The sequence below is a fragment of the Nocardia sp. Marseille-Q1738 genome, assembly GCF_965283145.1.
In genome coordinates this window covers 57,115-170,472 of record NZ_CBDIMS010000009.1, presented here as the reverse complement: position 1 = coordinate 170,472, position 113,358 = coordinate 57,115, and the positions used below count along the sequence as shown (strand labels likewise).

Annotated in this window: 106 protein-coding genes, 1 tRNA gene and 2 pseudogenes (2 of these 109 cut by a window edge); 77 read left to right on the top strand and 32 right to left on the bottom strand. The window is 68.7% G+C overall.

Annotation, left to right across the window (positions count from 1 at the left end; genetic code table 11):
* Window positions 1-188, bottom strand: the start of a protein-coding gene (locus ACWPXK_RS27505; protein WP_454199062.1) for a TetR/AcrR family transcriptional regulator C-terminal domain-containing protein. Its footprint begins 397 nt before the window's first position; only the first 188 of its 585 coding nucleotides appear in the window; the start codon lies at window positions 186-188; the stop codon falls past the left edge of the window.
* A gap of 104 nt (window positions 189-292) precedes the next feature.
* On the opposite strand from ACWPXK_RS27505, the gene bioB reads away from it, so the two are divergent.
* From bioB to ACWPXK_RS27485, 4 genes are read left to right on the top strand one after another with little or no spacing between them, the layout of a single operon-like run.
* Entirely contained in the window at window positions 293-1,306 is a 1,014-nt protein-coding gene (bioB, locus tag ACWPXK_RS27500; protein WP_454199061.1) for a biotin synthase BioB, read from the top strand.
* A gap of 34 nt (window positions 1,307-1,340) precedes the next feature.
* The gene (gene bsaP, locus ACWPXK_RS27495; RefSeq protein ID WP_228838226.1) at window positions 1,341-1,568 is read left to right on the top strand and encodes a biotin synthase auxiliary protein BsaP; all 228 of its coding nucleotides are present in this window, start codon (window positions 1,341-1,343) and stop codon (window positions 1,566-1,568) included.
* 32 nt (window positions 1,569-1,600) lie between these two features.
* On the top strand, window positions 1,601-2,236 hold the full coding sequence (locus ACWPXK_RS27490) for a DUF2567 domain-containing protein (protein WP_454199060.1): 636 nt from the start codon (window positions 1,601-1,603) through the stop codon (window positions 2,234-2,236).
* 51 nt (window positions 2,237-2,287) lie between these two features.
* A complete protein-coding gene (locus ACWPXK_RS27485; protein WP_454199059.1) occupies window positions 2,288-2,872 on the top strand; it encodes an AAA family ATPase in 585 nt (194 codons plus the stop codon).
* A gap of 64 nt (window positions 2,873-2,936) precedes the next feature.
* Here the strand turns inward: ACWPXK_RS27485 and ACWPXK_RS27480 are convergent, their stop codons facing one another.
* Window positions 2,937-3,590 carry a Uma2 family endonuclease gene (locus ACWPXK_RS27480; RefSeq protein WP_454199058.1) on the bottom strand — a complete coding sequence of 218 codons (654 nt, stop codon included), beginning with the start codon at window positions 3,588-3,590 and terminating at the stop codon, window positions 2,937-2,939.
* 231 nt (window positions 3,591-3,821) lie between these two features.
* Window positions 3,822-4,580 (bottom strand): NUDIX hydrolase, encoded by a 759-nt coding sequence (locus ACWPXK_RS27475; RefSeq protein WP_454199057.1) that lies wholly within the window; start codon window positions 4,578-4,580, stop codon window positions 3,822-3,824.
* 77 nt (window positions 4,581-4,657) lie between these two features.
* On the opposite strand from ACWPXK_RS27475, the gene nadA reads away from it, so the two are divergent.
* The 3 genes from nadA (at window position 4,658) to nadC (ending at window position 8,315) form a co-directional block, all read left to right on the top strand.
* Window positions 4,658-5,701, top strand: coding sequence for a quinolinate synthase NadA (gene nadA / locus ACWPXK_RS27470; RefSeq protein WP_454199056.1), 1,044 nt, complete (start codon window positions 4,658-4,660; stop codon window positions 5,699-5,701).
* A 115-nt stretch (window positions 5,702-5,816) separates the two neighbouring features.
* On the top strand, window positions 5,817-7,388 hold the full coding sequence (locus tag ACWPXK_RS27465) for an L-aspartate oxidase (RefSeq protein WP_454199055.1): 1,572 nt from the start codon (window positions 5,817-5,819) through the stop codon (window positions 7,386-7,388).
* A gap of 66 nt (window positions 7,389-7,454) precedes the next feature.
* A complete protein-coding gene (nadC, locus tag ACWPXK_RS27460; RefSeq protein ID WP_454199054.1) occupies window positions 7,455-8,315 on the top strand; it encodes a carboxylating nicotinate-nucleotide diphosphorylase in 861 nt (286 codons plus the stop codon).
* Window positions 8,316-8,400: 85 nt separating this feature from the next.
* Here the strand turns inward: nadC and ACWPXK_RS27455 are convergent, their stop codons facing one another.
* Window positions 8,401-9,039 (bottom strand): GNAT family N-acetyltransferase, encoded by a 639-nt coding sequence (locus ACWPXK_RS27455; RefSeq protein ID WP_454199053.1) that lies wholly within the window; start codon window positions 9,037-9,039, stop codon window positions 8,401-8,403.
* A gap of 117 nt (window positions 9,040-9,156) precedes the next feature.
* Window positions 9,157-10,335: a winged helix DNA-binding domain-containing protein gene (locus ACWPXK_RS27450; RefSeq protein WP_454199052.1), complete on the bottom strand. Its 1,179-nt coding sequence runs from the start codon at window positions 10,333-10,335 to the stop codon at window positions 9,157-9,159.
* Between the two features lie 52 nt (window positions 10,336-10,387).
* Here ACWPXK_RS27450 and ACWPXK_RS27445 point away from each other — a divergent pair, with 52 nt between their 5' ends.
* The 9 genes from ACWPXK_RS27445 (at window position 10,388) to hisH (ending at window position 20,703) form a co-directional block, all read left to right on the top strand.
* Window positions 10,388-11,095, top strand: coding sequence for a ubiquinone/menaquinone biosynthesis methyltransferase (locus ACWPXK_RS27445; RefSeq protein ID WP_454199051.1), 708 nt, complete (start codon window positions 10,388-10,390; stop codon window positions 11,093-11,095).
* A gap of 271 nt (window positions 11,096-11,366) precedes the next feature.
* A complete protein-coding gene (locus ACWPXK_RS27440; protein ID WP_454199050.1) occupies window positions 11,367-12,242 on the top strand; it encodes an alpha/beta hydrolase family protein in 876 nt (291 codons plus the stop codon).
* A gap of 73 nt (window positions 12,243-12,315) precedes the next feature.
* Window positions 12,316-13,182, top strand: a complete 867-nt coding sequence (locus tag ACWPXK_RS27435; RefSeq protein ID WP_454199049.1) for an arylamine N-acetyltransferase family protein — start codon at window positions 12,316-12,318, stop codon at window positions 13,180-13,182.
* 72 nt (window positions 13,183-13,254) lie between these two features.
* Window positions 13,255-15,006 carry a penicillin-binding transpeptidase domain-containing protein gene (locus ACWPXK_RS27430; protein WP_454199048.1) on the top strand — a complete coding sequence of 584 codons (1,752 nt, stop codon included), beginning with the start codon at window positions 13,255-13,257 and terminating at the stop codon, window positions 15,004-15,006.
* A gap of 100 nt (window positions 15,007-15,106) precedes the next feature.
* Window positions 15,107-16,711, top strand: coding sequence for a protein kinase domain-containing protein (locus tag ACWPXK_RS27425; RefSeq protein ID WP_454199047.1), 1,605 nt, complete (start codon window positions 15,107-15,109; stop codon window positions 16,709-16,711).
* A 236-nt stretch (window positions 16,712-16,947) separates the two neighbouring features.
* The gene (gene hisD, locus ACWPXK_RS27420) at window positions 16,948-18,285 is read left to right on the top strand and encodes a histidinol dehydrogenase (protein WP_454199046.1); all 1,338 of its coding nucleotides are present in this window, start codon (window positions 16,948-16,950) and stop codon (window positions 18,283-18,285) included.
* Window positions 18,282-19,415: a histidinol-phosphate transaminase gene (locus tag ACWPXK_RS27415; protein ID WP_454199045.1), complete on the top strand. Its 1,134-nt coding sequence runs from the start codon at window positions 18,282-18,284 to the stop codon at window positions 19,413-19,415. The genes hisD and ACWPXK_RS27415 overlap by 4 nt, the downstream gene beginning before the upstream one ends.
* Window positions 19,416-19,459: 44 nt before the next feature.
* Window positions 19,460-20,074, top strand: a complete 615-nt coding sequence (gene hisB, locus ACWPXK_RS27410) for an imidazoleglycerol-phosphate dehydratase HisB (RefSeq protein ID WP_040777163.1) — start codon at window positions 19,460-19,462, stop codon at window positions 20,072-20,074.
* Window positions 20,071-20,703 (top strand): imidazole glycerol phosphate synthase subunit HisH, encoded by a 633-nt coding sequence (hisH, locus tag ACWPXK_RS27405; protein ID WP_454199044.1) that lies wholly within the window; start codon window positions 20,071-20,073, stop codon window positions 20,701-20,703. Before hisB ends, hisH begins: the two co-directional genes overlap by 4 nt.
* Window positions 20,704-20,743: 40 nt before the next feature.
* On the opposite strand, the gene ACWPXK_RS27400 is transcribed toward hisH, so the two are convergent.
* Both ACWPXK_RS27400 and ACWPXK_RS27395 read right to left on the bottom strand, forming a co-directional pair.
* Window positions 20,744-21,205: a hypothetical protein gene (locus ACWPXK_RS27400; protein ID WP_454199043.1), complete on the bottom strand. Its 462-nt coding sequence runs from the start codon at window positions 21,203-21,205 to the stop codon at window positions 20,744-20,746.
* 145 nt (window positions 21,206-21,350) lie between these two features.
* Window positions 21,351-21,854, bottom strand: coding sequence for a nuclear transport factor 2 family protein (locus ACWPXK_RS27395; RefSeq protein ID WP_454199042.1), 504 nt, complete (start codon window positions 21,852-21,854; stop codon window positions 21,351-21,353).
* A gap of 99 nt (window positions 21,855-21,953) precedes the next feature.
* Between ACWPXK_RS27395 and ACWPXK_RS27390 the strand changes: the two genes are divergently transcribed.
* The 5 genes from ACWPXK_RS27390 to hisI all read left to right on the top strand — a co-directional run bounded on the left by ACWPXK_RS27390 (window position 21,954) and on the right by hisI (window position 25,279).
* Window positions 21,954-22,415 (top strand): MarR family winged helix-turn-helix transcriptional regulator, encoded by a 462-nt coding sequence (locus ACWPXK_RS27390; RefSeq protein ID WP_454199041.1) that lies wholly within the window; start codon window positions 21,954-21,956, stop codon window positions 22,413-22,415.
* Window positions 22,416-22,478: 63 nt separating this feature from the next.
* Complete coding sequence (gene priA, locus ACWPXK_RS27385) at window positions 22,479-23,210, top strand: bifunctional 1-(5-phosphoribosyl)-5-((5-phosphoribosylamino)methylideneamino)imidazole-4-carboxamide isomerase/phosphoribosylanthranilate isomerase PriA (RefSeq protein WP_454199040.1); 732 nt, start codon at window positions 22,479-22,481, stop codon at window positions 23,208-23,210.
* Complete coding sequence (locus tag ACWPXK_RS27380) at window positions 23,207-24,022, top strand: inositol monophosphatase family protein (RefSeq protein ID WP_454199039.1); 816 nt, start codon at window positions 23,207-23,209, stop codon at window positions 24,020-24,022. The genes priA and ACWPXK_RS27380 overlap by 4 nt, the downstream gene beginning before the upstream one ends.
* Before the next feature lie 4 nt (window positions 24,023-24,026).
* The gene (gene hisF / locus ACWPXK_RS27375) at window positions 24,027-24,800 is read left to right on the top strand and encodes an imidazole glycerol phosphate synthase subunit HisF (RefSeq protein ID WP_454199038.1); all 774 of its coding nucleotides are present in this window, start codon (window positions 24,027-24,029) and stop codon (window positions 24,798-24,800) included.
* 131 nt (window positions 24,801-24,931) lie between these two features.
* Window positions 24,932-25,279: a phosphoribosyl-AMP cyclohydrolase gene (gene hisI / locus ACWPXK_RS27370; protein WP_454199037.1), complete on the top strand. Its 348-nt coding sequence runs from the start codon at window positions 24,932-24,934 to the stop codon at window positions 25,277-25,279.
* A gap of 6 nt (window positions 25,280-25,285) precedes the next feature.
* On the opposite strand, the gene ACWPXK_RS27365 is transcribed toward hisI, so the two are convergent.
* The 3 genes from ACWPXK_RS27365 to ACWPXK_RS27355 form a co-directional block, all read right to left on the bottom strand.
* The gene (locus tag ACWPXK_RS27365) at window positions 25,286-25,738 is read right to left on the bottom strand and encodes a MarR family winged helix-turn-helix transcriptional regulator (RefSeq protein ID WP_454199036.1); all 453 of its coding nucleotides are present in this window, start codon (window positions 25,736-25,738) and stop codon (window positions 25,286-25,288) included.
* Between the two features lie 201 nt (window positions 25,739-25,939).
* The gene (locus ACWPXK_RS27360; RefSeq protein WP_454199035.1) at window positions 25,940-26,488 is read right to left on the bottom strand and encodes a permease; all 549 of its coding nucleotides are present in this window, start codon (window positions 26,486-26,488) and stop codon (window positions 25,940-25,942) included.
* Window positions 26,489-26,759: 271 nt separating this feature from the next.
* Entirely contained in the window at window positions 26,760-27,215 is a 456-nt protein-coding gene (locus tag ACWPXK_RS27355; protein ID WP_454199034.1) for a peroxiredoxin, read from the bottom strand.
* A gap of 159 nt (window positions 27,216-27,374) precedes the next feature.
* Here ACWPXK_RS27355 and ACWPXK_RS27350 point away from each other — a divergent pair, with 159 nt between their 5' ends.
* The 11 genes from ACWPXK_RS27350 to ACWPXK_RS27300 all read left to right on the top strand — a co-directional run bounded on the left by ACWPXK_RS27350 (window position 27,375) and on the right by ACWPXK_RS27300 (window position 38,847).
* The gene (locus ACWPXK_RS27350; RefSeq protein ID WP_454199033.1) at window positions 27,375-28,934 is read left to right on the top strand and encodes an anthranilate synthase component I; all 1,560 of its coding nucleotides are present in this window, start codon (window positions 27,375-27,377) and stop codon (window positions 28,932-28,934) included.
* Window positions 28,931-29,749, top strand: coding sequence for a TIGR02234 family membrane protein (locus ACWPXK_RS27345; protein ID WP_454199032.1), 819 nt, complete (start codon window positions 28,931-28,933; stop codon window positions 29,747-29,749). The genes ACWPXK_RS27350 and ACWPXK_RS27345 overlap by 4 nt, the downstream gene beginning before the upstream one ends.
* Before the next feature lie 183 nt (window positions 29,750-29,932).
* Window positions 29,933-30,751, top strand: a complete 819-nt coding sequence (trpC, locus tag ACWPXK_RS27340) for an indole-3-glycerol phosphate synthase TrpC (RefSeq protein ID WP_040777193.1) — start codon at window positions 29,933-29,935, stop codon at window positions 30,749-30,751.
* Entirely contained in the window at window positions 30,748-32,013 is a 1,266-nt protein-coding gene (gene trpB / locus ACWPXK_RS27335; protein ID WP_454199031.1) for a tryptophan synthase subunit beta, read from the top strand. Before trpC ends, trpB begins: the two co-directional genes overlap by 4 nt.
* Before the next feature lie 28 nt (window positions 32,014-32,041).
* Entirely contained in the window at window positions 32,042-32,845 is an 804-nt protein-coding gene (gene trpA / locus ACWPXK_RS27330; RefSeq protein WP_454199030.1) for a tryptophan synthase subunit alpha, read from the top strand.
* Between the two features lie 118 nt (window positions 32,846-32,963).
* Window positions 32,964-34,049, top strand: a complete 1,086-nt coding sequence (gene lgt / locus ACWPXK_RS27325) for a prolipoprotein diacylglyceryl transferase (RefSeq protein ID WP_454199029.1) — start codon at window positions 32,964-32,966, stop codon at window positions 34,047-34,049.
* Window positions 34,050-34,303: 254 nt separating this feature from the next.
* A complete protein-coding gene (locus ACWPXK_RS27320) occupies window positions 34,304-34,798 on the top strand; it encodes a TM2 domain-containing protein (protein WP_454199028.1) in 495 nt (164 codons plus the stop codon).
* Between the two features lie 181 nt (window positions 34,799-34,979).
* Window positions 34,980-35,732 carry an amino acid ABC transporter substrate-binding protein gene (locus ACWPXK_RS27315; RefSeq protein WP_454199027.1) on the top strand — a complete coding sequence of 251 codons (753 nt, stop codon included), beginning with the start codon at window positions 34,980-34,982 and terminating at the stop codon, window positions 35,730-35,732.
* Window positions 35,733-35,742: 10 nt separating this feature from the next.
* The gene (locus ACWPXK_RS27310) at window positions 35,743-36,411 is read left to right on the top strand and encodes an amino acid ABC transporter permease (RefSeq protein WP_454199026.1); all 669 of its coding nucleotides are present in this window, start codon (window positions 35,743-35,745) and stop codon (window positions 36,409-36,411) included.
* Window positions 36,412-36,514: 103 nt separating this feature from the next.
* Complete coding sequence (gene pyk, locus ACWPXK_RS27305; RefSeq protein ID WP_454199025.1) at window positions 36,515-37,933, top strand: pyruvate kinase; 1,419 nt, start codon at window positions 36,515-36,517, stop codon at window positions 37,931-37,933.
* A 95-nt stretch (window positions 37,934-38,028) separates the two neighbouring features.
* Window positions 38,029-38,847, top strand: coding sequence for an acyl-CoA thioesterase (locus ACWPXK_RS27300; RefSeq protein ID WP_245547961.1), 819 nt, complete (start codon window positions 38,029-38,031; stop codon window positions 38,845-38,847).
* A gap of 29 nt (window positions 38,848-38,876) precedes the next feature.
* On the opposite strand, the gene ACWPXK_RS27295 is transcribed toward ACWPXK_RS27300, so the two are convergent.
* The 3 genes from ACWPXK_RS27295 to ACWPXK_RS27285 all read right to left on the bottom strand — a co-directional run bounded on the left by ACWPXK_RS27295 (window position 38,877) and on the right by ACWPXK_RS27285 (window position 41,135).
* Entirely contained in the window at window positions 38,877-39,302 is a 426-nt protein-coding gene (locus ACWPXK_RS27295) for a hypothetical protein (protein WP_454199024.1), read from the bottom strand.
* A 126-nt stretch (window positions 39,303-39,428) separates the two neighbouring features.
* Entirely contained in the window at window positions 39,429-40,049 is a 621-nt protein-coding gene (locus tag ACWPXK_RS27290) for an arsenate reductase/protein-tyrosine-phosphatase family protein (RefSeq protein WP_454199023.1), read from the bottom strand.
* 1,002 nt (window positions 40,050-41,051) lie between these two features.
* A tRNA-Leu gene (locus tag ACWPXK_RS27285) sits at window positions 41,052-41,135 on the bottom strand.
* 222 nt (window positions 41,136-41,357) lie between these two features.
* Between ACWPXK_RS27285 and ACWPXK_RS27280 the strand changes: the two genes are divergently transcribed.
* The 9 genes and pseudogenes from ACWPXK_RS27280 (at window position 41,358) to ACWPXK_RS27240 (ending at window position 53,059) form a co-directional block, all read left to right on the top strand.
* Window positions 41,358-41,975 (top strand): ANTAR domain-containing response regulator, encoded by a 618-nt coding sequence (locus ACWPXK_RS27280; RefSeq protein WP_040777220.1) that lies wholly within the window; start codon window positions 41,358-41,360, stop codon window positions 41,973-41,975.
* 190 nt (window positions 41,976-42,165) lie between these two features.
* Complete coding sequence (locus tag ACWPXK_RS27275) at window positions 42,166-43,407, top strand: branched-chain amino acid ABC transporter substrate-binding protein (protein ID WP_454199022.1); 1,242 nt, start codon at window positions 42,166-42,168, stop codon at window positions 43,405-43,407.
* A gap of 94 nt (window positions 43,408-43,501) precedes the next feature.
* On the top strand, window positions 43,502-44,539 hold the full coding sequence (locus ACWPXK_RS27270) for a branched-chain amino acid ABC transporter permease (RefSeq protein WP_454199021.1): 1,038 nt from the start codon (window positions 43,502-43,504) through the stop codon (window positions 44,537-44,539).
* The gene (locus ACWPXK_RS27265; protein WP_454199020.1) at window positions 44,536-45,957 is read left to right on the top strand and encodes a branched-chain amino acid ABC transporter permease; all 1,422 of its coding nucleotides are present in this window, start codon (window positions 44,536-44,538) and stop codon (window positions 45,955-45,957) included. Before ACWPXK_RS27270 ends, ACWPXK_RS27265 begins: the two co-directional genes overlap by 4 nt.
* A pseudogene (locus ACWPXK_RS27260) lies at window positions 45,954-46,898 on the top strand (ABC transporter ATP-binding protein); the annotation flags it as partial. The gene ACWPXK_RS27265 and the pseudogene ACWPXK_RS27260, both read left to right, overlap by 4 nt.
* 195 nt (window positions 46,899-47,093) lie before the next feature.
* Complete coding sequence (locus ACWPXK_RS27255) at window positions 47,094-47,789, top strand: ABC transporter ATP-binding protein (RefSeq protein WP_454199150.1); 696 nt, start codon at window positions 47,094-47,096, stop codon at window positions 47,787-47,789.
* 50 nt (window positions 47,790-47,839) lie between these two features.
* Window positions 47,840-49,516, top strand: coding sequence for a DUF885 domain-containing protein (locus ACWPXK_RS27250; protein ID WP_454199019.1), 1,677 nt, complete (start codon window positions 47,840-47,842; stop codon window positions 49,514-49,516).
* 69 nt (window positions 49,517-49,585) lie between these two features.
* Window positions 49,586-52,330 carry a DNA polymerase I gene (gene polA / locus ACWPXK_RS27245; RefSeq protein WP_454199018.1) on the top strand — a complete coding sequence of 915 codons (2,745 nt, stop codon included), beginning with the start codon at window positions 49,586-49,588 and terminating at the stop codon, window positions 52,328-52,330.
* 198 nt (window positions 52,331-52,528) lie between these two features.
* Window positions 52,529-53,059, top strand: coding sequence for a beta-class carbonic anhydrase (locus ACWPXK_RS27240; protein WP_454199017.1), 531 nt, complete (start codon window positions 52,529-52,531; stop codon window positions 53,057-53,059).
* Here ACWPXK_RS27240 and ACWPXK_RS27235 read toward each other — a convergent pair.
* Window positions 53,016-53,327, bottom strand: a complete 312-nt coding sequence (locus ACWPXK_RS27235) for a DUF6191 domain-containing protein (RefSeq protein WP_454199016.1) — start codon at window positions 53,325-53,327, stop codon at window positions 53,016-53,018. The genes ACWPXK_RS27240 and ACWPXK_RS27235 overlap by 44 nt on opposite strands.
* A gap of 427 nt (window positions 53,328-53,754) precedes the next feature.
* Here ACWPXK_RS27235 and ACWPXK_RS27230 point away from each other — a divergent pair, with 427 nt between their 5' ends.
* Window positions 53,755-54,192: a 2-keto-3-deoxygluconate kinase gene (locus ACWPXK_RS27230; RefSeq protein WP_454199015.1), complete on the top strand. Its 438-nt coding sequence runs from the start codon at window positions 53,755-53,757 to the stop codon at window positions 54,190-54,192.
* Window positions 54,193-54,315: 123 nt separating this feature from the next.
* On the opposite strand, the gene trxA is transcribed toward ACWPXK_RS27230, so the two are convergent.
* Complete coding sequence (gene trxA / locus ACWPXK_RS27225; RefSeq protein ID WP_040777328.1) at window positions 54,316-54,687, bottom strand: thioredoxin; 372 nt, start codon at window positions 54,685-54,687, stop codon at window positions 54,316-54,318.
* Between the two features lie 47 nt (window positions 54,688-54,734).
* Window positions 54,735-55,265 (bottom strand): 2'-5' RNA ligase family protein, encoded by a 531-nt coding sequence (locus ACWPXK_RS27220; RefSeq protein ID WP_454199014.1) that lies wholly within the window; start codon window positions 55,263-55,265, stop codon window positions 54,735-54,737.
* A 79-nt stretch (window positions 55,266-55,344) separates the two neighbouring features.
* Here ACWPXK_RS27220 and ACWPXK_RS27215 point away from each other — a divergent pair, with 79 nt between their 5' ends.
* Window positions 55,345-56,439 carry an isocitrate/isopropylmalate dehydrogenase family protein gene (locus ACWPXK_RS27215; RefSeq protein ID WP_454199013.1) on the top strand — a complete coding sequence of 365 codons (1,095 nt, stop codon included), beginning with the start codon at window positions 55,345-55,347 and terminating at the stop codon, window positions 56,437-56,439.
* A gap of 66 nt (window positions 56,440-56,505) precedes the next feature.
* On the opposite strand, the gene ACWPXK_RS27210 is transcribed toward ACWPXK_RS27215, so the two are convergent.
* Window positions 56,506-57,723, bottom strand: coding sequence for a DUF4062 domain-containing protein (locus tag ACWPXK_RS27210; RefSeq protein ID WP_454199012.1), 1,218 nt, complete (start codon window positions 57,721-57,723; stop codon window positions 56,506-56,508).
* Between the two features lie 700 nt (window positions 57,724-58,423).
* Here ACWPXK_RS27210 and ACWPXK_RS27205 point away from each other — a divergent pair.
* Genes ACWPXK_RS27205 through ACWPXK_RS27195 form a run of 3 tightly spaced genes read left to right on the top strand, consistent with a single transcriptional unit; the run spans window position 58,424 to window position 61,095 of the window.
* Window positions 58,424-59,347 (top strand): ABC transporter substrate-binding protein, encoded by a 924-nt coding sequence (locus tag ACWPXK_RS27205; RefSeq protein ID WP_454199011.1) that lies wholly within the window; start codon window positions 58,424-58,426, stop codon window positions 59,345-59,347.
* A gap of 3 nt (window positions 59,348-59,350) precedes the next feature.
* Window positions 59,351-60,310, top strand: coding sequence for an amino acid ABC transporter permease (locus ACWPXK_RS27200; protein ID WP_454199010.1), 960 nt, complete (start codon window positions 59,351-59,353; stop codon window positions 60,308-60,310).
* Window positions 60,311-60,342: 32 nt separating this feature from the next.
* On the top strand, window positions 60,343-61,095 hold the full coding sequence (locus ACWPXK_RS27195) for an amino acid ABC transporter ATP-binding protein (protein ID WP_454199149.1): 753 nt from the start codon (window positions 60,343-60,345) through the stop codon (window positions 61,093-61,095).
* 25 nt (window positions 61,096-61,120) lie between these two features.
* Here the strand turns inward: ACWPXK_RS27195 and ACWPXK_RS27190 are convergent, their stop codons facing one another.
* A complete protein-coding gene (locus ACWPXK_RS27190) occupies window positions 61,121-62,020 on the bottom strand; it encodes a LysR family transcriptional regulator (protein WP_454199009.1) in 900 nt (299 codons plus the stop codon).
* Between the two features lie 71 nt (window positions 62,021-62,091).
* Here ACWPXK_RS27190 and ACWPXK_RS27185 point away from each other — a divergent pair, with 71 nt between their 5' ends.
* The 4 genes from ACWPXK_RS27185 (at window position 62,092) to ACWPXK_RS27170 (ending at window position 65,080) form a co-directional block, all read left to right on the top strand.
* Window positions 62,092-63,447, top strand: a complete 1,356-nt coding sequence (locus ACWPXK_RS27185; RefSeq protein WP_454199008.1) for an FAD-binding oxidoreductase — start codon at window positions 62,092-62,094, stop codon at window positions 63,445-63,447.
* Window positions 63,448-63,529: 82 nt separating this feature from the next.
* A complete protein-coding gene (locus ACWPXK_RS27180) occupies window positions 63,530-64,414 on the top strand; it encodes an SPFH domain-containing protein (protein ID WP_454199007.1) in 885 nt (294 codons plus the stop codon).
* 12 nt (window positions 64,415-64,426) lie between these two features.
* Window positions 64,427-64,615: a hypothetical protein gene (locus ACWPXK_RS27175; RefSeq protein ID WP_454199006.1), complete on the top strand. Its 189-nt coding sequence runs from the start codon at window positions 64,427-64,429 to the stop codon at window positions 64,613-64,615.
* 156 nt (window positions 64,616-64,771) lie between these two features.
* Window positions 64,772-65,080, top strand: coding sequence for a hypothetical protein (locus tag ACWPXK_RS27170; RefSeq protein ID WP_454199005.1), 309 nt, complete (start codon window positions 64,772-64,774; stop codon window positions 65,078-65,080).
* Here the strand turns inward: ACWPXK_RS27170 and ACWPXK_RS27165 are convergent.
* Window positions 65,067-65,912, bottom strand: coding sequence for a class I SAM-dependent methyltransferase (locus ACWPXK_RS27165; protein WP_454199004.1), 846 nt, complete (start codon window positions 65,910-65,912; stop codon window positions 65,067-65,069). The genes ACWPXK_RS27170 and ACWPXK_RS27165 overlap by 14 nt on opposite strands.
* A gap of 241 nt (window positions 65,913-66,153) precedes the next feature.
* Between ACWPXK_RS27165 and rpsA the strand changes: the two genes are divergently transcribed.
* The gene (gene rpsA / locus ACWPXK_RS27160; protein ID WP_067467495.1) at window positions 66,154-67,620 is read left to right on the top strand and encodes a 30S ribosomal protein S1; all 1,467 of its coding nucleotides are present in this window, start codon (window positions 66,154-66,156) and stop codon (window positions 67,618-67,620) included.
* 69 nt (window positions 67,621-67,689) lie between these two features.
* On the opposite strand, the gene ACWPXK_RS27155 is transcribed toward rpsA, so the two are convergent.
* Together ACWPXK_RS27155 and ACWPXK_RS27150 are read right to left on the bottom strand one after the other, a co-directional pair.
* Window positions 67,690-68,238, bottom strand: a complete 549-nt coding sequence (locus ACWPXK_RS27155) for a hypothetical protein (protein ID WP_454199003.1) — start codon at window positions 68,236-68,238, stop codon at window positions 67,690-67,692.
* A gap of 102 nt (window positions 68,239-68,340) precedes the next feature.
* Window positions 68,341-69,018, bottom strand: coding sequence for an NAD(P)-dependent oxidoreductase (locus tag ACWPXK_RS27150; protein WP_454199002.1), 678 nt, complete (start codon window positions 69,016-69,018; stop codon window positions 68,341-68,343).
* Between the two features lie 84 nt (window positions 69,019-69,102).
* On the opposite strand from ACWPXK_RS27150, the gene ACWPXK_RS27145 reads away from it, so the two are divergent.
* The 4 genes from ACWPXK_RS27145 (at window position 69,103) to coaE (ending at window position 73,627) form a co-directional block, all read left to right on the top strand.
* Window positions 69,103-69,804, top strand: a complete 702-nt coding sequence (locus tag ACWPXK_RS27145; RefSeq protein WP_454199001.1) for a TetR/AcrR family transcriptional regulator — start codon at window positions 69,103-69,105, stop codon at window positions 69,802-69,804.
* A gap of 329 nt (window positions 69,805-70,133) precedes the next feature.
* Window positions 70,134-70,796 carry a TetR/AcrR family transcriptional regulator gene (locus ACWPXK_RS27140; RefSeq protein WP_454199000.1) on the top strand — a complete coding sequence of 221 codons (663 nt, stop codon included), beginning with the start codon at window positions 70,134-70,136 and terminating at the stop codon, window positions 70,794-70,796.
* Between the two features lie 67 nt (window positions 70,797-70,863).
* Window positions 70,864-71,784, top strand: coding sequence for an SDR family NAD(P)-dependent oxidoreductase (locus ACWPXK_RS27135; RefSeq protein WP_454198999.1), 921 nt, complete (start codon window positions 70,864-70,866; stop codon window positions 71,782-71,784).
* Between the two features lie 640 nt (window positions 71,785-72,424).
* Window positions 72,425-73,627, top strand: a complete 1,203-nt coding sequence (gene coaE / locus ACWPXK_RS27130; protein WP_454198998.1) for a dephospho-CoA kinase — start codon at window positions 72,425-72,427, stop codon at window positions 73,625-73,627.
* A gap of 11 nt (window positions 73,628-73,638) precedes the next feature.
* On the opposite strand, the gene ACWPXK_RS27125 is transcribed toward coaE, so the two are convergent.
* Window positions 73,639-74,163: a DUF402 domain-containing protein gene (locus ACWPXK_RS27125; protein ID WP_454198997.1), complete on the bottom strand. Its 525-nt coding sequence runs from the start codon at window positions 74,161-74,163 to the stop codon at window positions 73,639-73,641.
* Window positions 74,164-74,294: 131 nt separating this feature from the next.
* Between ACWPXK_RS27125 and uvrB the strand changes: the two genes are divergently transcribed.
* Window positions 74,295-76,484, top strand: a complete 2,190-nt coding sequence (gene uvrB / locus ACWPXK_RS27120; protein ID WP_454198996.1) for an excinuclease ABC subunit UvrB — start codon at window positions 74,295-74,297, stop codon at window positions 76,482-76,484.
* Between the two features lie 230 nt (window positions 76,485-76,714).
* Here the strand turns inward: uvrB and ACWPXK_RS27115 are convergent, their stop codons facing one another.
* The gene (locus tag ACWPXK_RS27115; protein WP_454198995.1) at window positions 76,715-77,185 is read right to left on the bottom strand and encodes a VOC family protein; all 471 of its coding nucleotides are present in this window, start codon (window positions 77,183-77,185) and stop codon (window positions 76,715-76,717) included.
* A 52-nt stretch (window positions 77,186-77,237) separates the two neighbouring features.
* On the opposite strand from ACWPXK_RS27115, the gene ACWPXK_RS27110 reads away from it, so the two are divergent.
* The 3 genes from ACWPXK_RS27110 to ACWPXK_RS27100 all read left to right on the top strand — a co-directional run bounded on the left by ACWPXK_RS27110 (window position 77,238) and on the right by ACWPXK_RS27100 (window position 79,514).
* Entirely contained in the window at window positions 77,238-78,134 is an 897-nt protein-coding gene (locus ACWPXK_RS27110; RefSeq protein WP_454198994.1) for an AraC family transcriptional regulator, read from the top strand.
* A gap of 28 nt (window positions 78,135-78,162) precedes the next feature.
* The gene (locus ACWPXK_RS27105) at window positions 78,163-78,576 is read left to right on the top strand and encodes a DoxX family protein (protein WP_454198993.1); all 414 of its coding nucleotides are present in this window, start codon (window positions 78,163-78,165) and stop codon (window positions 78,574-78,576) included.
* 485 nt (window positions 78,577-79,061) lie between these two features.
* Window positions 79,062-79,514: a universal stress protein gene (locus tag ACWPXK_RS27100; protein ID WP_454198992.1), complete on the top strand. Its 453-nt coding sequence runs from the start codon at window positions 79,062-79,064 to the stop codon at window positions 79,512-79,514.
* Between the two features lie 287 nt (window positions 79,515-79,801).
* Here ACWPXK_RS27100 and ACWPXK_RS27095 read toward each other — a convergent pair whose 3' ends face one another.
* The 3 genes and pseudogenes from ACWPXK_RS27095 to ACWPXK_RS27085 form a co-directional block, all read right to left on the bottom strand.
* Complete coding sequence (locus ACWPXK_RS27095; RefSeq protein ID WP_454199148.1) at window positions 79,802-82,048, bottom strand: HelD family protein; 2,247 nt, start codon at window positions 82,046-82,048, stop codon at window positions 79,802-79,804.
* A 222-nt stretch (window positions 82,049-82,270) separates the two neighbouring features.
* Window positions 82,271-82,555 (bottom strand): annotated as a pseudogene (locus ACWPXK_RS27090) (antibiotic biosynthesis monooxygenase family protein); the annotation flags it as partial.
* A 12-nt stretch (window positions 82,556-82,567) separates the two neighbouring features.
* A complete protein-coding gene (locus ACWPXK_RS27085) occupies window positions 82,568-83,917 on the bottom strand; it encodes a diguanylate cyclase domain-containing protein (protein WP_454198991.1) in 1,350 nt (449 codons plus the stop codon).
* Window positions 83,918-84,597: 680 nt separating this feature from the next.
* Between ACWPXK_RS27085 and ACWPXK_RS27080 the strand changes: the two genes are divergently transcribed.
* On the top strand, window positions 84,598-85,374 hold the full coding sequence (locus tag ACWPXK_RS27080) for a sigma 54 modulation/S30EA ribosomal C-terminal domain-containing protein (protein WP_454198990.1): 777 nt from the start codon (window positions 84,598-84,600) through the stop codon (window positions 85,372-85,374).
* A 4-nt stretch (window positions 85,375-85,378) separates the two neighbouring features.
* On the opposite strand, the gene ACWPXK_RS27075 is transcribed toward ACWPXK_RS27080, so the two are convergent.
* The gene (locus ACWPXK_RS27075; RefSeq protein ID WP_454198989.1) at window positions 85,379-86,935 is read right to left on the bottom strand and encodes a GAF domain-containing protein; all 1,557 of its coding nucleotides are present in this window, start codon (window positions 86,933-86,935) and stop codon (window positions 85,379-85,381) included.
* Between the two features lie 598 nt (window positions 86,936-87,533).
* Here ACWPXK_RS27075 and uvrA point away from each other — a divergent pair.
* Entirely contained in the window at window positions 87,534-90,503 is a 2,970-nt protein-coding gene (uvrA, locus tag ACWPXK_RS27070) for an excinuclease ABC subunit UvrA (protein ID WP_454198988.1), read from the top strand.
* A 103-nt stretch (window positions 90,504-90,606) separates the two neighbouring features.
* On the opposite strand, the gene ACWPXK_RS27065 is transcribed toward uvrA, so the two are convergent.
* The 3 genes from ACWPXK_RS27065 to ACWPXK_RS27055 all read right to left on the bottom strand — a co-directional run bounded on the left by ACWPXK_RS27065 (window position 90,607) and on the right by ACWPXK_RS27055 (window position 92,327).
* Complete coding sequence (locus ACWPXK_RS27065) at window positions 90,607-91,317, bottom strand: alpha/beta fold hydrolase (RefSeq protein WP_454198987.1); 711 nt, start codon at window positions 91,315-91,317, stop codon at window positions 90,607-90,609.
* A 135-nt stretch (window positions 91,318-91,452) separates the two neighbouring features.
* Entirely contained in the window at window positions 91,453-91,794 is a 342-nt protein-coding gene (locus ACWPXK_RS27060) for a DUF1844 domain-containing protein (RefSeq protein WP_364327179.1), read from the bottom strand.
* Between the two features lie 5 nt (window positions 91,795-91,799).
* Entirely contained in the window at window positions 91,800-92,327 is a 528-nt protein-coding gene (locus ACWPXK_RS27055) for a DinB family protein (protein ID WP_454198986.1), read from the bottom strand.
* Window positions 92,328-92,674: 347 nt separating this feature from the next.
* Here ACWPXK_RS27055 and infC point away from each other — a divergent pair, with 347 nt between their 5' ends.
* The 4 genes from infC to ACWPXK_RS27035 all read left to right on the top strand — a co-directional run bounded on the left by infC (window position 92,675) and on the right by ACWPXK_RS27035 (window position 95,266).
* Window positions 92,675-93,340 (top strand): translation initiation factor IF-3, encoded by a 666-nt coding sequence (infC, locus tag ACWPXK_RS27050; RefSeq protein ID WP_083889279.1) that lies wholly within the window; start codon window positions 92,675-92,677, stop codon window positions 93,338-93,340.
* A 57-nt stretch (window positions 93,341-93,397) separates the two neighbouring features.
* Window positions 93,398-93,592, top strand: a complete 195-nt coding sequence (gene rpmI, locus ACWPXK_RS27045) for a 50S ribosomal protein L35 (protein ID WP_040777415.1) — start codon at window positions 93,398-93,400, stop codon at window positions 93,590-93,592.
* A gap of 108 nt (window positions 93,593-93,700) precedes the next feature.
* Complete coding sequence (gene rplT / locus ACWPXK_RS27040; protein WP_040777418.1) at window positions 93,701-94,081, top strand: 50S ribosomal protein L20; 381 nt, start codon at window positions 93,701-93,703, stop codon at window positions 94,079-94,081.
* Window positions 94,082-94,462: 381 nt separating this feature from the next.
* Window positions 94,463-95,266 carry a TrmH family RNA methyltransferase gene (locus tag ACWPXK_RS27035; protein ID WP_454198985.1) on the top strand — a complete coding sequence of 268 codons (804 nt, stop codon included), beginning with the start codon at window positions 94,463-94,465 and terminating at the stop codon, window positions 95,264-95,266.
* Between the two features lie 695 nt (window positions 95,267-95,961).
* On the opposite strand, the gene ACWPXK_RS27030 is transcribed toward ACWPXK_RS27035, so the two are convergent.
* Entirely contained in the window at window positions 95,962-96,516 is a 555-nt protein-coding gene (locus tag ACWPXK_RS27030) for a TetR/AcrR family transcriptional regulator (protein WP_454198984.1), read from the bottom strand.
* A gap of 128 nt (window positions 96,517-96,644) precedes the next feature.
* Between ACWPXK_RS27030 and ACWPXK_RS27025 the strand changes: the two genes are divergently transcribed.
* The 6 genes from ACWPXK_RS27025 to ACWPXK_RS27000 all read left to right on the top strand — a co-directional run bounded on the left by ACWPXK_RS27025 (window position 96,645) and on the right by ACWPXK_RS27000 (window position 104,740).
* Window positions 96,645-98,075 (top strand): MFS transporter, encoded by a 1,431-nt coding sequence (locus ACWPXK_RS27025; RefSeq protein ID WP_454198983.1) that lies wholly within the window; start codon window positions 96,645-96,647, stop codon window positions 98,073-98,075.
* A 328-nt stretch (window positions 98,076-98,403) separates the two neighbouring features.
* Window positions 98,404-99,465 (top strand): phenylalanine--tRNA ligase subunit alpha, encoded by a 1,062-nt coding sequence (pheS, locus tag ACWPXK_RS27020; protein WP_051022338.1) that lies wholly within the window; start codon window positions 98,404-98,406, stop codon window positions 99,463-99,465.
* A 33-nt stretch (window positions 99,466-99,498) separates the two neighbouring features.
* Window positions 99,499-102,003 carry a phenylalanine--tRNA ligase subunit beta gene (gene pheT / locus ACWPXK_RS27015; RefSeq protein WP_454198982.1) on the top strand — a complete coding sequence of 835 codons (2,505 nt, stop codon included), beginning with the start codon at window positions 99,499-99,501 and terminating at the stop codon, window positions 102,001-102,003.
* Between the two features lie 343 nt (window positions 102,004-102,346).
* On the top strand, window positions 102,347-103,114 hold the full coding sequence (locus ACWPXK_RS27010) for an alpha/beta hydrolase (RefSeq protein ID WP_454198981.1): 768 nt from the start codon (window positions 102,347-102,349) through the stop codon (window positions 103,112-103,114).
* A gap of 37 nt (window positions 103,115-103,151) precedes the next feature.
* Window positions 103,152-103,670 (top strand): PspA/IM30 family protein, encoded by a 519-nt coding sequence (locus tag ACWPXK_RS27005; RefSeq protein ID WP_454198980.1) that lies wholly within the window; start codon window positions 103,152-103,154, stop codon window positions 103,668-103,670.
* Between the two features lie 44 nt (window positions 103,671-103,714).
* Window positions 103,715-104,740 (top strand): hypothetical protein, encoded by a 1,026-nt coding sequence (locus ACWPXK_RS27000; protein ID WP_454198979.1) that lies wholly within the window; start codon window positions 103,715-103,717, stop codon window positions 104,738-104,740.
* Window positions 104,741-104,908: 168 nt separating this feature from the next.
* On the opposite strand, the gene ACWPXK_RS26995 is transcribed toward ACWPXK_RS27000, so the two are convergent.
* Complete coding sequence (locus ACWPXK_RS26995; RefSeq protein ID WP_454198978.1) at window positions 104,909-105,421, bottom strand: DUF3558 domain-containing protein; 513 nt, start codon at window positions 105,419-105,421, stop codon at window positions 104,909-104,911.
* 465 nt (window positions 105,422-105,886) lie between these two features.
* Here ACWPXK_RS26995 and ACWPXK_RS26990 point away from each other — a divergent pair, with 465 nt between their 5' ends.
* The 6 genes from ACWPXK_RS26990 to ppc form a co-directional block, all read left to right on the top strand.
* A complete protein-coding gene (locus ACWPXK_RS26990) occupies window positions 105,887-108,328 on the top strand; it encodes a sensor histidine kinase (RefSeq protein ID WP_454198977.1) in 2,442 nt (813 codons plus the stop codon).
* A 68-nt stretch (window positions 108,329-108,396) separates the two neighbouring features.
* A complete protein-coding gene (locus tag ACWPXK_RS26985) occupies window positions 108,397-108,825 on the top strand; it encodes a roadblock/LC7 domain-containing protein (protein ID WP_454198976.1) in 429 nt (142 codons plus the stop codon).
* Complete coding sequence (locus ACWPXK_RS26980) at window positions 108,822-109,256, top strand: DUF742 domain-containing protein (RefSeq protein ID WP_454198975.1); 435 nt, start codon at window positions 108,822-108,824, stop codon at window positions 109,254-109,256. Before ACWPXK_RS26985 ends, ACWPXK_RS26980 begins: the two co-directional genes overlap by 4 nt.
* Window positions 109,257-109,272: 16 nt before the next feature.
* Complete coding sequence (locus ACWPXK_RS26975; RefSeq protein ID WP_454198974.1) at window positions 109,273-109,830, top strand: GTP-binding protein; 558 nt, start codon at window positions 109,273-109,275, stop codon at window positions 109,828-109,830.
* Window positions 109,831-110,233: 403 nt separating this feature from the next.
* Window positions 110,234-110,653, top strand: a complete 420-nt coding sequence (locus ACWPXK_RS26970; RefSeq protein ID WP_454198973.1) for a VOC family protein — start codon at window positions 110,234-110,236, stop codon at window positions 110,651-110,653.
* A 63-nt stretch (window positions 110,654-110,716) separates the two neighbouring features.
* Window positions 110,717-113,358 carry the 5' portion of a phosphoenolpyruvate carboxylase gene (gene ppc / locus ACWPXK_RS26965; protein ID WP_454198972.1) on the top strand. Its footprint extends 130 nt past the window's final position, so 2,642 of the gene's 2,772 nt are visible here — the first part of the coding sequence; it begins with the start codon at window positions 110,717-110,719; its stop codon lies off the right edge, out of view.

The window sequence follows — 113,358 nt, the reverse complement described above, 5'->3', positions numbered from 1 at the left end:
TCCATGGGCGCGAGGATCTTGTCCGCGACCGCGCCGAGCAAGGCCTGCTTATTGGGGAAATGCCAGTACAGCGCGCCGGGTTGCACCTGGAGGGAACCGGCCAACCTGCGCATGGTGAGGTCGGCGAGACCGTATCGGTCCAGAATCGCGATGGCGCCGTCGACCACGTCCGCCCGGTGCAGCTGCACTCGAAATCCTTCCCCGTCGTGCTTTGACTCACTCCTACCGCTACCCTAGCCTGAACACCGTTCAAGTTGCACGGCCACCTCGGCCGGACGAAGGGATTCGTGCAGTGACCCAGGCACCGGTAGACACCAACATCCTGTCGATCGCCCGCGAGCAGGTGCTAGAGCGCGGCGAGGGGCTGAACCAGGAACAGACCCTGGAGGTCCTGCGCCTGGGCGACGATCAGCTGGAGGAGTTGCTCGCCCTGGCCCACGAGGTGCGGATGAAGTGGTGCGGCCCCGAGGTCGAGGTTGAGGGCATCATCAGCCTGAAGACCGGCGGCTGCCCCGAGGACTGCCACTTCTGCTCGCAGTCGGGCCTGTTCCAGTCGCCGGTGCGCGCCGCGTGGCTGGATATCCCCAGCCTGGTCGAGGCCGCCAAGCAGACCGCGAAGACCGGCGCCACCGAGTTCTGCATCGTGGCGGCCGTGCGCGGTCCGGACGAGCGCCTGATGGCGCAGGTCGCCGCGGGTGTCGAGGCGATCCGCAACGAGGTCGACATCCAGGTCGCCTGCTCGCTGGGCATGCTCACCCAGGAGCAGGTCGACCAGCTGGCCGCGATGGGCGTGCACCGCTACAACCACAACCTGGAGACCTCCCGCTCCTACTTCCCGAACGTGGTCACCACGCACACCTGGGAAGAGCGCTGGGACACCCTGCGCATGGTGCGCGAAGCGGGCATGGAGGTGTGCTGCGGCGGCATCCTCGGCATGGGCGAAACCCTGGAGCAGCGTGCCGAATTCGCCGCGAACCTGGCCGAGCTCGAGCCCGACGAGGTGCCGCTGAACTTCCTCAACCCGCGGCCGGGCACCCCGTTCGGCGACCTCGAGGTGCTGCCCGCCGCCGACGCGCTGCGCGCCGTCGCCGCGTTCCGGCTCGCGCTGCCGCGCACCATGCTGCGTTTCGCCGGCGGCCGGGAGATCACCCTGGGCGATCTCGGCGCCAAGAAGGGCATTCTGGGCGGCATCAACGCCGTCATCGTCGGCAATTACCTGACCACCCTCGGCCGCCCCGCCGAGCAGGATCTGGACCTGCTGGGCGAGCTGAAGATGCCGATCAAGGCGCTCAACGAAACGCTCTGACCCCGGCTCGGTTGCGAGGAAAGAGGCCACGACCATGGGTACTGTCATGGACATGGACGAGCGCTACAACCCGTTCACCGGCAAGCGGATCGTGCCGGGACTCGACGACGCGATCCCGGCGGCCGCGGCGCTGGGCCTGGAGCCGCCGCGCTTCTGCGAGCAGTGCGGTCGCCGCATGATCGTGCAGGTCAGCCCGGACGGCTGGTGGGCGAAATGCTCCCGGCACGGCGTGCTCGACTCCGCCGATCTGGAACGCCGCTAGTGATGCCGGTGTCGGCGCCATCCGAGGGCGGGATGCGGAGCGAAGTGCGTGCCGCGGCGGTGGTCGCCGTCGCCGTAGTGGTGGCGAGCGCGATCGGCGGCATTGGATGGGGCCTGCTGGCGCCCACCGAGCGGCTGCTCGTGGTCGAGCCGGGTCGCGGTGTCGCGCTGACCGGCGAAAGCGCGCACCAGTTCGACGCGCTGGCGATGTTCGCGCTCGCGGGGGCGGTGCTCGGCCTATTGTCGGCCATGGCCGCGTGGCGGTGGCGTTCCGCGCGCGGTCCGCTGCTGCAGGTCGGTTTGCTGATCGGCTCCGGCGTGGGCGCCGCGGCGATGGCGCGAGTCGGCGAACTGGTCGCCGAATGGCTGCATCCGCGCCCGCACGACCCGCCGGTCGGCGAGATCGTCGCGCTGCCTGTCGAGGTGGGCAGCCCGCTGGCGCTGATCGTGCAGCCGCTGATCGCGTCGTTCGTCCTGCTGTTCCTCGCCGCGCTGAACACATCGGAAGACCTCGGCAGCGGCCGCGGCGCGCGCAAGGGCAGATCTTTTGATACCGCAGGCGCTTTCACGCCCTATAGTGACGCCGCGCGTGGGGAAGAGTTGCCCTATCGTGGCTACGAGCCAGCCGCCGACGGACATTCGCTGCCTGCGTCCCATCCACGGCACTGACGCGTACCCCGGAGCGTTGCGCAGGCGACAGTGGAGGGCTGTCGAATCACCATGACCGAGGGACAGCACCGGCTTCCCACACTCGTGGTCGTCAGCGGCCCACCCGGTTCCGGCAAGACGACGCTGGCCCACACCCTCGCCCACGCCATCGGCTGCCCCGCCGTCTGCCGGGACGAGATCAAGGAAGGAATGGTCCACGCGACACCGGGTTTCACGCCCGGCCCCGATGACCAGCTGAACCTACGCACCCTGCCGGTGTTCTTCCAGACGCTGGAACTGCTGCTCCGAGCAGGTGTGACCGTCGTAGCCGAAGCCGCCTTCCAAGACCGGCTGTGGCGTCCGGGCCTGACGCCCCTGCAAGCCCACGCCCATCTGCGTGTCATCCACTGCATGGTCGACCCCGCCCTCGCCGCGGCGGGAATCCACCAGCGCCGCACGAATGATCCACGACGCCGTGCCCACTCCGATCCGCAACGGCCTATCTGGGCACCTACCGGGTTCCAGCGAGTCGCACTCGACGCGCCGTCTCTCGAGGTCGACACGACCTCCGGCTACCGCCCGACCCTCACCACGATCATCGATTTCGTGAACAGCCGCGACGAACCGTTCGGCCGCTCCAGCGACGCGACTTCATGATCAACGGCACATGATCGACGGCGATTCTCGCGAAATGCCGCTGCCATGTGCTGTTGATCATGAGTCAGTAGTCGAGGTCGGACCACGGAATGTGGATGGGAAACGGGAAGTCGATGTGGATGCCGTCGGTGGTAGCCGGGCTCCACTCGTCGGCCAGGATGTAGTTCGTCGGGTGTAGCGGCCGGACTCCGGCAGGGAGTTCGCCGAGCCTTGTCTGCAGCGCGTAGGCGCGGACGATCTCGATTCCGCGCGGATCGCGGGCCAGCCTGACCTCCCAGTACCAGGGGATACCGCCGTCGGCGTAGCGGGCCTTCTTGGCTTCGACATCCTTCGGTGTGTTCGATGGCGACAGTACTTCGCCCGCGAGTAGAACATCGCCCGCTCTGATGTCCTGGTACTCCGCTTCGAGGCAGCGGTAGACGAGGAAATCGGGGGTCACGAAGTCGGATTTACCGCTGGATCCCAGGAAGACATTTGTTTCTGTAGAGACTCGAAAACACCGCTCGGGGTGCCGGGACATAGCTTCGCGCGCGTGTCGCCGGAGGGCGCTCCAGAGCAGGTTCGTGTAGTCCTGGTGCTCGGCGGGGCCGCGCCGGACCCAGACGACACGACCGTCCCAGAGCTCGATCTGGGACGCGATGTCCTCCGGGAGGCGCTCGAGCTCCTCCCAAGTCATGTATTCCGGCAGTTCCGGCCGATCTACGCGCGGCGTGGACATGCCGCTCATGGTAGTCGGATAGGGCCCAGAAGAGTGTCGCCGACGACCGCACTTGCCCACGGCCTCGCCCGCGCGATCGGCTGCCCGCCGTATCCCGGGACGAGATCGAGGAGGGGTCCATGCGGCACGGGGTTTCACGCCCGTCCTGACGACGGGCTGAACCTGTGCTGGGTCGGTGCAGCGGCAGACCGTCGCGCGGTGGCCGTGCTCGAGACCGCGCGGTGGCCGTGCTCAAGACGGTGGGCGCAGTGCCGCGAATTCGTCCGTGACGCGCAGACCGGAGTCGGTGAAGCGGTAGACGGCGGCGGGGCGGCCGCCCGCGCGGCCGGGTGCGGCGGTGGCGCCGGTGGGTGTGATCACTTTGCGGCGGGTAAGGACCCGTTGGAGATTCGTGGTGTCTACGTCGTATCCTAATGCCGCGCAATAGATTTCGCGCAAGGTCGACATCGTGAACCGGTCGGGGGCCAGCGCGAAGGCGATGTTGGTGTACGACAGTTTCGCGGCCAGGCGGGTGCGGGCGTGGTCGACCACGGTGCGGTGGTCGAAGGACATGTCCGGCAGGGCCGAGACCGGATGCCATGCGGTGTCCGACGGTAGCCGCGGGTCGGCGGTGAGCGGTACGAGGCCGAGGTAGGCGGAGGCGATGCGCCGCGGGCTCGGCACCCGGTCGGGGGCGCTGAACACCGAGAGCTGTTCGAGATGGGCCAGCTCGCGCACGTCGACCTTCTCGGCGAGCTGGCGGCGCGCGGAGGTGTCGAGGTCCTCGTCGTCGCCGAGCCGGCCGCCGGGCAGCGACCAGGTGCCCTTCTGTGGGTCGAGCGCGCGTTCCCACAGCAATACCGCCAGTTCCGTCCGCTGGTCCGGTGGGCAACGTCGCAGCATGCCTTCCGGGCCATCCGCAGGGCTTCTACCTGCGGCGATATCGGAAGGGAAGCGGCGAACCTGGAACACCGCGGTGAGCGATTCGTGGATGGTGCTACCATGGGGCACGTTTTCGATTATAAGTCGAAAACCTGGTTTGGTGCGAATCGGCGGGGTAGCCGACCGCACGAGGAAGGGAGCCATCCATGGCGACGACGGGTGCGAAACTGGCGCCCCCGCTGATGGGGCAGGTGTTCGACGGACCCGCGGGGTTCGCCGGAGTCGAGGCGACGCCGGAATGGGCGCAGGAGGTCAAGCGACTGGCCAGGGAGCGCAACGCGACCATTCTCGCGCACAACTATCAGCTACCGGAGATCCAGGACGTGGCCGACCACGTCGGCGACTCGCTGGCGTTGTCGCGGATCGCGGCGGAGGCGCCGGAGGACACGATCGTGTTCTGCGGTGTGCATTTCATGGCCGAGACGGCCAAGATCCTCAGCCCGGCCAAGACCGTCCTCATCCCGGACCAGCGCGCCGGATGCTCGCTCGCGGACTCCATCACCGCCGACGAACTGCGCGCCTGGAAAGCCGAGCACCCGAACGCGGTGGTCGTCTCGTACGTCAACACCACCGCCGAGGTGAAGGCGCTCACCGACATCTGCTGCACCTCGTCCAACGCCGTGGACGTGGTCGCCTCGATCGATCCCGGCCGCGAGGTGCTGTTCCTGCCGGACCAGTTCCTCGGCGCGCACGTCAAGCGGGTCACCGGACGGGCGAACATGCACATCTGGGCGGGCGAGTGCCACGTGCACGCGGGTATCAACGGCGACGAGCTGACCGAGCAGGCGCGCACCCACCCGGACGCGGAGCTGTTCGTGCACCCCGAATGCGGTTGCGCCACCTCGGCGCTGTACCTGGCGGGCGAGGGCGCGTTCCCGGCCGAGCGGGTGCACATCCTGTCCACCGGCGGCATGATCGACGCGGCCAAGGCGGCGAAGTCGAACCAGGTGCTGGTGGCCACCGAGGTCGGCATGCTGCACCAGCTGCGCAAGGCCGCGCCCGGTATCGACTTCCAGGCCGTGAACGACCGCGCCTCGTGCAAGTACATGAAGATGATCACACCGGCGGCACTGCTGCGCTGCCTGGTCGAGGGCAGCGACGAGGTCCATGTCGATCCGGAAACCGCTGCGCTGGGCCGCAATTCGGTGCAGCGGATGATCGCGATCGGCAATCCCGGCGGCGGTGAATGAGTTCGACCTTCGTGGCCGGTCTCCGGCGGAACGCGGTGGCGCAAGCGCTGGTCACCGCGAATCCGCCTGGAAGCCCGGCCGATTCGCGGGTCGGAGGACAGAGAGGCACGGGCCGATGACATCCCGGGTTTCGATCGACTGGGAGGCCGAGGCGGACCTGGTCGTGATCGGCGGCGGCGTCGCGGGGCTGACCGCGGCGCGCACCGCGTCACTGCGTGGCCTGCGGGTGCTGACGCTCAGCAAGGGCGGGCCGACGGACACGTCGACCCAGTACGCCCAGGGCGGTATCGCGGTTGTGGCGCCGCATGGCGATTCGGTCGAATCGCACGTGCACGACACCGTGGAAGCGGGCGCGGGGCTGTGCGACGTGGACGCCGTGCGCTCCATCGTCGAGGGCGGCCGAGCCGCGGTGGCCGCGCTGACCGACCTCGGCGCGGTGTTCGACCTCGGCCGGGACGGCCAGATCTCCCGGACCAGGGAGGGCGGCCACAGCACCCGCCGGATCATCCACGCCGGCGGCGACGCGACCGGCGCCGAGGTGCAGCGGGCGCTGAACGAGGCCGGTCTGCCGGTGCTGTTCGGGGCCGCGGTGGGGCGGATCGTCACCGGGCGCGGCGGTGTCCAGGGTGTCGTCGCGGTGTCGGAGAAGGGATTCGGCGTCGTTCACGCGCCCGCGGTGCTGCTGGCCACCGGCGGGCTCGGCCAGTTGTACGCGCTGAGCACCAACCCGCCCGGCGCCACCGCCGACGGCGTCGCGCTCGCGCTGTGGGCCGGTGCCACGGTCGCCGATCTCGAGTTCGTGCAGTTCCACCCGACGGTGCTCTACACCCCGGGCGGGGTGGGGCGCAGGCCGCTGATCAGCGAGGCGGTTCGTGGTGAAGGCGCGAGACTGGTCGACACCGAAGGAAATTCGGTGACCGACGGGTCGCATCCGCGTGGCGACCTCGCGCCGCGCGACGTGGTCTCGCGCGCCATCGCCGCGCGCATGCGTGCGCTCGGCACCGAGCACGTCTACCTCGACGCGCGCTCGATCGAGCACTTCTCGCAACGGTTTCCGACGATCACCGCCTCCTGCCTCGCCGCGGGCATCGATCCGCGCACGGACCTGATCCCGGTCGCACCCGCCGCGCACTATCAGTGCGGCGGGGTCGTCACCGATACCCACGGCCGCACCGGAGTTCCCGGCCTGTACGCGGCGGGTGAGGTCGCGCGCACCGGCCTGCACGGGGCGAACCGGTTGGCCTCCAACAGCCTGCTCGAGGGTTTGGTGGTCGGCGAGCGCGCCGGAGCCGCCGCGGCCGAGCGGCTCGGCGAGCGGGCGAACGTTGCCGAGATCCCGGTTCGCGCCGCCGAGCATGCCGATCGCGACATCGTGCAGCGCTTGATGACCACGCACGCCTCGGTGGTCCGTGACGGCGCCGGTCTCGCCGAAGCGCTCAAACGGCTCGACGACGTGGTCTCCCGGCGCGACGCGCTCACCGGCGCCGCACACCCGATCGCCGGGATCGAGGACGCCGCGCTCACCCTGGCGGCGCGCACCCTGCTGGTGGCCGCCCTCGCCCGCACCGAAAGCCGTGGCTGTCACACCCGCTCGGATCACCCGGACCTCGTGGACGGACTCCGCCGTGACCTTCCGATCCGGTTGAACGACGACGGCGCCCCCGAACACCCATCACCCATTTCCTGAACACAGCCGCCGAGCAGGACTATCCGGAATCCATCGTGTCCCGCTCGGCGAGAGAGGAGCGCTCCGATGGCGCTGGACGCCGGTCTGGATCGTGACGAGATACTGCGGATCATCCGCGCGGCGCTGGACGAGGATCTGCGCTACGGCCCGGATGTCACCACGGTGGCCACCGTGCCCGCCGACGCGGTCGTGAAGGCGTCGGTGGTATCGCGGCAGCCGGGGACCGTCGCGGGACTCGACGCCGGGCTGCTCGTGCTCGACGAGGTGATCGGCGCGGGCGAGTACGAAGTCACCGACCGCGTGGCCGACGGAACCCGGGTGAAGCCGAACCAGTCCGTGGTGACCGTGCTAGCGCCGACCCGCGGCCTGCTCACCGCGGAGCGCACCATGCTCAACCTGGTCTGCCATCTCTCCGGCATCGCCACCGCGACGGCCGCCTGGGTCGACGCGGTCGCCGGCACCGGGTGCCGCATCCGGGACAGCCGCAAGACGCTGCCCGGACTGCGCGCGCTGCAGAAGTACGCCGTCCGCGTCGGCGGCGGCGTCAATCACCGCATGGGTCTCGGCGACGCCGCGCTGATCAAGGACAACCATGTGGTCGCCGCGGGATCGGTGGTCGAGGCGCTGCGCGCGGTCCGCGCCGCCGCCCCCGGCATCCCCTGCGAGGTCGAGGTCGACAGCCTCGACCAGCTCGACGCCGTGCTCGCCGAGAACGTGGAACTCGTCCTGCTGGACAACTTCCCGCTCTGGCAGACCCAGGCCGCCGTGCAACGCCGCAACGCCACGGCACCGCGAACCTTGCTGGAATCCTCCGGCGGCCTGAGCCTCGACGTCGCCGCCGACTACGCCCGCACCGGCGTCGACTACCTCGCCGTCGGCGCGCTCACCCACTCGGTCCGCGTCCTCGACCTCGGCTTGGACATGTAGGAGCAGGTGCTCGAGGTTATCCGTGCGGACGAACTCGGCGGCAACGGTCTGCGACTCGACGTCCGGACAGCGCAGGTCTACGAGATCAGGTGTCGCGCACCATCGTGCGTTGGTGGACACGTGCACCGCGGTAGCGCAGGCCGGGTACCAGCGGCTCCGGGCCGTGGGAAGTGAATCCCATGCGCTCGAAGAATCTGACCGCCCGGCCGTTCTCGACCAGCGTCTGCAGGTGACAGCCGGGTGATCTGGCTTCGGCCAGCCGTTCGAACCAGCGCGCCATCAGGCGGTCGGCGGCGCCGATGCCCCTGGCTTGCGGTGCGACGTTGATGTGCAGATGGCTCGGCCAGCGGTCGTCGTGGAAATCCCCGGCCATCGGTGCCCTGCGGATCGCCGCGCCCGCGACGTCGGCGAGGCTGCGCGCGAAGAATGCCGCGGATCGGCGGCGGAACATCGGGCGATAGCGACGGAGGGCCTGGTCCATGCGGTCGCTCTCGCTGGGAAATGCCGAACTGTCCACGCAGCCGGTGAGATACCCGACCAGCGTGCCTCGAGACTCCGCGACGAACAGCGATTCCGGTTCCAGATCCATGTACGGCTCGAGGTATACCGCCGCCTCCGATTCCGGGCGGCCCCAGAGCGACTCGGTCGGTGAATCGGCGCCCGCTCGAACGAACAATTCACGCAGCGCGGCTCGATCGCCGTCGGCGAACCCGCGAATTTCCATGTCGCCCAAGCTACCCGCTGGCAGCGGACCGGATGGTGCGCTCAGGCTCGCCGATCCGCGCGATGCCCGTGTTGTCCGCGCGGAGCGAGTGACCCGGCCGCGAAGGCCGGGTGGTGATCAGGCGGTGAGTTCGCGTTCCAGCGGCGTCCGGAACCGCGGGATGGCGCGCACGTCGCCGAACCAGTCCGTGACCCGCTGCGATTCCGCGGCGATCAGCGATTGCGCGTCCGCCCCGACGTCCTCGAGCAGCCGGTAGACGATCTCGCCGTCCTTGCGCTGCGCCCAGCCGCCGACGATGCGCCCATCCCACCAGACCGTGGGGCCGATATTGCCGTTGCGGTCGAACAGGCTCGGCCGGTGCGAGCCGAGAAACCAGTCCCGCGCCTGCCAGCCCATCGGGGTCGGGTCGAGCGCCGGCAGTAGCGCCGCCCACGGTTCCGGCGCGGCGACGGGCTCGAGATCGTCGGCCAGCAGCACGCCGGTGACGCCCTCCACGTCGACTTCGACCAGATCGAGCGCGCCGAGCGCCGCACGGACCTCGCCGAGCGTCCAGCCGGTCCACCACTTGATGTCGGACACCGGCGCGGGTCCGAAGGCGCGCAACCAGCGCCGGACCAGCTCGACACGGGCCTCGGCGGCGGGCACCGCGGCGACACCCTCCGGCAACCACGATTCGATCGGCGCCCAGGTGTACTGGCTGCTGGCCCAGCTGCCGTTCGGCCTGCCGCGCACGATGCGGCCCTCGCAGCCCAGCGTCACCAGCACCCAGGTGGTGATGTTCGTCGGCTTCGAATACGACTTCTCCGGCGCGGGGTTCACCTGGGTGCGCAGCCGGGGGACGTCCTTGCTCAGCTGCGCGCCGGTCGCCGATCCCCGTTCCAGCAACGCCTTGTGCGTCTCGGCTTCCACCTCGGCGAGCCAGCCCTGCACGTCGCCGTCGCCGACGCCCTCCTGCGCGAGGTACTTGCCGTAGGTGCGACGCTGCTTGTGCGCCAGCGCATCCGCGCACGCCGCCTGCAGGATCGGGACCAGGTCCACCGGCGCGACGAACATGGTGCGGCGCATGGCCAGCATGCGCAGCAGGGACCGGTCCTCATAGAGCGCCTGCTCGACATCCGCTGGAGTGAGACCGTCGCCACGGGCCGCGACCGAAAGGAAGACGGTGGCCGGATCGGTCGCGTGCAGCGCCACCACCGACCTGGCGATCTCGGCGACCCCGCCGGACCGTTCCGGCGTCGCGAGCCGGTGCCGCACCGCCAACCGAGCGCGCCGCTCGGCGGCATCAATCGAACGCATAGGCGAATCGTAGCGTTGAGTGGGAAATGTACCGACCAGAGAGGCCCGCGAGATGACAAGTGACCGACTAGCTCACGGCAAAAGCTCTGAAGTACACGGGATCTTCGAGAAGATCGCCGGGTACTACGATCGGATGAACTTCGTCATGACGCTCGGCCGCCATGCACGCTGGTGCCGTGAAGTGGCCGAGCGTGTCGCACCGCCCGCGGGTGGACAGCTCTTGGATATCGCCACGGGGACAGGCGTGATCGCCTTGGAGGCGGCACGGAGGTACCCCGCCGTGACCGTGACAGGCGTCGACTTCTCGGAAGAGATGCTGACTCGCGCGAGAACCAAGCCCGGAGCGGACGCGGTCCGATGGCACCGTGCGGACGCGGCCGATTTGCCGTTCGAGGACGAGTCTTTCGACGGGATCACCGAAGGCTATCTCCTTCGGAACGTCGAAGACCTGGCTGGAGCGCTGCGCGAACAGCACCGAGTTCTCAAGCCCGGCGGCCGGATCGTCATACTCGAGACTTGCCCCCCGAGCGGCCCGGTGAAGCCGATCGTGGAGTGGGGAATGCGCACCATTGTTCCGCTGCTGGGGCAGGCAGTGGCTCGCGACCGGTCGTCATACACCTATCTCGAATCCAGCACGCTCGCCTTCGATTCACCACAACATGTCGCCGATGTTCTGAGCCGACTCGGTTTTCAGGACATCGGGTGGAGCAAGAAGTTCTTCGGCACCAACGTCATCCTGTGGGCCACCAAGCCGAGCTGACGAGATTTATGCGCCGAGCCGCTGCCGGGTGCTGCCACCGGCCAGATCGTGCTGGTCGTCGGCGTGAGTCCGTGCACCCGGCCGTTCCCGGCATGCCCCCAACAAGAGCCGGGTCGGTGGGAGTCACGACGCGTGCCATGATTCGAGCATGAGGCGCTGGTATCCGGTGTTCGTGTGCTGTGTTCTCGTCAGCTTGTTCGCCACGATGAGCATTGCGGCGCATCCTGTTTCGGCTGAACCGGGCTGTACGGAAGGCGTAGTGGTCCGGCCCGTGACGCTGAGCGTCGACGGGGAGAACGCGACCGGCCGGGTCTATGAGCCCTACCGCTGCGCTGAAGGTGACGTGACCGCGCAGGCCCTCGTGGTCGCGGTGCACGGGCACGACGGGTCCTCGGCCGACTTCGCCGACTACCTCGCCTCGATCGCGCGGCGTACCGGGACCCCGATTCTGTCGATGGACCTGCGCTCGGCGGAGAGCGTGTGGCGCCCCGGAGAATGGAACCTGTGGGCGGGGTGGCGCGACATCGTCGCCGCGACCGCGTGGTATCAGCAGGCCCATCCCTCCATCACGCGGACCGTGCTGTGGGGCTGGAGTCAGGGCGGCATCACCAGCGGTCTCGCGGTGGCGCACGGTCCGCGCGGGATGTTCGACTACTGGGTGGACAACTACGGTCCCGCAGACGATTTCACCATGTGGCTGGGTGCGGCGGCGGTGGATCCGGCCCTGCCGGGGCAGATCGAGCGCGATGCGGGTGGTTGTCCTCCGGCAGCCTGTCCGCTGGCCTACGCCGAGCGTTCGCCCGTGCTGCTGGCGAACCGCATGGACGTGCGGCGTGCGTTCCTCGTCCACGGCACAGCCGACGACGTGGTGCCCTACGCCACGAGCGTGGAGATGCGTGCCGGGCTTCTGGCCGCGGGCAAACCCACCTCGATGTACACCGTCGTCACCGGCCGCGATCTCACCGGGCGGGTGGTTTCCGGCGATCACAGTGTCGGTCCGGCCTTCTTCGAGGGCGGCTGCGTCGTGGAGCGTCTTCTGCTCGGTGCCGAGCCGGTCGACGTCCCGGATCGCGACTATGTCGTCGACGTCGCGCACGGCGTCGTCGACGTCCCGTCCGCCCCGCCAGGCGCCAAGTGTGCGGCGTGAGGAGACCGCGGGGAACAGGATCGGGTCGCGGAGCGGTTGATCACGGGGAGAGCAACGACGAAGTGAGGACATGATGACGAAGCCGACCGACCCGGCGTTTCACTGGAACGGCGCCGATCTCGACCTGGACGCCTATCTGGCCCGGATCGGCTTCGATGGCGAGCGCACCCCCACCGTGGCGACGCTGCACGAGCTGGTGCGGGCGCACACCACCGCGATCCCGTTCGAGAACCTGGAGATCATCCTCGGCCGCACGATCGAGCTGGACCTCGCGACGTTGCAGGACAAGATGGTCCGGCGCCGCCGCGGCGGCTACTGCTACGAGAACGTCGGACTGTTCGCGGCAGCGCTGGAACGGATCGGCTTCGGCGTCACCGGCCTCAGCGGCCGGGTGAGCATGGGCGCGGGCGCGGGGTTGCGGCCCGCCACCCACGCCCTGCTGCGTGTGACGACCGCCGATGACGACCGTGTCTGGCTCTGCGATGTGGGTTTCGGCGCCGGTCCGCTCGTGCCCTTCGAGTTGTCCACGAAGACCGGCGAATTCACCGCGGGGGAATGGAAGTTCCGCCTGGAACGCACGCTCGGCGAACTCGATTCCGACTTGTGGGTGTTGCACCAATTCGGCCGGGAAGGCTGGGTCGACCGCCACAGTTTCACCCTGAACCCGCAGTACCGCATCGACTACGTCGTCGGCAATCATTACGTGTCCACGTCGCCGCGTTCGCCTTTCACCACGCGGCCGTTCGTCCAGCGCTTTCACCCGGACGTGCACTACGTGCTGGACGGCACCAAGTTCGTTACCGAGCATCCCGACGGAACGAGCGACACACGGGAGTTGGAACCGGCCGAGCTGCCCAAGATCCTCGCCGAGGTGTTCGACATCGAGCTCGCCGAAGCCGACGCCGACGCGTTGGCCCAGGCCCCATGGGCGCGCAACTGACAACAGCTGGCGGAAGGCGAGGCAGCAGCCGCCTACGCCGTCGGCGCGCTCCGGCCCGATAGTGTCGGAGGCGTGCGTACCAACCGGAACCCTCTCGTCCTGTTCGCCGCACCAGTGCTCGTGCTCGCCGCCTGTTCGTCCGGACCGGACCAGCCCGGCACCGTGGCCGGGCAGTTCGCCGAGGCGCTCAATCGCGACGACATCGCCGCGGCCGCCGCGCTCACCGACAACCCGGCCGCGGCGTCCGACACGCTCGGCAGGCTCTACGACGGGCTCGGCAAGGATGTGCGCTTCGAGGTCGGCTCAGCGGAGGACAACGGCTTCGCGCTGGCCGCGACCTGGAAGCTGGGCGAGGGCGGCACGACCGAGTGGACCTACACCACCAACGGCACCGCGAGCGAGAGCGGTGCGGGGTGGAAGGTGAAGTGGGATCCCGCCACCCTCGCCCCCGGGCTGGCTTCGGGGCCGTTGAGCTACAGCCGGGTCTATCCCGAACCGGCCCGCGTTCTCGATGCCGCCGGTGGCGAGTTGATGACCGAGCAGGTCGTCACGCTGGTGAATATCGCCCCCGGCGCCGACCTCGCGGCGGTGGCGGACCTGCTCGGTCCGCTCGCATCCGGCCTCACCACCCAGTCGCTGCAAACGGAACTGGTCCAGGCGCAAGGAAAGCCGGTCACCGCGATCACCCTGCGCGAGACGGATATCGCTCCGATCCAGGACCGGCTCGCCGCCCTGCCGGGTGTCACCCTCGCGCCGCAGACCCGATTGCTGACGACCGATAAAGCGCTGGCCGCACCGACCCTGTCCGGGCTCGCCGAGTTGTGGCAGGAATCCGCCGACGCGAACGCCGGTTGGGCGGTGCGCGCCCAGACGCCGGAGGGCACCCAGCGCGTGGCCGGGAAGGACCCGACGGCCACCACCGACATCGTGACCACCCTCGACCTCGGCCTTCAGCGCGCGGCCGAGGCGGCGCTCGCGCCGATCGCGCAGCCCGCCGCGATCGTCGCCCTGCGCCCTTCGACCGGCGACGTGGTCGCGATCGCGCAGAACGCCGCCGCCGACGCGCAGGGCCCGATCGCCTTGACCGGCCTGTACCCGCCCGGCTCGACGTTCAAGACGGTCACCGTCTCCGCCGCGCTGCAGGCGGGCACGGTCACACCCGACACCCAGCTGGCCTGCCCCGGCACCGCGAACATCGAGGGGCGCCGCATCCCCAACGACAACAATTTCGATTTGGGCACGGTGCCGCTGCACACCGCTTTCGCGCGTTCCTGCAACACGACGATGGGCGCGCTCGCGGTGAAACTGCCCGCCGACGCCCTGACGAAAGCGGCGGCACAGCTCGGGCTGGGGATCGACTACGTCACACCGGGCCTGACCACTGTCACCGGAAAAGTCCCACCGGCCGGCAGTTCCGCCTTGCGGGTGGAGTCGGCGATCGGTCAAGGGCAAGTGACAGCCTCGCCGTTCGGCATGGCACTGGTGGCCGCCTCGATCGCCCGCGGTGCCGTGCCGGCGCCCACCCTCGTCGCGGGGCGGCCCGGTACCCCGGACCGGACGCAGGACGCGCTGCCGCCGACCGTCGCCGACCAGCTGAAATCCATGATGCGCGAGACGATCACCGGCGGTACGGCAACGCAGCTGCGCGATATTCCCGGACTGCTCGGTAAGACCGGAACCGCGGAGTACATCGACGACACCCACGCGCACGGCTGGTTCGTCGGCATCGACGGTGACCTGGCATTCGCGGCCTTCGTCAGTGACGCGCGCGGTTCGGCTCCCGCGGTGGAGGCCGCGGGCCGGATGCTGCGCGCGGCGCGATAGTCCGTTTCGGGCGATTTGGGCCCGGAACATGGCCCGGCTGACGCGTGCGAGTATTCCGGCGCCCGCTACACTCATCCCCGGACCGCGTGAAGTTATCAATATGCGGGATGTCACGATTTCGAGAAGGTTCGGAGTAGGCGCCATCGATACCGGTCAGTTGATCGCGGAGCATTACCGCCTGGTCGAGCGGATTGGTAGCGGCGGCACGGGCGTGGTCTGGCGTGCCGTCGACGAACGCCTCCAGCGCTCCGTGGCCGTCAAGCAGATCCACATCCAGCCGAGCCTGCCCGAGGCCGAACGGGACGTGGTGCGTCAGCGCGCCATCCGGGAGGCCCGCAATGCCGCCCGCTTCCAGCATCCGAACGCGATCGTCGTGTTCGACATCACCGAGCACGAGGGCGACCCCTGCCTGGTGATGGAGTACCTGAAGTCCAAGAGCCTCGCCGCGGTGATCGCCGCCCAGGGCACGCTGTCGCTGACCCAGGTCGCGCGGATCGGCGAGCAGGTCGCCTCGGCGCTGATCGCCGCGCATCAGGCGGGCATCGTGCACCGCGACGTGAAGCCGGGCAACATCCTCCTCGACGACCACGGCACGGTGAAGATCACCGACTTCGGCATTTCCCGCGCGACCGGTGACGTCACGCTCACCGAGACCGGACTGATCTGCGGCACCGCCGCCTACCTCGCACCGGAGATGGCTCGCGGCGCCGATCCGACGCCCGCGTCCGACGTGTTCGCGCTGGGCGCCACGCTGTTTCACGCGCTGGAGGGCGAACCGCCCTACGGCGGGGGCTCCAATCCGCTCGCGGTGCTCTACGCCGCCGCCAACGGTCAGGTGAGCGAGCCGCGCAACGCCGGTCCCGCAACGGATTTCCTGCTCGACCTGCTCAGCCCCGAACCGTCCGAGCGCCCGAGCATGCGGGTGGCCAGACAGCAGCTCGCCGCGTTCGCCGACGCCGGTCCCGCGCCGGTGGCCGCCGGATTCGTCCCGGCCAGTGAGGCTTTCGCCCGGCCGCGAGCGGGGGAGCCGGAATCGGCCACCCGCACGCTGCGACCGTCGGCGATGTCCTCGGCGCCCTACACGCCGACCGAGCGGCGTCCGCGTCCGGCACCGGCGCGCCCGCCCGCCCAATACGACACCGCGGCGCATCCGCCGACCATGGCGCAGCCGCGTCCGTTGCCCGAACGGCGGCCGGGTGGCAAACGGCGCGCGGTACTGATCGGCGCGCTGGTGGGCGCGGTCGCCGCCATCTCGGCGTTGCTGATCAGCGCGTTCAGCCAGTCCGGTGGTGACTCGCCGAGTCCGCAGGCGAACCCGCCGTCGGCGACCGCGACGACGAGTCCCGGTTCGACCTCGACCGTCGCCGCCGAGCTCGGCCGCACCCCGAGCTCGGGAGAGCGGGTCGACATCGGGGCGGCAGGTGGCCTGATCGAGCAGTTCTACAGCGATCCGAGTGCTTCATGGACGCTGCTCACGCCCGCCGCGCAGAAGGTCTACGGCAACGAACAGGGCTTCCGGCAGTACTGGGGGGCGCGGACCATCGACACCTTCGCCACCATCGAGGCGGCCAGGCGGACGAACAACGACGACGGGTCGGTCGACATGCGACTGGCCAGCCTCACTATCGAGGGTCAGACCAAGGGCCTGACGCTGCGCGTGGTCAGCTCGGGTGGGCGTCTGCTCATCGATAGCGATACCCGTTAGGCATCGGTCGCAGAGTTGGTCAGGCGGAGTCGAGCACCGCGAACACCGAGACAAAGCTCCCGGCCTCGGCTGAGTGCTCGCCAGTAGCGGGTCCGGGAAGAGTGCCGACCACAGACGGTGGCATGGCGAGAGCCCCGGCGGTCCATGTGGCCCGGATCGGGTCCGGCCGCGTCGATTAGGCTGGAGCTGCAACTTTCCTGTTGCGGAATCAGCTGGAGACAAGGAACCGACACCACATGACAACCCGCATCGAGCTCGCCCGCGTCGATCTGCGCGGTCGTACTCCCTCCGTTGCCGAGCTGCGCGCCGCGCTGCCCCGCGGGGGAGTCGACGTGGACTCGGTGCTGCATCAGGTGCGTCCGGTGGTCGAGGCGATCCGCGACGAGGGTGTGTCGGCGGCGCTGGAGTTCAGCGAGCGGTTCGACGGCGTGATCCCGGCCACGGTGCGGGTGCCCGCCGCCGAGCTGGACGCCGCGCTGGACCGGCTGGACCCGGCGGTGCGCGCGGCACTGGAGGAGTCCATCGCCAGGGCGCGCAAGGTGCACGCCGATCAGCGGCGCACCGACAAGACCACCGAGGTGGTTCCCGGCGGCACGGTCACCGAGCGCTGGGTGCCGGTGGAGCGGGTCGGCCTGTACGTGCCGGGCGGGAACGCCGTCTACCCGTCCAGCGTCGTGATGAACGTGGTGCCCGCGCAGACCGCGGGTGTCGGCTCGCTGGTGGTGGCCTCGCCACCGCAGGCGCAGTTCGGTGGGCTGCCGCACCCCACTATCCTGGCGGCCGCGCGGCTGCTCGAGGTGGACGAGGTGTGGGCGGTCGGCGGCGCTCAGGGCGTCGCGCTGCTGTCCTACGGCGGCGTCGACACCGACGGCACACAGCTGGAGCCGGTCGACCTGATCACCGGCCCCGGCAACATCTACGTCACCGCGGCCAAGCGGCTGTGCCGCGGCCTGGTCGGCATCGACGCCGAGGCGGGCCCCACCGAGATCGCGATCCTCGCCGACGCGACCGCCGATCCGGTGCACGTGGCCGCCGACCTGATCAGTCAGGCCGAGCATGACGTGCTGGCCGCCAGCGTGCTGGTCACCGACAGCGAGCAGCTGGCCGACGCGGTGGACGCGGCGCTGAACGCGCAGCTGACCGTGGTCAAGCACGCCCACCGGGTCGGCGAGGCGTTGCGCGGCAAGCAGTCCGGCACGGTCCTGGTCGACGACATCGAGCAGGGTCTGCGCGTGGTGAACGCCTATGCCGCCGAGCACTTGGAGATCCAGACCACCGACGCGCCCGCGGTCGCGGCCAGGGTGCGCAGCGCGGGCGCGGTGTTCGTCGGTGCGTACGCACCGGTCAGCCTGGGCGACTACTGCGCGGGTTCCAACCACGTGCTGCCCACGGCGGGCTGCGCGCGGCACTCGTCGGGCTTGAGCGTGCAGACCTTCCTGCGCGGCATCCACGTCGTGGAGTACACCGAGGCGGCGCTGAAGGATGTCGCCGGTCACGTGGTGGCGCTGGCGAACGCCGAGGACCTGCCCGCGCACGGCCAAGCGGTGCAGGCGCGCTTCGAGGCGCTGTCGTGACGGGCGTTGTGCGCGCGCCCGGCGCGAGCGTGACCCTGGACGACCTGCCGCTGCGGCCGAACCTGCGTGGCAAAAAGCCTTACGGCGCACCGCAATTGACCGTCCCCGTGCAGCTGAACACGAACGAGAACCCGCATCCGCCGAGCCGGGCGCTGATCGACGACGTCGCCGAATCGATCCGCGCGGCCGCCGCGGACCTGCACCGCTACCCGGACCGCGACGCCGTCGCGCTGCGCACCGACCTGGCGCGGTACCTGACCACGCAGACGGGCGTCGCGGTGCACACCGGCAACGTCTGGGCGGCCAACGGTTCCAACGAGATCCTCCAGCAGCTGTTGCAGGCGTTCGGCGGCCCCGGCCGCAGCGCGCTGGGTTTCGTGCCGTCGTACTCGATGCACCCGATCATCTCCGAGGGCATCGACACCGAGTGGATCGAGGCGAAGCGCAACGCCGACTTCTCCCTCGACGCCGATCACGCGCTGGCCGCCATCGCCGAGCGCACACCCGACGTGGTCTTCGTGACCAGCCCGAACAACCCCACCGGGCACAGCATTCCGCAGCAGGATCTGGCGCGCATCCTGGACGCCGCGCCCGGGATCGTGGTGGTCGACGAGGCCTACGGTGAGTTCTCCGCGCAGCCGAGCGCCATCGGGCTGATCGACCGGTTCCCGGCCAAGCTGGTGGTCACCAGGACGATGAGCAAGGCGTTCGCGTTCGCCGGCGGGCGCCTGGGTTACCTGGTGGCCGCGCCCGCGGTGATCGACGCGATGCTGCTGGTGCGGCTGCCCTATCACCTGTCGGTGGTCACCCAGGCCGCCGCGCGCGCGGCCCTGCGGCACGCCGACGAGACCCTCGGTAGCGTCGCCGAGCTGGCCGCGCAGCGCGATCGGGTCGCGGTGGCGTTGCGGGAGATGGGTTTCGACGTGATCCCCAGTGACGCCAATTTCCTGCTGTTCGGCCGCTTCGCCGACGCCCCGCGCACCTGGCAGCGCTACCTGGACCACGGTGTGCTGATCCGCGACGTCGGCATCCCCGGCTATCTGCGCACCACCATCGGCCTCGCCGCCGAGAACGACGAGCTGCTGAAGGTCAGTGCGGCGCTGGCGGGCACCGACCTCGCAGCGCGATGACCCAGCGCCGGGAAACCCCGGCGACAACCCGATTGGACGTGAGCATGAGTAGGACCGCCCGGGTGGAGCGGATCACCAAGGAATCCAGCATCGTCGTCGAACTCGATCTGGACGGCACCGGCAAGACCGAGATCGCCACCGGCGTCCCGTTCTACGACCACATGCTGACCGCCCTCGGCGCGCATGCGAGCTTCGACCTGACCGTCCGCGCCGAAGGCGACATCGAGATCGAGGCGCACCACACCGTGGAGGACACCGCGATCGTGTTCGGCCAGGCGCTCGGTAAGGCGCTGGGCGACAAGGCGGGGATCCGCCGCTTCGGCGACGCCTACATCCCGATGGACGAGACGCTGGCGCACGCCGCGGTCGACGTGTCCGGCCGCCCGTACTGCGTGCACACCGGCGAACCGGAGCACCTGCTGCACGCGGTGATTCCGGGCTCCGGCCCCGGTGCGCCGTATTCCACCGTGCTCAACCGCCACGTCTTCGAGTCGATCGCCCTGAACGCGCGCATCGCCCTGCACGTGCGAGTGCTCTACGGCCGCGACCAGCACCACGTCACCGAGGCCGAATTCAAGGCGGTCGCGCGGGCTTTGCGCGCCGCGGTGGAACTCGACCCGCGGGTGAGCGGGGTCCCGTCCACGAAGGGAACGCTGTGAGGAAATCCGTCGCCCTGCTCGACTACGGCTCCGGCAACCTGCACTCCGCCGAGCGGGCGCTGACCAGGGCGGGCGCCCGAGTCGACGTGACGGCCGACCCGCAGGTGGTGCTGGCCGCCGACGGTCTGGTCGTGCCAGGCGTCGGCGCCTTCGCCGCGTGCATGGCGGGTCTGCGGCAGGTGCGGGGGGAGCGGCTGATCGGTCAGCGGCTGGCCGGTGGACGCCCCGTGCTGGGGATCTGCGTCGGCATGCAGATCCTCTTCGAGCGAGGGGTCGAGTTCGGCGTGCAAACGGACGGATGCGCCGAGTGGCCCGGCACCGTCGAACGCCTCTCCGCGCCGGTGCTGCCGCACATGGGCTGGAACACCGTCTCCGCTCCCGCCGACACCGTCCTGTTCGCCGGCCTCGACGCGGCCACTCGCTTCTACTTCGTGCACTCCTACGCCGCCCAGGCGTGGGATCTGCCGCCCAGCGACCACTTCGCCGCGCCCAAGCTCACCTGGGCCGAGCACGGGGTGCCCTTCCTGGCGGCGGTGGAGAACGGCGCGCTCTCGGCGACCCAGTTCCACCCGGAGAAGTCCGGCGACGCGGGCGCCCATCTGCTGCGCAACTGGGTGGACTCGCTGTAGCGACGATCCCGCGCACCCCGGCGCGGGATCGTCGCTCGACTCAGCGCGACACGACCTTGCTGACCAGCCAGCGTCCGTCGACGTTGTCCACCGTCACGGTCATCGCCATGCGGCCGGTCTGCGGGAGGCCGTCGGTTTCGTCGCTGGTCACCGTTCGTGTGACGTCCACGTCCACCACAGCGCGGTTGTCGTCGCCGGAGACGACGCGGCAGTCCGCCGAATCGGCCTGGGCACGCAGGTGTGAGGCCTGCGCGCTCGCCTGGATATTGCCGCGGAAGTTCTCGAACTCGGCCCGGAATTCTCCGGTGCTCAGGTCGAGCATCGTGCGGACGTGGTCGTCGAACCGCGCGTAGTCGTATGTCGCTGCCGCGGTACCGAATTCGCACCCGGCCAGGCGCGCCTCCTCGGGCGGGGCCGCGGCGGCGACGGGTGCGGCGACCATCGCCGCGGAGCAGGTGGCTGCCGAAAACATCAGTGCGGCAGCGAGTGTCGATCGTGACATGCACTTCCTCGGTGCGAGGGGAAAGCGGCGACCAGGGTTGATCGCCGAGCGCAGACGATACCGGCCAGCCGGGCCGATCCGTGGCGATCTCGCGAGCGGGATCGCCCTCGCCTGCTACCGCGCACGGATACCGGCCGCCAACCGCTCACGGACGGGTGCCGTTCGACCAGATCGGGATGGTCTGCACCCGCGACAGCCGCCAGCCCTCCGCGGTGCGCACCGCGTCGAAGCGGTAGATCTCGCCGAGCGTGTATTGCGGTTGCGGAATCGTCCCATTCGTCGCGGCGGGCGCGAAGGTGGCGATGAGGTTGGCCCGGACGTCGGCGGCGTCGCCGCGCAGGTCGACCAGCACGTTGCTGATGACGTGCTGAATGTGCTTGTCGTCGGTGTGGTTGCGGCTGGCCTGTGCGATCAGCGCGTCGCGGCCCTCGGCCGTGCCGCCCGGCGTCTTCGCGGTCGCGTCGGGCGTGTAGATCGCCCGCAGGTCGTCGAAGCGGCCCTCGTCCAACGCGCGGCCGAGCCGGTCGACCAGCGCGGTGATCTGCTGGCGGTCCAGCATGTCACGGACTTCCCGGGTGTCGGTCGTGGTGGCGGTGGTGCAGGCGGCGGTGAGCGCGGCCAGCGGGAGGGCGAGGCGGATCTTGCGCATCGGATGGGCCTTTCCACTATAACGTTGGTTGCTCCAACGTTGGCGCTGTCAACGTTATCAGTTGTGGGTGTCACCAACAAGTGTTGTTAGAGTGACCGCATGGAGATCGCGCACGAGCGTGCGGCGGAGAGACTGAAGGTCCTGCCCACCCGGCTGGTCAATCAAGTCGCGTTGGTGGCGAACCGGGCGACCGAGCGCGCGCTGGAGACCACCGGCTCCCGCCGCTACCACTACGCGCTGCTGGCCACGCTCGAGGAGTTCGGCGCGGCCAGCCAGGCCGAGCTGGGCAGGCGCACCCGCATCGACCGCAGCGACGTCGTCGCCGCCGTGAACGACCTCGCCGGGCGCGGTCTGGTCCAGCGCAGTCCCGACCCCGCCGACCGGCGCCGCAACATCATTACCCTCACCACCGCGGGCGCCCGGCACCTGGACGATCTCGACGAGCGGCTGGCCGGCGCCCAGGACGAGTTGCTGGCCGGATTCTCCGCCGCGGACCGCCGCACCCTGATCACACTGCTGACCCGGATACTGGAGACGCACAGCGCCGACCGCGGCCGGTGATCGAGGTCCCATTCGCCCAGGCCCGTGACTCGGACGCGGCCGGGTAACCACTAGGCTGCTCTCGTGAGTCTTGTGCTGCTACCCGCCGTCGATGTCGCCAACGGAGAGGCCGTTCGCCTCGTGCAAGGAGAGGCAGGCAGCGAAACCAGCTACGGTTCGCCGCGTGAGGCGGCGCTGGCCTGGCAGGAGGCCGGCGCGGAATGGGTGCATCTGGTCGACCTGGACGCGGCCTTCGGGCGCGGCTCGAACCGGGAGTTGCTCGCGGGCGTCGTCGGCGAGCTCGACGTCAAGGTGGAACTGTCCGGCGGCATCCGCGACGACGAGAGCCTGGAGGCGGCGCTGGCCACCGGCTGCGCCCGGGTGAACCTCGGCACCGCGGCGCTGGAGGACCCCACCTGGTGCGCCGAGGCCATCGCCCGGCACGGCGAGCGCATCGCCGTCGGCCTGGACGTGCGCATCGTCGACGGTGAGCACCGGCTGCGCGGCCGCGGCTGGGTCAGCGACGGCGGCGACCTGTGGGAGGTGCTCGAACGCCTGGAACGCGACGGCTGCTCGCGCTACGTGGTGACCGACGTGACCAAGGACGGCACGCTCACCGGCCCCAACCTGGCTCTGCTGCGCGAGGTGTGCGCGGCCACCGACGCGCCGGTCATCGCCTCCGGCGGCGTCTCCACCATCGACGACCTGGTCGCGATCGCCGAGCTGGTGCCGGATGGCGTCGAGGGTGCGATCGTCGGCAAGGCGCTCTACGCGGGCCGGTTCACCCTGCCCGAGGCGCTGGCCGCGGTGAGATGACCCAGGCGCTGTCGGCACTGCTCGCGGAGGCGAGCGAGGTCCTGGACTCGGTGTGCTCGCGGTTCGTCGAGGGTGTCGGTGCGCCGAGCGCGGTCGTCAAGGGCCGCAACGACTTCGCCACCGCGCTCGACCTGGAGCTGGAGCGCACCATCTCCGCCGAGCTGCAGCGGCGCACCGGCATCGACGTGCACGGGGAGGAGTTCGGCGGCCCGCAGCTCACCTCCGGCACCGCGTGGGTACTCGACCCCATCGACGGCACGTTCAACTACTCGTCCGGGCATCCGCTCTCGGGCATGCTCCTGGCCCTGATGCGTGACGGCGAGCCGGTGCTCGGCCTGACCTGGCTGCCGCTGATCGGGCGTCGATACGCGGCCATGGCCGGTGGCCCGGTGCTGCTGGACGGCCGCCCGCTGCCCCCGCTGCCACGGGGCGCACTGGCCGAGTCGATGATCGGATTCGGCGCGTTCAACGTCGACTCGCACGGCCGCATCCCCGGACAGTTCCGCTTCGATCTGCTCGGTCCGCTGAGCAGGCTGTCCTCGCGGGTGCGCATGCACGGCTCCACCGGCATCGATCTGGCGTTCACCGCCTCCGGCGTACTCGGCGGCGCGATCGTCTTCGGACACCATCCCTGGGACAACGCGGCGGGCGTCGCGCTGGTGCGCGCGGCCGGCGGCGTGGTCACCGACCTGGCGGGCCGGCCGTGGACCATCACCTCCGGCTCCGTGCTGGCGGCCGCACCGGGCGTACACGAAGAACTGCTCGAGATGATCTGCACGGTCGCCGACCCGACGGCCGCGGAGAAAGGGTGAGGCAATGACGTTGGCCGTACGTGTGATTCCGTGTCTGGACGTCGACGCGGGCCGGGTGGTCAAGGGCGTCAAGTTCGAGAATCTCCGCGACGCGGGCGATCCCGTGGAGCTGGCCGCCCTGTACGACGCGCAGGGCGCCGACGAACTGACCTTCCTCGACGTGACCGCCTCGACCGGCGACCGCGGCACCATGATCGACGTGGTGACCCGCACCGCCGAGCAGATCTTCATCCCGCTCACCGTCGGCGGCGGGGTGCGCACCGTGGAGGACGTGGACCGGCTGCTGCGTGCGGGCGCCGACAAGGTGTCGGTGAACACCGCCGCGATCGCGCGGCCCGAGGTGCTGCGCGAGATGTCCGAACGGTTCGGTTCGCAATGCATCGTGCTCTCGGTGGACGCGCGGACCGTACCGGACGGCCAGCCGGACACCGCTTCCGGCTGGGAGGTGACCACGCACGGCGGCAAACGCGGAACCGGCATCGACGCCGTCGAATGGGCGGTGCGCGGCGCCGAACTCGGAGTCGGTGAGATCCTGCTGAACTCGATGGACGCCGACGGCACCAAGGTCGGTTTCGACCTGCCGATGATCCGCGCCGTGCGGGCCGCGGTCACGGTGCCGGTGATCGCCAGCGGAGGCGCGGGCGCGGTCGAGCACTTCGCACCGGCCGTGCACGCCGGCGCCGACGCGGTGCTCGCGGCCAGCGTGTTCCACTTCGGCGAGCTGACCATCGGCCAGGTCAAGGATGCGATGCGGGCGGAGAAGATCGTCGTCCGGTAGCGGTTGGCGGAAAACGCCGCGCCGGACGCGTACCTGGCGGGTGCTGGGCGAGTTCCAGCCGTCGGCGTGCGCGCTGAACCGGAGGCATGGCGGGCGCGTCGACCGGTGACCGGCACTGTTATAACGGTGCTATGAGTCTGGATCCCGCCATCGCCGCCCGCCTCAAGCGCAACGATGCCGGGCTGGTGTCGGCCGTCGCGCAGGAACGCGCCACCGGTGACGTGCTGATGGTCGCGTGGATGGACGACGAAGCGCTGGCACGGACGCTGGAAACCCGCAAAGCGACGTACTATTCGCGCTCGCGGCAGCAGTACTGGGTCAAAGGGGAGACCTCCGGCCACACCCAGTACGTGCACGAAGTGCGGCTGGACTGCGACGGCGACACGATCCTGTTGGTCGTCGATCAGGAAGGCGCGGCCTGCCACACCGGCACGCACACCTGTTTCGACTCGGATGTGCTGCTCGCCGCGCAATCCTGAGCGCGGTTACCCACTCGACGGGCGGTCGTCGTCCTTGCCCGCCGAGCTGAGGCCGCCGGACTGGTCGAGCCGGTCGGCGAGCCGCGCGGCCAGCAGCTCGCCCAGTTCGGCGAGCTGGGCCTTCTGCCCGTCGTCCAAGCCGTCGAAAACCAGGTGGCGCACGGCGTCCACATAGCCGGGCGCGGCCTCGACAACCTTCAGGTATCCCTCGTCGGTGAGCACGGCGTGGACGCCGCGCCGCCCGGCGGTCGCCGAACGCTCGGCCCAACCCATGCGCTCCAGCTTGGACACCACGTGCGACAGGCGCGATAGCGATGCGTTTGCCTTGTGGGCAAGCTCACTCATCTGAAGCCGGTGGCCCGGTTCTTCCGACAGCAGCGTCAACACCCAGTACTCGAAATGCGTCACGCCGGACTCACGCTGCAGCTGGGTATCCAGTGCCGCTGGTAGACGTGTCATCAGCGCAACGATGGCGCGCCAAGCTCGTTGTTCGACGGGATCGAGCCACTTCGTCACTGTGTGCCTTCTTTCAAGCCAAGTGACGTGGTTGTGTTCGTGGACCTAGGGATTGTGGAAAAGCATGTGCACAGTCACCCGCGCCCATGAGTTTGCCACGACTTCGCTCGACCGTCATAAAGATCGCGAATGACGTGAGTTCACTCACACACTCTCTGCGCCTGCGGCCGTCGCGGCGCGCGGGTGGGTGCGCCGCCACTTGCGCAGCAGCAACAAGCCGGCCGCGAGCAAGAACAGCAACGTGGCAACGATCGCTCCGGCGAGCGCGGCGCCACGGAACGCGGGCGCGTCCACGTCCAGGATCCGCTCGCCCGCATGGGCGGCGCTGCTGTTCCCCAGCACGATGGTGAGGGTCATCAGATTGGGGATCGTGAAGAGAATCGCGACGACCGCGGCCGCCCCCGCCAGGAACCGGCCCGCCTTCCTGCGCCAGAACAGCACGGCGAACAGCAGCAGGAAAAGCGGTACGACGGTGCAGAATCCGCCGAAGAACAAGCCCCAGCCGATACCCTCGGCGAAGCTGCCGCCGACCATCGACCCGACCCGCTGGGCCCACCAGCGCGGGATGAACGCGGACAAGACCAGATAGGTGAGGGCGAGCAGGGCGAGGATCGCGGCGCCGAGGATGATCCGTGTGCGCCAGACGGTGGCCGTGGGTTTGCGTCCGCCGGGCTGAACCTCGGTCGAAGTCATGCGAAAAGCCTATGCGGCTGCCTCGCCTTCGCTCGGCCCGGCGCGCGGGCTACAGACGGACTTCGTCCGGCTGCGCCTTTTCTGCGGCTGCCTCAGCCTTCGCTCGGCCCGGCGCGCGGGCTACAGACGGACTTCGTTCGGCTGCGCCTTTTCTGCGGCTGCCTCAGCCTTCGCTCGGCCCGGCGCGCGGGCTACAGACGGACTTCGTCCCGCTGCGCCCGTTATGCCGCCCATCAGCGCGAACCCGGCCGCGCAGACGGTGCGGCGTGAGCTACCTGGCGCGCAGGTACGCCAGGGCCTCGTCGGCGTGCACGTTGGCGCGCAGCTCGCCGGTGATGATCTTGCCGATGGTGCGGTCGGTGTCGATGACGAAGGTCTGCCGCTTCACTGGCGCCAGTTTGCCCAGCAGTCCGCGCTTCACGCCGAACCGCGCGGCCACCGCGCCGCCGGAGTCGGACAACAGCGGATAGCCGAGGTGTTGCTTCTCGGCGAACCCGGCCTGGGTGTCCACGCCGTCGGTGCTGATGCCGACGCAGGTGGCGCCGACGGCGGCGAACTCGGCGGCCAGATCACGGAAATGGCAGGCTTCGGCCGTGCACACCGGGGTGTTGGCCGCGGGATAGAAGAAGAGGACCAGTGGGCCGTCCGCCAGCAACGCGTCGAGGGAGCGGGGTGTGCCGGACTGATCGGGAAGCTCGAAGTGCGGGGCGAGCTGTCCTGGCTGCATGCCCGAGAACTTACCGGGCGCTTGGTTCGCGGGCGTAGTGAGAGCCGCCACACCGCCCGCGCCGGACGACCGATCTGATTTGTCCGGTTTGTCGCCTCCGCGGCCGTGTCACCGGCACCGCTCACCGGCTTGTCGGCCCGGCCTGGGATGATGTGTCCCATGCCAGGCACGTCCACTCCCACCACCACGACCCGCGAACAGTTCCATCTGCTGGCCGCGGAGCACCGGGTGGTCCCGGTGACCCGAAAAGTGCTGGCGGACTCCGAAACTCCGCTGTCGGCCTACCGCAAACTGGCGGGCGACCGGGCAGGCACCTTCCTGTTCGAGTCCGCGGAGAACGGACGTTCGTGGTCGCGCTGGTCGTTCATCGGCGCGGGCAGCCCCTCCGCGCTCACCGTCATCGACGGCGAGGCGGCCTGGCTCGGTCACATCCCGGCCGACGCGCCCTCCGGCGGCGACCCCCTGGTCGCGCTGCGCGAGACCCTGGAGCTGCTGCGCACCGAGCGACTGCCCGGACTGCCTCCGCTGACCGGCGGCATGGTCGGGTACCTCGGCTACGACGCGGTGCGCAGGATAGAGCGGCTGCCGAACCTGGCGCTGGACGACCTGGCCCTGCCGGAGATGGTGCTGCTCCTGGCCACCGACCTGGCCGCGTTCGACCATCACGAGGGCGCGATCACGCTGATCGCCAACGCGGTCAACTGGAACGGCACCGCCGAGCGGGTGGACGAAGCGTATGACGACGCGGTGGCCAGGCTGGACCGGATGACCGCCGCGCTCGGCGCCCCCGCCGATTCCACCGTGTCGGTGTTCGACCAGCCCGAGCCGCGATACCGGCGCAAGCGCACCAGCGAGGAGTTCGGCGCGGGAGTGCGCCGGCTGGTCAAGGAGATCGAGGCGGGCGAGGCGTTCCAGGTCGTGCTGTCGCAGCGTTTCGAAATGGACTACGACGGTTCGCCGCTGGACCTGTACCGCATGCTGCGCGCGTCGAACCCGAGCCCGTACATGTACCTGCTGCACATCCCGGACGGCGACGGCGGCACCGCGTTCTCCATCGTCGGCTCCAGCCCGGAATCGCTGGTGACCGTGAAAGACGGTGTGGCGACCACTCATCCGATCGCGGGCACCCGCTGGCGCGGCGTCACCGAGGAGGAGGACCTGCTGCTGGAGAAGGGCCTGCTCGCCGACGAGAAGGAGAACGCCGAGCATCTGATGCTCGTCGATCTCGGCCGCAACGACCTGGGCCGGGTGTGTGAGCCGGGCACGGTGCGGGTCACCGAGTACCGGCACATCGAGCGCTACAGCCACGTGATGCACCTGGTGTCGACGGTGTCGGGGCGGCTGGCGCCCGGGCGGATCGCGCTGGACGCGGTGCGGGCCTGCTTCCCGGCGGGCACCCTGTCCGGCGCGCCGAAGGTGCGGGCCATGGAGCTGATCGAAGAACTCGAGCCGACCCGCCGCGGCATCTACGGCGGCGTCGTCGGGTACCTGGACTTCGCGGGTGACGCCGACACCGCGATCGCCATCCGCACCGCGCTGCTCAAGGACGGCACGGCCTACGTGCAGGCGGGCGCCGGCGTGGTCGCGGACTCCGACCCGGAGTACGAGGACGTGGAATCACGCAACAAGGCGATGGCGGTGCTGAAGGCCATCGCGGCAGCCGGAACGGTCCGGGCCTACGGTACGGAACCGAGTGCGGGGAACGGCGAACCGCGATGACAGCGGCCGACGACCCCGAGAAGGTACCGGGCCGGGCCCGGGAACCGGCCCCGGACGCGAGCGCCACGGCAGAGCCGCAGTCCGCTCCCGCGCCGGACGATTCCGTCGCGTCCACGGAATCGACTCGTGGCGCCGCCGATTCCCGCCGCAGGTATCCGGTCGGTGCTGTCGTGTTGCTGGCCATCGCCGCCGCCGCGCTCTGGGCCTCGTCCCGGATGACGTGGGTGACCCTCACCTCCTCCGACGGGCTCACCCAGCCACGCACGGATCATCTGGGCGGCGGGGTGTGGTTCGGCGCTCTGACACCGCTGGCGCTGGTGCTGCTCGCCTCGATCGCGGCCGTGCTGGCCACCAGGGGATGGTTGCGCCGGGTGGTCGGCGTGCTGATCGCCTTGGTCGCCGCGGTGGCCGCGGTGCCTGCGTTCGCGCTGCTGACCAAGTCCGGCGCGCTCGCCGAACGGGCCGCGAAGCTCGCCGAACTCCCGGCCCGCGCGCAGGTGCAGGAGGCGACCACATCGGCGTTGCCGGCCGTGCTCGCCCTGCTCGGCGCGATCGCCGCCTTCGGCGCGGGCGTCCTGTTGGCCCGGATGCCCGCGGAAACGTCGCGCCTGTCCGGCAAATACGACAATCCGGTCTTCCGGCGCGCCGCCGCGACGGCGGAGGTCACGCAGCGGCGCGCGCAGTCTCCGGAGCACGGATCCCCGCCGCAATTATCGGAACGTGTGCTGTGGGACGCACTGGACGCCGGTACCGACCCGACCGAGGAACCTCCGGACGATCCGGACCCGGGCGAGGCGGGCCGACGTGCGCGCTGAACCGTCCCCGCGTGCCGGGTGTGGCGGGTACCACCTTGCGCCGAGCCCTTCCGCGTGGTCCAACTCGAGCCCCGGCGCGAACGCGCCCGGTAGGTCCATTTATTCTTTGTCAGCATCGGTGAGACAGCGCCTGGGGGGATTCTCAGGTAGCAAGTCCGTCTCCCCAGAAAGGATTCGAGCCAGATGACGGTACTCGACTCGATTCTCGACGGGGTCCGCGCGGATGTGGCCGCTCGGGAAGCCCTTCTCGACTTCCAGGCGGTCAAGGCCGCCGCCGCCGCCGCGCCCGCGCCGCTGGACGCCCGTGCCGCGCTGCTCGAGGACGGCATCGGCGTGATCGCCGAGGTCAAGCGGGCCAGCCCGTCCAAGGGGGAGCTCGCGGACATCCCCGACCCGGCCAGCCTCGCCAAGGCCTACGAGGACGGCGGCGCCCGGATCATCAGCGTGCTCACCGAGGGCCGCCGCTTCAACGGGTCGCTGGACGACTTGGACGCGGTCCGCGCCACGGTGAACATCCCGATCCTGCGCAAGGACTTCGTCGTCGGCCCGTATCAGATCCACGAGGCCCGCGCGCACGGCGCGGACGTCATCCTGCTCATCGTCGCGGCGCTGGAGCAGGACGTGCTGTCCTCGCTGATCGACCGCACCGAATCGCTGGGGATGACGGCGCTGGTCGAGGTGCACACCGAGGAGGAGGCCGACCGCGCGCTGGAGGCGGGTGCGTCCGTGATCGGCGTGAACGCTCGCAACCTCAAGACGCTCGAGGTCGATCGCGACGTGTTCGCCCGGATCGCGCCCGGACTGCCCACCGAGGTCATCCGGATCGCCGAGTCCGGCATTCGCGGCACCGCCGACCTGCTGGCCTACGCGGGCGCGGGCGCGGACGCCGTTCTCGTCGGCGAGGGCCTGGTGACCAGCGGCGACCCGCGCGCCGCGGTGTCGGAGCTGGTGACCGCGGGCACGCACCCGTCCTGCCCGAAGCCGGCGCGGCGGGGCCGGTGACGAGCGTGGCGGCATTACCGCAGGCCAGTGACGGCGTCGCCCAGCGCAGCGGCCACGAGCCGGACGCGGGCGGGCACTTCGGCGTCTACGGCGGCAGGCACGTCCCCGAGGCGCTGATGGCGGTGATCGAGGAGGTCACCGCCGAATACGAGAAGTCCCGGCTCGACGAGTCGTTCCTCAACGAACTCGACCGGCTGCAACGCGATTACACCGGCCGCCCGTCGCCGGTGTTCGAGTGCACGCGGCTGGCCGAGCACGCGGGCGGTGCGCGCATTCTGCTCAAGCGCGAAGACCTGAACCACACCGGCTCGCACAAGATCAACAATGTGCTCGGCCAGGCCCTGCTGGCCAAGCGGATGGGCAAGACCAGGGTGATCGCCGAGACCGGCGCGGGCCAGCACGGCGTGGCCACGGCGACCGCCTGCGCGCTGCTCGGCCTGGACTGCATCATCTACATGGGCGCGGTCGACACCGCGCGCCAATCGCTGAACGTCGCGCGCATGCGCCTGCTCGGCGCCGAGGTGATCTCGGTGACCTCCGGTTCGCAAACCCTCAAGGACGCCATCAACGAGGCGTTGCGCGACTGGGTGACCAACGCCGACGACACCTACTACTGCTTCGGCACCGCCGCGGGCCCGCACCCGTTCCCGATGCTGGTGCGCGATTTCCAGCGCATCGTCGGCATGGAGGCCCGCGCCCAGGTGCAGGCCTCGACCGGCCGGTTGCCCGACGCGGTCGTCGCCTGTGTCGGCGGCGGCTCCAACGCCATCGGCATCTTCCACGCGTTCCTCGACGACGCCGACGTCCGGTTGATCGGCTACGAGGCGGCCGGTGACGGCGTCGACACCGGGCGGCACGCGGCCACTTTCACCGGCGGGACGCCGGGCGCTTTTCAGGGCGCGTACTCCTACCTGTTGCAGGACGAGGACGGCCAGACCATCGAGTCGCACTCGATCTCGGCGGGTCTGGACTACCCCGGCGTCGGCCCCGAACACGCCTATCTGAAGGACATCGGCCGCGCCGAGTACCGGCCGATCACCGACACCGAGGCGATGGACGCGCTGTTGCTGCTCAGCCGCAGCGAGGGCATCATCCCGGCGATCGAGTCGGCGCATGCGGTCGCGGGCGCGGTGCAACTGGGCAAGGAACTCGGTCCCGGCGCGATCATCCTGGTGAATCTCTCCGGCCGGGGTGACAAGGACATGGACACGGCAGCGCGGTGGTTCGGGCTGTTCGACGCCGAGACCGAGGAGGACCAGTGAGCAAGCCGAGTGCAGGCGAGGCGCAGTCGTGAGTCAGCAGTCTCGTCTGGCGAACACTTTCGCCGCCTGCCGCGCCGAAGGCCGCGCCGCGCTGATCGGCTATCTGCCCGCGGGTTTCCCCGACCTCGCCGGTTCGATCGACGTCGTGCGCGCGATGGTCGAATCCGGCTGCGACATCATCGAAGTCGGCGTCGCCTACTCCGATCCCGTGATGGACGGCCCGACCATTCAGGCCGCCGCCGAGCAGGCGCTGCGCGGCGGCGTGCGCGTGCGTGACGTGTTCTCCGTCGTCGAGGCCATCACCGCCGCCGGCGGCAAGGCCGTGGTGATGAGCTACTGGAATCCGGTGCTCAAGTACGGCGTCGATCGCTTCGCACGCGATCTGGCCGCCGCGGGCGGGTCGGGCATCATCACCCCCAACCTGATCCCGGAGGAGGCCGACGATTGGTTCGTCGCCTCGTCCACGCACAATCTGGACCGCATCTTCCTGGTCGCGCCGTCGTCCACCGAGGAGCGCCTGGTGAAGACGCTCGAGGCCAGCCGCGGCTTCGTGTACGCGGCCTCGACCATGGGGGTCACCGGCGCTCGCGACGTGGTCTCCTCGGCCGCGCCCGCGCTGTGCGCGCGCATCCGGGCCCACTCCGACATCCCGATCGGCGTCGGTCTCGGCGTGCGCTCGGGGGAGCAGGCCGCCGAAATCGCGGGCTACGCCGACGGTGTGATCGTCGGCTCGGCGCTGGTCACCGCCGCCGCGGACGGGCTGGACGCGGTGCGGCGACTCACCGCCGAACTCTCGGACGGTGTCCGTTCACCGATCGCGTTCGTGAGTTGACTCATGGGCCGTGAGGTCCATCTGATGCCGCGGTTCGGGAGCAACAGGATGCCGGCGGATCGGGCGACGCCCGACCGTGGAGCTTGCGACTGAATCGCACTCCGCTACGGTGGCGACCGTGACCTTACGAGTCCTGGCAGACAGTGTCGTGGCCAACAGCGACGTGCTGGCCTACATTCCCAGCCCCGCGCAGGGCGTGTGGCAGATCGGGCCCTTCCCGTTACGGGCGTACGCCTTGTGCATCATTCTCGGCATCGTCGTCGCGATCTGGTGGGGTGAGCGGCGCTGGCGCGCCCGCGGCGGCCAGCCCGGCGCGATCCTGGATGTCGCGATGTTCGCGGTGCCGTTCGGTCTGGTCGGCGGCAGGCTCTACCACGTGGCCACCGACTGGCAGAAGTACTTCGGTGCGGACGGCAACCCGGTCGACGCGCTGAAGATCTACCAAGGCGGACTCGGCATCTGGGGCGCGGTGCTGCTGGGCGGCATCGGCGCGTGGATCGGCTGCCGGGTGTACCGGATCCCGTTGCCCGCGTTGGGTGACGCGGTCGCTCCGCCGATCCTGCTCGCCCAGGCCATCGGCAGGCTCGGCAACTACTTCAACCAGGAGCTGTACGGCCGCGAGACCGACCTGCCGTGGGGTTTGCAGATCTTCCGCCGGGTCGGCGACGAGGGTCAGCTGGACATGATGAACGGCGTCTCCACCGGCGTGGTCGACAAGATCGTGCATCCCACCTTCCTGTACGAGATGATCTGGAACCTGCTCGTCGTCGGGCTGCTGGTGTACGTGGACCGGCGCTTCCGGATCGGGCACGGACGCCTGTTCGCGCTGTACGTCGCCGGCTACTGCTTCGGGCGGTTCTTCATCGAGCTGATGCGTGCCGACGAGGCCACCGAGATCGCGGGCATCCGGATCAACTCGTTCACCTCCGCCGTGGTGTTCCTGGGCGCGATCGCCTACTTCGTGTTCGCCACCAAGGGCCGCGAGACGCCCGAGCAGTTGCAGCCCGGTGCCAGTCCTCGCCCGTGGCCGTGGCAGCTCCGCGCGCTGCGCGCCGCGGGTACGGCGTCGGCCGAGAAGCCTTCGGCCGCCGCGGCATCCGATCAGACCGGGACCGATGCGGCCGCGGCACCGACCGCGGAGGAGACCTCCGGTGGCGAGTCCGCCGAGACCGGTTCGGAGAAGGCGGGTTCGGACAAGAGCTGATTCGTGCCATCCGGCGCAGGCGACGCAGTGGGTTCGGCGCGCCCGCCGATGCGCTGCCGCCTGCGCCGGGTTCTCCTGCACGGCAACGAATCGGCGACACACGGCGATAACTCCTCGCAGGGCCGAGAATATCGAGGGCGACAACTTGGTCGATCCCGGTGACAATGTCTCGTGATCGTCGCGAGCGGCAAATCGGCGGTCCAGCAATGACGGGGGCCGAGTAGAGGGTGCCCGCACTAATGAGGAGGACATGAGTGACCGACCCTAACCAGCAGATTCCGGGTTCCACGGGCCCGCAGTACGGCCCGCCCGGTACGGGTCCGGATCTGACCAAGCCGCTGGAGGCGCAGAGCCCGCCGCAGTACAACCCGCAGTCGGCCCCCTACGGCCAGCCGCAGTACGGCCAGCCCGCCGACCCCTACGGCCAGCAGCCGGGCGGTTACCCGCCTGCGCCGTACCCGGGCGCGCCGCAGGGCTACAACCCGAACGACCCGGAGGCGCCGTGGGGCCGTGACCCCTTCGGCGTACCGCTGTCGGAGAAGCAGAAGCTGATCGCGGGCCTGCTGCAGATCTTCCTCGGTAGTTTCGGCGTCGGGCGCTTCTATCTCGGCTACACCGGGCTGGGCATCGCCCAGTTGGTGGTCACGATCCTCACCTGCGGCCTCGGCGGCATCTGGGGTCTCATCGACGGCATCATGATCCTCGTCGGCAAGGTCCCCGATCCCCAGGGACGCCCGCTGCGCGACTGAGCGCGGCACGACAGGGAGGCGGGCGCGGATTGTCCGCCTCCCTGCCTACGCCAGGCGAAATCACTGAGCGCAATCCTTCCGCGCACGATAATCGGAATACTGTCGCCCCAGTAGGTCCGGGCGTAGCATGACCGGATTCGCGGTCGTGTGTGGAGCTCCACGCACTGAAGAGAGGGATTTCGTGCGTCGCAAGCTATTCGCCGCCGCCATGCTCGCCATCGTCGCCGCCACGGGCCTGAGCGCGTGCGGCGACAGTGACCCGAACGTGCTGAAGGTCGGCACCGAAGGCACCTACGCGCCGTTCAGCTTCCAGGGCTCCGACGGCAAGCTCACCGGGTACGACGTGGAGGTGATCCAGGCGGTCGGCGACAAGCTCGGCAAGAAGGTGGAGTTCGTGCAGACGCCGTGGGACGCCATCTTCGCCGGTCTGGAGTCCAAGCGCTTCGACCTGGTCGCCAATCAGGTGACCGTGAACGACGAGCGCAAAGCCAAGTACGCGCTGTCGGCGTCTTACACCACGTCGGCCGGCGTCATCGTCACCCGCGCCGACAACAACGCCATCACCCGCCTCGCCGACCTCAATGGCAAGACCTGCGCGCAGTCGTCCACCAGCAACTGGAGCAAGGTCGCCACCGACGCGGGCGCGAAGGTCGAGGCGGTGGAGGGCTTCGTGCAAGCCATCCAGCTGTTGAAGAACGGCCGCGTGGACGCGACCGTCAACGACAATCTCGCCGTCGCCGAATACACCAAGAAGACCGGCGACAGCAGCGTGAAGATCGCGGGCAAGACCGGATCGGAGAGCAAGCAGGCGTTCGCCGCGCGTAAGAACGACGCGTTGATCACCGACGTGGACAACGCGCTGAACCAGCTGCGCGCCGACGGCACCCTGGCGAAGATCTCCGAGAAGTATTTCGGCACCGACGTCAGCCAGTAGCCGCCACTTCATGGACGCCGCGACCAGAGAGCTGATCTGGCACAACCTGTGGCCGATGCTGCAGGCCACCGTCACCAAAACCATTCCGCTGACCGCGATCAGCTTCGCCATCGGCTTGGTGCTCGCCCTGTTCGTCGCGCTGGCCAGGATGTCGCCGGTGCGGCCGCTGTCGGCGGCCGCCCGGTTCTACATCTCGATCATTCGCGGCACTCCGCTGCTGGTGCAGCTGTTCATCGTGTTCTACGCGCTGCCGCAATTCGGCGTCGTGATCGACCCGTTCCCCGCCGCCGTGATCGCGTTCAGCCTCAACGTGGGCGGCTACGCGGCCGAAGTGGTGCGCGCCGCCATCCTCAGCGTCGCCGACGGCCAGTGGGAGGCGGCCGAGGCGCTGGGCATGTCGTACCCCATGATCCTGCGGCTGATCATCCTGCCGCAGGCGGCCCGGATCGCGGTGCCGCCGCTGTCCAACACGCTGATCTCGCTGGTCAAGGACACCTCGCTGGCCTCGACGATCCTGGTGACCGAGCTGCTGCGGGTCGCCCAGCTGGCCGCGGCCCCGACCTTCGATTTCTTCGCGCTCTACGGGGTGGCGGCGCTGTACTACTGGGTAATCTGCCTGATCCTCGGATTCGCGCAGACCCGGCTGGAAACGAGGTTGGCTCGGCATGTCGCGCGCTGAGTATCGGTTTGTACCGGCTACCGAGCCCTCGTTCATATTTTTCACCAAGGTTTCACCGTGGCCACGGCGGGACCTGTACACCCAGCAGGACTAGGCTCTACCCGTGATGCGACGGACGAAGATTGTGTGCACGCTCGGCCCGGCCACTGCCACCGAGGACCGTATCCGCGAACTCGTCGAGAGCGGTATGGACGTAGCGCGGCTGAACTTCAGCCATGGCGAGCACGCGGACCATGCCGAGAACTACAAGAAGGTGCGTCAGGCCTCCGACCACCTCGGCCGAGCCGTCGGCATTCTCGCCGACCTCCAGGGTCCCAAGATCCGCCTCGGCCGCTTCCTGGAGGGCAAGACCGTCTGGGCGACGGGCGAAGAGGTCCGCATCACCGTCGACGACATCGACGGCACCCACGACCGGGTGTCCACCACCTACAAGGAACTGGCCAAAGACGCCAAGGCCGGCGACCGCCTCCTGGTCGACGACGGCAAGGTGGGCCTGGTCGTCACCCGCGTCGACGGCAACGATGTGGTCTGCCGTGTCACCGAGGGCGGCCCGGTCTCCAACAACAAGGGCGTCTCGCTGCCGGGCATGGACGTGTCGGTGCCCGCGCTGTCGGAGAAGGACATCGAGGACCTGGAGTTCGCGCTGAAGCTCGGCGTCGACTTCATCGCGCTGTCGTTCGTGCGGTCCCCGTCCGATGTGGAGCTGGTGCACGACGTGATGGATCGCGTCGGCCGCCGGGTGCCGGTGATCGGCAAATTGGAGAAGCCGGAGGCGATCGACAACCTGGAGGCCGTGGTCCTCGCCTTCGACGCGGTGATGGTCGCCCGCGGCGATCTCGGCGTGGAGCTGCCGCTGGAGCAGGTGCCGATCGTGCAGAAGCGCGCCATCCAGATGGCCAGGGAGAACGCCAAGCCGGTCATCGTCGCCACCCAGATGCTGGAGTCGATGATCGACAATTCCCGCCCGACCCGCGCCGAGGCCTCGGACGTGGCGAACGCGGTGCTCGACGGCGCCGACGCGGTGATGCTGTCGGGTGAGACCTCGGTGGGCAAGTACCCGATCGAGACGGTGCGCACGATGGCGCGCATCGTGCACGCGGTGGAAACCGAGTCGACCCGTGTCCCCCCGCTGACGCACGTGCCCCGTACCAAGCGCGGTGTGATCTCCTACGCCGCCCGGGACATCGGCGAGCGGCTCAACGCCAAGGCGCTGGTGGCGTTCACCCAGTCGGGTGACACGGTGCGCCGCCTGGCCAGGCTGCACACCCCGCTGCCGCTGCTGGCGTTCACGCCGCTGCCGGAGGTGCGCAGCCAGCTGGCACTGACCTGGGGCACGGAAACCTTCATCGTGCCGACCGTGAACACCACCGATGCGATGATCCACCAAGTGGATGTAGCACTTCTGTCGATGGACCGATACCAGAAGGGTGATCTGGTGGTCATCGTGGCGGGATCGCCGCCCGGCACCGTAGGCTCCACCAATCTGATCCACGTGCATCGCATCGGCGAGGAGGACCATTAGTGAGTGCTTCCCTAGGCAGCCCTGTCATCGTCGAGGAGCCGCCCGCACGGCGCTCCGACTTGGAGGTGCTGCTCGGCCTGCTCGATCTGGAACAGATGGACGAGGACGTCTTCGTCGGCCAGCACCCGGAGAAGGTGTGGAGCCGGACCTTCGGGGGTCAGCTCGTCTCGCAGGCCATCATCGCGGCGGGCCGGACGGTCGGTGACCGTCCGGTGCACGCCGTGAACGCGCATTTCGTGCGCGGCGGGGACGTGAAGAAGCCGATCGAGTACCGGGTGGACCGCCATCGCGACGGCCGCGCGTTCGCCAACCGCACGGTCACCGCCACCCAGGACGGCCAGGAGCTGTTCGTGATGCTCGCCGCGTTCCAGGATTGGGGCAAGGGGCTCGAGCACGCGCACGCCCAGCCGGAGGTGCCCGATCCGGAGACGCTGCCTCGCGTGGAGGAGAGCTTCGAAGGCTTGGAGGACAAGCTGGAGATGTTCGTCAACGCGCCGCATCCGATCGATATGCGCTACACCAACGACCCGGCCTGGATTCTCAAGGGCACGGGGGAGCGGCTCAACCACAACCGGGTGTGGATGCGCGCGGACGGCAGGCTGCCCGACGACCCGCTGATCCACGTCGCGATGCTGGGCTATTCGTCCGACACCACGGTGCTGGACTCGATCATCACCACCCACGGGCTGTCGTGGGGCCTGGACCGGATCGTGGCGGCCACGGTCAACCACTCGATCTGGTTCCACCGCCCGTTCCGTTTCGACGAGTGGGCACTGTACGCCACCGAGTCGCCGGTGGCAGCGGGCTCCCGCGGCCTGGCGACCGGACGGTTCTACTCCCGCAGCGGAGACCTGCTGGCCACCACGGTGCAGGAGGGGCTGATCCGCCACTTCCCCTCGCGCCAGCGGGGTTAGGCGTACCTGCGCCTTCGCTCGGCCCGGCTCTACAGCAGTTCGCGGTCGCGATCGATGTCGAGATCGACGTCGGTGCGTTGCGAGGCGCGGATCGAGGCCGGGATCTGCCGTCCCGGCTCGGTCCGCGCGAGTCCGGAGACCCCGCACAGCAGTTGCCGTTCCAGCGTGGCCACGTCGTCGTCGGTCAGCTGGTCCGGCGCCCCGACGAGGCTGAGCGCGATTTCGTACGTGCGGCGGTTTTCCGGTGCGCCGTCGAGCCGGTTCGTCGCGCAGTGGCTCGCCAGGGCCGCATGCGCCGGGTCGTCGGTATCGACCGGCAAGGTGAAGCGCCAGGCGAACACGTCGCGGTCGGTGAGATAGTCGTCCACCACCTCGCGCACGGTCTCGACGACGCGTTCCAGAGCTTCCGGTGTCACATAAACATGGAGCGAAACATCCGAAATTCGCTTCGGCATGTCTGATTCCTGTCCTGTGTCGAAGCAGCAACGGCGGAGAGAGTTGTCCGCGGGAGTGTAAACCGTCCAGGCCCGGAATGGACATAGCCGACTCGTGACAGGCGGGTCGGCCGGGTAGGTGACGTGTTATCGCGTGCGCTGGGCGGCGAGGAAGGTCGCCAGCGGCGCGCGTGACGCGCCGGGGCGGATCACCAGTCCAGTGCGCTCGTCGTCCTGTGTGCGGGGCTGCTCATGCGGCGCGAGCGCCAACAGCAGGGGCACCAGCGCCTCGGCGATGCGGTCACCGACCTCGCAGTACGCCTGGGCCGACAGCCCGACCGGGTCGGCGATGTTCTCCCGCCCGACCAGTGCGAGATCGTTGCGCGCGGTATGCAGTTCGGCGACCGTGCGTGCGCCGGTGACGTGGGCGATGCGGTGGGCTTCCAGCAGCGTGAAAGTGCGCGGACCGGCGCCGAAGGCCATTTCGATCGCTTGGTCGCGGATCTGCTCGGTCATCGCGAGGACCAAGTCGGCCTTGTCGATCATCTCCGGCTTCAGGCGCCGGGCCCGGAAGTTGGCCGGGTCGGCGCCGAGCCCGGCGATGGTCTGCGCGGCGAGTGGTTCGACCGGAAATCCCACCAGCGCACGGGTTCCCGCGCTTTCGGTGGTGAGGTGGGGCAGAGCGTGTTCGGCCGCCAAGGCGCGGGTGAGCCGCTCGGCGATTACCGACCGGCAAACGTTGCCGTTGCAGACGAACAGGACGTGCATACAAACACGATAATCCGCGCGGAGGTTACCAGAACGCCCCGATCCGGTAGTCCCAGGTGTGGGAACAACATATTCATCTGTTCGTAGTGCGCCGTACACGAAGCCCGCCGCTTTTCCGCCCTGGCCTGCGACGTACGTCACTTCCGCGGGTGATGCGGTTCGATTCCCCACACTTGTGGTACCCCGTGGCGGACGCAGCGAAACGCTGCATTGTGATTGCTTCGTGATATGACAAGTCTGCGCAGAGTACTCGGATTCGCCCTCGTAGTAAGGGGATTCGGGTACAACGGGCTCCAGCTCGGCGGGTCTGTCCTCGACGCGTGCGCGGGTGGTGAACCTCGGTCTGTGGAAGGGGGCCACGGGCGCGAACCGCGCGGGCCCGGTCGCGGGGTCCATGTCGTCGTCCATGGCGTCGATGCCGCCTCGCGGCGAAGTACGCCTCGTGCCAGAACCCGGTGCCGCCCGAGTCGCGCAGGAACTTGTGCCGCCACGCCGCCACACCGCGTCGCCTGCTCTGTAGCACAAACCAACGGAACCACATCCCCTGCGCGAAATTTATGAACGCAACTCGCGACCGCCCGTAACATTCGCCGACCGCAACACACGGAACAGTCGCACCGCACGACTCACGCGCAGGAGGCGGTGCCCCCACCGTGCCGAAGATGCATCCCGATCGAAACCGGAGCCCGGGGAAGACTCCGAAGGCTGCTGCCAAAGGGGCCCTGAGGTTGCACCCGCAGAGGACGCAACGAGCTCCCGTCCGGTGAGCGCTCGACGCAGACGAAGGCAGCTCTAGTTGTTGCTCACAACTGCCGGCCGCAACCCCGGATCGCACCAACGACGACACGAGACGCTTCAGCCCGACGCAACCACCCGCATGGGGGGTTCGGGGGGCGAAGCCCCGCCGAGCGGGGCCTGGGGGTTGCACCCCCAGAAGATATCGACGAGCTCCCTCAGGTGAGCGCTCTCCGCGAACAGAGGTCGCCCTGGGAGCTCGTCTCGTGCCGAGTGTGGGACTCGAACCCACACGTCCTTTCGGACAACGGTTTTTGAGACCGTCGCGTCTGCCAGTTCCGCCAACTCGGCGCACCGGGTGGAAACTATAGCGGGTGGGGTGCCGTGGAAGCGAATGGGTTGGTCTCGGCGCCCCGACCGCGCGGTTTGCGCAGGGTATATGCGTTCTATGCCGAAGTGAAAGGTACTCTTTACATCACTCGGCAGCCTGATGGTGTGCGGTGGTCGTCCGTGCGATCGCGGCCTATTTTCGGCGTGTCGGGTCAAGGGCATCGGAACCAGAGGGGTCTACCTATGAGCACAGCAGCTGGGGGCGCCGGCACCAAGCGGGACGCCGGGGCGAAGCGGGTCGTCGTCGCCGAGGACGAGGCGCTCATTCGCATGGATCTGGTCGAGATGCTGACCGAAGAGGGCTATCAGGTGGTCGGCGAGGCGGGCGACGGACAGCAGGCGGTCGATCTCGCGGTGGAGCACCGGCCGGATCTGGTCATCATGGACGTGAAGATGCCGCGCCGGGACGGGATCGACGCTGCGGCGGAGATCGCGTCCAAACGTGTTGCGCCCGTGGTTATCCTGACCGCGTTCAGCCAGCGTGATCTGGTGGAGCGGGCGCGCGACGCGGGTGCGATGGCCTACCTGGTGAAGCCGTTCACCAAATCGGACCTGGTGCCGGCCATCGAATTGGCGGCCAGCCGCTTCCATGAGATCACCGCGCTGGAGAGCGAGGTGGCGAATCTGGCCGATCGGCTGGAGACGCGGAAGCTGGTCGAGCGCGCCAAGGGTGTGCTGATGCAGACTCAAGGCCTTTCGGAGCCACAGGCGTTCAAGTGGATTCAGCGCACCGCAATGGATCGGCGCACGACCATGAAGGCGGTCGCGGAAGTCGTGTTGGAGAACCTGACGCCGAAGTGACATCGGTGCGCGCGCGGCGGGAAAATTTACGCGGTCGAAACGCGGTCGTGAACAAGAATTCGACACAATGTCGCGCGCATGATCCGAATGTGATGCGGAACTAACGTACCGACGCTATGTTCTGACCGGGCTGACGTGGTCGGCCTCCTCGGCGAGCCCGGGGGAGCACAGAACTTAGATGAGGTGAATCGTGCTTAGTTCGACATGGCGCAGTCGATCGACGCGAGGTGTTCTGGCCGTCGGCGCTGCCGCCGCGCTGGTGCTGACCGGTTGTGCCGACAAATCCACCAGCAGCGGTTCGGATTCCTCGGGCACCAATGGCGCGGGTGGCCTGTCCATCCAGCCGGTTTTGCAGGTCGACCAGCAGGGCAAGGAGGTGCCGAAGGCCGACGCCGCCACGGCGGCCGATCCCGCGGGCGACGGTAAGGCGACCTGTGCGCCGGGTACCGCGATCGCCATGGCGGGCGCGCTGACCGGCCCGGACGCCGCACTCGGCATCAATATCGTCAACGGCGTCAAGCTGGCCCTCGATCAGCACAACAAGGCCAACCCCGGCTGCAAAATCGAGCTGAAGCAGTTCGACACCGAGGGTGACCCGCAGAAGGCCACCCAGGTGATCCCGCAGATCGTCAACGACAGGTCGATCATCGGACTGGTCGGCCCCGCGTTCTCCGGTGAGACGAAGGCGACCGGCAAGATCCTCAGCGATGCGGGCCTGGTCTCGGTCACCTCGTCGGCGACCAACGCGACGCTGACCCAGAACGGCTGGACCACCTTCTTCCGCGGCCTGGCCAACGACGACGTGCAGGGCCCGTCGGTGGCGAAGTACCTGGTCAACACCGCGGGCTACAAGAAGGTCTGCGTCATCCAGGACAACACCGACTACGGCACCGGCCTGGCGAAGTCGATCACCGAGGGCTTGGGCGCCGCGGCCGATCCGGCCTGTGCCGCCAGCATCAAGAAGGGCGACAAGGACTTCTCCGCGACGGTCACCAAGGTGGCGGGCGCGAATCCGGACGCCATCTTCTACTCCGGCTACTACTCCGAGGCCGCGCCGCTGGCCCAGCAGCTGAAGTCCGGTGGCGTGAAGGCGGTCTTCGTGTCCGCCGACGGCACCAACGACCCGCAGTTCGTCGCGCAGGCGGGCAGCGCGGCCAAGGGCGCGAAGCTGTCGTGCCCGTGCGGTCCCGCCCCGGAGAAGTTCGCCAAGGACTACGAGGCGCTCAACGGTCAGGCGCCCGGTGTCTATTCGGTCGAGGCGTATGACCTGACCGCCATCCTGGCCAAGGGCATCGACGGCGGTAAGGTGACCCGCCCGGATCTGCTCGAGTATGTGCGGACGTACGACGGTGCCGGCCTCGCGCGTCAGTACAAGTGGAATCCGAACGGTGAGCTGTCGAACGCGCTGATCTGGGTGTACGAGGTCAAGTAGCTCTGGGACTCGGACGTACGGCACGTACCGGGGTTCGTGCGAACCCCGATACGTGCCGTTGTTCGGCGGGCGAATGGATGAGGGCAAGAAATAAATGAAATCAACGGCATTGGCCGGTGGGGCACAACTCCTCGGCGGCTCGATCGACTTCAACTACGAGGGGTTGATCGATAGTTTCTGGCGACTGACCGTCGACGGAGTGACCTATGGCGCCATCTATGCCTTGGTCGCCGTGGGCTATACGTTGGTCTACGGCGTATTGCGCCTGATCAATTTCGCCCATTCGGAAATCTTCATGCTCGGCTTGTTCGGGCAATTGATCGGGTTGATGATCTTCGGATTCGTCGCGAGTCCCGATGTCTACACCCAGGGTGTCGTGCTCACCGTCGTCTATCTGGGATTGGCGATGGTCGTGGGCATGCTGGTATCCGGCGGTGCGGCCGTCGGATTGGAACGGGCGGCCTATCGGCCGCTGCGTAAGCGGGGCGCCAAACCGCTGGCCTTCCTGATCACCGCGATCGGCATGTCGTTCGTGCTCCAGGAACTGGTGCACTTCGTGCTGCCGAAGATCCGCTCCGACCTCGGCGGTACCAACGCGCAGCAGGCGATCCGGCTCGTCGAGCCCACCGTGCAGTTCAGTTTCGGCGGCGCGGACGTCACCAACATCATGCTGCTCATCGTGTTCGCCGCGGTGGTGCTGGCGATCGTCACCGAGGTCCTGATCAACCAGACCAAGTTCGGGCGCGGCATCCGGGCCGTGGCCCAGGACCCGGACACCGCGACGCTGATGGGTGTTTCGCGGGAGCGGGTCATCATGCTCACCTTCCTCATCGGCGGCGTGCTCGCGGGCGCGGCGGCGATGCTGTACACGCTCAAGATCCCGAACGGGATCATCTACTCCGGCGGATTCATCCTCGGCATCAAGGCGTTCAGCGCCGCGGTGCTGGGTGGCATCGGCAATCTGCGCGGCGCCCTGCTCGGCGGCCTGCTGCTCGGTGTGGTGGAGCAGTACGGCCAGATCCTGTTCGGCACCGAATGGCGCGACGTGGTCGCGTTCGTGGTGCTGGTTCTTGTGCTGATGGTTCGCCCGACCGGCATCCTCGGCGAGAGTCTCGGAAGGGCACGCGCATGACCGACACGACCAAGACGGCGGGGCCCGCGCCGGACACCGCGCGCCACGGCCTCGGCGACGCGATCCGCACCTGGTGGGACGGCCTGAGCAGGCCCGCGCAGTGGGGCGTCGGCGTCCCGATTCTTCTCCTGCTTGCGCTGCTGCCGCTGTTCCCTCCGCCGCTGCTGAACACACCCTCCTACAACTTCGGCCTGGTGATGGCGCAGGTGGCGATGTACGCGCTGCTGGCGATCGGCCTCAACGTGGTGGTCGGTCAGGCGGGCCTGCTCGACCTCGGCTACGTCGGGTTCTACGCCGTCGGCGCGTACACCGTCGGCCTGCTCACCAGCCCCAACAGCCCGTGGAACCAGACCGACGGCGGCTGGCTGGATCCGGAGTGGGCGTGGCTGGCCTGCCTGCCCCTCGCGGTGGCGGTGACCGCCGTCTCCGGCTTGATCCTCGGTTCGCCGACGCTGCGCCTGCGCGGTGACTACCTGGCGATCGTGACGCTCGGCTTCGGTGAGATCGTTCGGCTGCTGGCGGAAAACCTCACCGAGATCACCAACGGCAGCCTCGGTCTGTCGGGTGTGGCCTACCCGCATGTCGGCGAATCCGAGAGCAGGCCGGAAGGCGTGTTCTCCGGCGGCAACAGCGGGGACCCGGACGCCGCGAACCTCCTCGACCGCGCCAGCTACGGCACCTATTGGTACTGGCTCGGCATGGCGCTGGTGGTGCTCGTGCTGCTGATGGTCGGCAATCTGGAGCGCAGCCGGGTCGGCCGCGCCTGGGTGGCAATCCGCGAGGACGAGGACGCGGCCGAGATCATGGGCGTGCCGACGTTCAAGTTCAAGCTGTGGGCGTTCATGATCGGCGCCGCGGTGGGCGGCATGTCCGGTGCGATCTACGCCGGACAGGTGCAGTTCATCAACCCGACCGGGTTCAACATCATCAACTCGATGCTGTTCCTGTGCGCGGTGGTCATCGGTGGTCAGGGCAACAAGCTCGGCGTGATCTTCGGCGCGTTCGTCATCGCCTATCTGCCCGCGCGACTGCAATCGGTGAACCTGGTGAGCAACGAGTCCACCGGGTACGTCCTGCTGGCGATCGACGTCGCGGTGTTCGTCGCGCTGATCGTCGTCTGGCGGCTGTGGGCCGACCGGCTCGGCGCGTGGCCGCGCCGCGGGGTGATCACGGGAATGGTGGCCAGCGGCGTGCTGGCGCTGCTGCTGCTCGGCAGCGTGTTGCTGTTCCGCAAGGGCGGCGCGCAATCGCTGGGTGACCTCAAGTATCTGTATTTCGGTATCGCGTTGGTGGTGATGATGATTCTGCGTCCGCAGGGTCTGTTCCCGGTGCGGCAGAAGCTGCTCACCTACGGCAGGCAGGTGTATCAGGCCGTGCGCAGACCGGCCGTGCGCGAGCCGATCGGAGTAGGACGATGACCGGGCCGGGCGCGGGTGACGCGCTGTTCGACAACGAGGACATGGCGGCGGGCTATGCGCCCCCACCGGAGGTCCAGAGTGCGGGCACGGTCGATGTGACCGCGGTGATCCCGGATCTCGCCGACTCCCAAACGGTCGCGGAAGTCGTTGCGCCACATCGGGTCATCGAGACCGCGGTGGGCGAACCGCTGTTGCGCACCGAGGGCCTGACGGTGAAGTTCGGCGGTCTCACCGCCCTGGACGACGTGAGCTTCCAGATCCGTCGCGGCGAGATCCTCGGCCTCATCGGTCCCAACGGCGCGGGCAAGACCACCTGCTTCAACGCGATCACCGGCGTCTACCAGCCCGCCTCCGGACTGGTGTACTTCGACGGGAAGCCGCTGACGAAGACCAAGCGCAATGCGATCACCCGCCTCGGCATCGCGCGCACGTTCCAGAACGTGCGGCTCTTCGGTGAGATGACCGCGCTGGAGAACGTGGTGGTCGGCACCGACGCGCGGCACAAGACCTCGGTGCCAGGTGCGGTGTTCCGGACGCCGCGGCATCGGCGCGAGGAACGCGACGCCATCGAACGCGGCATGGCGTTGCTGGAGTTCGTCGGCATCGCCCCGCGAGCGGTGGAGAAGGCGCGCAACCTCTCCTACGGCGACCAGCGCCGCCTGGAGATCGCTCGTGCGCTGGCCACCGAGCCGAAGCTGCTGTGCCTGGACGAGCCGGCGGCCGGGTTCAACCCGAGCGAGAAGTCCGCGCTCATGGACCTGATCCGCAAGATCCGCGACGACGGGTTCACGGTACTGCTGATCGAGCACGACATGCGGCTGGTCATGGGCGTGACCGACCGGATCGTGGTGCTGGAGTTCGGCCGCAAGATCGCCGACGGCCTGCCCGCGGACATCAGGGAGAACCCGGCCGTGATCGCGGCGTATCTCGGCGTGCCGGATACCAACGCGGTCGAATCAAATGCTGTCCCAGGCGGATCCGGTGCTGCCGCAGAGGAAGGCGGTGCGTCCGGCACACAGTCCGGGCCGCGGCCGGTGCCGGGCAAGCCGACGGCCGACAAGCCCTTCGTACCGCCCGAGACGCCGGGCAAGTCCACCGATTCCGGTGCGGCCGCCCCGCTGCTCGAAGTCGAGGACATGGTCGTCAACTACGGCAGAATCCAAGCGCTGCACGGCATCTCGCTGACCGTCGCGGAGGGCGAACTGGTCACCCTGCTCGGCGCCAACGGCGCGGGCAAGACGACGACCATGCGCGCCATGTCCGGACTGCTGCCGCTGACCCGCGGGCGAATCCTGTTCGAGGGCCGCGACATCACCCATATGAAGGCGCACGAACGGGTGACCAGCGGCCTGATCCAGGCGCCGGAGGGCCGGGGCGTGTTCCCCGGCATGACGGTGCAGGAAAACCTCGACATGGGTTGCTACGGACGGGTTTTCAAGCAGAAGGCCGAGTACGACCGGACGCTGGAGTGGGTTTTCGAGCTGTTCCCGCGGCTGCTCGAGCGGCGCAAACAGGTCGGCGGCACGCTCTCCGGCGGTGAGCAGCAGATGCTGGCCATCGCCCGCGCGCTGATGGCCCGGCCGCGGCTGCTGCTGCTCGACGAGCCGTCGATGGGCTTGGCGCCCATGGTGATCCAGCAGATCTTCCGGATCATCAGCGAGATCAACCAGCAGGGCACCACCGTGCTGCTGGTCGAGCAGAACGCCCAGCAGGCGCTGGCCCGCAGCCACCGTGCCTACATCATGGAGACCGGCGAGGTCACCAAGACCGGCCGCGGCGGCGAACTGCTCACCGATCCCGCGGTGAAATCGGCGTATCTCGGCGTGGGTTAGGCGAGCCGAGTCCGGTGCCGCGCGGCCCGGCTCGAGGCATGATCGTGACCATGGATGGTCACGACGAGCTGATGAGCTTGGCCGAGCGGTACTGGGACAGTGTGCTGGAGGCGGCGCCGAGCGAGGCGACCATGCTCGGCGACCGCCGCTTCGACGACCGGATCGAGGATCTGTCCGCCGAGGCGGAGCAGCGGTTGCTCGCGACCTGGCGCGAGCTGCTGCGCGCGGTGGACGCTCTCGACGCCGACCGGCTGAACCCGACCGATCGCATCACCCGCAGTCTGCTGCGCACCGAGTTGGGCGGCGCGGTCGAGCACGCGGAGTGGCGGCCGGTCGAGATGGCGTCCGACCAGATGAACGGCGTGCACGCCGGGATATTGATGATGGCGCCGCAGACCAACGCGCCGCGCCCGGAGAACGCGCTGGCGCTGGTCCAGCGCTACCGGCAGTTCGGCACCATGCTCGGCCAAGCCGTGGAACGGTTCCGGTCGGGTGTGGCCGCGGGGCGCGCGCCCGCCCGGATCACCATCGAGCGCTCGCTCAACCAGCTCGACGGCTACCTGGACTCGGCTCTCGCCGCCGATCCGTTCGTCACGTTCGCCGGACCGGACGACTGGGACGGCGAGGCCGCCTGGCGGGCCGAATTGGCCGAGGTGGCAAAGGATGTCATCCGCCCGGCGTTCCAGGCCTACCGCGACGCGCTGTACGACGAACTGCTGCCCGCCAGCCGCCCCGACGACAAGCCGGGCCTCTGCTGGCTCGGCTCCGACGGCGGCGACATCTACCGACGGCTGCTGCGCCACCACACCACGCTGCCGGATCTCGGCGCCGAGGAGATCCACGAACTGGGCCTCAGCGAACTGGCGAAGCTGCGCGAGGAGTACGCCACGGTGGGCGAGCGGCTGTTCGGCACGGGGGATCTCGGCGAGGTGTTCGCCCGGCTGCGCGACGATCCCGCGCTGTGCTACGAGGATGCCGAGCAGATCATGTTCGACGCGCGCCGGGCGCTGTCACTGGCCACGGCCGAGATGGGGAACTGGTTCGGACGGCTGCCGAAGGAATCCTGCGACATCGTGCCGGTGCCGGAGTTCCTCGCCGCGGACGCGCCCGCGGCCTACTACTTCCCGCCCGCCGCCGACGGATCCCGGCCCGGCACCTACTTCGTCAACCAGCACCACCCCACCGGCCGCGGCCGTTACGAGACCGCGTCGGTGGCCTACCACGAGGCGATCCCCGGCCACCACCTCCAGCTCACCATCGCCAACGAGCTCGACCACCTGCCGCGCTTCCAGCGTCAGTCCTTCGCCAACACCGCTTTCGTCGAAGGCTGGGCCCTCTACACCGAGCGGCTGGCGGACGAAATGGGTTTGTACGAGAACGATCTGGGCCGCCTCGGCATGCTGGCGGGGGATTCGTGGCGCTCCTGCCGTCTGGTGGTCGACACCGGTCTGCACGCGAAAGGCTGGACCAGGCAGGAGGCCATCGACTTCATGGTGGCGAACGCACCGGTCGGGCTCGCCGAGATCACCGTGGAGGTGGATCGCTACATCGCCATGCCGGGGCAGGCGGTCGGCTACAAGGTGGGCCAGCTGGAGATCCGGCGCCAGCGGGTGGCCGCCCACGAGCGGCTCGGCGCGGATTTCGACATCAAGGCCTTCCACGACGTGGTGCTCGGTTCGGGGTCGGTGAGCCTGCCGGTGCTGCGCGAGCTGGTCGCCGCGCTGTGAGTGAGCGCAGCGAGCGAACCATCGACACGGCGTATCGGCTTGTCGGTGGCGGTCCCTAGACTCTGGAGCGTGAGTTCACCCACGACCGCTCCGCGTCCCGCCACCGCGTCCGGCTCCAGCGATCCCGGGTCGGGCGACCGGCCGACGCTGCTGCTGCTGGACGGTCATTCGATCGCCTACCGCGCGTTCTTCGCGCTACCGGCGGAGAACTTCAAGACGGTCACCGGGCAGACCACGAACGCGGTGTACGGCTTCACCGCGATGCTGATCAATCTGCTGCGCGACGAGAAGCCGACGCACGTGGCCGCGGCGTTCGACGTGTCGCGCCAGACTTTCCGCGCCGAGGCGTACCCGGAGTACAAGGCCAACCGCACCACCACGCCGGACGAGTTCCGCGGGCAGGTCGAACTCACCAAGGACGTGCTCGGCGCGCTGGGCATTCCGGTGATGGCGATCGAGGGCTTCGAGGCCGACGACATCATCGCCACGCTCACCACGCGCGCATCGGCCGAGGGCTTCCGCGTACTCATCGTCACCGGCGACCGGGACGCCATCCAGCTGGTCGGCGAGAACGTCACCGTGCTGTACCCGCGCAAGGGCGTCTCCGATCTGACCAGGTTCACCCCCGACGAGGTGATGGCCAAGTACGGCCTCACACCGAACCAGTACCCCGACTACGCGGCGCTGCGTGGCGATCCGAGCGACAATCTGCCGGGCATCCCCGGCGTCGGTGAGAAGACCGCCGCCAAGTGGATCCGCGAGTACGGCGACCTGAACGCCCTGGTCGACAAGGTCGACGAGGTGAAGGGCAAGGTCGGCGACGCGCTGCGGGCCAACCTGAGCAGTGTGGTGCTCAACCGCCAGCTCACCGAGTTGATGCGGGACGTGCCGCTGCCGTACACGCCCGACCAGCTGGCGCAGGGGCCGTGGGATCGGGAGAAGATCCACCGATTGTTCGACGATCTCGAGTTCCGCGTGCTGCGCGACCGGCTGTTCGAGACGCTGGCCCCGCCGGAACCCGAGGCGGAGGCCGGTTTCGAGATCAGCGGCGGCGCGCTGGAGATCGGCGCCGTCGCCGCGTGGCTCGCCGAGCACGCGAAAGCCGGTGTGCGCCATGGCGTCTCGGTCGTCGGAACGGGCATTCCGGCACGCGGTGACGTGCGTGCGCTCGCCATCGCGGCCGCTGACGGCGAGAGCGGCTACATCGACGTCACCGTGCTCACCCCGGAGGACGAGGCCGCGCTCGGCGCATGGTTCGCCGATCCGGCCGTGCCCAAGGCACTGCACGAGGCGAAGGCCGCCGTGCACGCGCTCCGCGGCCGCGGCTGGACCCTCGACGGGCTGACCAGCGACACGGCGCTGGCCGCCTACCTGGTCCGCCCCGGCCAGCGCACCTTCAACCTCGACGATCTCTCGCTGCGCTACCTGCACCGGGAGTTGCGCGCCGAGGCCGCCGCGACCGCGCAGCTGTCCCTGCTCGACGAGGAGGACACCGTCGACGCCGAACTGGCGCGGGCGCAGATGCTGCGCGCCCGCGCCGTCGCCGACCTGGCCGACGCGCTGGATGAGGAGCTGCGCGAGATCGAGTCCACGCCGCTGCTCGCCGATATGGAGCTGCCGCTGCTCGGCGTGCTGTCCACCCTGGAGGACGCGGGTATCGCGGTGGACACCGACCAGCTGGCGACGTTGCAGCGGCAATTCGCCGACCGGGTCACCGAGGCGGCCAACGCGGCCTACGACGTGATCGGCAAGCAGATCAACCTGGGTTCGCCCAAGCAACTGCAGGTGGTGCTGTTCGACGAGCTGGACATGCCGAAGACCAAGCGCACCAAGACCGGCTACACCACCGACGCGGACGCGCTGGAGTCGCTGTTCGAGAAGACCCAGCACCCGTTCCTGGAGCACCTGCTCGCGCACCGCGACGCCACCCGGCTCAAGGTCACCGTCGACGGCCTGCTCAAGTGCGTCGCCGAGGACGGGCGCATCCACACCACGTTCAACCAGACGATCGCCGCGACCGGCCGGTTGTCCTCGACCGATCCGAATCTGCAGAACATCCCGATCCGCACCGACACCGGACGGCAGATCCGCGACACCTTCGTGGTCGGCTCCGGCTACGAGTCGCTGATGACCGCGGATTACAGCCAGATCGAGATGCGGATCATGGCGCACCTGTCCGGGGACGAGGGCTTGATCGAGGCGTTCAACTCCGGTGAGGACCTGCACAGCTTCGTCGCGTCGAAGGCGTTCGACATCCCGATCGCCGAGGTGACTCCGGAGTTGCGCCGCCGGATCAAGGCGATGTCCTACGGCCTGGCGTATGGGCTGAGTTCCTATGGACTGTCGGCGCAGCTGAAGATCAGCACCACCGAGGCGAAGGAGCAGATGGAAGTCTACTTCGCCCGCTTCGGCCGGATCCGCGACTACCTGTACGAGGTGGTCGAGCAGGCGCGCAAGGTCGGCTACACCGAGACGCTGTTCGGCCGTCGCCGCTACCTGCCGGATCTGGACTCCAGCAACCGGCAGCGCCGGGAGGGGGCCGAGCGGATGGCGCTCAACGCCCCGATCCAGGGCACCGCGGCCGACATCATCAAGGTCGCGATGATCAACGTGCACCGGGCGATGCGGTCGGCCGGGCTGCGTTCCAGGATGTTGCTGCAGATCCACGACGAGTTGCTGTTCGAGGTCGCGGAAGGGGAGCGGGAGACGTTGCAAGCGCTGGCGCGCGAACAGATGTCCTCGGCGATCGCCCTGTCGGTGCCCTTGGAGGTCTCGGTGGGCGTCGGCCGGAGCTGGGACGCCGCCGCGCACTGAAAACCCGCGAAACCCACCGAGCGGACATGCCGGGTCCGACCGCACGGGCCCGGCATTCGGCTTGCCGGGAGCTATCATCGGCTCGCCGCGCCAGTGAACGAATCACCGCGAACGGGACGGGTGTCCCGCCGCGCGCGGGCATCTACCGTCAGGCTGGTCATAGAGGGATTCACGCATACCGAGCGCAGGGGATGGCCCATGACTGTCACCGATGAATACCTGGCGAACAACGCGGCGTACGCGAGCGCCTTCCAAGGCCCCCTGCCTTTGCCGCCCTCGAAGGGCGTGGCCGTGGTCGCGTGCATGGATGCGCGGCTCAACGTCTACGGAGCGCTCGGCATCGCGGAGGGCGAGGCACACGTCATCCGCAACGCGGGCGGTGTGGTGACCGCCGACGAGATCCGCTCGCTGGCGATCAGTCAGCGGTTGCTCGGCACCAGGGAGATCATCCTGATCCACCACACCGATTGCGGCATGCTCACTTTCACCGACGACGCCTTCAAGGCCGCCATCCAGGAGGAGACCGGGATCAAGCCGGAGTGGTCGGTGGAGTCGTTCTCGGACCTGGAAACCGATGTGCGCCAATCGATCGCGCGCATCATCGCCAGCCCGTTCGTGCCGCACAAGGACGCCATCCGCGGCTTCGTCTTCGATGTCGCCACCGGCGAGCTGAACGAGGTGGATCTCACCGCGGCGGGCGAACGACCAGACGCGCTGACCCGGAGGTGAGATCCACCTCGTCGCGCGGCGGCGCGCCGTCGGATTTGTCTTCCTTGTGCATCAGCGTCGTCATCCGCTGCTCGAATTCATAATGCTTGGCGCCCTGGAAGACCGCCGTCACCTCTTCGAAGCCCGCGGCCGACACCGGGCGGCCCGACCGTTTGCGTGTCCACGGCAGCACGCGGCTTCCGGTGAGCTTGTTCCACATGACTTCCGCGAAGGCGAGCGCGATGAGAAGGAGGGACAGACCCGGGATGGTCATGGCGATGAGACCCATGTCGGCAACGCTACCTTCGCTGCGCCCGCAACGGCCTGAACTGCGCGAATGGTACTCGTCAGTAGACAAATCGGGCACCGGATGTGGTTGCTATTGCGCCGCGATTTCCCTATCCTCGATCGCGTGCCGAATCCCGCCGACCGCCACAGCGCAGCGCTCCGTGTCGCAGACCGCGACCGCGCTGTGTCGATGGCGTCGCTGACCGGGCCCTCCGTGGTTACGGAGGCTACCGCCTCCGGGCCGGAGGTTCGTGCCGGGCTAGTTCCGCTTACCGCGATGGCGGCGCAGCATCGTCGAGCTCTCGTAGTAACCCGCCGTAGCGGGGTCTGATCCGGGCCGGCCCCCTCGCTGCGGGCTGTTATGACTTGTTAGTGCTGGTCCCCTCTGTCAACTGATCCACGACATTCTCCGGGAAGACCTACTTTCAATGACCATCCTGTCTCTCGACACCGACATGTTCCATGCCGCCGCTCCCAGGGGTCTGCGGGCCGAAAGCGCCGGACTCACCTCGGCGGAGTTCCACCGCCGCTACTGCGAGCACAATGGCCCCATCCGCCTCGGTGACTGGTCGCCCGCGGGCAGCCGCACCGCCGAGTTCACCGCCACCCTGGAGTTCGCCGGGCACCTGCGGACCGTCGTCGCCGCCGGCAGCCCGGTCGCGGCGCTGACCTCTGCCCTCTACGACGAGGGATATCCGGTGGAGATCCTGCAGTTCCACCAGCGGCGCACCGCGAGTGGCACCGCCACCTTCGTGCAGTGCGAGTGCGACGGCAGGCGCGGCTGGGGCGCCGCCATCGCCGACGACGGAGCCGAGTCGACGGTGCGCGCGATGATCGCGGGCGTCAACCTGCTCGGCGTGTCCTGATTCGAAGCGTGCCATCCGGGTGCGGACGCAGATCAGGCCCGGACTCGGACTGCCTCCCACAGGGCGTCCCGGGTCCGGGCCTGGCGTCGAATCAGTATGGCGCGGGAACTTACCGCGCCACGGTCACTGCTGACCGGCCTGCTGCTCGGCGAGCTGCTTGCGTACCTCGTCCATGTCCAGCGCCTTGACCTGGGTCACCAGATCCTCGAGCGCGGCGGGTGGCAGCGCGCCGGGCTGCGCGAACACCAGCACGCCCTCCCGGAAGGCCATGATGGTCGGGATCGAACGGATGTTGGCGGCCGCCGCGAGGCCCTGTTCGGCTTCGGTGTCGACCTTTCCGTGCACCACGTCGGGGTGCTTGTCGGAGGAGGCCTCGAAGGTCGGTGCGAAACTCTTGCACGGGCCGCACCAATCGGCCCAGAAATCGACGAGTACCACGTCGTTTCCGGTGACTACCTCGTCGAAATTCTGCTGGGTCAGCGTCTGGGTGGCCATGACGTCCTCTCGTTTCGATGTGCCAGCTATAACGCGGGCTGCCTCGGTTATCTTCCACGGCGGACCCGGCCGACCGGCCACTCGCGCCGCTGATCACCATCCCATCGACGGATACCCAGCACGGTCGCCGGAAAATCGCGGTCCCGCGCGACGGCGTGGATCGCCTCGCCGAGCTGGTGCGGCGGCACCCGCCTGGCCAGCGTGATGTGCGGTGTCCAGGCGTCCGGGTGCAGATTGGCCGGAATGCCGGGGCAGGGCGAGATCGTGTGGAAGATGCGCCGGTGCAGCGCAAGCAGCGGCTCCGACGGCACCACCAGCCGCACCAGGATGGGGCGGCGCGCACCGAAGACCACCAGCCCGCCCAGGCGCACCGCGATCGGCGAGAAGGCCTGCTCGTCCAACGCCTGCTCGATGCGTGGCCAGACCTGCTTCGCCACCGCGGCGGTGATGTGCGGGCGGTTGGCCTCGTCGGTGCGCGCGCCCAGGCTCGGCACGCCGGCCTCCGCCAGCATCCGCCACTGCTGGCGGATCTCCGCGTCGGCGGCGTCATCGAGGAGGAGTTCGACCGACTGCACCATGGTCCCCTGAAGGTAACCGCCTCCGGTGCCGTCGCGGGCCGGTTCCGCCGCCGGAGCACCGCGGCGGGAGGATGTTCCGGTGAACGACGCGAACACACCCCGTGCGGCTCTGCGGCTCGGCCTGATCGACGGCGACGGCATCGGGCCCGAGGTGGTGCGCGCAGCCGGGCAGGTGGTCGACGAGGCACTGTCGGCGGTCGGCGCGGCGCCGGTCGAGTGGGTGCCCCTGGCGATGGGACACCGCGCCATCGCCGAATTCGGTACGCCGCTGCCCGAGCAGACACTCGACGCGCTCGACGGCGTGGACGGCTGGATTCTCGGCCCGCACGACAACGCGTCGTACCCCGCCGAACATCGCGGCGCGGTCGCACCGGGCGGCGCCATCCGCAAACGCTTCGATCTCTACGCCAACATCCGCCCCGCGCGGGCGTTCGCAGGCGTGCACGCGACGGCCCCGGACATTGATCTGGTGATCGTCCGGGAGAACAGCGAGGGCTTCTACGCCGATCGCAATATGTTCGCGGGCACGGGTGAGTTCCAGCCGACACCGGACATCGCGATGTCCGTCGCCCTGGTGACCCGCGCCGCCTGCGAGCGGATCGCGCATCAGGCATTCCGGCTGGCCGCGGCGCGGCGCAAGCGGGTGACCATCGTGCACAAGGCCAACGTGCTGCCGCTGACCATGGGACTGTTCCGGGACGTCTGTTACGAGGTGGCCCGGTCCTATCCGGGTGTCGAGGTCGACGACGAGCATGTCGACGCGGCCGCCGCGCATCTGGTTCGCGCCGCCGCCGACTATGACGTGCTGGTCACCGAGAACCTGTTCGGCGACATCCTCTCCGACCTGGCCGGGGAGTTGAGCGGCTCGCTCGGATTGGCCGCGTCGCTGAACTGTTCCGCGACCAAGGCCATGGCCCAGGCCGTGCACGGTGCCGCCCCTACGCTTGCCGGGCACAATCGCGCGAACCCGGCCGCGCTACAACTGTCGTCGGCGATGTTGTTGCGGTGGTTGGCGGCCAGGGACGGGGAAGCGGCATTCGCCCGGGCGGGCGAGCGGATCGAGCGCGCCGTCGCCGCGACGTTCGAAGTGGGCATCGCCACCGCCGACCTCGGCGGACTGGCTTCGACCAGCGAATTCACCGAGCAGGTGTGCGCCAGGGTGCGCAGGAGGTAGTCCAGGCGGACCTGTTGCCGCGACCAGTCCCGCGGCATGCGGCGATCAGCGGTTGAGGCCCGGTGCTCACGGGAGTTGCCACGCCAGGCGATATGTCCGCATGTATCTGGGGTCGGTCGTCCGGAACGTCATAGAATGATAGGTGGTGTCGTCGATCTCGACATGACCTTGCTCGTAACTCTCCCCTGGCGAGTGCGTATCGAAAAAGTCGATTTGGCCGTGGAATCCGTGGCGCGTGCCCAACGGTGTCATGCCCAGAGCGGTGGGTAGCTGGACCTTCATGCTGAGCTCGCGGGTCGGGTAGGCGATCTTGTACGAGTAGAAATCGAAGGAGCGGGAGCCGAGCGGGGTGTCGGCGGTTGCCTGCCGGATCTGATCAGCGGTGGCGAACCGATAATTCGGGAAAATGCCGGATATTCGCAGATCTGCTTCCTCGTTTTGGCGAAGTGGCGGATCGAATGCCACATCGACCGTGTACGCCGTTCCGGTGTTCTTGCGCGCGTGCCTGAGTACGGCTGTGCCCGGTCCGGTGCGGATGGCCGTATCGAGACGCAGGGCAGGAGGGTTCGCCGGGTCGAAGGGAACGAGTCTGTCGCTCGACTTGGTAAACGTGAGTGGTACCGTCGCCAGGCCTTGCGTCAGATTCGATCTGATGATTCTCCGGGTCGCGTAGTGGAGATCGAGATTGTCCCCGACGTAACTCGACCGCTCGTAGCGGTGCGTAGTATCGACCAGCAATACTATCCGGCTGAAAGCGCTTTCGTCGGTGATCACGGGATCCGGAGTTCCGCGGACCCAACCTGCGATGGTGTGGTTCTCCTTCATGTGCCCGATCGAGGAGAGGAGAGCGGTGACCAAATCGGTCTCGGAGTCCCACATGATGCAGTCGTGGCCGTTCAATACCTCTTGCCGGAAGGCTTGCAGTTGCCGATACCGGGCATCGTCTGTTTCGCCCTTGTCCCGAGGCAGTGTCTCGATCGACCGGCGCATCAGGACAATGCTCGGCTTCCCGAGCTTTCTGGATTCACGATATTCGCGGTGCGTCCACGAGATATTGGTTGAAGGATCGATGGATCCATAGCGGCCGGCCAGGAGAAATATCGAGAAGTCCGCTGATTTCAGGCAGTCCATGATGGAGTTCCATTGTCCCGCTCCGGTCGACGGGAAGAACTCCATGCCCAGTGGCATCGTGCGCACGTGCAAACAGTTTCGCTGCAATAGCTCTCGCTCGATGACCAGGTCGGTGTACGTGGAAGACACAAAAGCCGTATAAATACGCTCCATACCTACCTGCTATGACTGGGGCGGCAAGGATTTGCCGGCGGTGGCCGGCGTCAAGGCTACTGTTCGAAAAGCCATGGTGCATCCGAAATGCCCCACATGTCGGACGGGCGGGATGATCACGGAGTCTAATGAGCGCCCGGCATCAATCCATTTGCCGACCGACCAGAAGCTTTTGTTTCTGTTGTGACGATTGATGCAAACGGGGTTGGGCGAACAGCAAGTCCTCGGTCACCGCAGCGATTCCCCTGGAAGAAATGGAGGAAGTCGATGGTCTCGGATATTTCGGTCCCTTTTCGGATGGGTTTCGGTGAGCACGTCTCTGTCGCGAGGGGCTTTGCGTCGGCAATGTTCTCGGCCGGAGATTTGCCGCCACTGCCGGATGTAGTTGTCGGTCGCCTGCTCGGCATTGGCCTGCGCCTGCCCGGTCGGACGCGGACCCGGACCCGGACCGCTGACGCGCACACACTTGCGCGGTCACTGCGCCGCCGGACCATCAACCGCTCGTCGACGTGCGCTTCGCATCCCAAAGCCGCTGGTCACGGAGCAAGCGGGTAGGGTGTCGCGGCGATGTACCGGCACGCGAGACGGCAGGGCAGTTCGCAACGACTTCGTGTCGCTGTTCCGTCACTGCCCAGCGCGAACCGTCCCGGTCGCTTAGATTGCCAAACGGGTGGTGACGCCCGGGTTGCGTGTATCCGAAATGTGGAGGACTGCTGTGTCTGATCGATCGTTTCTCGGCAGGCGCGCCCTGCGGGCCGCACTGGGTGTGCTCGCCGCGGGCGCGCTGGTGCTGACGGGCTGTACCACGAATACCGAGGAGTCCGGCCCCTCGGTGCCCAAGGTGCAGGTGGACAAGGTCGACGAGATCGCCGCGCAACTCCCCGACAAGATCAAGCAGTCGGGCAAGATCGTCGTCGGCGTGAACATCCCCTATCAGCCCAACGAGTACAAGGACGCCAGCGGCCGGATCGTCGGGTTCGACGTTGACCTGATGGACGCGGTCGCCGACGTGCTCGGCGTCGAGGCCGAATACGTCGAGTCGGCCTTCGAGAAGATCATCCCGGCGATTCAGGCGGGCACCTACGACGTGGGCATGTCCTCGATCACCGACTCCAAGGAACGCGAACAGCAGGTCGACTTCACCACCTACTTCAACGCGGGCATCCAGTGGGCCCAGCAGAAGGGCAAGCCGGTCGACCCGGAGAACGCGTGCGGCAAGAAGGTCGCCGTGCAGGCCACCACCGTGGAGCACACCGATGAGGTGCCCGCCAAGAGCGCCAAGTGCGTCGCCGAGGGCAAGCCCGCCATCGATATCAAGCCGTTCGACGAGCAGAGCGCCGCGACCAACGCGCTGATGCTCGGTCAGGTCGACGCCATGTCGGCCGACTCCCCGGTGACGGCGTACGCGATCAAGCAGAGCGACGGCAAAATCGAGAACGCGGGCCCGGTATTCGATTCCGCGCCGTACGGCTGGGCGGTGGCCAAGGGCGCGCCGCTGGCCGCGGTGTTGCAGAAGGCCGTCCAGCACCTGATCGACAACGGTAAGTACCTCGAGATCACGAGGAATTGGGGTGTCCAGGAAGGCGCCATCACCAAGTCCGTGATCAACGGCGCCGTGAACTGATCGATGGCCGACAACGATACCCGGCCGGCGCCCGGCGACCCCGGGCCCGACGGGGCGGATTCGACGCGGGAGCCGGAGCCGATCAAAGCGGTTCCGCTGCGCAGGCCCGGTCGCTGGATAGCGGCGGCGGTCATCCTGGTCTTGGTGGGGCTGTTCGTCTACGGTGCCGCGACGAACCCGGCGTACCGCTGGGATACCTACGGGAAGTATCTGTTCGACAGCCGGATCACCGCCGGTGCCCTCGTCACGCTGGAATTGACCGTGCTCGCGATGGGCATGGCCGTCGTGCTCGGGACGGTACTGGCCGTGATGCGCCTGTCGCCGAACCCGGTCCTGCGTGCCTCGGCGTGGGTGTACCTGTGGATCTTCCGTGGCACGCCGGTGTTCGTGCAGTTGGTGTTCTGGGGGCTGTTCCCCTCGCTGTATCGGCAGATCCACCTCGGCGTTCCGTTCGGACCGCAGTTCTTCGAGCTCGACGTGCAGGGACTCCAAGCGGCGTTCACCTTCGCCGTGATCGGCCTCGGCCTCAACGAAGCCGCCTACATGGCCGAGATCGTCCGGGCGGGCATCAATTCGGTCGGTGAAGGACAGCGGGAAGCGTCCATCGCGCTCGGCATGTCCTGGAGCCAGACCATGCGCAGGACCGTTCTGCCGCAGGCCATGCGGGTGATCATTCCGCCGACCGGCAACGAGCTCATCGGCATGCTGAAGACCACCGCGCTGGTTACCGCCATCCCGCTGAGCACCGACATCTTCGGCCGGGCGCGCGATATCTACGGCGTGAACTTCCAGCCGATTCCGCTGCTGCTGGTCACCGCCACCTGGTATCTGGCGATCACCAGTGTGCTGATGGTCGGGCAGTACTATCTGGAGCGCTATTACTCGCGCGGCGTTTCCCGGCAGCTGACCGCCAAGCAGCTGCAGGAACTCGCCGACGCCCAAGCGGTGGTGAAGGCGAAATGAGCACCGATCTCGGAAAGACCACGCCTGCGCCGATGATCGTCGCGGATCGGGTGTGCAAGAACTTCGGTGCGTTGCAGGTCCTCAAGGGCGTCTCGCTCGAGGTGGGCCGGGGCGAAGTGCTGTGCGTGATCGGGCCGTCCGGCTCCGGCAAGTCCACTTTCCTGCGCTGCATCAACCACCTCGAGCAGGTGAACGCGGGCAGGCTGTACGTCGACGGCGAGCTGGTGGGCTACCAGGAGAAGAACGGCAAGCTCTACGAACTGCATCCGCGCGAGGCGGCAAAGCAGCGCCGCGAGATCGGCATGGTGTTCCAGCACTTCAACCTGTTTCCGCACCGGACCGCGCTGGAGAACCTCATCGAGGCGCCCACGCAGGTCAAGAAGATCCGCAAGGCGGAGGCGGTGACCAGAGCGCGGGAACTGCTGGCCCGGGTCGGCTTGGCCGAGAAGGCGAACGCCTACCCGGCGCAGTTGTCCGGCGGCCAGCAGCAGCGCGTGGCCATCGCCCGTGCGCTGGCCATGGACCCGAAGCTCATGCTGTTCGACGAACCCACTTCCGCGCTGGACCCGGAGCTGGTCGGCGAGGTGCTCGCCGTGATGCGGGAACTCGCGGAGTCGGGCATGACGATGGTCGTGGTCACCCACGAGATGGGTTTCGCGCGGGAGGTCGCCGACCAGTTGGTCTTCATGGACGGCGGCGTGGTCGTGGAGGCGGGGCCGCCCCGTGAGCTGCTGGCGAACCCGCGGCACGAGCGCACCAAGGCCTTTCTTTCGAGGCTGCTCTGAACTGGGCGCAGCGCACCCGAGCTCTTTATGTGTCTGCGCGCAAGGCGATTCGCAGCTGGCCGAGTAGCACTTTCGCCGCCGGGCTGCCGGGGCGGTCGGTGCGCCAGGCCAGCGCGAGACGTCCGCGCAGTTCGGGCTCGATGATCCGCACGGTCCGCACCCCGAAGGCCACGGACTCCTCGGCGGTGAGCGCAGGCACCACGGCGACGCCGAGGCCGCGCGCGGCCAATCGCAGCAGCAGCGGAGGTGCGGCCGCCTCGTAGGCGATGGTCGGTTCGAATCCCGCCGCGGCGCAAGCACGCTGGAACACGCCGCGGATGCCGGTGCCCGAGGGAAGGCAGATCACCGGATGCTCACGCAGCGCGGTGAGCGGGATCTCCGCGCCGTAGTCGGTGTCCGCCGCTGGGACCGCGGCCACCACCGCCGTCTCCAGCACCACGTCGATGCCGATGCCGGGATCCAATTCCGCACCGGTCAGTCCGATCAGCGCGATATCCAGCTCCCCCCGGCCGAGGGCGGCGAGCATCCGCTCGGAGGTGTCCTCGGTGAGACTGATGCCGACCTGCGGATGGTCGTCGTGGAAATCGGCGAGTACGGCGGCGACATCGAATTCCTCGACCGCCGCGCCCGAGATGAGGCCGACCCGGACCTGTCCGCGCAGCAGGCCGGTGAACTCGTCCACCGTCCGGGTGATCCGCTCGGCGGTGGCCAGCGCCGCCTCCGCGTGTTCCAGCACGGCGGCGCCGACCTCGGTGAGCGTCACGGTGCGCCCGCCGCGGTCGAACAACGGCTGGCCTAGTTCGCGTTCCAGTTGCCGGATCTGCGCGCTGAGCCCGGGCTGGGCCAGATGCAGCCGGGCCGCGGCGCGGGTGAAGCTCCCCTCGTGCGCGACCGTGACGAAGTAGCGAAGCTGACGCAATTCCATAACCGTTGATTCTAGTATCTAGAAAAACTATCTGTTTTACTTCTTGTTCGCGGTAGAGCATCGTCGGAGTCATGGGAAACAACGCCGCACAGACCATCGACATCGACGCCTTCGCCGGCCCGGTCTTCCGTCCGGGCGAACCGGACTATGACGCGGAGATCGCCGGTTTCCAGACCGCCTACACCCACCGACCCGCGCTGATCGTCGGCGCGGTACACGCCGAGGACGTGCGCGCCGCGGTGGAATACGCCGCGCGGCACGATCTTCCGATCGCCGTGCAGGCCACCGGGCACGGGCTGTCGGTCGCGGCCGACGGGGGAGTGCTCATCAGCACCCGCCGGATGACGCGCATCCGGATCGATCCGGCGAACCGGACGGCACACATCGGCGCGGGTGTGCGCGCGGGCGCGCTGGTCGAGGCGGCGGCCGAGCACGGGCTCGCGCCGCTGAACGGTTCGTCGCCCTCGGTCGGCGTGGTTGGCTACCTGCTCGGCGGCGGGGTCGGGCTGCTCGCCCGGCGGTTCGGATACGCCGCCGAGCACGTGCGGGCGATCGAGTTGGTCACCGCCGACGGCCGGGTGCGCACGCTGACGCCCGGCGACGAGCTGTTCGGCGCCGTGCTCGGCAGCGGAGGCAACTTCGGCGTCATCACGGCGCTGGATGTCGAGCTGGTTCCCCTCACCGAGGTGTACGGCGGGCAGCTGGTATTCGACACACCACTGGTCGAACGAGCGCTGGACGCGTGGCGGCGGTGGACCGCGACCGTGCCGGACGAGCTGACCTCGACGGTCACCATGCTCGCCTTCCCGGATATCCCCCAGGTGCCCGGGCCGCTGCGCGGGCGGTACGTCGCCTCCATCCGGATCGCCTTCACCGGCCCGGCCGAGGAGGGCGAGCGCCTGGTCGCACCGCTGCGCGCGGTCGGCGACCGGCTGAAAGACGACCTGCGCGCGATGCCCTACACCGAGTCGCACACCATCCACAGCGACCCTGACCATCCGCACGCCTACGCCGCCACCAACGCGCTGCTCGGTGCGTTCACCGAAGACGCGGCCGCCGCACTGCTGGCCGCCGCCGGTCCGGAGTCCGGCGCGGGGGCGGTCATCGACGTCCGTCATCTCGGCGGGGCGCTGGCTCGTCCGGGCGGCGCCGGAATCGCGGTGGACCATCGCGAGGCCGAGTACATCGTGCGGATCATCACCGGACCCGAAGACGCCGCGACCAGGGCCGGGATCCGTGCCGCGCTGGCGCCGTGGACTCTGGGGCACAGCCTGAATTTCCTCTACGGCGCGGGCGGCGAAGCCGACGAGGCGCAGACCCGCGCGGGCTATCGGCCCGAGACCTACGCGCGGCTGGCCGCGCTCAAGGCGGAGCACGACCCGCGCAACCTGTTCCGTTTCAACCGCAATATCCGGCCCGCCCGCTGACGCCCGTCGCGCCGTCGCGCTCTGGCCTGCGCGACGGCGGGATGCTATCTTCGTGATATCACTCTGATATTGGGAGGATGTCATGCAGTTTCGCTCCGCGTTCCGCGTCAACGGCTTTCTGGTGCTGTTGGGCTGGTTGGTGCTCACGGTGGTGTTCGGTGGCGCCGCGGCGCTCGGTTTCGTCGCGGGAGCCAAGGACGGCAACGCGCTCGCCATCGGCGGCGCGGTGGCCGCGATAGTTGTCGTGGTGGTCCTGCTGTTGCTCGCGACCGGCCTGACCGTGGTGAACCCGAACGAGGCCAAGGTGGTCCAGTTCTTCGGCCGCTACATCGGCTCGGTGAGCGAGCCGGGGTTCTTCTCGGTGCTCCCGTTGACCGACCGCAAGAGCATCTCGCTGCGCGTGCGCAACTTCGAGACCCAGAAGCTCAAGGTCAACGACGCCGACGGCAACCCGGTGGAGATCGCCGCCGTGGTGGTCTACCGGGTGGTGGACAGCTTCAAGGCCGCCTTCGCCGTCGACGACTACGAGGAGTACGTCGAGACCCAGTCCGAGGCGGCGGTCCGCCATCTGGCCACCACGCACCCGTACGACGCGCACGACGACGAACGCACCAGCCTGCGCGACGGCGCCGAGATCGCCGAGGAACTCACCGTCGAACTGCGGGAGCGCACCGAGATGGCGGGCATCGAGGTGCTGGAGGCCAGGATCACCCACCTCGCCTACGCGCCCGAGATCGCCCAAGCCATGCTGGTTCGCCAGCAGGCCGCCCAGGTGGTCGCCGCGCGCACCCGGATCGTCGAGGGCGCGGTCGGCATGGTCGGCCTCGCGCTGGAGCGGCTCGCCCAGCAGGGCATGGTCGAGCTGGACGAGGAGCGCAAGGCGGCGATGGTGTCGAATCTGCTCGTCGTGCTGTGCGGTGATCGTCCGACCCAGCCCGTCGTCAACGCCGGTTCGCTCTACTCCTGAGGCGGGCAGCCCGTGGCTGAGCGCAAGAAACTGCTGCTACGCCTGGACCCGGCCGTCCACGACGCCATCGCGAAGTGGGCGGCCGACGACCTGCGCAGTGTCAACGCCCAGATCGAGTACGCGCTGCGCCTGGCGCTGGAACAGGCCGGGCGCAAACCGAAAAGCGGCGACGGAACGGCGTCGGCAGGGGCGACCGAGTGACGCGGCGGCACGGGCGATGCCGCTCCCTGTCGACGCTCTGGCACGCACGCGCGGTCCGCGCCGAAATACCCGCGATCGCGGCTGGTGCCCGTCATCCCCAGCGCGAAGACTGGTTATCAGCAACTTTCCAGTGGCCCGCACCGAAAGGGGAGTCCGATGACCACGACAGTGCACGTCGACAACACCGTGCGCGACTACGACACCTGGAAGACGATGTTCGACGGTTTGGAGCAGTTCCGCGCCGAGGCCGGAGCACGCACCTGCCGCGTGGAGCGGTTCACGCACAACCCGAACCGGGTGCTCATCGACCTGGATTTCGACACCGCGGCGGCGGCCGAAGCCTTCCGGGACGAATTGCGCAAGATCACCGACAGTGCGCATGCCCAGGCGATGCTGGTCTCCCACGAGGTCTCCATCCTCGAGCTGGTCGACGAGCATCACCCGTCCTCGCTCACGGCTTCCTAGTCACGAAAATGGCGGTGCCGGGGAACAGCTCGCCGCGCAGCGGGCTCCACTGTCCCCATTCGCGGTCGAGCCATTCCGGCCACTCCGGCTCGACGATGTCCTCCACGATCAGTCCCGCCGCGACGATCTCCCGCACCCGGTCCCCGATGGTCCGGTGGTGCTCGACGTAGGTGGGCACGCCCGCGGCGTCCACCTCGACATAGGGGGTGCGGTCGAAGTAGGGGATGGTGGCGGTCAGGCCGGCCGGGCCGGGATCGTCCGGGAAGATCCAGCGCATCGGGTGATTCACCGAGAACACCCAGCGCCCGCCCGCCCGCAACACTCGGGCCACCTCCCGCATGACGAGCGCCGAGTCTGCGACGAACGGCACCGCGCCGAACGCCGAACAAGCCAGATCGAACGACGCGTCGGCGAACGGAAGCGCCTCGGCGTCCGCCTGCACCAGCGGCACCCGCGGGCCACCGCGGGCCATCACGGCCTGCCCGCGCTCGAGCATCCCGCGCGACAGGTCCAGCCCCACCGGCCGCGCGCCCTGCCCGGCCAGCCAGCGCGCGCACGGCGCCGAGCCACAGCCGATCTCCAGGACCACTTTGCCCGCGACGTCGCCGAGGAAACGCATGTCGCCCTCGTGCAGGCCCTCCGGGCACCACACGAACTCGCCGCCGGGGGAATCCACGCCGAGGAACTCCGCGTGCGTCTCGTGGTACTGGGCGGCGTCGGCATCCCACCAGCGTCGGCTGGCCAGCCGGCTGGCCGGTGATCCGATCCGGGTACGGGTCGTGCCTGCCGTTCCGAGCAGTGCGTTTGCTTGCGCATGGCGATCTTCCGACACGCCGATCAGACTATCGGCGTGGCGGCCGGACCGGTTTGCCCGGCCGGACCAAGGTCGCGTACGCTGAACGCGCGAGTGTCTTCCGTACAGCCGTACCGGAGTTCAACCCGTGCTGAGTTTCACGCGCGTTGCGTGCGGTACGTTCCTAAGTGTCCGTCTTCACACCTCGCGGTGAGATCGCAGCGTACCGAAAGTTCCAATGTCCGCAACCGACCACAATCCGTCCGGAGCAAACCGACACATGCCCACCACCGTCACCTCGCCGCAGGTAGCCGTCAACGACATCGGCTCCGCCGAGGATTTCCTCGCCGCCATCGACGCCACGATCAAGTACTTCAACGACGGCGACATCGTCGAAGGAACCATCGTCAAGGTCGATCGCGACGAGGTCCTGCTCGACATCGGTTACAAGACCGAAGGCGTCATCCCCTCCCGCGAACTCTCCATCAAACACGACGTCGACCCCAACGAGGTCGTTTCCGTGGGCGATGAGGTCGAGGCGCTTGTTCTCACCAAAGAGGACAAGGAAGGCCGCCTGATCCTGTCGAAGAAGCGGGCGCAGTACGAGCGTGCGTGGGGCACCATCGAGGAGCTCAAGGAGAAGGACGAGGCCGTCAAGGGCACCGTCATCGAGGTCGTCAAGGGCGGCCTGATCCTCGACATCGGCCTGCGCGGCTTCCTGCCCGCCTCGCTCGTCGAGATGCGCCGGGTGCGCGATCTGCAGCCGTACGTCGGCAAGGAGATCGAAGCCAAGATCATCGAGCTGGACAAGAACCGCAACAACGTCGTGCTGTCGCGGCGCGCCTGGCTGGAGCAGACCCAGTCCGAGGTCCGCAGCGAGTTCCTGCACCAGCTGCAGAAGGGCCAGGTCCGCAAGGGTGTGGTCTCCTCGATCGTCAACTTCGGCGCGTTCGTCGACCTGGGCGGCGTGGACGGTCTGGTGCACGTCTCCGAGCTGTCCTGGAAGCACATCGACCACCCGTCCGAGGTCGTCGAGGTGGGCAACGAGGTCACCGTCGAGGTCCTCGACGTCGATCTGGACCGCGAGCGCGTCTCGCTGTCGCTCAAGGCGACCCAGGAAGACCCGTGGCGGCAGTTCGCCCGCACCCATGCGATCGGCCAGATCGTGCCGGGCAAGGTCACCAAGCTCGTTCCGTTCGGCGCGTTCGTTCGCGTCGAGGAGGGCATCGAGGGCTTGGTGCACATCTCCGAGCTGGCCGAGCGCCACGTCGAGGTCCCGGACCAGGTCGTCGCCGTCGGCGATGACGCGATGGTCAAGGTCATCGACATCGACCTGGAGCGTCGCCGGATCTCGCTGAGCCTCAAGCAAGCCAACGAGGACTACCACGCCGAGTTCGACCCGTCGAAGTACGGCATGGCCGACAGCTACGACGAGCAGGGCAACTACATCTTCCCCGAGGGCTTCGACCCCGAGACCAACGAGTGGCTCGAGGGCTTCGAGAAGCAGCGCGAGGAGTGGGAAGGCCGCTACGCCGAGGCGGAGCGTCGCCACAAGATGCACACCGCGCAGATGGAGAAGATGGCGGCCGACGCCGCGGCCGAGGCCGCGAACGGCGGCGGCGCGTCGAACTACTCCTCCGAGAGCGGTGCGCAGTCCTCCGCCAGCCAGGCCGAGCCCGCCGGCGGTTCGCTCGCCAGCGACGCCCAGTTGGCGGCCCTGCGGGAGAAGCTCTCCGGCAACGCCTGATCGGCACCAGCTGATGACTGTGCCCCAACCGGATTCCGGTTGGGGCACAGTCATTTTCGATGAGCGTTTTCAGTGCCCCACGGTGTGCTCATGCCGCGAGGGTTTCGTGGTACCGCGACGGACTTTCGGCGCTTCCGCGGGCGGACGCGCCGCTTCCTGTGGCGCCACCATCTGGGCCGTGGTGAGCGCGACGACCTGGATCTGCTCGAGCCGCAACCCGAGCGTGGCCAGCCGGGCGATGACGCCCAGCCGATGCTCCGCCAATCCGGGGCGGATCACCAGTGGCTCGCGCTCCGGAGTGTGCAGGACGTACGACCGGAGTTCGGCGTCGAACCGTACCGGCACGCCGTCCCGGATGGCCCGGTAAGCGTCCAGATCCAGGGTGCTGTGCTTGACCGGGTCGATCATCAGCGACTCGATGAACTGCTCAGCCTGCCGCAGCCACGGCTCCTGCTCCGACGGGTCCAAGTGCTCGACCCGCTGGGCAACGCGCCACCGATAATCCTCCGCCGCGCGGCGCAGCAGAGAACGGTGCCGCTCGATCTCCACCGCGAAGGCCACGAGCTTTTCGTGGTCCGCGGCGAGCCGGTCGGGCGTCGAGGCATGGACGTCGGGCATAGTGCCCCCTATCTCTCGGGTTGCGGATTACTTTGCGTGGCAACCAGGTCGACGACGTCCGACGCGTTCTATTGTGCCGGAGGGGTACGACAGAAAGCTCTCTCAGTAGCCGACGGTGAAGCGGCGCTGGATGAATCGGGGTTGCTCGACTTCGTCGAGGAGGGCCACGGCCACGTCTTCCGCGGAGATGTCCGCGTCGCCGACCAGCAGTTGGTCGCCGCCGATGCGGAAGCGACCGGTGCGAGTGCCGGGATTGATCCGGCCCGACGACGGGCTCAGGTACGTCCAGTTGCGATTGGACAGGCGATAGACGTTCAAGGCATCGCGCAATGCGCGCACCACCTCGGCGTACTCTGCAGGTACGTCCAATACCTCGGTGAGGGTGCGGGTGAAATCGTCCCCAGTGTCGAGCAACTGCACCCCGGGGGCGACCTCCAGGCTGCCCGCGCCGCCCACCGCGATCAGGCGCACCCGAGGCTGCCGGTTGAGCGCGGCGACCATCGCCTGCGCGCCGACCACGAAATTGCCCGCGTTCGCGATGGTGTCCGGGATGCCGTGTCCCGCGTTCACCGCGCTCACGACGACGTCGAGACCCGCGATGGCGGCGGCGATGCTGTCGGCATTCAGCCAGTCGGCCACCGCCCATGTCTCCTGTCCCCGTTCGGCGGGGATCCGCGCGGCGTCGCGCGTGAAGGCGGTGACCCGATGTCCCCGTTGCAGTGCCTCGGTGACGACGCGCGAACCGATGACGCCGGTCGCCCCGAAAATCCCGATATCCACGAACTCTCCTACACATGTTCAGTTACTACACGCCGTTCAGTTATGACACGGCTGATAGTAGCCAAACACTGTAGAGTGTCAACCGTGGCCGAGATCGTGAGAAGTCGCCGGGAACGTCTGCGCGCGCAGACCCTGGAAGACATCAAGACGATCGCGATGAGTCTGCTGGCCGAGGGGGGACCCGACGCGATCTCGTTGCGCGCCATCGCCCGCGAGATGGGAATGACGGCGGGAGCCGTCTACGGCTACTACGCCACCCGCGACGACCTGATCTCCACGCTCATCTCGGATGTCTACACCGCATTGGTCGACCGCCTCGAAGCGGCGCGCGACGCCGTGCCCGCCGAAGACCCGGCCGGACGCATCGTGGCTTGGGGGGAAGCAGTGCGCGACTGGGCGGTCGAGCGCCCCGCCGAATTCCGGCTCATCTACGGCGACCCGGTGCCGGGTTATCAGCCGCCACCCGGCGGCCCCGCCGCGGCCGCCGAATTGCGCGCCTGCACCGGCTTGGTGGGGCTCGCGGCGGCTGCCTGGCCGCACGCCGCGCAGCGGCAGGCCATCGGTGAGTGTGCCTGGTCGGACTTCGACGCGGACCTAGCCGAGCACGTGCGGTCCGACTTCCCGGCGCTGCCGCCGGATGCGCTCGCACTCGCGTTGCGCATGTGGGGCCGGATGCACGGCCTGATCGCGCTCGAAGTGTACGGTCATCTGCGCCCGCAATCACAAGCTCCCGCAAAGCTTTTCCGCGCCGAGATGCTGGACCTGGTCCGCTCGCTAGGGCTGTAGGCATATACCGAGCCGACCTCGTCGGCGTCGTCGGGGTGAGTGAGCATCGATCGGATCGCGGCCGGCATGTTCACCGGCTCGTCCGCGAGCTTGATGGCGAGCACGTCGAGCAGGAGCGATGCCGCGACGTCCACAGAGTCGCGTTACCTCGTATGTCGGTGCCGGAGCGGTACCGGCTCTGGCTGTGCTGCCCACTCCGGCGAGAAACGCGGCCGCCGCGAGGTTACGGGCTGACTTCGAACGCGAGTCGAAAGCCCTGTGAGGGAGCTGCTTCGGTGATTGCCCGGGACGACCTTGACGTTGTATGTAACGATCCCTACAGTGAGAATATGGCAAAGAAGCCCGGTGCCGCGGTGGAGGACAAGAGTGCCGCACCGTCGAGGGAGCAATTTCTCGACGTGGCGGAACGGCTGATGAGCGAACGCGGATACGCGGGCACCTCGGTGTCGGCGATCTGCACGGAAGTCGGCGTCGCGGCTACCTCGCTGTACTGGCACTTCGGCAGCAAGGAAGGGCTGCTGGCCGCGGTGATGGAACGCGGAGCGGCGCGCTGGTTCGGTGCGCTGCCGCGCTGGGACGACCTCACGGGCGATGTCGACGAGCGTGCGGCGCAGGTGCGGCGCCGCGGCGCGACCGCCGTCACCGGCCATCCGCTTTTCCTGCGGTTGTTCTACATGCTCGCGCTGGAGGGCGGTGCGGATGAGGCGGCCGCCGAGCTGGTTCAGCGGGTGCGCGAGCGCGCGCGGAGCTACTTCGCCGAGGCGATCGCCGGGATGCTGGCGGACGCGGTCGAACCCGAGATCGCGCGGCGAGCAGCCGAAGAGCTGGCACGATTCGCCGTCGCGTTCTCCGACGGTTGTTTCTTCGCCACGCAGCTCGAACCCGGCGACACCGACTTGCAGACCATGTACGGCGATCTCCTCACCGCGCTGTGGGCGCTCGCGCCCGCCGCGATCGCGCGTGCTCACCGCACGAAAGGGCAATCGGCATGAGCGAGCGAACCAGAGACGTAGCCGGGCAATCGCTCGGGCCGGAACTGAGCGTGAGCGAGGCGCCGGCATGAGCGATCAGCGCACCGTGCTGATCACCGGGGGCACCGGCAGTCTCGGCTATCGGACCGCCGAAGCGATTCTCCGCCGCGACCCGGATCAGGTCGTCGTCATCACCGGTCGGGGCGCCGACGCGGTGAACGCGGCCGCGGCTCGGCTCGGTGACCGGGCCGTGGGAATGTCCCTCGATTTGGCGTCGCTGTCCGCTGTGCGTCGCTTCGCGCGTGGGTTCGGCGAGTTGGGGTTGCCGCCGCTGCACGCGATCGTCTGCAATGCGGGTACCCAGATCGTGTCGGGCACCGTGCGCACCGTCGATGGCATCGAGCAGACCTTCGCGGTCAACCACCTCGCGCATTTTCTGCTGGTCGGTGAACTTCTGCCCACACTGGCCACGCCGGGACGAATCGTCTTCGTCGCCAGCGACACTCACGACCCGGCCAAACCCACCGGCATGCCTCGGCCGGTCTATACGACGGCGCGGGACCTGGCCTATCCGGACGACTCCGAGGGGATCGGCGCCGGCCTGGCCGGTCGCCGCCGGTACACCACCTCGAAACTCTGCAACGTTCTGGCGACCTACGAATTCGCCCGGCATCTCGACACCGGAACCATTCCGCCCACCGTTACCGTGAACGCTTTCGATCCGGGTCTCATGCCAGGTACCGGGCTCGGCCGGGATTATCGCGGAATCCAAGGCTGGGCCTGGCGCTATCTACTTCCCGCGCTGACGATCGTCCCGGGAATCAATGTTCATACCCCCCGCCGTTCGGGCGCCGCACTGGCTCGACTCGTGCTCGCACCCGAATTGGCCGGGACGACCGGGCGATATTTCTCCGGTCGACGGGAGATCAAGTCCTCCGCCGAGTCCTATGACATCGCCAAAGGCGAGGATTTGTGGACGACCAGCGTGGAAATCGTCGAAAAGTTGTAATCCGCGGGTAGCGCGACACAGGCCGCCGCGCACAGCAGAGTGGCCCAGCCCTGGCGAGGGGCTGGGCCACTTCGACATCGGGGGTTCAGCTGGCTGTTGCAGGTACCCAACGGACCACGGGTGTGGTCGAGCGCTTCCGCGTGGCGGCGAAACTGTGCCGCGCGGGACTGATGAACGCGGTGAACCAAGAGCGACGGTGCTCGGCGAGCGCCGCCGCCACAGCAGGGATCCGAATGCAGTGCACTCGCCCCGCCATACCCAGGCGGTGGCGACCCGTCTGGTTGATTCTGGTGCCCAATGTTGTTCCTTTGCTTTGCTGGTGTCGGCCTGGATCGCCACGGCGAAGATTAGCCGAACGAAAGTGCTCGCCAAAGTATTTTGCGCGAGTAATTGCCTCGGCGTGTCGGAAACTCGTCCGGTCGAACGGGAAACCTCCGGAATTGTTGCGAATCGGTCTCGGCACAGTCACGGATCGGGCAAATGGCGGTAGGAGTGGTGGAATGCGCGGCCGCATTGGGTAATCGGGCTCATTGCTGTCCATCGGGTCGTTGGCGCCGCCGGGGCGCCGCGCGGTACGCCTTCGGCGGAGGAGATCGGGGCGGCGCGGGCGAGGGCCGCGGCCGGATGCAAGACTGGTCGAGTGTTACGAATCGGCCTCACCGGAGGCATGGGAGCGGGCAAGTCGACGGTGGCCCGGGTCCTCGCGGACCTCGGTGCGGTGGTCATCGACTCGGATCTGATCGCCAGGGAGGTGGTCGCGCCGGGCACCGAGGGTCTCGCGGCGCTGGTCGAGGCTTTCGGTGCCGATATTCTCGCCGCGGACGGAACTCTCGACCGCCCCGCGTTGGCGGCCAAGGCATTCGGTGACGACGCCGCACGGGCGAAACTGAATTCGATTACCCACCCATTGGTCGGAAAGCGCACCGCGGAATTGATCGCCGCGGCACCGCCGGACGCTATTGTGGTGCAAGATATTCCGCTCTTGGTGGAAAACGGTCTTGCACCACTGATGAATCTCGTTCTCGTCGTGGATGTCGACGCCGAAACGCGCATCCGCCGCCTTGTCGAATTTCGCGGTATCGCGGAAGCCGATGCCCGAGCGCGTATTTCGACGCAGGCCACCGACGAGCAACGCCGAGCAGTTGCCGACGTTTTGCTGGACAACAGCGGCGCGCCCGGAGAGGTCGAGGCCGAAGTGCGCACGCTGTGGACGCAGCGGCTGGTGCCGTTCGAGCGCAACCTGCGGACCGGGACCACCGCGCGACGCGGCGAGGTGCGGATCGTGCCGCCGAACCCGGACTGGCCCACGCAGGCGCAGCGGCTGATCGCCCGGCTGTGGGTGGCCTGCGGCGCCGCCGCGTCCCGGATCGACCACATCGGCTCCACCTCGGTGCCGGGGCTGCCCGCCAAGGACGTGATCGATCTGCAGATCACGGTCCCCGATCTGGCCGCTGCCGACGACCTGCGGGACGCGCTCGGCGCCGCCGGTTTCCCGGTCCGGCCGGAGAACACCCGGGACAATCCCAAGCCGACGCCGCAGGACCCGGCGGGTGTCGACACCGCGCTGTGGACCAAGCGATTCCACCAGAACGCCGACCCGGGCCGGTTGGCCAACGTGCACCTGCGGGCCGAGGGCTCGCCCGGTCAGCGGTACGCACTGCTGCTGCGCGACTGGCTGCGCGCCGACTCCGCCGCCCGCGCGGAATATGTCGCGGTGAAACGCGAGGGCGAGGCCAAGGCCGCGGGGTTGACCGGGGCGGAGGCGACTTCGGCCTACCTCGCGGTCAAGGAGCCGTGGTTCGACGCCGCCTATGCGCGGGCGCTGGCTTGGCGGGACCGCTAGAGCTGGAGTGCTTACAGCCAGGTCAGGGCGATGTCCATGGACTCCATCCACCCCTCGAAGGTGTGGCCGTTGGCGGCGATGCCGTCGATGGCGGCGGTCGCGTGCTGCACGGCGGCCTCGGCCTCGGCGAGGGTGACCAGTCCGGCGGCGTGCGCGGCGAACAGTTCGTCGACGTCGAGCAGCTGGGTTTCCCGCGACGAGCGCACGACGATGTCGAGATAGTGGTCGACGGATTTCCACTTCTTCGGGGCGACCACGGTGAATTCCCCGACGTCGAGGTAGTAGTCCTGGTCGCGCCGATGGGTGGGCAGGTAGTGGAAGACGGTCGCGCGGAGGAACAGCTTCGGCAGCAGCCAGGACTCGATGTAGTGGAATTGCGGATGATCCGAGGTGCGCGCCATATACAGACCCCACGGCTCGACGTGGTATCGCTCGACCGGGCGCACGAAGCCTTTCGGGTCCGTATTGGTCAGGTCGGCGATATTGAAGTACTCGACTTTGGGCCGGTGCACGTCGACGGAAGGTGCCTGCGTCATGCATCAAGAATCTACCGCCGCCCCGGACGCGTCGAGCCGGGTGCGGTAATCGGCCGGCTACATCCAGGGGAGCGTGATGCCGTGATTTCCCGCAGCGGAATCTGTCGGTGGCTGGGCCTAGGCTGGTGAGCATGGCATTCGCAACCGAGATTCCGGCGGAGGGCTACGAGGACAGGGTCGCCGAGCAGCCGCTCGCGCGCTCGGAGTTCCGCCCGGTCGGCGAGATCCAACGCGTCGGCGGCCGGTTCGAGGTGGTCAGCGAACATCAGCCGGCCGGTGACCAGCCCGCCGCGATCGAGGAGCTGGAGCGCAGGATCAAGGCGGGGGAGCGCGACGTGGTGCTGCTCGGCGCCACCGGCACCGGCAAATCGGCCACCACGGCCTGGCTGATCGAGCGGCTGCAGCGGCCGACCCTGGTGATGGCGCCGAACAAGACGCTGGCCGCCCAGTTGGCCAACGAACTGCGCGAGATGCTGCCGAACAACGCCGTCGAGTACTTCGTCTCCTACTACGACTACTACCAACCCGAGGCGTACATCGCCCAGACCGACACCTACATCGAGAAGGACAGCTCGATCAACGACGATGTCGAGCGGCTGCGCCATTCGGCGACCTCCAGCCTGCTGTCCCGGCGCGACGTCGTGGTGGTCGCGTCGGTGTCGTGCATCTACGGCCTCGGCACGCCGCAGTCGTATCTCGACCGGTCGGTGCAGTTGCAGGTGGGCGGCGAGATCGACCGGGACGCGCTGCTGCGGCTGCTGGTCGACGTGCAGTACACCCGCAACGACATGGCGTTCACCCGAGGCTCGTTCCGGGTGCGCGGTGACACCGTGGAGATCATTCCGTCCTACGAGGAACTCGCCGTCCGCATCGAGTTCTTCGGTGACGAGATCGAGGCGCTGTACTACCTGCACCCGCTCACCGGCGACGTGGTCCGCCAGGTCGACACGCTGCGGATCTTCCCGGCCACCCACTACGTGGCCGGGCCGGAGCGGATGGAGCGCGCGGTGCGCGATATCGAGGCCGAGCTCGAGGAGCGGCTCGCCGAACTGGAGCGCCAGGGCAAATTGCTGGAGGCGCAGCGCCTGCGCATGCGCACCCAGTACGACCTGGAGATGATCCGGCAGGTCGGATTCTGCTCCGGCATCGAGAACTATTCGCGCCACATCGACGGGCGCCCGGCCGGTTCGGCTCCCGCCACGCTGCTGGACTACTTCCCGGAGGATTTCCTGCTCGTCATCGACGAGTCCCACAACACCGTGCCGCAGATCGGCGGCATGTACGAGGGCGATATGTCCCGCAAGCGCAATCTGGTGGAATACGGGTTCCGCCTGCCGTCCGCGGTGGACAACCGGCCGCTCACCTGGGAGGAGTTCGCCGACCGCATCGGCCAGACGGTCTATCTGTCGGCCACGCCCGGCCCGTACGAGCTCGGGCAGACCGGCGGCGAGGTGGTCGAGCAGGTCATCCGGCCGACCGGCTTGGTCGATCCCAAGGTCGTGGTGAAGCCGACCAAGGGCCAGATCGACGACCTGATCCACGAGATCCGCGAACGCACCGAGCGCGACGAACGGGTTCTGGTCACCACGCTCACGAAGAAGATGTCCGAGGATCTCACCGACTATCTGCTCGGGCTCGGGATCCGGGTGCGCTATCTGCACTCGGAGATCGACACCCTGCGCCGCGTCGAGTTGCTGCGACAGTTGCGGCTCGGTGAATACGACGTGCTGGTGGGCATCAACTTGCTGCGCGAGGGCCTCGACCTGCCCGAGGTGTCGCTGGTGGCGATCCTCGACGCGGACAAGGAGGGGTTCCTGCGCAGCACCACGGCGCTGATCCAGACGATCGGACGCGCCGCGCGCAACGTCTCCGGCGAAGTGCACATGTACGCGGACAAGATCACCGACTCCATGCGGTATGCCATCGACGAGACCGAACGCCGCCGGGCCAAGCAGGTCGCCTACAACGAGGAGATGGGCATCGATCCGAAGCCGTTGCGCAAGAAGATCGCCGACATCCTCGACCAGGTGTACCGGGAGGCCGACGAGACCGAGGTGGAGGTCGGCGGCTCCGGCCGCAATGTCAGCCGCGGCAGGCGCGCCCAGGGCGAGCCGGGCCGGGCGGTCAGCGCGGGTGTGTATGAGGGCCGCGACGTCAAGTCGATGCCGCGTGCCGAACTCGCCGACCTCGTCAAAGAACTCACCGATCAGATGATGAACGCGGCCAGGGAGTTGCAGTTCGAACTCGCCGGCCGGTTGCGCGACGAGATCGCGGACCTGAAGAAGGAATTGCGCGGCATGGACGCCGCCGGATTGAGTTGAGTCGCGCTGTGTTCCACACGGCGGCGCTCGCGCGCCGTCCTCGGTGCGGCGCCCTCGCTGTGCTCGGGCGGCTTCGTGCGGTACGTCGCCAGGTCGTCACCGTGCTGAGCGTCGGAGACCGGCGCACCCTGGCGGTGCTGCCGCATGACGTGGACTTGGCGTCGAGTTCGGCGTTCGACGCTCTACCTCCGCGGACCGGGCACCGCCCAGCCGCGGAGGCAGCGGGGCCGTCAGGCCTGAGTGGCCATCCATTCGTTGACGCGGCGCTCGGCTTCCTCGCGCGAAACGTCCTCGACCTTGGTCAGCACCGCCCAGCGGTGGCCGAACGGATCGATGATCACGCCGTAGCGATCGCCGCTCACGAAGGTCTGCGGTTCTTCGGCGCTGCGGGCGCCGTGCTCGACCGCGCGCCGCACGACCGCGTCGACATCGGGGCAGTAGTGCACGATCGAGGTGTGCACCCACTCGCCGTTCGGGGCGAGCACGCCGTTGTCCGGGATCGGCATCCCCAATTGCAGGGTCGAATCGCCGATCTTCAGCTCCGCATGCGCGGGCTGACCGTCGGGCAGGTCGTTACGGCCGAGCACTTCGGCCCCGAAGACGGCGGTGTAGAAATCAATGGCTTTGTTGCCGTCACCGACAGCGAGAAAGCAGGTGATCGAGTGGTAGCCGTCGGCGATGGGATTCACTGTGTTCGTCATGACCACAACTTTTGTCGATCGTGGTCGGCGGGTCTTGTAAGAAAGCGACACCGTGCGCGATAACGCCGAATCCGCCGAGCCACAGCCGTCGCGCAATCCCTTGGTGCCCACCGACACCAAAGGCATTCTGCATCCGGCCGAGCAGGCCGCACATCGCTCGTTGCTTCGTTTGCCGCCGAGCAATGCGGTGGACCGCTACGTCGAGTGGTACTGGGCGGTGCGCTGGGATCTGCGCGGCCGGACGCCGTATCGCGCCGAGGTGCTGTCCTATCCGAGCGTGAACGTCACCTTCGAGCGATCCGCCACGCGTACCGGTGGATTCGTCAACGGTGTGCGCACCACCAAATTCATTCGCGAACTCAGCGGGGTAGGGGAGACATTCGGTATCCGCTTCCGGGCGGGCGGTTTCGGGGCGTTCACCGGGCTCGACGTGGGCTCGTTTCGCGACCGCGTCGTGGCCATCACCGACGTCATGCCCGACGCGGCCGGTTTGACCGAGCGGGTGCTCGACGCACCCACCGACGAACGGCGCCGCGCCGTCGTCGAGGAGTACCTCACGGGCAGGCCCGCGGTCGACGACCCGACCTACCGGCTGGTGCTGCGCATCGTCGACGCCATGGCCACCGACCAGGAGTTGACCAGGGTCGACCAGATCGCCGACCGCTTCGGTGTGCCCGCTCGTACGCTGCAGCGCATGTTCCGCCGATACGTCGGGGCGGGCCCGAAATGGGTGCTGCGGCGTTATCGGTTGCAGGACGGCGCCGATCTGCTGGCCAAGGGCCGTACCGAAGATCTCGCCGCGCTGGCCGCGGAGCTGGGCTACTTCGACCAGGCGCACTTCTCCCGTGAGTTCACCGCGGAAGTGGGTATGGCTCCGCTGGAATATGCCAAGTATTCGCTACGGTCCCGCGACGAGGTCACTGCAAAGGTCATGCCGACCACGAGATAGTTGCCGGACCGCCGACGAGGAGCCGCATATGGACGTAGTGGTGTTGATCGGGCGGGTGCTGTTCGTGGTGCTGTTCCTGAGCTCCGCGCTCGGGCACTTCACCCAGACCGAGGCGATGACGGGGTACACGCAGAGCCGGGGCGTGCCCATGCCGAAGTACGCCGTGCTCGTCTCGGGCGTACTGCTGGCGCTCGGTGGTCTGAGTGTGTTGCTCGGCGTGTGGGCCGATCTCGGGTCGTTGCTGCTGGTGGTCATGGTGCTGCCGACCGCCTTCCTGATGCATGGGTTCTGGAAGGAGACCGACCCGCACGCCAGGCAGCAAGAGATGATCCAGTTCAACAAGGATCTCGCCCTGTCGGGCGCCGCCCTGATGCTGTTCGCGTTCTTCGCGCACGTGGACGAACTCGGATTGACCATCACCGGGCCGCTTTTCGACCTCTAGCCCGGTCGGCGCGCTAATATTGCACGTCCTTTTATCGCGGGAAGAGGAAGACATGGACATCATCGGTGCGATTCTCGGCATATTCTGGGCCAACTATCGGCAGTGGCCGTAGCGGCACGGTAGCCCAGGCTCGATCGGCCCGTCCCGGTGCGTGATTCACGCGGCCGGGGCGGGCCGATCCGCGTGTGATGTACCTGGCCCTGTGACGAATATCCCAGCGCAGCAATCCCGTTCGATTCCGTTGTGGCACATCACAGGTTTACTTCGCCGGAATTGGGTCGGTGCTGGTTGCTCGGGCCCTTTCCGGCATTCTCCGGTGAAACCGCAGCGGGAATCGTCGAACACCCCGAGTGTGATGTCTTGCGATTTCGGAAATTTCCGCTTCGTTTGCCGCTATGGTCGACCCCAGTCGCCGCGCCGATGCCCCGACCTGGCCGGGAGACCCCGCGCGCGGCACCCGACCCACCGCATAGTTGGAGGAGAGAATGACCGCCTACCGGACCATTGTCGTCGGTACCGATGGCTCGGACTCGTCGTATGTCGCCGTCGAGAAGGCCGGCGCTCTGGCCGGCGTCTCCGGCGCGACGCTGGTCGTGGCCTGCGCGTACTACCCGACCGACGATCGCGATGTCGCCGTCGCCGCCGATGTCCTCAAGGAGGAGGCCTACCAGGTTCGCGGTTCCGCGCCGACCAACGAGATCCTGCGCATCGCGCGCGACAAGGCCATCGCGGCGGGCGCCGCGGACATCATCGAGCGCGCCGTGGTCGGTGAGCCGGTGGAGTCGCTGCTGGCGCTGGTCAAGGAGGTCGACGCGGACCTGTTGGTGGTCGGCAACCGTGGTCTGAACACGCTGACCGGCAGGCTGCTCGGTTCGGTGCCGTCCGACGTGGCGCGCAAGTCGCGCTCGGACGTGCTGATCGTGCACACCGTGCGCTGAGCTGGTTGGTCTACGGGAGACCCAGCTCTCACCGAGGACCTGGCGAAATACGACGCCGCGGCCGAACACGGGCTTTGCTTCGGTCGGATCGACCTCGACGGCGAGCACGACCAGTACTGCCGGATCGAGTCGGCGTCCTGCCACGGGCTCGCCGCCCGGAAGAACCCCGCGCCTAGCCCATCGCGCCGCAGGCAGCCCCGGTCGAGGCGGAACTGCCTACGAGGCTCCGTGTCCATCGCGAAGCATGATGCGACACGGGGCCTTTCGTCGTCGGCGGGCTGTGCTATTCAGCGCAGCCGGTCGAGCACCTCCGGCAACTCGGCGCTGTGCACCACACCCAGCCGCTGGGTCGCGCGGGTGAGCGCGACGTAGAGATCGTTGAGCCCGCGCGGCGATTCGTCGAGAATGCTCTGCGGCTCGACCAGATACACCGCGTCGAATTCCAGGCCCTTCACCTCGTGCACGGTCAGCACCCGCACCGACTCGCCCGCGAGGTCGCCCAGCCGCGCCACCAGCGCGTGCGGCGCGATCACCGCCGTCGTGCCGGGGCCGGTCTCGGCGGCGACGAGCCGAGCGACCTGCGCGTGCACGTCGCCGGAAGCGACCCGGTAGGCGCGGGGCGCGACGCCGGTCTCGCGGACCGACCGCGGCGCGGACGCGGTGGGATCGATCGCGGCGAGGACGTCGGCCGCGACGTCCATGACTTCGGCGGGGGTGCGGTAGTTGACGGTCAGCTCGGTCAGCTTCCACCGGGTGGCGACGTAGGGTTCCAGCATCCGCTGCCATGAGGACGTGCCCGCGGGGTCGCCGGTCTGCGCGACGTCGCCGACCACGGTGACCCACCGGTTCGGGATGCGCCGCATCACCATGCGCCAGGCCATCTCCGACAATTCCTGCGCCTCGTCCACGATGACGTGCCCGTAGGTCCAGGTCCGGTCGCCCGCGGCGCGTTCCGCGGTGGTCTGCCGGGTGCGCACGTCCTGGCGTTCGGCCAGTTGGCTCGCGTCGATCAGGTCGTAGGCCATGAGGATCTCGGGGTCGAGCTCGTCTTCGAGATCCTGCGGTGCGGAGCCGGTCAGGATGTCCAGCGCGTCCTGCGCCTCGGCGAGCTGGGCGCGCCAGCGGCGACGGGCGCGCTCGCGCTCCTCGGTGTCGTCCACACCGAGCAATTCGGCGAGCTCGTCCAGCAGCGGCGCGTCGGCGGCGCTGAACTGGCCGTTGTCCGGGCGCAGCAGTTCGGCGCGGTCGGCCGGATCCAGTGAGCTCGCCGCCCGGTCCAGCCGCTTCGGGTCGGCGAGCAGGTCGGCGAGGACGTCCTGCGGCGACAGAATCGGCCACAGCTCGCTGATGGCGGCCTGGATCTGCGGGTCGGCGCGCATCTCGTCGCCGATCTCGGTGAGGTCGGCCGAACTGAGCAGGCTGGGACCACCGGAGAGGTCGGCGCCCATGGTGCGCGCGAGCTGGTCGGTCAGCGCGTCGATCACCGAGGCCGCGAAGATCGGCCGGGCCAGATTGTGCGGGCGGCGCGAGGACCGCGCGCGGCCACGAGCCTTGGTGACGATCTTGCGGTCCAGCAGGACCGGATATCCGTCGAAGCTCAGCCGGATCGGTTCGGCGGGCACCTCCTGACGGTCGCGCACCGCCTGCTTGAGCACGTCGAGTATCGCCAGCGAACCCTTGATCTCGCCCGCGCGCAGCGAGTCCTCGCGGGTCGCCCGCACGCCCGGGTAGAGGTTGCCGATGGTGGACAGCAGGACTCCCGTCTCGCCGAGGGACGGGAGTACTTGGCCGATGTAGTCCAGGAAGGTGGCGTTCGGCCCGATGATCAGCACGCCGCTCTTGGCCAGCTGCTGGCGGTAGGTGTAGAGCAGATAGGCGGCGCGATGCAGCGCTACGGCGGTCTTGCCGGTGCCCGGTCCGCCTTGGACGACGAGCACGCTCTTGTGCTCGGAGCGGATGATCGCGTCCTGCTCGTGCTGGATCGTCTCGACGATGTCGTTCATGTGGCCGGTGCGGGCGGCGTTGAGCGCGGCCAGCAGCGCGCTCTCGCTGCCGACACCGCCGTCGCCCGCGGTGACGCCGGCCCGGCGCGCGGCCTCCAGGTCCAGGTATTCGTCGTTGATCGCGGTCACCGTGCGGTTGCGCGAGCGGATGTGCCTGCGGCGGGTCACGCCGTCCGGGGCCGCGGTGGTGGCCAGGTAGAACGGCCGGGCCAGCGGGGCGCGCCAGTCCAGCAGCAGGCTCTCGTAGTCGTCCTGTTCGTCCAGGATGCCGAGCCTGCCGATGTAGCGGTACTCCTCCTGGTCACCGTCGAGGTCGATGCGGCCGAAGCACAGCCCGTGTTCGGCGGCGTCGTATTTCGCCAGGTCCTCGGTGTAGAGCTGGGTGAAGGACTCCCGTTCGCTGCGGGCCTGCGGGGTGCCGCCGGTCTCCAGCAGGACCGTGCGCAGCCGGTTGCGCGCGTAGGCGCGCATCTCGTCCAGCCGGTCGTACAGCACCGACAGGTAGGCCTGTTCCTGTTCGGTCTCGCGGATCCGCTCGGGGGTGCCGGAATGGGCGGCACGGTCCTGAGTGAGGTCGGGCAAAACGGAACTCCTTGTCACCGCGAAGAGCCGCGAGCACACTACCCGGCCGGGCAGGTGAACGCTCGGAAAGCAGAGTTGTCGAGTTTACTGGGGTTGCGGAGGGCTCGCCGTAGTCGCAGGTGACACCCATGACGGCGAGCAGGCGGCTTGGTCGTCGGCCGCGGCGGGCAGCACCGGCGCGAAGTGCTCGACCACCGGGAACGGGTCGTAGAAGTGATGCAAGAGATCCTTCCAGCGCTGGTATTCCGGGGAGCCGCGGAATCCGGCGACGTGATCGTCGAGGTGGTCCCACTCCACCCGGAGCAGGTAGCTGCCCGGCGACTCGATGCCGCGCGACAGCGACAGCGATCGGAATCCGGGCATGCTCGCGATGATCGGCCGCGCCGCGGCGAAGGCGGCCTCGAAGTCGGCGGCCGACTCCGGGCGGACGGGCAGCAGGGCGTGTTCGATGATCATGCGCCGAACCCGTCAGGAGGCGTGGGTGCTGTTCGGTCTGCGGACCGAAGCGGCGGCGCCGTCCCGGCGTCCCGGCGGCTTCGCGCGGTACATCGCCAGGTCCGCGTCGTGCAGCACGGCCTCCGGGGTGCGCCGGTCGCCCGCGTTCAGCTCGGTGACCCCGATCGACGCGTTCACCTGGATGCGGTGCCCGCGGGCGATGATCGGCTCGGCCATGGTGGAACGGAGCCGGGCCACCAGCACGTCGATGTCGACCCGCCGGGTGACCCCGGACAACAGCACGAGGAACTCGTCACCGCCGAGCCTGCCGACGATGTCGTCACCGCGCAGCGCGCGTTGCAGGCGCTGCGCGACGATCTGCAGCACGGTGTCGCCGATGGCATGCCCGAGCGTGTCGTTGATCGCCTTGAACCCGTCCAGGTCGATGAACAGCACGGTGGACACCGGCAGCAGCTCATCGGTGCTGGCCAGCGCGGCGGCCAGCTGGGACAGGATCAGGGAGCGGTTGGCCAGGCCGGTCAGCGAATCGTGCGTGGCCTGGTACTCCAGTTGCCGCCTGCTGGCACGGAACTCGGTGATGTCGGCAAAAGAGGAGACCGCCGACGAACGCGCGTCGCCGGGATTGAGCAGGCGGCTGCTGCCCGACAGCCAGCGGCGCTGGCCGTCGACGAGGTCGACGCCGAAGACGTAGCCGGTGATGGTCTCGCCCGTGGCGAGGGTACGTGCGACGGGATGGCGGCTCGGCGGCAGCGGCTGGGCATTGGCGTCCAGCAGCACCAGCGGCAGCGACTGAATGGTGCGGCCGATCACGTGCCGGTCGGGCCCCTCGGTACCGAAGATGCGTTTGGCCGCCGGATTCATCGATTCGATCCGCCCCTCCGGATCGATCACCACGACACCCTCCTCCAGCTGGGAGACCACCGTGGTGAAGTAGTGCTCGGCCCGGCGCTGCGCGGCCTCGGCGTCGCGCTGGGCGGTCAGGTCGTGGATGACCACCTGATAGGCGAGGCGGTCGTGCCAAGCGGTCAGCACCGACACCGTCTCGACGGGGACGCGCACGCCATCCAGCCGCATCAGCGATATTTCGGTCGGAGCCGAGGCCGTGCCCGCGACGGTGAGCGCGCCGATGCGGTCGAGCATCGCGGGGACCGAGGCCGGATGGACGAAGTCGGTCAGCGGCCGGCCGACCACCTGCTCGGCGCTCTCGGCGGCGAGCAACCGGACGGTAGCGGGATTGACGTAGACGACCATCCCGCCCTCGTGCACACAGATCCCGTCGGGGGTGTGCTCGACCAGGGAGCGGTAGCGCGCGGCCAGCTGTTCGGCGGCGTCGACCGCGGCGGCTAGCTTGTCATCACCCACTCGAACCCCCGATCATCGACCCCATTATGGCCATTGGAACACGGGATTATTGTGGTATCGACGTGGACAAGATCACACCGACCACGCTATTGCTCTGATCACAGTACCGGCACTATTTCGGGTTCGATCCGGCGTTCATTTCAGAACCGTTCGCGGCTGGGTACGGTGCGCGGCCCGGGGCCGGTGGAGGAGCGATCCTGCCGGGCGTCGACCCGAACACCGCTACCCGGTTCCGAAACGACTTACCCCGGAATCAAGATCATATGACGACAGCCGGGATCGGTGCGGGTGGGGCGGGGAGCGTCTCGAGGAGGGTTTGCCCAGCGGCAAGTGCGGCATGCCTCCGGACCGGATGCCGACCCGACCGCCACCGAGGACGCACCTGCTGGCCGTCCACATCTTTACGCGCTGACGCCGCTTGCGGCCATGGCCAGAGCGCGGCGTCCGCGGACGATATTCGCGGTGGGTCGTTCTCGCGGACGCCGAGTGCGCCGTCGCGCGGGTGGATTGCGCCGTGTGCGGTCCGTACGATGGTGCATGGTGTCGTGTGTCGAGTAGGTGCCTGAATCCAGGCTGCGCCAGTCGAATTCGCCGATGGTGACTTTCGGCCCTGTTCGCGGCGCCTTTGCGGTGATGCCATAGGGGTGGACTGGATCGATCCGGAAAGTGGGGCGTGACAGATGGTTTCCTCGGGGCGGCGATTCACGTCGGAACACTGGGCGACGGCGGCGGAGCTGGAAGTGGCGGTGACCACCCGAGGACCCGTGCCGGCCATGGACGTGACCCGGACGGTGCGGGCGATCGGCCGCGTCCTGCGCAGACATCACCTCGACGCGGCCGCCCGGGCGCGCCTCACCGCGCCCTCCGACCCGGAAGACCCGACGGTGGTGCAGGCCAATATCTCCGGCCGGGACATCACCACGCGGGTTCAGGTCGCCGGGCCGCGCGGCTTCGCGGGCACGTTCGCCGCCGAACGCCTCGATCGCCAGCTGGCCCGGATGGCCGCGCACGAGTCCCGGATCTGGCCCGACCCGGCCCGCCCCGCGCTGGCCCGGGTCGGCGAACCTCGGGAGATCGTCCGCAGGAAACACTGCGCCTTGCTGACCTGCACGCCCGCCGAAGCGATCGCCGTGCTGGACGCGATGGACTACGACGCTCACCTGTTCACCGACGTCGAGACCGGCGAAGACGCCGTGGTGCACTGGGCGGCCGAAGGTGTGCGTCTCATCCGGCAGCGCGCGACGTACCCGCCGGTCTGGTCGCCGGAGGTGATCGCGGGCTCCGTCCCGATCGTCGTCGACGCGGAACCGGCCCCGCGCCTCGATCCCGGCGATGCGGCGAACGTGCTCTGCCGCAAGGGATTGCCGTTCCTGTTCTACACCGACCCGGACAGCGGCCGCGGAGGGCTGCTGTACCGGCGTTACGACGACGACCTCGCGCTCGTCGTTCCCGCCTGACGCGCTAGGCGAGCGGCGCGGACCAGTGGACCCTGGTGCCGCCGTTCGCGGCGCGTTCCACGGTGCAGTGGCCGTCCGACAGATGCGCGCGGTGCGCGAGATTGGCCAGGCCGCTGCGCGTGACGTCTGCGGGCATGCCCGTGCCGTTGTCCTCGACGAGGACGGTCAGTTCGTCACCGACGGCGATCTCGACGAACAGCCGGTTCCCGCCGGAGTGACGCACCGCGTTGCTGACCGATTCGCGCACCACGGCTTCCGCGTGATCGGCGAGTGCGTCACCCACCACCGACAACGGTCCGGAGAACCGCACGCTCGTCCGGAAGGCGGCGTCCGCGGTCTGCTGCCGAATCGCGTCCTCGAGCCGCCGCCGCAAGGGGTCGCCGCCGTGCAGGTCGAAGATCGACGTGCGGATTTCCTGCACCACCTCCTGCAATCCGTCCATCTCGGCCGAAAGTCGTTGCCGCACTTCGGGATCGTCGGTGCGGGCCGCGGTGGCCCGCAGCCCGAGACCGACCGCGAACAGCCGCTGGATGACGTGGTCGTGCAGATCGCGCGCGATGCGGTCGCGGTCGGCGAGTACGTCCAGCTCGCGCATCCTGCGCTGGGTCTCGGCCAACTGCATGGCCAGCGCCGCCTGGTCGGTGAAGGCCGCGGTCAGTTCGATCAGGTCGTCGGTGTAAGTACCGCAGGCGGGTGGACGCGCGAGGATCAGCACGCCGAGCACGAGGTCGGCCGTCCGCAGCGGCAGGATCACCGCGGGCCCCGCCGGCCCGATCGGTGCGCCCAGATCGACGGACCCGGCGTCGGTCACCTGCACCACCGCGCGTTCGCAGAGCGCCTTGCCGGTGGCGGTGTCGGCGATGCGCACCCGCCGCGGCCCAGGGCCGGGACCGAACCACTGCGCCACGAGGAGCTCGGTGGCCTCCTCGGGCGGCGTCCCTGGCGCCACCACGGCGAGCAGCGCCTGCTGCGAGCCGGTCAGCGCACGGGCACGGGCGACCACCTGCGCGAGGACCAGATCCGGCGTGGTGCCCGCGAGGAACTCGGTCGCGATGTCGCGGGTCGCCGTGATCCATGCCTGCCTGGTCCGCGCGGATTCGTACAGCCTTGCGTTCTCGATCGCGATGCCCGCCGCGGCGGCCAGTGCCAGCACGATCGACTCGTCGTCGTCGGTGAACGATTGCCCGCCTGCCTTTTCCGTGAGGTACAGGTTGCCGAAGATCTCCTCGCCGATCCGCACCGGGACGCCGAGAAAGCTCTGCATCGGCGGATGACGCGGCGGAAATCCCACCGCCGCGGGATGTTTCGACAGATCCGCCAGCCGGATCGGTTCCGGTTGCGCGAACAGCAGTCCCAGCACGCCGTGTCCCTCGGGCAGCCGGCCGATCCGCGCCCGGCTCGCGTCGTCGATGCCCTCGTGGATGAATTCGACCAGTTGCAGGTCGTGTCCGCGCACGCCCAACGCGCCGTAGCGTGCGTCGACCAGGCGCGCGGCGGTCCGCACGATGACGCGCAAGGTGCCGAGCACCGTGGCCGGGAGGCTGGGAGTGACGTCCGTCATAGAGGTTTCCGGAGGCCGGTGGAGTCCGCAGAGCTCGCTCAGTCTAGTCGGCTGTCCGCGCGCTCGCCTTGCAGTCGCGTCAGCTGTATCACCATGCGACGTCCGTATGCCGGCGTCCGCAGTCGACCGCCGGACAGTTCCGCGCCGAGATCGGCCGGTGCGTCTGCCACGCGCTGGGCCCGGTCGCATCGGTGTGCTCGATGACTTGCTGTCTGCACGTATAACCGCTGGTCCCTGCCCCGAGTCGGGTCGAGTACGGCTCGACCGCCACGGCGCCGTCATCCGCCATAGCCTGCGTCGTGCAGCGCACGCGTCACCGGTCGCACGGCTTGCCCGGAAGTCCGCACGGCCCGTCCTGCGGCATCGCATAGCCACCCGCTGGAATGACAGTCCGCGTCGTGCTGTTGACCAGTGGTGCCGGGAGGGCGATGCTACGGAGGCGTCCTGGCCCGTTTCCCGGCTCCATCCGTACTGTCCGGCCGCAGGGTTCCGCCATTCATCGAGGTGACGGGCGGTCGGGGAAACTTGTCGGTGCCCATGCCTAGCATGGCGGCCGGGGGATGTCCGGACGTCGAACACGAAGGAGAAGGGACGGCCTGTGGCGGAACGCCTCACTGTGCGCGGAGCTCGGGAGCACAACCTGAAGGGGGTCGATCTCGACCTGCCCCGCGACAGTCTCATCGTGTTCACCGGTCTGTCCGGCTCGGGCAAGTCGAGTTTGGCCTTCGACACGATCTTCGCGGAGGGGCAGCGGCGCTACGTCGAGTCGCTATCGGCCTACGCGCGCCAGTTCCTCGGCCAGATGGACAAGCCCGACGTCGACTTCATCGAGGGACTCTCGCCCGCGGTGTCGATCGACCAGAAGTCGACCAACCGCAACCCCCGGTCGACCGTGGGCACCATCACCGAGGTGTACGACTACCTGCGCCTGCTCTACGCGCGCGCGGGCACCCCGCACTGCCCGGTGTGCGGCGAGCTGATCGCCAAGCAGACGCCACAGCAGATCGTCGACCAGGTGCTCGCCATGGAGCAGGGCATCCGCTTCCAGGTGCTCGCCCCGGTGGTGCGCACCCGCAAGGGCGAGTTCGTCGACCTGTTCGACCAGCTGAACACGCAGGGCTACTCCCGCGTGCGGGTGGACGGCGTGGTGTATCCGCTCACCGATCCACCGAAGCTGAAGAAGCAGGAGAAGCACGACGTCGAGGTCGTCGTCGATCGGCTCGCGGTCAAGCCGAACTCCAAGCAGCGCCTCACCGACTCGATCGAGACCGCGTTGCGGCTCGCCGACGGCATCGTCGTGCTCGATTTCGTCGACCGCGACGAGCACGCGCACGACCGGGAGCGCCGTTTCTCCGAGCGCCTGGCCTGCCCGAACGGTCACCCGCTCGACATCGAGGACCTGGAGCCGCGCTCGTTCTCGTTCAATTCGCCCTACGGCGCCTGCCCGGACTGCACCGGCCTCGGCATCCGCAAGGAGGTCGACCCGGATCTGGTGGTGCCCGACCCGGCGCTGAGCCTGAACGAGGGCGCGATCGCCCCGTGGTCGCGCGGGCAGACCGCCGAGTACTTCACCAGGCTGCTGTCCGGCCTCGCCGATTCCATCGGTTTCTCGATGGACACGCCATGGCAGGACCTCCCGCCGAAGGCGCGTAAAGCGGTGCTGGAGGGCAGCGCCGACCAGGTGCACGTGTCCTACACCAACCGCTACGGCCGCAAACGCTCGTACTACGCGGATTTCGAGGGCGTGATGCCGTTCTTACAGCGGCGCATGGAGAACACCGAGTCCGAGCAGATGAAAGAGCACTACGACGGGTACATGCGCGACATCCCATGCCCGGTGTGCAACGGCGCCCGGCTGCGCCCAGAGATCCTCGCGGTCACCATCGCCGCGAACGGCGAGAAGAAATCCATCGCCGACGTCAGCGACCTGTCCATCGGCGAATGCTCCCGGTTCTTGAACTCGCTGACGCTGGGGGAGCGCGAGACCGCCATCGCCGGGCAGGTGCTCAAGGAGGTACAGGCGCGACTGGGTTTCCTGCTCGATGTCGGCTTGGAGTACCTGTCGCTCTCGCGCGCGGCCGCCACCCTCTCCGGTGGCGAGGCGCAGCGGATCCGGCTCGCCACCCAGATCGGCTCCGGCCTGGTCGGCGTGCTCTACGTGCTCGACGAGCCATCCATCGGCCTGCACCAGCGGGACAACCGCAGGCTCATCGAAACCCTCACGCGCCTGCGCAATCTGGGCAACACGCTGATCGTCGTCGAGCACGACGAGGACACCATCCGCGCCTCGGACTGGGTGGTCGACATCGGCCCGTACGCCGGCGAGCACGGCGGCACGGTGGTGCACAGCGGCCCGTACGAGGAATTGCTCACCGATCCGAACTCGCTCACCGGTGCGTACCTTTCCGGCCGGGAGCGCATCGAGGTTCCGCTGGTACGCCGACCGGTCAGCAAGAAGCGGCAGCTCACCGTGGTCGGGGCGAGCGAGCACAATCTCCAAGGCATGGATGTCAGCTTCCCGCTCGGCGTGCTCACCGCGGTGACCGGCGTATCCGGATCGGGCAAGTCGACGCTGGTGAACGACATCCTGGCGACGGTGCTGGCGAACCGGCTCAACGGCGCGCGGCAGGTGCCGGGCCGGCACACCCGGGTCAACGGGCTCGACCACCTGGACAAGCTGGTGCAGGTGGACCAGTCGCCGATCGGCCGCACGCCGCGGTCGAACCCGGCCACCTACACGGGCGTCTTCGACAAGATCCGCACGCTGTTCGCGGCCACCACCGAGGCGAAGGTCCGCGGTTACCAGCCGGGCCGGTTCTCGTTCAACGTCAAGGGCGGCCGCTGTGAGGCCTGCTCCGGCGACGGCACGCTGAAGATCGAGATGAACTTCCTGCCGGACGTGTACGTCCCGTGCGAGGTCTGCCATGGCGCCCGCTACAACCGGGAAACCCTCGAGGTGCACTACAAGGGCAAGACCATCGCCGAGGTGCTGGACATGTCCATCGAGGAGGCCGCGGCGTTCTTCGAACCGGTCACCTCGATCTACCGCTATCTCAAGACCCTGGTGGACGTCGGGCTCGGCTACGTGCGTCTCGGCCAGAGCGCGCCGACCCTGTCCGGCGGCGAGGCGCAGCGCGTGAAGCTGGCCGCCGAACTGCAGAAGCGGTCCACCGGACGCACGGTGTACATCCTCGACGAGCCGACCACCGGCCTGCACTTCGAGGACATCCGCAAGCTGCTCGCCGTGATCAACGGGCTGGTGGACAAGGGCAACACGGTGATCGTCATCGAACACAACCTGGACGTCATCAAGACCTCCGACTGGGTGATCGATATGGGTCCGGAGGGCGGATCCGGCGGCGGCACCGTGGTGGCCCAGGGCACGCCGGAAGATGTCGCGGCCGTCGCCGGCAGCTACACCGGCCAGTTTCTCCGGGAGGTGCTGGCCCAGCCGCCCGCGCCGCAGGCCGCGAAGAAGGCTCCGGCGAAGAAGTCGGCGCGGGGAGCCGAATCCACCGCTGCCAAGGCGACCAAGCGGGTGACGAAGAAGGCGGCGGCGGTCGGCTGACCTGTCGTGGGCGCGGCGGGGTCCGGGTTCGATCGGGCCGCGCCGCATTTCGTTGTCGGTGCGTAAGCCGGGCGGCCGTTGAAGGTGCCGCCCGTCGACGATGTCAGCGGTTCGCGATCGTGTCGATGAGCTCGGCGAGCTCTTTCGGCTTGGACCACATCGGCCAGTGGCCGGTCGGCAGGTCGACGTATTCGGCATCAATGCGGCCCAGCTCGGCGAAGATCGCCGCTTCGCCGTTGTCCCGCAGCTTCTTGACCAGTTCGGCGGTCATGCTGCTGCAGATCACGGTGGTGGGGACGGCCAGACGCGCGGGCGAATCGCTCAAGCGCAGCGGTGCCGCGGCGACGGACACGGGCTCGGGCACGGCACGCTCGCGGAAGCGAGCCAAGGCGGCCTCGTCCAGCCCGGCCAGGCTGCTGCCCTCGGCCTCCAGCTCGGACCATTCCGGCAGGGTCCATTCGCGTGCGGCGATGTCCAGTGCGGAGTTGATGACGAAACCGCTCGGTAGCGGCGCGCTGTCGACGTAGATCGCGCGGCGGAACAGCTCGGGCGCGCGGTCGATGGCCAGATACGCGGGCGCCGCGCCGCCGGAATGCGCGACCAGCACGACGGTTTCACCCGCGGGCACCGCGTCGATGATGGCCTGCGCCTGGGTTTCCAGGGTCGCCGACAACCGGTCGGGATCCGCGGCGTCCAAGCCGGGCAGCGTGAGCGCCGTGACCTCGTTGCCGCGCTGGCGCAAATCGGGGGCGACTTCGTCCCACGCCCATGCACCGAGCCAGAATCCGGGAGCGAGAAGAATCCGAGTAGCCATGGCCTCACTGTGCCTCACCCGCTGGGAATTTTCCTAAACTCCAGTACTTCAGAGTGTGTTTCGTCCTGAATTTCCCGCCTGGCGCCAGGTTGGCGCCTCGCGGCGACCGGGCATCGTGCCCGCCGATGCCAGGTGTCAGTAGACCGGGCCGGTGTATTTCTCGCCCGGACCTTTGCCCGGCTCGTCGGGATGGGCGGACGATTCGCGGAAGGCGCGCTGCAGCGATTGCAGACCCTCGCGGATCGGCCCGGCGTGCGGACCCAGGTACTCCACCGACGCCGTCACCAGTCCGGCCAGCGCGGTGATCACGCGCCGTGCCTCGTCCAGGTCGCGGCGCGGACTGGCGTCCGGATCCTCGTCGGCCAGCCCGAGCTTCTCCGCCGCCGAGCTCATCAGCATCACGGCGGCGCGGCTGATCACCTCGACCGCGGGGATGTCGGCCAGTTCGCGTACGGAGGTGTCGAGCTCGTCAGTCATGCCCTTCAGGCTAGCGACGCCGCCCGCAGCATCCGGAGGTGGCCGATCTCCGCGACGTTCTTCATCAGCTCCGCGTTCACCCAGCCGGCCAGATGCGCGAGGGTCAGTCCGGCGTCGGCGGGCCACGGATAAGCGGTGGGACGATCCAGGTCCGAGTCGGTCAGCCCGTCGAGCACACGCTCCCATTCCGTGCCGAGGTCGCGCAGGCAGGCGATGGCCGCGGGGCCGTCGCCGGGCCAGTGCACGTCCTCCCGCGCGGGTGGCGTCCTCCCCTCGGCGTGGTCGATGGCCGCGCCCCACCACCAGCCGATGTGCCAGGTGAGCCAGCCGATGGTGGGGACCGGAACCGGGTCGGGTTCGGTATCGGCCCAGTCCGGCCGCCACACTCCCTCGGCGTCGGGCCGGACGGTCCAGGTGAGCCCGGAGGGTTCCCAGAGGAAGTCCTCGGGCGTCAGCGCGTCGAGATGGATGCCGGCGAGCGACCAGGTCAGGTCGAATTGCCAGCACAGCAGGTCACGGCGTGGAATGCGCACCCGGGGGAGCGTGGCACGCCGTAGACGGCCGGGCAACCGAATTTCGTCCCGGTTCGCCCCGATTCGGCGATAGCCGAACGGAATGTTAGACTGGCCGCTGACGACCGCCCCGGGGTTTGCCCGGGGCTGATAAGTGGAGCCCGACTCCCACCGCTGCCGACGAGTGATCGTACGGTCAACGGTCCGGTCGCCCGCCCGGCGAGGGCGGGTTCCTCGTGCCGGGGTTCTCGCAGGAGAGCCACACGAGGGTCGATCCGAGTTCGCTCGCGATCGGCGATCGGTCGACCTCGGGCCCCGTGTCGCGGAATACCGCACCGGGGCCTTTGTGTTGAACAGGGGTTGCAGTTATTGCGTGCGGTCGTCTGACGACACCGCTTGACCTAGGAGGCCCCATCAGCACTGAGACCCGCATCAACGATCGCATCCGTGTTCCCGAAGTCCGGCTCATCGGACCCGGCGGCGAGCAGGTTGGGATCGTGCGTGTTGAGGATGCATTACGCGTCGCCCTCGAAGCCGACCTCGATCTCGTCGAGGTGGCGCCCGATGCTCGTCCGCCGGTCTGCAAGATCATGGACTACGGCAAGTTCAAGTACGAGACGGCGCAGAAGGCGCGCGAGTCTCGGAAGAACCAGCAGCAGACGGTGATCAAGGAGCAGAAGCTCCGTCCGAAGATCGACGATCACGACTACGAGACCAAGAAGCGGAACGTCGTTCGCTTCCTCGAGGCCGGGTCCAAGGTCAAGGTGACGATCATGTTCCGCGGCCGTGAGCAGTCCCGGCCCGAACTCGGCTTCCGGCTGCTGCAGCGGCTGGCCTCCGACGTCGCCGACCTCGGTTTCGTGGAAACCTCGGCCAAGCAGGACGGTCGCAACATGACCATGGTCCTCGCCCCGCACAAGGGTGCGAAGACGCGGGTGAAGGCGCAGCAGGAGTCCGCCCAGCGCCCGGCGCCCAGCGCCGCACCGGCCGGTCAGCCCGCCGCGGAGCAGGCCGAGACGGCCGGCCCGCAGTAACACCGATCAGAACACCGGCGGTCCTACGGGGCCGCCGGACGACAGATAGAGGAATCCATGCCGAAGATGAAGAGCCACAGCGGCGCCTCGAAGCGATTCAAGGTGTCCGGTAAAGGCAAGCTGCTTCGCCAGCAGGCGAACCGTCGCCACCTGTTCGAGCACAAGCCCACCCGCCGGACTCGTCGTCTGGACGGCGTGGAGGTCGTCGCCGCCGCCGACGTCCGTCGTGTGAAGAAGCTGCTCGGTATCTGATCGCGCGCCGCGCCGACCAGCCGGCATATCGCGACCGGACCATGTCCGGCGCCATTCCCGACCCATTTCCGGGCGCCGCCCGCGCCCCAGATCGAACAGGACTGACCAGTGGCACGCGTCAAAAGGGCCGTCAACGCGCAGAAGAAGCGCCGTTCCATTCTCGAGGCCTCCAAGGGCTACCGTGGCCAGCGCTCGCGGCTGTACCGCAAGGCCAAGGAGCAGCAGCTGCACTCGCTCGCCTACGCGTACCGGGACCGCCGGGCGCGCAAGGGTGACTTCCGCAAGCTGTGGATCGCCCGGATCAACGCCGCGGCGCGGATCAACGACATCACCTACAACCGCTTCATCCAGGGCCTGAAGGCCGCCGGTGTCGAGGTGGACCGCAAGATTCTCGCCGAGCTCGCGGTGTCGGACGCCGAGGCGTTCGCCGGTCTCGTCGCGGTCGCCAAGGCCGCCCTGCCGCAGGATGTCAACGCCCCGGCGGCCTGATCCGGACGCTGATACACGGCACGGACACGGATAACTGTCGGAACGACCCGTGGAAGCGCTTTAGCGCTATCCGCGGGTCGTTTTGTCGAGTCGACCTCCGGTAGGTCGCTGTGGGCGCTGACTTTAATCGACTGGCGCAATCCGCGGCTCGTTACTCTATCTCGAAGGGCAGGCGGCTATGAGCGCTGATTTTGTGGACTGGCGCCATCCCCGGGTGGTCCCCGTGTCGGCATCGGCAGGTCGCTGTGGAAGCTGAGTTCATCGACTGGCGCAATCCCCGGGTCGTTCTGTTGAGTCAACCTCTGGCGGATCCGCTGGGCCAGTCTTTGACGAGCTCGCACAATCCGCGGGTCGTTCTCATATCACCGTCGGCAGGTTGCTGTGGAAGCTGAATTTATCGACTGGCGTAATCCGCGGGTCGTTTCCGCTGTCAAGCTCCAGCGCAGCGCACAGCGCCGAAAGACAGGCCGATTCCTCGCCGAGGGTGCCAACGCGGTCGCCGCCGCGCTCGAGACGGCACGGGTGCACGAGCTGTTCTACTCGGGGGCGGCCGCCGAACGCGACCACGCGCTGATCGCAGCTGCGGCCGCCACGGGGGTGCGCACCACGCTGGTGAGCGACCGTGCGGCGCAGCATCTCGGCGAGACGGTCACGGCGCCCGGTTTGGTGGCGGTCTGCGATCTGCTCGACGTGCCTTTGGCGCAAATCCTCGACGCCAGCCCGCGGATGCTGGCCGTTCCCGTCGAGATGGCCGAGCCGGGTAACGCGGGGACGCTGGTCCGGGTTGCCGATTCCGTCGGCGCCGACGGCGTGGTGCTGGCGGGCGATACCGTCGACCCGCACAACGGCAAGTGCGTGCGGGCCAGCGCGGGCAGCATCTTCCACGTGCCGATCGCACGGCACCGGGACGTCGCCGAAGCACTGGAGTCGATCGCGGCGGCGGGCATCACGATCCTGGCGACCGCGGCGAACGGCGAAGTAGACCTCGACGACGCCGACGAACTGTTCACCCAACCCGTCGCGTGGTTGTTCGGGAACGAGGCGCACGGCCTCGACCCCGCCGTCGCGCGCCGCGCCGACCACCGCATCCGCATCCCCATTCGCGGCCGCGCCGAGAGCCTGAATCTGGCCACAGCCGCCGCGATCTGCCTCTACGCGAACTCCCGCGTCCGCTACGGTGGCTGATTTGCCGCGCCTGCGGCGCTGTGTTTGTTTGCCAGCGCCTGCGGCGCTGGGTGTTCCCGGGCCCCGTTGGTGCCGCGTCCCGGCGGCCCGCCGCGGGGGACTTGGTCGCGGACGCGTGGCCCGCTGGGACGCGAGCCGGGCCGCGAACGGGCATGCTCGGTCTCGCTTCGCTCGAAACTGGCAGCGGAGCGAATGTGGCTGCGTAAGAAGGCAACTGCGGCTCGTTTGTACGCCGCGGCTGAGCTGCTGTGTGTTGGCGGCCCCCTCTGACGCGAGCCGGGCAGCGGACGGTTGTGCTCGGTGCCGCCTCGTTCGAAAACGTGTCGTGTGCGGGGCGGCGACCGCGGCATCAAGGTGCGCCATCCTATTGGCTGAGGCCGCCGCGACCGGTGATGCGCTGGTCCAGCACCGAATGACCGGCCGGGCGACCCGCATCGCGCTCATCACGGTGAGTAGCGTCGGCTCAGGCCGCCGCGACCGGTGATGCGCCGGTCCGGCACCGAATGTCCGGTCCGGCCGGGACTTTGCCCGCTGGTCAATCGCCGTATTTGCTCAGGTCTTCCATGATCTCCGTCGCCCATGCCGCTGGCACCGCGTCCGGCCGGGCGACCCGCAGCGCTCATCACGGTGAGCAGCGTTGGCTGGGGCCGCCGTGACCGGTGATCCGCCGGTCCGGCCGGGACTTTGCCCGCTGGTCAATCGCCGTATTTGCTCAGGTCTTCCATGATCTCCGTCGCCCATGCCGCCGGCACCGCGTCCGGCCCGGCGACCCGCATCGCGCTCATCACGGTGAGCAGCATGCCGGTGGCGAGAAACCGTCGCGCTTCGGTATCGGGTGCTCCGGTCAGTTCCCGGATCAGCTGGTAGATCGCCCCGAACCGCGCCCTGACCTCGTCGCCGATCTCGCGGTCGGCACTGGCCGCGAATCCGTGCAGCAGCACCTGAAGCAGTTCTCGTTCCGCCAGGAACACCGCATAGCCGTTGCCGAGGGCGCTCAGCGCCTCATCGGGGCTCGCGCCGGACGGCGCCTCCTTGCGTGACATCCGGAAAATTTCCTCGATCCGGTCGCACACGCGGTGCAACGCGGCGCGGAACAGGTGCTGTTTGGTGCCGAAGAGCCGGATCACGTACGGCTGCGAGACGCCTGCGCGCCTGGCGATCTCGTCGGTCCGGGTGGCGGCATAACCGGACTCGGCGAAGGCCGATACGGCCGCGCGCAATACCTGCTCGCCCCGTTCGGTCGCGGTCATTCTGGTCCTGGTCGTTCCCGCCATCGTGCTCCATTTCCGCTGGTTCGTGGCCTGCTCTTGACATGTTATCAGTCAATGCATACCGTTCGTGGCGATTAGTTATCAGTCAATTACAACAAGGACTGGACATGACCGAAACTCTCGAATCCGCGGCCGCGACGCCGGTCGTGGCGCCCGCGCGGACGATCGGCGGGGGCAGGCTCGCCGCCGTCCTGGCCGCCGTCGGCATCCCGATGTTCATGGTCACGCTGGACAACCTGGTCGTGACGAACGCGCTGCCGGTGATCCGCACCGAACTGGGGGCGTCGCTGGCCGATCTCCAGTGGTTCGTCAACGCGTACACGTTGTCGTTCGCCTCGCTGCTGCTCACCGCCTCCGCCATCGGCGACCGGTTGGGCAGGCGCCGGATCTTCCTGCTCGGCATCGCGCTGTTCACGCTGGCGTCCGCCGCCTGCGCGCTGGCGACCGAGCCGGGCATACTGATCGCCGCACGCGCGGTGCAGGGCTTCGGCGCGGCGGGCGTGATGCCGCTGTCGCTGACGTTGCTGTCGGCGGCCGTTCCGGAACGGATGCGCAACGCGGCCATCGGTATCTGGGGTGGGATCGCCGGCCTCGGTGTCGCGCTCGGGCCGCTCGTCGGCGGTGCGGTGGTGGACGGGCTGAGCTGGCAGTGGATCTTCTGGCTGAACGTGCCCATCGGCCTGCTGGTGTTGCCGTTCGCGGCGCGGGTGCTCGCCGAATCGCACGGCGGCAGCCGCCGCCTCGATCCGATCGGCTTGCTGCTGTCGGCGGGCGGCGTGCTCGCGCTGGTGTGGGGCGTCATCCACGGGGCCGACGACGGCTGGACCTCCGCGAGCGTGCTGTCCGCGCTGATCGGCGGCGCCGCGCTGCTGGTCGGCCTGATCGGCTGGGAACTGCGCACGCCGGAGCCGATGCTGCCGCTGCGGCTGTTCGGTTCCCGTGCCTTCAGCGTGAGCAATGTGGTCGGCTTCGCCTTCTCGGTCGGCGTGTTCGGGTCGATCTTCCTGCTCGCGCAGTTTTTCCAGGTGGTGCAGGGCTACAGCCCGCTGGAATCGGGTGTGCGCACCATGCCGTGGACCATGGCCCCGATGGTGGTGGCGCCGATCGCGGGTCTGCTGGTGGACCGGGTCGGCGCGCGCACGTTGATCACCACGGGGCAGGTGCTGCTGGCCGCCGCGCTGGCCTGGATGGCCGCGATCACCACCGTGGACATCGGCTACGGCTCGTATGTCGCGCCGTTCCTGCTCGCGGGCGTGGGCATGGGGCTGACCTTCGCGCCCGCGTCGACCATCGTGATGGCCAGCGCGGCGCCGGAGGACCAGGCCATGGCCTCGGGTACCAACAACACGGTCCGGGAGGTCGGCGTGGCGATGGGTGTCGCGGTGCTCGCGTCGGTGTTCGCCTCGTCCGGTTCCTACTCGGGGCCGCAGAGCTTCGTGGACGGGCTGGTGCCCGCGGTCTGGGTCGGCGCGGCGATCGTAGCGGCTGGTGCGCTGGTGTCGCTGCTGTTGCCCCGGCGGATCACTGCCGCACGCTGACCGCTGGCCGAGAGCCGGGCCCCGGGCGATGTCCTGGGCCCGGCGTGGTCGCTCCGTATCCTGAGCTCGACCATGGAAGCACCTCTGAGCTGGTGATTCATCGTCGGAGACTTCGGTCGGATCGGGGCGAGCCCAGGCGTCTCGACGCGGGCGAGGGTGCAACCAGCCTGCTAGCACACGGCGCGGGAGCCGCGGCAGGTAATCCGGGTGAATTGCTTATAGTCAATTCAATAGACTTTGCTGAATCCAATTTGGTTCCACCACCAGCAATGCGGGTCGGCAATCAGCTGTGCCCGCGAACCGATCCCCAGGGGAGAGACGGAGCATCGTGGCCGACGACATCGACGCAGGCGAGCAGAACGCGGCGCTGACCGAGGAGGCACTGGCCGCGGCCGCGGCGGCCGCCGAGAAGGCGTTCGCCGCTGCCGCCGACCTGGATGCGCTCGCGGTCGCGAAAACCGAACACCTCGGCGCCAAGGCGCCGCTGGCGCTGGCTCAGCGCGCTTTGGGTGGCCTTCCGAAGTCGGAGAAGGCCGACGCGGGCAAGCGGGTCAACCTCGCCAGAGGCAGAGTGTCCGAGGCATTCGAGGCCCGCCGCGCCACGCTGCTGGCCGAGCGCGATGCGGCCGTGCTGGTCGCCGAGGCCATCGACGTGACGCTGCCCGCGCGCCGCACGGCGGTGGGCGCCCGGCATCCGATCACGGTCATCTCCGAGCAGATCGCCGACGTGTTCGTCGCGATGGGCTGGGAGGTCGCCGAGGGTCCGGAGGTGGAGACCGAGCACTTCAACTTCGACGCGCTGAACTTCCTGCCCGACCACCCGGCGCGCACCATGCAGGACACCTTCCACATCGCGCCGGAGGGTTCCCGGCAGGTCCTGCGCACGCACACCTCTCCGGTGCAGGTGCGCTCGATGCTGGAACGCGACCTGCCGATCTACGTGGTCTGCCCCGGCCGCACGTTCCGCACCGACGAGCTGGACGCCACGCACACCCCGGTGTTCTCCCAGGTCGAGGGCCTGGCGGTGGACAAGGGCCTGACCATGGCGCACCTGCGCGGCACCCTGGACGCGTTCGCCAGGGCGCTGTTCGGTCCGGAGACCCGCACGCGCATGCGCCCCAACTACTTTCCGTTCACCGAGCCCTCCGCCGAGGTCGACGTGTGGTTCCCGGACAAGAAGGGCGGTCCCGGCTGGGTCGAGTGGGGCGGCTGCGGCATGGTGAACCCGAAGGTGCTGATCGCCAGCGGGATCGATCCCGAGGTGTACAGCGGGTTCGCGTTCGGCATGGGCTTGGAGCGCACTCTGCAGTTCCGCAACGGCATCCCGGACATGCGGGACATCGTGGAAGGGGACGTGCGTTTCACGCTGCCCTTCGGTATCCGGTCCTGACCCCACCCTTCGATCGAGAGAGCGAAACGTCAAGTGCGAGTAGCGCAGTCCTGGCTGACCGACATCATCCAGCGCACCAACCCGGAGTGGTCGGTGACGCCGGAGGAGCTCGACGCGGGATTCGTCCGGGTCGGGTTGGAAGTCGAAGAGGTCGACAAGCTCCAGCGCGTCGACGGCGCGGACGACCGGCCGCCACTGGTGGTCGGCCGGGTCGCCGAGATCACCGAGCTGACCGAGTTCAAGAAGCCGATCCGCTTCTGCAAGGTGGATATCGGCGCGTCTGAGCTGCAGGAGATCATCTGCGGCGCAAGCAATTTCGCGGTCGGTGACCTGGTGGTCGTGGTGCTGCCCGGCGGTGTGCTGCCGGGTGGATTCCAGATCACCTCGCGCAAGACCTATGGCCGTGTCTCCAACGGCATGATCTGCTCGGTCGCCGAACTCGGCATCGGCAAGGACCACTCCGGCATCCTGGTGCTGGAGCCGGGCACCGCCGAGCCCGGTACCGACGCCAACGAGCTGCTCGGCCTGGACGACACCGTCATCGAGCTGAACATCACCCCCGACCGCGGCTACTGCTTCTCGGTGCGCGGGCTGGCCCGCGAACTGGCCTGCGGTTTCGATCTCGACTACGCGGACCCGGCCGTGCGGACGCTGCCCGACCACGAGCAGGAAGCCTGGTCGATTCAGGTCGAGCCGAGTTCGCAGTGCACCCGCTTCGCGGCGCGCCGGGTCACCGGCATCGATCCGACGGCGGTCAGCCCCTGGTGGTTGCAGCGCAGGCTGCTGCTGTCGGGGGTGCGCCCGATCTCGCCCGCGGTGGACGTCACCAACTACGTGATGCTCGAGCTCGGGCAGCCGCTGCACGCGTTCGACGCGGCGAAGGTGTCGGGCGGCCTGGTGGTGCGCAGCGCGAGCACGGGGGAGAAGCTCCGCACGCTGGACGACGTGGAGCGCGTGCTCGACCCCGAGGACGTGGTGATCGCCGACGATTCCGGCGTCGTCTCGCTGGCCGGCGTGATGGGTGGCGCGAGCACCGAGGTCGGGCCGGAAAGCACCGACATCCTGCTGGAGGCGGCCACCTGGAACCCGCTGCGGATCTACCGGACCGCGCGCAGGCACAAGCTGGTGTCCGAGGCGGGCAAGCGGTACGAGCGCGTCGTCGATCCGGAGATCAACGTCGCCGCGCTCGACCGGGCCGCGAACCTGCTCGCCGAAATCGCGGGCGGCACCATCGAACCCGTGCTCACCGACGTCCGGATCCCCGTTCCCGCCGCGGAGCCGATCCGCATCGACATCGATCTGGCCGATCGCGTCGCGGGCGTCATCTACCCGACCGGGACCTCGGCGCGCCGCCTGGCCCAGATCGGCTGCACCGTCGAGGTCGGCGTCAGCGAGACCGGACACGGTCAGCTGGTGGTGACCCCGCCGAGCTGGCGGCCCGACCTGGCCCAGCCCGCCGACCTGGTGGAGGAGGTGCTGCGGCTGGAGGGGCTCGAGCAGATCCCGTCCGTGCTGCCTGCCGCCCCGGCCGGGCGCGGGCTGACCCCGGCCCAGCGTCGTCGTCGTGCGGTGAGCCGCGCGCTCGCGTTCGCCGGTGCCGTGGAGGTCCCGCCGCCGGTGTTCCTGCCCGCCGGTGTGTTCGACACGTGGGGCTTGGACGCCGACGACCCGCGCCGGGTCACCACCCGGGTGCTGAACCCGCTGGACGTGGAACGCGCCGAACTGGCCACCACCTTGCTGCCCGGCCTGCTCGAGGTGGCCGTCCGCAATATCTCGCGGGGTGCGCGTGATCTCGCGATCTACGGCATCGCGCAGGTGGTGCTGCCGGGGCCGAACGTCCGCGCGGTCGAGCCGCTTCCGGTGGACCGGCGTCCCACCGGTGACGAGATCGCCCAGCTGGTCGACTCGCTGCCCGCCCAGCCGGTGCATGTGGCCGCGGTCCTGACCGGCCGCCGCGAGCCGCGCGGGCCGTGGGGGCCGGGTCGCCCGGTCGAGGCCGCGGACGCGTTCGCGCTGGCGGACGCGGTCGCCGACGCGGCGGGCGTCACCATCGAGCGCCGCCCCGTCGCGCACCTGCCCTGGCACCCCGGTCGGTGCGCCGAGCTGGTGGTCGAGGGCGCCGTCGTCGGCTACGCGGGCGAGCTGCACCCCGCCGTGCTGGAGCGTTCGGGTCTGCCGCCGCGTACCTGCGCCGTCGAACTGGACCTGGACGCGCTGCCGCTATGGGAAGCCCGGCCGGTGCCGACGGTGTCGCCGTTCCCCGCGGTGCTCCAAGACGTTTCGGTGAGCGTCGAGAAGACGATTCCGGCGGCCTCGGTCGAGTCCGCGCTGCGCACCGGCGGCGGCGAGCTGCTGGAGGACATCGCCCTGTTCGATGTGTACGAGGGCGCGCAGGCGGGCGAGGGACGCAAGTCGCTCACCTACGCTCTGCGTTTCCGCGCTGCCGATCGGACGCTCACCGAGGACGAGGCGAGCGCGGCACGGGACGCGGCCGTCGCGGCGGCTGCCGACGCTGTCGGCGCGGTCCTGCGCGGCTGAGCTGAGACCCCGCGATCGTGCCGCCCCTGCGGCGGCACGATCGCTTCTCGGGTGCTGCCCGGTAGCTCGATCCAGTCGCTGCGGTGTGCGGCGGCGGCCGCGTTTGTTCTCGAGTCCGCGAACTCATGGGTGGACGCGCTGGGAAACGCTCGCTGCGACCTTCGTAGCGGTGGATTGCCTTGGGCCCAGGATTCTGCCGTCGCTTGCTCCGAGAACCGCGCGGCTCGACGTGGGCAGTCTGCTGCGTCGAAGCTGACGCCGCGATTGTCCGCTGAGCACCGAGCGCGTGTTCTCGCACCACCCGCCTATCGCCCCGCCACCGCCCGGGAGTAAGAACAGGTGCATGCGACATCCGGCCAGTCCGATCCTCAACGCGCTGACCTACCTGCCGGAACGGACGATCGTGCAGACCCCGGCGTTGCTGGGCATGAACTACACCGACCTGTCTGTGACCACCTTGGACGGCGAGGTCTTGCACGCCTGGTGGATTCCGGCGCGGGAATCGGCCGGGCACATCCTGTTCGCGCACGGCAACGCGGGCAATATCGGTGACCGGGTGCCGATCTTCGCGTTGCTGACCGAGGCGGGATTCGACGTGCTGGCCTTCGACTACCGCGGGTACGGGCGCAGCACCGGAAGACCCACCGAGCACGGCACCTACCTGGACGCCCGCGCGGCGCGTGAGGCGCTGCTGGCGCAACCCGGTGTCGATCCGGATCGTGTGCTCTACCTGGGCAAGTCGCTCGGTGGCGGCGTCGTGCTCGAGCTGGCGCAGTATCACCCACCGGCCGGGTTGATGCTGATGTCCACGTTCACCGGGCTGCGTGACGCGGCTCGCTCGGTGTACCCGTTCCTGCCCGCGCCGCTGGTCCCGAACGCGTATCCGAACGAACGCCGCATCCGCGAGCTGCGCGCCCCGGTGCTGATCATGCACGGCGACCAGGACGAGCTGCTGCCGCCGCGGCACGCGGAACGGCTCTACGCCGCGGCCAGGGAGCCGAAACGGCTTGTCGTCTTTCCCGGCGCAGGGCACAACGACCTGATCACGGTCGGCGGCTCGGCCTGGTACGACCTGGTCCGGCACTGGGCGGGCAGCGTGGTCCGGCGGTGAACCGGACACGCTGGTCGCCGCTGCGTAGCCTGGCGTCATGAGTGACAACAGCGATATCGCGAGCCGGTTGGCCGGGTTGCCCGACGCGGAACTGGCGGGTGTCCTGCTGGTCGCGACCGCGGGACGGCCGGGGTTCGCGGCGGTCCACGCGGCGCTGGTAGGGCTGCTCGAGTCGGGTGATGTCGGCCGCACGGCCGATGTGACTCCTGCCACTTCATCTGGGGCGGTTCCGTCCCCCGCGCAGCCGCCGGAAGTATCCGGGCAGGTCGGAGACGTTTTCGCGGTACCGGCGGTACCGGTACCGCCGCCGGGTATCGCCACACCCGCCGAGAGCGGCGGATATTCGGACTCGGGCGTTCCTACTTTCGAGTCGGTGCGCGATAAGGTCGAGCAGCGCTTCGGCACCGCGCAGGGAATGAGCGAACTCGACCGGCAGACTCCCGCGGGCCGCAGCGTGGACGAACAATGGGAGGCACGCGAGAAGGCCGCGCGGGAGCGTCTGGATCGGATTCGGAAATCGTTGCACGGCAACGACATCGATTCAGACCAGCCGTGATCCGGGCCGGGCGAGCCGGACGACGACTGTAATGGATGGATTCGATGAGCGAGCCGCGTGAGATCGCCGAACGGCTGCTGGACGCCCAAGTGGAATTCCTGCTCGCCGAGGTGACCGGCGACCGCTTCGCCGAGGTGATCGCGCGCGACACCGAAGCCGTGCTCGGGGTCGCCGACACGCTGGTCTTCCGGGACATCGTCGAGATCGACCAGGCCAAGGAGACCGTCCGCACCGTCATCGAGCTGATCGGCGGCAGTCCGGTGCTCGCCGACATGGTCGGGGTATTCGCCGATTCCATCTACGACCACATCGCCGAAAATCACGACTACACGCTCGGCGAGGTGGTCGACCGCGAGCCGGTCGAGGCGCTGCTGGAGAAGATCTTCGGCATGCACCAGGCGCAGGAGCGCATCCTGGACCGGCTCACCGAGAGCCCGCTGGTGGCCACCGTCGCCTCGAAGTTCGTGGACAAGCTGATCAACGACTTCATGCAGGCCAACCGGGAACGCGCCGAGAAGATCCCGGGCGTCTCCTCGCTCATGTCGCTGGGCCAGTCCGCCGCCAATCGAGCGAAGAAGGTCGCCGCCGACAGCACCTTCGTGGGTGATCTCGCGGGCAAGGGCGCGCTGTTCGCGCTCAAGCGCACCAACAACGCGATCCGCGAGATGCTGCGCGACGCCCCGGTGCACGACGCCGCGATGGAGTTCTGGGACCTGCACGCCGACGAACCGGTCAGCGGGCTGCGCGAATACCTGACCCAGAAGGATCTCAACGAGCTGGTGCTGCTGTGCTACGAAATCGCTGTCACCACTCGCGAGAAGGAATACTTCGGCCTGCTCGTGGATGAATGCGTCGAGGTGTTCTTCACCAAGTACGGCGATTACACGCTGGCGGCCATGCTGCCCGAACTCGGCCTCTCCGGCGACGACATCGCCAAGGAGATCCTGCGCTACGGCCCTGCGGTGATCGAGGGGGCGAAGCGGGACGGTGTGCTCGCCAGGCTGATTCGCGAGCGCCTCGCACCGTTCTACGCCTCCGACGCGGTGCTCGGCATCCTCGGCTCTGTCTGAGTCCACCAGCGCTGCGTGTTCGCGGCCTCTTCAGGCCGCGAACAGGGGCTGTGCGGTCTCGCTTCGCTCTGCAACGGCGGTGGATGTGGTTGCTGGAGGTCGTTACCGTGGGATCGGCGAGCGCTGCTTGTCGGCAGCGGCTGATCGGAAACCTGCGGACGAGTTCCGTTACATCGGCAGTGCCGGGACGATCGCCGCGCCGACCTCCGCCAGCCGGTCGCAGGGACTTTGTCCTGCGGTCTTGTTGACCAGCGTCAGCTGCAGCAACCCCTGCGCGGCGGAGAACAGCACGTCGCACATCTGATCCTTGGCGGCGCCGTCGACTCGGAACTGGCGGCCCGCGCGTCCGGCGATGGTGACGTCCTGGAACTCGACATTGCCCGGCTTGCGCTCGAACTCGGCCACAGTCCCGCTGGTGGAGAACACGCCGAGGGTGTAGTCGGCGCCCTTCCATCCGCAGATCTCCCAGCCGGGCTGCTTGACGCCGCCGACGCCGACCTGTTCGGTGGCCGGGTCGAGTCCGGCTGTGGTCAGCGCGGTCTCGGGAATGCCGGTGCACGGGTCGAACAGCTGGGCTTGCGTACCGCTGGCGCTCGTGGCCTGCGTGCTGGTCGCGGCCGGTGACCCGCCGGATTCGCCGCCGCCGCAGGCGGTCAGGCCGAGCACAAGTGCTACCGCCATGGGAACCAACGTGATTCGGTGCGCCATCCCGCTCTCTTACCCTTCGGAGTGTCGGGCCGGACTGTATCAGAACCGCGCTAGGGGGTTTGACGCCGGGCGAAGGCGGGTATGACGCAGTGTGATTCGGCATCCGATCGGGTGGGGACGGACGTCGCTTTCGTCGCGCCCGGTAACCCTTCGTTGCCAGTGTGTTTAGAAGTCCGCACAGTGTCCGATTTGTCCGCTTTTCGCGTTGACAGTGGGTAGGCGCTGTGAAAGCTTGCCCTTGTTTTCGTGCGCTCACCGTGGAGCGATCACGGCGGGGCAATCGGAGGAGCCAGGGTGGTGCGGTTACGTCGACGGCCGGAAAATTCCGGCGGCACACGGATTGCCGCGCCCGTCGCCCTCGTCGGTGAACGGCAGGCGTCCAGCAGCGGAATCGTCCGCCCCCGGACCATTCGGGGGCAGCTGGCCCGAATCCTCGTCGTGTCACTGGTTCTGGTGCTCGCGTTGCTGGGCGCCCTGGTCGCGCGGGAGATCGGCGCGTATCGCAAGAGCCGGGACACGGTGGCCGCGGTGTCGCTGGCCCTCGCGGTGCAGGACCTGGTGCACGAGACGCAGCGCGAGCGCGGCCTCACCAACGGCCTGCTCGGCGGCGATGGGCGATTGCGGCAGCCCGTGGACGACCAGCGCGGCGCCGTCGACCGTGCGCTGCGCGACTTGCAACAGGCGATGGCGAGCAACCCGCCCGGCGCGGATCGGGTGCGCTCGGCGGCCCGGCCGCTGACCGACCTGGACGCGACCCGGTCCCGGATCGATGAGCTGCGCACGTCACGGCAGGCGGCCTTCCAGTACTACACCGACGCCATCGACGCGCTGAACCACCTGCCCCTCGGTCTCGACCAGGCGAGCGACCCCACGGTCCGGCACGGTCTGCAGGCGCTCTACGCGCTGGGCGAGGCCACGGAGCAGACCGCGCGGGAACGCGGCTTTCTCAACGGAGTCTTCGCCGCCGACGAGTTCGGGCCCGGAGAGTACGTGCAGTTCCTCGACATCCGCGCGGCCAAGCTGGCCGGTCTGGCCGCGTTCGCCCGCGACGCCACACCGGCCCAGCGATCCCGCCTGGACGCCGCGCTGGACAGTGCGAACGCGGTCGCGGCGGCGGAGTCGGAGAACATCGCGATCGCCTCCAACGGGGGACGGCTGATGCGGCCGGTCGACTCGATCTCCTGGTGGACCAGGATGACCGCGGTGATCGACGAGCAGCGCGCCGTGCAGCAGGCGGTCGGCGCCGATGTGCGGCAGCGCGCCGACGTGTTGCGCCGCACGGCCGCCCTCGTCCTCGGTGCGTTCGTGCTCGCCGCGTTGGCCGCGATCGCGGTGGAGGTGGCGCTGGTCGTCGCCGCGGTGCGCGCGATCGTGCGGCCGCTGGCGACGCTGGCCGCCGACGCCGACGACGTCTCGGGCAGGCGCCTGCCCGACGTGATCGCCGCCTGGCGCACCGGCGCCGACACCCGGCCGGACCCGCCCACGCCGGTGTGCACGCCGCCGGGGGCGAGCGCCGAGATCGCCGCGGTGGCCGGAGCGCTGGACCGGGTGCAGTCCACCGCGTTCGAACTCGCGTCGGAGCAGGCGCTGGTGCGCCGCAACACCACCGAGTCGATGGTGAGCCTGGCCCGGCGCAGCCAGAACCTGGTGCGCCGCCAGCTGAATCTGATCAGCGAATTCGAGCGCGAGGAACTCGATCCCAAGGCGCTGTCGAACCTGTTCGAGCTCGACCACCTCGCCACCCGCATGCGCCGCAACGCCGAAAGCCTGCTTGTGCTGGTCGGCGAGGCGAGCCCGCGCCGCTGGGCGGAACCGATCCCGCTGAGCGACGTGATCCGGGCCGGTTTGTCCGAGGTCGACGACTACCGCAGGGTGGTGCTGCGGCGCATGGACGACGTGCTGATCACCGGGTCGGCGGCCAGCGAGCTGGCGCACATGCTCGCCGAGCTGATCGAGAACGGGCTCGCCTTCTCGCCGCCGGATCTCGAAGTGGAGATCTACGGGCGCGCCGGGCCGGGCGGGTACCTGCTCGCCGTGGTCGATCACGGTGTGGGCATGCCCGCGGAGCAACTGGCCCAGGCCAACGCGCGGCTGCGCGGCGAGCAGGACTTTGTCGTCGCGCCCACCCGCAATCTCGGTCACTACGTGGTCGGCAGGCTGGCCCGGCGTCTCGGCATCGGGGTCGAGCTGAGCGCCTCGCCGGTGAGCGGCATCGTCGCGCGCCTGACGCTGCCACCGGGAATGCTGGAGGCTGCATCGGAACAGCCGGGTGACGCCGTGCGCGAGAACTCTGCCGCGGCCCGAGCCGACAGCGGGGGCGAGTCCGGACGGGCGGCCGCAGCGCCGCACGCCGCGCCGGTCGGACCCGCGCGAGCCGATACCGCTGCGCACCCCGTCGCTTCGGGTACGGCTGTGCGGCACCCGCCCGCGACCGCGGCCGATCGAATCGGTGCGCCACCCGCGTCGGCGATCTCGGCCACGGTGTACTCCGTAGCCGGCACGTCCGCGTATACCCAATTCGTCCCGCCGCGGAGGGAATCGGCGGCCGCACCGATCGTTACCGCGACCGAGACCTTCCATCCCACAGTGGAATCGCACTCCGACGAACCGGTAATTCAGCGCACCAAGAACGGCTTGGTGAAGCGAAACAAGAAGGCCCGCGCGGCTGCCGCGCGTCCCGATCCCGCCGCCGTGCCCCGGCCGCAGCCGGCACCGGCGGTCGACCGCTCGCCTGCGGAGACCCGCAGCATGCTGTCCTCCTTCCGGACCGGGCACCAGCGTGGCGCGCCGGCCCCCGCCGTACTTCCCACCGACATCCGCGCCGTCGATTCGGCGTACGAATTCCAGCCTGCCGTGCCCATCGCAGAGGAGGCTCGATGAGACATGATCGCGCAGCGCTCATCGAGCCGACGGGGTGCGGGAAACCCCCGCAAGATACAGGAGATCCGGTGACCACCCACCTATCGAGCGCCGACCCGCACACGTTCAACTGGATGCTGGCCAACTTCGTCCGCGAGACCGACGGAGTACGGGAAGCGGTCGCGGTCTCGTCGGACGGACTGCTCATCGCGATGTCCGAAGGCTTGGACCGCACCTCCGCCGACCGGCTCGCCGCCATGGTGTCCGGGCTGGTCGGTCTGGCCAAGAGCGCCTCGCGCAGCTACTCGTTCGACGGCCTGAGACTGATCATGATCGAGATGAAGCGCGGGTTCCTGCTCGTCTCGGCGATGGGCGACGGCAGCTGCCTCGGCGTGATCGCCGACAGCGGGTGCGATGTCGGCCTGGTCGGCTACGAGATGGCCGTACTCGCCGATCGCGCCGGCGCACTGCTGGATCCGGCGCTCATCGCCGAACTACGCGAGACGCTACGGCGATGAGACCACCAGAGCTACCTCGGCTGCCGGACCCGCGCATGATCTCCGTGCAGGGGACCTACGGCGGGTTCGGCACGCCGCCGGACCACCCGGCGAACGAATCCGCTGGTGGCGACGAGCAATTCGTGCGGCCCTTCGTCGTCACCGCCGGACGCACCACGCCGCTGTTGGACGGACTGCGGATCGAGACGTTGGTGCGGGCGGAGCCAGGGGCGCTGTCCGCGCCGCTGCGCTTCGAGCAGCGCACCCTCGTGCGGCTGTGCCAGCAGCCGCACTCCATCGCCGAGATCGGGACCGCGCTGCGCGTTCCGATCGGGGTCGCGAAGGTCGTCGTCAGCGACCTGGCCGCCACCGGACACGTGACCGTGCGCGCCGCCGACCAGCTCACCGCCGCTGCCATCGAGAGGATCAGGGACCTTGTCCGGGCACTCTGACATACGAACGCCAACCATGCCGTCCTCGGTGAAAATCGTGGTCAGCGGCGGATTCGGCGTCGGGAAGACGACATTCATCGGGGCCATCTCCGAAATCGAGCCACTGGTGACGGAGGCCGCGATGACCGAAATGGCCGTCGGCCTGGATGATCCGGGACACCGCGAGGACAAGACGCAGACCACGGTCGCCCTGGACTTCGGCCGCATCACCCTGGACGGTTCGCTGATTCTGTACCTGTTCGGCACACCGGGACAGGACCGATTCGTCTTCCTCTGGGACGACCTGGTCGACGGTGCGCTCGGCGCGGTGATCGTGGTGGACACCAGCCGCGTCGACGACTGCTATCCGGTGCTGGACTACTTCGAGGAACGCGGCACGCCCTTCGTCGTCGCGGTCAACCGCTTCGAGGGCAGCGCCCACTTCGACGTCGACGAGGTCCGCGAGGCGCTCGAATTGGAGCGCTGGATCCCGGTGCTGGAATGCGATGCGAGGCAGCGGGATTCGGTCAAGAACGTGCTTGTGTCGCTGCTCGAGCAGGTGCTCCTGCACCGGACGGTCGACCTTCCCGCCTGAGCCGCCGGCGGAGCGCTGCCCACGCTTCGGTCGCTGGTCTGGGCCCTTACCGACCACCTCGGCGGTCGAGTCACAGGTCGCGACGACGACCGGGATATCGACCGTTCGGCTGAACGCTGTGACCGGGGTACGCGGCCGGCGTCTTCGGCTCCGCCGCCGAACTGGGATGCCTGGGGGCCGAACGTCACCGTTCGATCGCGTCCGGGAGATCGGGGTATCGCGGTCTGGCGAGTCCCGCGTAGTGGGGTCCAGCCGGTTGCGAGGACGGCTTCGACAGACTGGCTGACACAGTGCACCGGAGACCTCGCCGCAGTCACCGGACGAACAAAGCTCCACCGATGAATTCGCCGCGCACCCGTCGTCTGTAGTGGTGGCAAGCCCAACGAGCAGAAAGCACAGATTCATGAGCAATGGCAAAGACCTCGCCCTGTCCCACGTCGGCGTGCTGGTCGCAGACCAGGAGAAGGCCCTGGAGTTCTACCGCGACGTGATCGGCCTCGAGGTCCGCGCGGACCTGCCGTTCGCCGGCGGGCGCTGGGTGACCGTCGGTCCGGCGAAGCAGCCGGGGATCGAGTTCATCCTGGAGACCCCCGAGATGGTGCCGGACGACGCGGCCCGCGCGGCGGCGCAGGCGCGCCTGGCCAGCGGCGCGCAGGGCACCCTGATCTTCGTCACCGACGCCGTGGACGCGACCTTCGCCAGGCTGCGCGACGCCGGGGTGGAGGTGACGCAGGAGCCCATCTCGCAGCCGTACGGGGTCCGTGACTGCGGATTCCGCGACCCGTGGGGTAACCACCTGCGCTTTTCCGAACTCCAGGGCTGAGCCGGGACGGTCCGGTGTGGCCCGCGTCGCAGACATTCGCAGACCGGACAATACTGTCTGACCATGGGCGAATCGACGATCGACACCGCACAGGACGCCATCCGGCCGCTGCGCGACGACATCCGGTTCCTCGGTGGCGTGCTCGGTGACACCATCCGCGACCACGAGGGCCCGGAGGTCTTCGACCTCATCGAGCGGGTGCGCATCGAGGCGTTCCGGGTGCGTCGCGAGGAGGTCGGACGCAGCGCCGTCGCGGAGATGCTGGACGGTGTCGACATCGCGGTCGCACTCCCGCTCATCCGCGCGTTCAGCTATTTCGTCCTGCTGGCCAACCTGGCCGAGGACATCCAGCGCGACCGGCGCCGCGCCGCGCACGAGGCGGCCGGTGAACCGCCGCAGGATTCCTCGCTCGCGGCGACCTACCGCAAGCTGGACGCGGCAGCGCTGGACGGCGACCGGGTCGCCGATCTGCTGGCCGACGCGCTGGTGTCGCCGGTGATCACCGCACATCCGACGGAGACGCGCCGCCGCACCGTCTTCGACGCGCAGGCCCGGATCACCGAGTTGATGCGGCGGCGCCAGCGCTACGCCGAGAGCGAGCGCGAGCGCGCCGATCTCGAGTCGCAAATCCGTCGCCAGGTGCTCAGCCTGTGGCGCACCGCGCTGATCCGATTGGCCCGTTTGCGCATCCAGGACGAGATCTCGGTGGGGCTGCGCTACTACGACCTCACCCTGTTCGACGTGATCCCGGCGATCAACGCCGAGGTGCGCGCCGCGCTGCGCTCACGCTGGCCCGGTGTGCAGCTGTTGCCGCGCCCGATGCTGCGGCCCGGCTCGTGGATCGGCGGGGGCCGGGACGGAAGCCGGTCCGTCACCGCCGATGTCGTGCGTCAGGCCGCCTACCGCGCCGCGGGGGTCGCCTTCGAGCGCTATCTGCACGAGCTGGTCGAGTTGGAGAAGACGCTGTCGCTGTCGGCCCGGCTCGTCGCGGTGACGCCCGAGGTGGCCGCGCTCGCCGAGACCGGATATCCCGATCCGGCCACGCACGCCGACGAGCCGTATCGCCGGGCGCTGCACCATATTCGCGCTCGCCTGACCGCCACCGCGCTGGCAGCGCTCGGGGAGGTTCCGCCGAACGGCCTGGATGTGGGGGCGCGACCGTACTCGACCCCCCAGGCGGTGCTGGACGACCTCGACGCCGTGGACGCCTCGCTGCGGCGCAGCGGCGACGACCTGCTCGCCGACGACCGCCTCGCCGCGCTGCGCTACGCCTTGGAGACGTTCGGCTTCCACCTGCAAGGTCTGGACATGCGGCAGAACTCCGAGGTGCACGAGCAGGTGGTCGCGGAGCTGCTGGCCTGGGCCGGGGTGCACCAGGACTACGCGAGCCTGCCGGAGACGCGGCGGGTGGAGCTGCTCACGGCCGAGCTGAGCACCCGCCGCCCGCTGCTCGGCCCGCACGCGCGGCTGAGCGAACTCGCCGCGAAGGAGCTCGGCATCGTGCGCGCGGCACGGGAGGTGGTGGAGACCCTCGGCGCGGAGGCGGTGCCGAACTACATCATCAGCATGTGCACGTCGGTCAGCGACCTGCTGGAAGCCGCCCTGCTGCTGAAGGAGGGCGGACTGCTCGATCCGGGTGCGCCGGACGGGCCGCCGAGCTGCCCGGTGGGCATCGTGCCGCTGTTCGAGACGATCGAGGACCTCGGAGCCGGGGCGGCCACGCTGTCCGCGGCGCTGGAGGTTCCGGTCTATCGCGAGCTGGTGGCGGCACAGGGGATGCGCCAGGAAGTCATGCTCGGCTACTCCGACTCCAACAAGGACGGCGGATACCTCGCCGCCAACTGGGCGCTGTACCGGGCGGAGCTGGACCTGATCGAGGTGGCCCGCAAGACCGGGATCCGGTTGCGGCTGTTCCACGGTCGCGGCGGCACGGTGGGCCGCGGCGGCGGCCGCAGTTACGACGCGATCCTCGCCCAGCCCGCGGGTGCGGTGCGCGGCTCGCTGCGGCTCACCGAACAGGGTGAGGTGATCGCCGCGAAGTACGCCGAACCCGGTGCGGCGCATCGCAATCTGGAGTCGCTGATCGCGGGCACCCTGGAGTCGACACTGCTGGACGTGGAAGGTCTCGGGCCCGACGCGGAGCCGTCCTACGGGATCATGGACGACCTGGCGGCGCGCGCCCGCGCGGCGTATTCGCGTCTGGTGCACGAAACCCCTGGCTTCGTCGAGTATTTCCGCCAGTCCACACCCGTCGCCGAGGTCGGCGACCTGAACATCGGCAGCAGGCCCGCGTCGCGCAAGCCGACCAGCTCGGTCGCCGACCTGCGTGCCATCCCGTGGGTGATGTCGTGGAGCCAGGCGCGGGTGATGCTGCCCGGGTGGTACGGCACCGGCACCGCGCTGGAGGAGTGGATCGGCGGCGATCCGGAGCGTCTGGCGACGCTGGCGGACCTGTACCGCCGCTGGCCGTTCTTCCGGACGGTGCTGTCCAATCTGGCTCAGGTGATGGCCAAGAGCGATCTGGACATCGCCGCCCGCTATGCCGAACTCGTCGACGACGTGGCGCTGCGGGAGCAGATCTTCGGCATGATCCGCGACGAGCACGCCAGAACCATCCGCATGCACGCCGCGATCACCGGCAATGATCACCTGCTGGCCGACAACCCCTCGCTGGCCGAGTCCATCCACAACCGCTTCCCGTACCT

What these genes read in the sequence shown, in the direction of transcription:
- bsaP (WP_228838226.1), top strand. Translation starts at nt 1,341, where the DNA reads ATGGGTACTGTCATGGACATGGACGAGCGCTACAACCCGTTCACCGGC.
- ACWPXK_RS27490 (WP_454199060.1), top strand. Translation starts at nt 1,601, where the DNA reads ATGCGGAGCGAAGTGCGTGCCGCGGCGGTGGTCGCCGTCGCCGTAGTG.
- ACWPXK_RS27485 (WP_454199059.1), top strand. Translation starts at nt 2,288, where the DNA reads ATGACCGAGGGACAGCACCGGCTTCCCACACTCGTGGTCGTCAGCGGC.
- ACWPXK_RS27480 (WP_454199058.1), bottom strand. Translation starts at nt 3,590, where the DNA reads ATGTCCACGCCGCGCGTAGATCGGCCGGAACTGCCGGAATACATGACT.
- nadA (WP_454199056.1), top strand. Translation starts at nt 4,658, where the DNA reads ATGGCGACGACGGGTGCGAAACTGGCGCCCCCGCTGATGGGGCAGGTG.
- ACWPXK_RS27465 (WP_454199055.1), top strand. Translation starts at nt 5,817, where the DNA reads ATGACATCCCGGGTTTCGATCGACTGGGAGGCCGAGGCGGACCTGGTC.
- nadC (WP_454199054.1), top strand. Translation starts at nt 7,455, where the DNA reads ATGGCGCTGGACGCCGGTCTGGATCGTGACGAGATACTGCGGATCATC.
- ACWPXK_RS27455 (WP_454199053.1), bottom strand. Translation starts at nt 9,039, where the DNA reads ATGGAAATTCGCGGGTTCGCCGACGGCGATCGAGCCGCGCTGCGTGAA.
- ACWPXK_RS27450 (WP_454199052.1), bottom strand. Translation starts at nt 10,335, where the DNA reads ATGCGTTCGATTGATGCCGCCGAGCGGCGCGCTCGGTTGGCGGTGCGG.
- ACWPXK_RS27445 (WP_454199051.1), top strand. Translation starts at nt 10,388, where the DNA reads ATGACAAGTGACCGACTAGCTCACGGCAAAAGCTCTGAAGTACACGGG.
- ACWPXK_RS27435 (WP_454199049.1), top strand. Translation starts at nt 12,316, where the DNA reads ATGACGAAGCCGACCGACCCGGCGTTTCACTGGAACGGCGCCGATCTC.
- ACWPXK_RS27425 (WP_454199047.1), top strand. Translation starts at nt 15,107, where the DNA reads ATGCGGGATGTCACGATTTCGAGAAGGTTCGGAGTAGGCGCCATCGAT.
- hisD (WP_454199046.1), top strand. Translation starts at nt 16,948, where the DNA reads ATGACAACCCGCATCGAGCTCGCCCGCGTCGATCTGCGCGGTCGTACT.
- hisB (WP_040777163.1), top strand. Translation starts at nt 19,460, where the DNA reads ATGAGTAGGACCGCCCGGGTGGAGCGGATCACCAAGGAATCCAGCATC.
- ACWPXK_RS27400 (WP_454199043.1), bottom strand. Translation starts at nt 21,205, where the DNA reads ATGTCACGATCGACACTCGCTGCCGCACTGATGTTTTCGGCAGCCACC.
- ACWPXK_RS27395 (WP_454199042.1), bottom strand. Translation starts at nt 21,854, where the DNA reads ATGCGCAAGATCCGCCTCGCCCTCCCGCTGGCCGCGCTCACCGCCGCC.
- ACWPXK_RS27390 (WP_454199041.1), top strand. Translation starts at nt 21,954, where the DNA reads ATGGAGATCGCGCACGAGCGTGCGGCGGAGAGACTGAAGGTCCTGCCC.
- ACWPXK_RS27380 (WP_454199039.1), top strand. Translation starts at nt 23,207, where the DNA reads ATGACCCAGGCGCTGTCGGCACTGCTCGCGGAGGCGAGCGAGGTCCTG.
- hisF (WP_454199038.1), top strand. Translation starts at nt 24,027, where the DNA reads ATGACGTTGGCCGTACGTGTGATTCCGTGTCTGGACGTCGACGCGGGC.
- hisI (WP_454199037.1), top strand. Translation starts at nt 24,932, where the DNA reads ATGAGTCTGGATCCCGCCATCGCCGCCCGCCTCAAGCGCAACGATGCC.
- ACWPXK_RS27365 (WP_454199036.1), bottom strand. Translation starts at nt 25,738, where the DNA reads ATGACACGTCTACCAGCGGCACTGGATACCCAGCTGCAGCGTGAGTCC.
- ACWPXK_RS27360 (WP_454199035.1), bottom strand. Translation starts at nt 26,488, where the DNA reads ATGACTTCGACCGAGGTTCAGCCCGGCGGACGCAAACCCACGGCCACC.
- ACWPXK_RS27355 (WP_454199034.1), bottom strand. Translation starts at nt 27,215, where the DNA reads ATGCAGCCAGGACAGCTCGCCCCGCACTTCGAGCTTCCCGATCAGTCC.
- ACWPXK_RS27350 (WP_454199033.1), top strand. Translation starts at nt 27,375, where the DNA reads ATGCCAGGCACGTCCACTCCCACCACCACGACCCGCGAACAGTTCCAT.
- ACWPXK_RS27345 (WP_454199032.1), top strand. Translation starts at nt 28,931, where the DNA reads ATGACAGCGGCCGACGACCCCGAGAAGGTACCGGGCCGGGCCCGGGAA.
- trpC (WP_040777193.1), top strand. Translation starts at nt 29,933, where the DNA reads ATGACGGTACTCGACTCGATTCTCGACGGGGTCCGCGCGGATGTGGCC.
- ACWPXK_RS27310 (WP_454199026.1), top strand. Translation starts at nt 35,743, where the DNA reads ATGGACGCCGCGACCAGAGAGCTGATCTGGCACAACCTGTGGCCGATG.
- ACWPXK_RS27300 (WP_245547961.1), top strand. Translation starts at nt 38,029, where the DNA reads ATGGACGAGGACGTCTTCGTCGGCCAGCACCCGGAGAAGGTGTGGAGC.
- ACWPXK_RS27295 (WP_454199024.1), bottom strand. Translation starts at nt 39,302, where the DNA reads ATGCCGAAGCGAATTTCGGATGTTTCGCTCCATGTTTATGTGACACCG.
- ACWPXK_RS27290 (WP_454199023.1), bottom strand. Translation starts at nt 40,049, where the DNA reads ATGCACGTCCTGTTCGTCTGCAACGGCAACGTTTGCCGGTCGGTAATC.
- ACWPXK_RS27280 (WP_040777220.1), top strand. Translation starts at nt 41,358, where the DNA reads ATGAGCACAGCAGCTGGGGGCGCCGGCACCAAGCGGGACGCCGGGGCG.
- ACWPXK_RS27270 (WP_454199021.1), top strand. Translation starts at nt 43,502, where the DNA reads ATGAAATCAACGGCATTGGCCGGTGGGGCACAACTCCTCGGCGGCTCG.
- ACWPXK_RS27265 (WP_454199020.1), top strand. Translation starts at nt 44,536, where the DNA reads ATGACCGACACGACCAAGACGGCGGGGCCCGCGCCGGACACCGCGCGC.
- ACWPXK_RS27255 (WP_454199150.1), top strand. Translation starts at nt 47,094, where the DNA reads ATGGTCGTCAACTACGGCAGAATCCAAGCGCTGCACGGCATCTCGCTG.
- ACWPXK_RS27250 (WP_454199019.1), top strand. Translation starts at nt 47,840, where the DNA reads ATGGATGGTCACGACGAGCTGATGAGCTTGGCCGAGCGGTACTGGGAC.
- ACWPXK_RS27240 (WP_454199017.1), top strand. Translation starts at nt 52,529, where the DNA reads ATGACTGTCACCGATGAATACCTGGCGAACAACGCGGCGTACGCGAGC.
- ACWPXK_RS27235 (WP_454199016.1), bottom strand. Translation starts at nt 53,327, where the DNA reads ATGGGTCTCATCGCCATGACCATCCCGGGTCTGTCCCTCCTTCTCATC.
- ACWPXK_RS27230 (WP_454199015.1), top strand. Translation starts at nt 53,755, where the DNA reads ATGACCATCCTGTCTCTCGACACCGACATGTTCCATGCCGCCGCTCCC.
- trxA (WP_040777328.1), bottom strand. Translation starts at nt 54,687, where the DNA reads ATGGCCACCCAGACGCTGACCCAGCAGAATTTCGACGAGGTAGTCACC.
- ACWPXK_RS27220 (WP_454199014.1), bottom strand. Translation starts at nt 55,265, where the DNA reads ATGGTGCAGTCGGTCGAACTCCTCCTCGATGACGCCGCCGACGCGGAG.
- ACWPXK_RS27210 (WP_454199012.1), bottom strand. Translation starts at nt 57,723, where the DNA reads ATGGAGCGTATTTATACGGCTTTTGTGTCTTCCACGTACACCGACCTG.
- ACWPXK_RS27205 (WP_454199011.1), top strand. Translation starts at nt 58,424, where the DNA reads ATGTGGAGGACTGCTGTGTCTGATCGATCGTTTCTCGGCAGGCGCGCC.
- ACWPXK_RS27200 (WP_454199010.1), top strand. Translation starts at nt 59,351, where the DNA reads ATGGCCGACAACGATACCCGGCCGGCGCCCGGCGACCCCGGGCCCGAC.
- ACWPXK_RS27195 (WP_454199149.1), top strand. Translation starts at nt 60,343, where the DNA reads ATGATCGTCGCGGATCGGGTGTGCAAGAACTTCGGTGCGTTGCAGGTC.
- ACWPXK_RS27190 (WP_454199009.1), bottom strand. Translation starts at nt 62,020, where the DNA reads ATGGAATTGCGTCAGCTTCGCTACTTCGTCACGGTCGCGCACGAGGGG.
- ACWPXK_RS27185 (WP_454199008.1), top strand. Translation starts at nt 62,092, where the DNA reads ATGGGAAACAACGCCGCACAGACCATCGACATCGACGCCTTCGCCGGC.
- ACWPXK_RS27180 (WP_454199007.1), top strand. Translation starts at nt 63,530, where the DNA reads ATGCAGTTTCGCTCCGCGTTCCGCGTCAACGGCTTTCTGGTGCTGTTG.
- ACWPXK_RS27170 (WP_454199005.1), top strand. Translation starts at nt 64,772, where the DNA reads ATGACCACGACAGTGCACGTCGACAACACCGTGCGCGACTACGACACC.
- rpsA (WP_067467495.1), top strand. Translation starts at nt 66,154, where the DNA reads ATGCCCACCACCGTCACCTCGCCGCAGGTAGCCGTCAACGACATCGGC.
- ACWPXK_RS27155 (WP_454199003.1), bottom strand. Translation starts at nt 68,238, where the DNA reads ATGCCCGACGTCCATGCCTCGACGCCCGACCGGCTCGCCGCGGACCAC.
- ACWPXK_RS27140 (WP_454199000.1), top strand. Translation starts at nt 70,134, where the DNA reads ATGGCAAAGAAGCCCGGTGCCGCGGTGGAGGACAAGAGTGCCGCACCG.
- ACWPXK_RS27135 (WP_454198999.1), top strand. Translation starts at nt 70,864, where the DNA reads ATGAGCGATCAGCGCACCGTGCTGATCACCGGGGGCACCGGCAGTCTC.
- ACWPXK_RS27125 (WP_454198997.1), bottom strand. Translation starts at nt 74,163, where the DNA reads ATGACGCAGGCACCTTCCGTCGACGTGCACCGGCCCAAAGTCGAGTAC.
- uvrB (WP_454198996.1), top strand. Translation starts at nt 74,295, where the DNA reads ATGGCATTCGCAACCGAGATTCCGGCGGAGGGCTACGAGGACAGGGTC.
- ACWPXK_RS27115 (WP_454198995.1), bottom strand. Translation starts at nt 77,185, where the DNA reads ATGACGAACACAGTGAATCCCATCGCCGACGGCTACCACTCGATCACC.
- ACWPXK_RS27105 (WP_454198993.1), top strand. Translation starts at nt 78,163, where the DNA reads ATGGACGTAGTGGTGTTGATCGGGCGGGTGCTGTTCGTGGTGCTGTTC.
- ACWPXK_RS27100 (WP_454198992.1), top strand. Translation starts at nt 79,062, where the DNA reads ATGACCGCCTACCGGACCATTGTCGTCGGTACCGATGGCTCGGACTCG.
- ACWPXK_RS27080 (WP_454198990.1), top strand. Translation starts at nt 84,598, where the DNA reads ATGGTTTCCTCGGGGCGGCGATTCACGTCGGAACACTGGGCGACGGCG.
- ACWPXK_RS27075 (WP_454198989.1), bottom strand. Translation starts at nt 86,935, where the DNA reads ATGACGGACGTCACTCCCAGCCTCCCGGCCACGGTGCTCGGCACCTTG.
- ACWPXK_RS27065 (WP_454198987.1), bottom strand. Translation starts at nt 91,317, where the DNA reads ATGGCTACTCGGATTCTTCTCGCTCCCGGATTCTGGCTCGGTGCATGG.
- ACWPXK_RS27060 (WP_364327179.1), bottom strand. Translation starts at nt 91,794, where the DNA reads ATGACTGACGAGCTCGACACCTCCGTACGCGAACTGGCCGACATCCCC.
- rpmI (WP_040777415.1), top strand. Translation starts at nt 93,398, where the DNA reads ATGCCGAAGATGAAGAGCCACAGCGGCGCCTCGAAGCGATTCAAGGTG.
- ACWPXK_RS27030 (WP_454198984.1), bottom strand. Translation starts at nt 96,516, where the DNA reads ATGACCGCGACCGAACGGGGCGAGCAGGTATTGCGCGCGGCCGTATCG.
- ACWPXK_RS27025 (WP_454198983.1), top strand. Translation starts at nt 96,645, where the DNA reads ATGACCGAAACTCTCGAATCCGCGGCCGCGACGCCGGTCGTGGCGCCC.
- ACWPXK_RS27010 (WP_454198981.1), top strand. Translation starts at nt 102,347, where the DNA reads ATGCGACATCCGGCCAGTCCGATCCTCAACGCGCTGACCTACCTGCCG.
- ACWPXK_RS27005 (WP_454198980.1), top strand. Translation starts at nt 103,152, where the DNA reads ATGAGTGACAACAGCGATATCGCGAGCCGGTTGGCCGGGTTGCCCGAC.
- ACWPXK_RS27000 (WP_454198979.1), top strand. Translation starts at nt 103,715, where the DNA reads ATGAGCGAGCCGCGTGAGATCGCCGAACGGCTGCTGGACGCCCAAGTG.
- ACWPXK_RS26995 (WP_454198978.1), bottom strand. Translation starts at nt 105,421, where the DNA reads ATGGCGGTAGCACTTGTGCTCGGCCTGACCGCCTGCGGCGGCGGCGAA.
- ACWPXK_RS26980 (WP_454198975.1), top strand. Translation starts at nt 108,822, where the DNA reads ATGAGACCACCAGAGCTACCTCGGCTGCCGGACCCGCGCATGATCTCC.
- ACWPXK_RS26975 (WP_454198974.1), top strand. Translation starts at nt 109,273, where the DNA reads ATGCCGTCCTCGGTGAAAATCGTGGTCAGCGGCGGATTCGGCGTCGGG.
- ACWPXK_RS26970 (WP_454198973.1), top strand. Translation starts at nt 110,234, where the DNA reads ATGAGCAATGGCAAAGACCTCGCCCTGTCCCACGTCGGCGTGCTGGTC.